The sequence below is a fragment of the Pseudonocardia endophytica genome (assembly GCF_004339565.1).
Taxonomy (GTDB): Bacteria; Actinomycetota; Actinomycetes; order Mycobacteriales; family Pseudonocardiaceae; genus Pseudonocardia; species Pseudonocardia endophytica.
On sequence record NZ_SMFZ01000001.1, the window covers coordinates 3,777,705 to 3,891,308 of the forward strand.

At 72.6% G+C, this 113,604-nt stretch carries 107 protein-coding genes and 1 pseudogene (2 of these 108 running past the window's edge); 57 read left to right on the forward strand and 51 right to left on the reverse strand.

The window, feature by feature from the left end; genetic code table 11:
- The 6 genes and pseudogenes from gyrB to dnaA form a co-directional block, all read right to left on the reverse strand.
- Positions 1–144, reverse strand: partial view of a DNA topoisomerase (ATP-hydrolyzing) subunit B gene (gyrB, locus tag EV378_RS17540; protein ID WP_243653521.1) — the 5' portion only. The gene continues 1,902 nt to the left of window position 1, outside the view; 144 of the gene's 2,046 nt are visible here — the first part of the coding sequence; it begins with the start codon at positions 142–144; its stop codon lies off the left edge, out of view.
- A 317-nt stretch (positions 145–461) separates the two neighbouring features.
- The gene (locus EV378_RS17545) at positions 462–941 is read right to left on the reverse strand and encodes a DciA family protein (protein WP_341540432.1); all 480 of its coding nucleotides are present in this window, start codon (positions 939–941) and stop codon (positions 462–464) included.
- 412 nt (positions 942–1,353) lie between these two features.
- Positions 1,354–2,514 (reverse strand): annotated as a pseudogene (recF, locus tag EV378_RS17550) (DNA replication/repair protein RecF); the annotation flags it as partial.
- 9 nt (positions 2,515–2,523) lie between these two features.
- The gene (gnd, locus tag EV378_RS17555; protein WP_132426744.1) at positions 2,524–3,468 is read right to left on the reverse strand and encodes a phosphogluconate dehydrogenase (NAD(+)-dependent, decarboxylating); all 945 of its coding nucleotides are present in this window, start codon (positions 3,466–3,468) and stop codon (positions 2,524–2,526) included.
- A 95-nt stretch (positions 3,469–3,563) separates the two neighbouring features.
- The gene (dnaN, locus tag EV378_RS17560; RefSeq protein ID WP_132426747.1) at positions 3,564–4,721 is read right to left on the reverse strand and encodes a DNA polymerase III subunit beta; all 1,158 of its coding nucleotides are present in this window, start codon (positions 4,719–4,721) and stop codon (positions 3,564–3,566) included.
- Between the two features lie 978 nt (positions 4,722–5,699).
- The gene (gene dnaA, locus EV378_RS17565) at positions 5,700–7,352 is read right to left on the reverse strand and encodes a chromosomal replication initiator protein DnaA (RefSeq protein WP_132426750.1); all 1,653 of its coding nucleotides are present in this window, start codon (positions 7,350–7,352) and stop codon (positions 5,700–5,702) included.
- A 491-nt stretch (positions 7,353–7,843) separates the two neighbouring features.
- Between dnaA and rpmH the strand changes: the two genes are divergently transcribed.
- The 8 genes from rpmH to EV378_RS17605 all read left to right on the forward strand — a co-directional run bounded on the left by rpmH (position 7,844) and on the right by EV378_RS17605 (position 13,138).
- Positions 7,844–7,987 (forward strand): 50S ribosomal protein L34, encoded by a 144-nt coding sequence (gene rpmH / locus EV378_RS17570; protein WP_132426753.1) that lies wholly within the window; start codon positions 7,844–7,846, stop codon positions 7,985–7,987.
- 29 nt (positions 7,988–8,016) lie between these two features.
- Complete coding sequence (gene rnpA, locus EV378_RS17575; RefSeq protein ID WP_132426755.1) at positions 8,017–8,379, forward strand: ribonuclease P protein component; 363 nt, start codon at positions 8,017–8,019, stop codon at positions 8,377–8,379.
- Positions 8,380–8,423: 44 nt separating this feature from the next.
- A complete protein-coding gene (gene yidD, locus EV378_RS17580; protein WP_132428066.1) occupies positions 8,424–8,669 on the forward strand; it encodes a membrane protein insertion efficiency factor YidD in 246 nt (81 codons plus the stop codon).
- Positions 8,663–9,844, forward strand: coding sequence for a membrane protein insertase YidC (gene yidC, locus EV378_RS17585; RefSeq protein ID WP_132426757.1), 1,182 nt, complete (start codon positions 8,663–8,665; stop codon positions 9,842–9,844). Before yidD ends, yidC begins: the two co-directional genes overlap by 7 nt.
- Positions 9,845–9,932: 88 nt before the next feature.
- Positions 9,933–10,454: a Jag family protein gene (locus EV378_RS17590; protein WP_207908698.1), complete on the forward strand. Its 522-nt coding sequence runs from the start codon at positions 9,933–9,935 to the stop codon at positions 10,452–10,454.
- A gap of 10 nt (positions 10,455–10,464) precedes the next feature.
- A complete protein-coding gene (gene rsmG / locus EV378_RS17595) occupies positions 10,465–11,178 on the forward strand; it encodes a 16S rRNA (guanine(527)-N(7))-methyltransferase RsmG (RefSeq protein WP_132426761.1) in 714 nt (237 codons plus the stop codon).
- A 65-nt stretch (positions 11,179–11,243) separates the two neighbouring features.
- Positions 11,244–12,149, forward strand: a complete 906-nt coding sequence (locus EV378_RS17600) for a ParA family protein (RefSeq protein ID WP_132426763.1) — start codon at positions 11,244–11,246, stop codon at positions 12,147–12,149.
- A gap of 5 nt (positions 12,150–12,154) precedes the next feature.
- Entirely contained in the window at positions 12,155–13,138 is a 984-nt protein-coding gene (locus EV378_RS17605; RefSeq protein ID WP_132426765.1) for a ParB/RepB/Spo0J family partition protein, read from the forward strand.
- Positions 13,139–13,797: 659 nt separating this feature from the next.
- Here EV378_RS17605 and EV378_RS17610 read toward each other — a convergent pair.
- Both EV378_RS17610 and EV378_RS17615 read right to left on the reverse strand, forming a co-directional pair.
- Positions 13,798–14,745 carry a D-alanine--D-alanine ligase family protein gene (locus EV378_RS17610; RefSeq protein WP_132426767.1) on the reverse strand — a complete coding sequence of 316 codons (948 nt, stop codon included), beginning with the start codon at positions 14,743–14,745 and terminating at the stop codon, positions 13,798–13,800.
- A gap of 62 nt (positions 14,746–14,807) precedes the next feature.
- Complete coding sequence (locus EV378_RS17615) at positions 14,808–16,166, reverse strand: aminotransferase-like domain-containing protein (RefSeq protein WP_132426769.1); 1,359 nt, start codon at positions 16,164–16,166, stop codon at positions 14,808–14,810.
- A gap of 238 nt (positions 16,167–16,404) precedes the next feature.
- Here EV378_RS17615 and EV378_RS17620 point away from each other — a divergent pair, with 238 nt between their 5' ends.
- Positions 16,405–17,097 carry a GNAT family N-acetyltransferase gene (locus EV378_RS17620; protein WP_132426771.1) on the forward strand — a complete coding sequence of 231 codons (693 nt, stop codon included), beginning with the start codon at positions 16,405–16,407 and terminating at the stop codon, positions 17,095–17,097.
- A gap of 52 nt (positions 17,098–17,149) precedes the next feature.
- On the opposite strand, the gene EV378_RS17625 is transcribed toward EV378_RS17620, so the two are convergent.
- From EV378_RS17625 to EV378_RS17660, 8 genes are all read right to left on the reverse strand, one after another.
- Positions 17,150–18,310 (reverse strand): N-acetylmuramoyl-L-alanine amidase, encoded by a 1,161-nt coding sequence (locus tag EV378_RS17625; RefSeq protein WP_132426773.1) that lies wholly within the window; start codon positions 18,308–18,310, stop codon positions 17,150–17,152.
- A 184-nt stretch (positions 18,311–18,494) separates the two neighbouring features.
- Complete coding sequence (gene trxA / locus EV378_RS17630; protein WP_132426775.1) at positions 18,495–18,818, reverse strand: thioredoxin; 324 nt, start codon at positions 18,816–18,818, stop codon at positions 18,495–18,497.
- 46 nt (positions 18,819–18,864) lie between these two features.
- Positions 18,865–19,866 (reverse strand): thioredoxin-disulfide reductase, encoded by a 1,002-nt coding sequence (gene trxB, locus EV378_RS17635; RefSeq protein WP_132426777.1) that lies wholly within the window; start codon positions 19,864–19,866, stop codon positions 18,865–18,867.
- A 137-nt stretch (positions 19,867–20,003) separates the two neighbouring features.
- Entirely contained in the window at positions 20,004–20,603 is a 600-nt protein-coding gene (locus EV378_RS17640; protein WP_132426779.1) for a hypothetical protein, read from the reverse strand.
- Positions 20,600–21,118 (reverse strand): sigma-70 family RNA polymerase sigma factor, encoded by a 519-nt coding sequence (locus tag EV378_RS17645; protein WP_132426781.1) that lies wholly within the window; start codon positions 21,116–21,118, stop codon positions 20,600–20,602. The genes EV378_RS17640 and EV378_RS17645 overlap by 4 nt, the downstream gene beginning before the upstream one ends.
- A 71-nt stretch (positions 21,119–21,189) precedes the next feature.
- Complete coding sequence (locus EV378_RS17650; protein WP_243653522.1) at positions 21,190–22,734, reverse strand: protein kinase family protein; 1,545 nt, start codon at positions 22,732–22,734, stop codon at positions 21,190–21,192.
- 438 nt (positions 22,735–23,172) lie between these two features.
- Positions 23,173–25,647 (reverse strand): DUF6049 family protein, encoded by a 2,475-nt coding sequence (locus EV378_RS17655; RefSeq protein ID WP_132426785.1) that lies wholly within the window; start codon positions 25,645–25,647, stop codon positions 23,173–23,175.
- Positions 25,644–26,150: an NUDIX hydrolase gene (locus tag EV378_RS17660; protein WP_132426787.1), complete on the reverse strand. Its 507-nt coding sequence runs from the start codon at positions 26,148–26,150 to the stop codon at positions 25,644–25,646. The genes EV378_RS17655 and EV378_RS17660 overlap by 4 nt, the downstream gene beginning before the upstream one ends.
- A gap of 181 nt (positions 26,151–26,331) precedes the next feature.
- On the opposite strand from EV378_RS17660, the gene EV378_RS17665 reads away from it, so the two are divergent.
- Positions 26,332–27,789, forward strand: coding sequence for a CCA tRNA nucleotidyltransferase (locus EV378_RS17665; protein WP_279389653.1), 1,458 nt, complete (start codon positions 26,332–26,334; stop codon positions 27,787–27,789).
- Here EV378_RS17665 and EV378_RS17670 read toward each other — a convergent pair.
- A complete protein-coding gene (locus tag EV378_RS17670) occupies positions 27,786–29,120 on the reverse strand; it encodes an MFS transporter (RefSeq protein WP_243653523.1) in 1,335 nt (444 codons plus the stop codon). The two genes, EV378_RS17665 and EV378_RS17670, sit on opposite strands and share 4 nt — an antisense overlap.
- A gap of 44 nt (positions 29,121–29,164) precedes the next feature.
- Between EV378_RS17670 and EV378_RS17675 the strand changes: the two genes are divergently transcribed.
- From EV378_RS17675 to EV378_RS17690, 4 genes are all read left to right on the forward strand, one after another.
- Positions 29,165–29,758 carry a YqgE/AlgH family protein gene (locus EV378_RS17675; protein WP_132426789.1) on the forward strand — a complete coding sequence of 198 codons (594 nt, stop codon included), beginning with the start codon at positions 29,165–29,167 and terminating at the stop codon, positions 29,756–29,758.
- A 223-nt stretch (positions 29,759–29,981) separates the two neighbouring features.
- Positions 29,982–30,794, forward strand: coding sequence for a MerR family transcriptional regulator (locus tag EV378_RS17680; protein ID WP_132426791.1), 813 nt, complete (start codon positions 29,982–29,984; stop codon positions 30,792–30,794).
- Complete coding sequence (locus EV378_RS17685; protein WP_132426793.1) at positions 30,791–30,997, forward strand: hypothetical protein; 207 nt, start codon at positions 30,791–30,793, stop codon at positions 30,995–30,997. Before EV378_RS17680 ends, EV378_RS17685 begins: the two co-directional genes overlap by 4 nt.
- Positions 30,998–31,200: 203 nt before the next feature.
- Positions 31,201–31,749 (forward strand): DUF427 domain-containing protein, encoded by a 549-nt coding sequence (locus EV378_RS17690; RefSeq protein ID WP_132426795.1) that lies wholly within the window; start codon positions 31,201–31,203, stop codon positions 31,747–31,749.
- Here EV378_RS17690 and EV378_RS17695 read toward each other — a convergent pair.
- Genes EV378_RS17695 through EV378_RS17705 form a run of 3 tightly spaced genes read right to left on the reverse strand, consistent with a single transcriptional unit; the run spans position 31,718 to position 33,336 of the window.
- On the reverse strand, positions 31,718–32,188 hold the full coding sequence (locus tag EV378_RS17695; protein WP_165922322.1) for an SdpI family protein: 471 nt from the start codon (positions 32,186–32,188) through the stop codon (positions 31,718–31,720). The genes EV378_RS17690 and EV378_RS17695 overlap by 32 nt on opposite strands.
- A 30-nt stretch (positions 32,189–32,218) precedes the next feature.
- A complete protein-coding gene (locus EV378_RS17700; RefSeq protein ID WP_132426799.1) occupies positions 32,219–32,692 on the reverse strand; it encodes a DinB family protein in 474 nt (157 codons plus the stop codon).
- Positions 32,689–33,336, reverse strand: a complete 648-nt coding sequence (locus tag EV378_RS17705; RefSeq protein WP_132426801.1) for a class I SAM-dependent methyltransferase — start codon at positions 33,334–33,336, stop codon at positions 32,689–32,691. The genes EV378_RS17700 and EV378_RS17705 overlap by 4 nt, the downstream gene beginning before the upstream one ends.
- A 309-nt stretch (positions 33,337–33,645) precedes the next feature.
- Between EV378_RS17705 and leuS the strand changes: the two genes are divergently transcribed.
- Both leuS and EV378_RS17715 read left to right on the forward strand, forming a co-directional pair.
- Positions 33,646–36,501, forward strand: coding sequence for a leucine--tRNA ligase (gene leuS / locus EV378_RS17710; protein ID WP_132426803.1), 2,856 nt, complete (start codon positions 33,646–33,648; stop codon positions 36,499–36,501).
- 46 nt (positions 36,502–36,547) lie between these two features.
- Entirely contained in the window at positions 36,548–37,315 is a 768-nt protein-coding gene (locus tag EV378_RS17715; RefSeq protein ID WP_132426805.1) for a hypothetical protein, read from the forward strand.
- Between the two features lie 15 nt (positions 37,316–37,330).
- Here the strand turns inward: EV378_RS17715 and EV378_RS17720 are convergent, their stop codons facing one another.
- Positions 37,331–37,762 (reverse strand): HEPN domain-containing protein, encoded by a 432-nt coding sequence (locus tag EV378_RS17720; protein WP_132426807.1) that lies wholly within the window; start codon positions 37,760–37,762, stop codon positions 37,331–37,333.
- 35 nt (positions 37,763–37,797) lie between these two features.
- A complete protein-coding gene (locus EV378_RS17725; RefSeq protein ID WP_132426809.1) occupies positions 37,798–38,553 on the reverse strand; it encodes a UPF0158 family protein in 756 nt (251 codons plus the stop codon).
- 149 nt (positions 38,554–38,702) lie between these two features.
- Here EV378_RS17725 and EV378_RS17730 point away from each other — a divergent pair, with 149 nt between their 5' ends.
- Positions 38,703–39,116, forward strand: coding sequence for a DUF805 domain-containing protein (locus tag EV378_RS17730; RefSeq protein ID WP_243653524.1), 414 nt, complete (start codon positions 38,703–38,705; stop codon positions 39,114–39,116).
- 45 nt (positions 39,117–39,161) lie between these two features.
- On the opposite strand, the gene EV378_RS17735 is transcribed toward EV378_RS17730, so the two are convergent.
- Genes EV378_RS17735 through EV378_RS17745 form a run of 3 tightly spaced genes read right to left on the reverse strand, consistent with a single transcriptional unit; the run spans position 39,162 to position 40,925 of the window.
- The gene (locus EV378_RS17735; protein ID WP_132426813.1) at positions 39,162–39,623 is read right to left on the reverse strand and encodes a DUF1707 SHOCT-like domain-containing protein; all 462 of its coding nucleotides are present in this window, start codon (positions 39,621–39,623) and stop codon (positions 39,162–39,164) included.
- 42 nt (positions 39,624–39,665) lie between these two features.
- Positions 39,666–40,373, reverse strand: coding sequence for an SDR family oxidoreductase (locus EV378_RS17740; protein ID WP_132426815.1), 708 nt, complete (start codon positions 40,371–40,373; stop codon positions 39,666–39,668).
- Positions 40,374–40,391: 18 nt separating this feature from the next.
- Positions 40,392–40,925 (reverse strand): NlpC/P60 family protein, encoded by a 534-nt coding sequence (locus tag EV378_RS17745; RefSeq protein WP_243653525.1) that lies wholly within the window; start codon positions 40,923–40,925, stop codon positions 40,392–40,394.
- A 282-nt stretch (positions 40,926–41,207) separates the two neighbouring features.
- Here EV378_RS17745 and EV378_RS17750 point away from each other — a divergent pair, with 282 nt between their 5' ends.
- A complete protein-coding gene (locus EV378_RS17750; RefSeq protein WP_132426817.1) occupies positions 41,208–41,696 on the forward strand; it encodes a nuclear transport factor 2 family protein in 489 nt (162 codons plus the stop codon).
- Complete coding sequence (locus EV378_RS36380; protein WP_165922323.1) at positions 41,672–42,496, forward strand: MerR family transcriptional regulator; 825 nt, start codon at positions 41,672–41,674, stop codon at positions 42,494–42,496. The genes EV378_RS17750 and EV378_RS36380 overlap by 25 nt, the downstream gene beginning before the upstream one ends.
- Here EV378_RS36380 and EV378_RS17760 read toward each other — a convergent pair.
- Both EV378_RS17760 and EV378_RS17765 read right to left on the reverse strand, forming a co-directional pair.
- Complete coding sequence (locus EV378_RS17760) at positions 42,451–43,530, reverse strand: inositol-3-phosphate synthase (protein ID WP_132426821.1); 1,080 nt, start codon at positions 43,528–43,530, stop codon at positions 42,451–42,453. The genes EV378_RS36380 and EV378_RS17760 overlap by 46 nt on opposite strands.
- A gap of 1 nt (position 43,531) precedes the next feature.
- On the reverse strand, positions 43,532–44,203 hold the full coding sequence (locus tag EV378_RS17765) for a PadR family transcriptional regulator (protein WP_132426823.1): 672 nt from the start codon (positions 44,201–44,203) through the stop codon (positions 43,532–43,534).
- A gap of 144 nt (positions 44,204–44,347) precedes the next feature.
- Between EV378_RS17765 and EV378_RS17770 the strand changes: the two genes are divergently transcribed.
- The 4 genes from EV378_RS17770 (at position 44,348) to EV378_RS17785 (ending at position 49,523) form a co-directional block, all read left to right on the forward strand.
- Positions 44,348–44,740: a DUF5318 family protein gene (locus EV378_RS17770; protein ID WP_132426825.1), complete on the forward strand. Its 393-nt coding sequence runs from the start codon at positions 44,348–44,350 to the stop codon at positions 44,738–44,740.
- 543 nt (positions 44,741–45,283) lie between these two features.
- Positions 45,284–47,380 carry a transglycosylase domain-containing protein gene (locus EV378_RS17775; protein ID WP_243653632.1) on the forward strand — a complete coding sequence of 699 codons (2,097 nt, stop codon included), beginning with the start codon at positions 45,284–45,286 and terminating at the stop codon, positions 47,378–47,380.
- 110 nt (positions 47,381–47,490) lie between these two features.
- Positions 47,491–48,906: a glycosyltransferase family 87 protein gene (locus EV378_RS17780; protein WP_243653526.1), complete on the forward strand. Its 1,416-nt coding sequence runs from the start codon at positions 47,491–47,493 to the stop codon at positions 48,904–48,906.
- Positions 48,903–49,523 carry an NUDIX hydrolase gene (locus tag EV378_RS17785; RefSeq protein ID WP_132426829.1) on the forward strand — a complete coding sequence of 207 codons (621 nt, stop codon included), beginning with the start codon at positions 48,903–48,905 and terminating at the stop codon, positions 49,521–49,523. Before EV378_RS17780 ends, EV378_RS17785 begins: the two co-directional genes overlap by 4 nt.
- 13 nt (positions 49,524–49,536) lie before the next feature.
- Here the strand turns inward: EV378_RS17785 and EV378_RS17790 are convergent, their stop codons facing one another.
- A complete protein-coding gene (locus tag EV378_RS17790) occupies positions 49,537–50,307 on the reverse strand; it encodes a deoxyribonuclease IV (protein ID WP_132426831.1) in 771 nt (256 codons plus the stop codon).
- A gap of 74 nt (positions 50,308–50,381) precedes the next feature.
- The gene (locus EV378_RS17795) at positions 50,382–50,768 is read right to left on the reverse strand and encodes a hypothetical protein (RefSeq protein WP_132426833.1); all 387 of its coding nucleotides are present in this window, start codon (positions 50,766–50,768) and stop codon (positions 50,382–50,384) included.
- Between the two features lie 231 nt (positions 50,769–50,999).
- Here EV378_RS17795 and rpsF point away from each other — a divergent pair, with 231 nt between their 5' ends.
- The 5 genes from rpsF to dnaB all read left to right on the forward strand — a co-directional run bounded on the left by rpsF (position 51,000) and on the right by dnaB (position 54,640).
- Positions 51,000–51,314, forward strand: a complete 315-nt coding sequence (gene rpsF, locus EV378_RS17800; protein WP_132426835.1) for a 30S ribosomal protein S6 — start codon at positions 51,000–51,002, stop codon at positions 51,312–51,314.
- A gap of 13 nt (positions 51,315–51,327) precedes the next feature.
- Positions 51,328–51,870, forward strand: coding sequence for a single-stranded DNA-binding protein (locus EV378_RS17805; protein ID WP_132426837.1), 543 nt, complete (start codon positions 51,328–51,330; stop codon positions 51,868–51,870).
- A gap of 65 nt (positions 51,871–51,935) precedes the next feature.
- Positions 51,936–52,172 carry a 30S ribosomal protein S18 gene (gene rpsR / locus EV378_RS17810; RefSeq protein ID WP_010226886.1) on the forward strand — a complete coding sequence of 79 codons (237 nt, stop codon included), beginning with the start codon at positions 51,936–51,938 and terminating at the stop codon, positions 52,170–52,172.
- 14 nt (positions 52,173–52,186) lie between these two features.
- Complete coding sequence (rplI, locus tag EV378_RS17815; RefSeq protein ID WP_132426839.1) at positions 52,187–52,636, forward strand: 50S ribosomal protein L9; 450 nt, start codon at positions 52,187–52,189, stop codon at positions 52,634–52,636.
- Between the two features lie 582 nt (positions 52,637–53,218).
- Positions 53,219–54,640 carry a replicative DNA helicase gene (dnaB, locus tag EV378_RS17820; RefSeq protein WP_132426841.1) on the forward strand — a complete coding sequence of 474 codons (1,422 nt, stop codon included), beginning with the start codon at positions 53,219–53,221 and terminating at the stop codon, positions 54,638–54,640.
- A gap of 30 nt (positions 54,641–54,670) precedes the next feature.
- Here the strand turns inward: dnaB and EV378_RS17825 are convergent, their stop codons facing one another.
- Entirely contained in the window at positions 54,671–55,006 is a 336-nt protein-coding gene (locus tag EV378_RS17825; protein ID WP_132426843.1) for a DUF3040 domain-containing protein, read from the reverse strand.
- A gap of 122 nt (positions 55,007–55,128) precedes the next feature.
- Positions 55,129–55,710, reverse strand: coding sequence for a dTDP-4-dehydrorhamnose 3,5-epimerase family protein (locus EV378_RS17830; protein WP_132426845.1), 582 nt, complete (start codon positions 55,708–55,710; stop codon positions 55,129–55,131).
- Positions 55,711–55,944: 234 nt separating this feature from the next.
- Between EV378_RS17830 and EV378_RS17835 the strand changes: the two genes are divergently transcribed.
- Entirely contained in the window at positions 55,945–57,075 is a 1,131-nt protein-coding gene (locus EV378_RS17835; protein WP_243653633.1) for a class I SAM-dependent methyltransferase, read from the forward strand.
- A gap of 3 nt (positions 57,076–57,078) precedes the next feature.
- Here the strand turns inward: EV378_RS17835 and EV378_RS17840 are convergent, their stop codons facing one another.
- Positions 57,079–58,674: an SDR family oxidoreductase gene (locus EV378_RS17840; RefSeq protein ID WP_132426849.1), complete on the reverse strand. Its 1,596-nt coding sequence runs from the start codon at positions 58,672–58,674 to the stop codon at positions 57,079–57,081.
- 509 nt (positions 58,675–59,183) lie between these two features.
- On the opposite strand from EV378_RS17840, the gene EV378_RS17845 reads away from it, so the two are divergent.
- Both EV378_RS17845 and EV378_RS17850 read left to right on the forward strand, forming a co-directional pair.
- Positions 59,184–59,573: a hypothetical protein gene (locus tag EV378_RS17845; protein WP_132426851.1), complete on the forward strand. Its 390-nt coding sequence runs from the start codon at positions 59,184–59,186 to the stop codon at positions 59,571–59,573.
- A gap of 369 nt (positions 59,574–59,942) precedes the next feature.
- Positions 59,943–61,175 carry a D-arabinono-1,4-lactone oxidase gene (locus EV378_RS17850; protein ID WP_165922325.1) on the forward strand — a complete coding sequence of 411 codons (1,233 nt, stop codon included), beginning with the start codon at positions 59,943–59,945 and terminating at the stop codon, positions 61,173–61,175.
- Positions 61,176–61,316: 141 nt separating this feature from the next.
- On the opposite strand, the gene EV378_RS17855 is transcribed toward EV378_RS17850, so the two are convergent.
- Positions 61,317–62,645 carry an amidohydrolase family protein gene (locus EV378_RS17855; protein ID WP_132426855.1) on the reverse strand — a complete coding sequence of 443 codons (1,329 nt, stop codon included), beginning with the start codon at positions 62,643–62,645 and terminating at the stop codon, positions 61,317–61,319.
- 8 nt (positions 62,646–62,653) lie between these two features.
- Positions 62,654–63,301, reverse strand: a complete 648-nt coding sequence (locus EV378_RS17860) for an NYN domain-containing protein (RefSeq protein WP_132426857.1) — start codon at positions 63,299–63,301, stop codon at positions 62,654–62,656.
- A gap of 100 nt (positions 63,302–63,401) precedes the next feature.
- Between EV378_RS17860 and paaI the strand changes: the two genes are divergently transcribed.
- Positions 63,402–63,815, forward strand: coding sequence for a hydroxyphenylacetyl-CoA thioesterase PaaI (gene paaI, locus EV378_RS17865; RefSeq protein ID WP_132428076.1), 414 nt, complete (start codon positions 63,402–63,404; stop codon positions 63,813–63,815).
- 9 nt (positions 63,816–63,824) lie between these two features.
- Here the strand turns inward: paaI and EV378_RS17870 are convergent, their stop codons facing one another.
- From EV378_RS17870 to EV378_RS17885, 4 genes are read right to left on the reverse strand one after another with little or no spacing between them, the layout of a single operon-like run.
- Positions 63,825–65,234 (reverse strand): nitric oxide synthase oxygenase, encoded by a 1,410-nt coding sequence (locus EV378_RS17870; RefSeq protein ID WP_279389635.1) that lies wholly within the window; start codon positions 65,232–65,234, stop codon positions 63,825–63,827.
- Positions 65,231–66,058, reverse strand: a complete 828-nt coding sequence (trmB, locus tag EV378_RS17875) for a tRNA (guanosine(46)-N7)-methyltransferase TrmB (RefSeq protein WP_132426859.1) — start codon at positions 66,056–66,058, stop codon at positions 65,231–65,233. The genes EV378_RS17870 and trmB overlap by 4 nt, the downstream gene beginning before the upstream one ends.
- Complete coding sequence (locus EV378_RS17880) at positions 66,051–67,100, reverse strand: glycosyltransferase family 2 protein (RefSeq protein ID WP_132426861.1); 1,050 nt, start codon at positions 67,098–67,100, stop codon at positions 66,051–66,053. Before EV378_RS17880 ends, trmB begins: the two co-directional genes overlap by 8 nt.
- Positions 67,101–67,146: 46 nt before the next feature.
- A complete protein-coding gene (locus tag EV378_RS17885) occupies positions 67,147–67,893 on the reverse strand; it encodes a glycosyltransferase family 2 protein (protein ID WP_243653527.1) in 747 nt (248 codons plus the stop codon).
- A 417-nt stretch (positions 67,894–68,310) separates the two neighbouring features.
- Between EV378_RS17885 and EV378_RS17890 the strand changes: the two genes are divergently transcribed.
- The 3 genes from EV378_RS17890 (at position 68,311) to EV378_RS17900 (ending at position 71,244) form a co-directional block, all read left to right on the forward strand.
- Positions 68,311–70,257, forward strand: coding sequence for a DUF2339 domain-containing protein (locus tag EV378_RS17890; protein WP_132426863.1), 1,947 nt, complete (start codon positions 68,311–68,313; stop codon positions 70,255–70,257).
- The gene (locus EV378_RS17895) at positions 70,254–70,964 is read left to right on the forward strand and encodes a hypothetical protein (RefSeq protein ID WP_132426865.1); all 711 of its coding nucleotides are present in this window, start codon (positions 70,254–70,256) and stop codon (positions 70,962–70,964) included. Before EV378_RS17890 ends, EV378_RS17895 begins: the two co-directional genes overlap by 4 nt.
- Before the next feature lie 64 nt (positions 70,965–71,028).
- Complete coding sequence (locus EV378_RS17900) at positions 71,029–71,244, forward strand: hypothetical protein (protein ID WP_132426867.1); 216 nt, start codon at positions 71,029–71,031, stop codon at positions 71,242–71,244.
- Between the two features lie 218 nt (positions 71,245–71,462).
- Here the strand turns inward: EV378_RS17900 and EV378_RS17905 are convergent, their stop codons facing one another.
- Together EV378_RS17905 and EV378_RS17910 are read right to left on the reverse strand one after the other, a co-directional pair.
- Positions 71,463–71,924: a hypothetical protein gene (locus EV378_RS17905; RefSeq protein ID WP_132426869.1), complete on the reverse strand. Its 462-nt coding sequence runs from the start codon at positions 71,922–71,924 to the stop codon at positions 71,463–71,465.
- Between the two features lie 81 nt (positions 71,925–72,005).
- A complete protein-coding gene (locus tag EV378_RS17910; protein ID WP_132426871.1) occupies positions 72,006–72,545 on the reverse strand; it encodes a TetR/AcrR family transcriptional regulator in 540 nt (179 codons plus the stop codon).
- A 128-nt stretch (positions 72,546–72,673) separates the two neighbouring features.
- Here EV378_RS17910 and EV378_RS17915 point away from each other — a divergent pair, with 128 nt between their 5' ends.
- The 7 genes from EV378_RS17915 (at position 72,674) to EV378_RS17945 (ending at position 82,560) form a co-directional block, all read left to right on the forward strand.
- Positions 72,674–74,221, forward strand: coding sequence for an MFS transporter (locus EV378_RS17915; RefSeq protein ID WP_132426873.1), 1,548 nt, complete (start codon positions 72,674–72,676; stop codon positions 74,219–74,221).
- Positions 74,218–74,964, forward strand: coding sequence for an alpha/beta fold hydrolase (locus EV378_RS17920; protein WP_132426875.1), 747 nt, complete (start codon positions 74,218–74,220; stop codon positions 74,962–74,964). The genes EV378_RS17915 and EV378_RS17920 overlap by 4 nt, the downstream gene beginning before the upstream one ends.
- A gap of 158 nt (positions 74,965–75,122) precedes the next feature.
- Positions 75,123–75,419 (forward strand): hypothetical protein, encoded by a 297-nt coding sequence (locus EV378_RS17925; protein ID WP_132426877.1) that lies wholly within the window; start codon positions 75,123–75,125, stop codon positions 75,417–75,419.
- 353 nt (positions 75,420–75,772) lie between these two features.
- A complete protein-coding gene (locus EV378_RS17930) occupies positions 75,773–77,599 on the forward strand; it encodes a phosphoenolpyruvate carboxykinase (GTP) (protein ID WP_132426879.1) in 1,827 nt (608 codons plus the stop codon).
- A 426-nt stretch (positions 77,600–78,025) separates the two neighbouring features.
- Complete coding sequence (locus EV378_RS17935; protein WP_132428082.1) at positions 78,026–80,155, forward strand: carbon starvation CstA family protein; 2,130 nt, start codon at positions 78,026–78,028, stop codon at positions 80,153–80,155.
- Positions 80,156–80,160: 5 nt separating this feature from the next.
- Entirely contained in the window at positions 80,161–80,343 is a 183-nt protein-coding gene (locus EV378_RS17940; RefSeq protein ID WP_243653528.1) for a YbdD/YjiX family protein, read from the forward strand.
- A 354-nt stretch (positions 80,344–80,697) separates the two neighbouring features.
- Positions 80,698–82,560 carry a hypothetical protein gene (locus EV378_RS17945; protein WP_132426881.1) on the forward strand — a complete coding sequence of 621 codons (1,863 nt, stop codon included), beginning with the start codon at positions 80,698–80,700 and terminating at the stop codon, positions 82,558–82,560.
- A gap of 5 nt (positions 82,561–82,565) precedes the next feature.
- Here EV378_RS17945 and EV378_RS17950 read toward each other — a convergent pair whose 3' ends face one another.
- Complete coding sequence (locus EV378_RS17950; protein ID WP_132426883.1) at positions 82,566–82,910, reverse strand: DUF3024 domain-containing protein; 345 nt, start codon at positions 82,908–82,910, stop codon at positions 82,566–82,568.
- A gap of 61 nt (positions 82,911–82,971) precedes the next feature.
- Between EV378_RS17950 and EV378_RS17955 the strand changes: the two genes are divergently transcribed.
- The gene (locus tag EV378_RS17955; protein WP_132426885.1) at positions 82,972–83,553 is read left to right on the forward strand and encodes a peroxidase-related enzyme; all 582 of its coding nucleotides are present in this window, start codon (positions 82,972–82,974) and stop codon (positions 83,551–83,553) included.
- A 91-nt stretch (positions 83,554–83,644) separates the two neighbouring features.
- Here EV378_RS17955 and EV378_RS17960 read toward each other — a convergent pair whose 3' ends face one another.
- Genes EV378_RS17960 through EV378_RS17970 form a run of 3 tightly spaced genes read right to left on the reverse strand, consistent with a single transcriptional unit; the run spans position 83,645 to position 86,174 of the window.
- Positions 83,645–84,406: an amino acid ABC transporter ATP-binding protein gene (locus tag EV378_RS17960; protein ID WP_279389636.1), complete on the reverse strand. Its 762-nt coding sequence runs from the start codon at positions 84,404–84,406 to the stop codon at positions 83,645–83,647.
- Positions 84,403–85,302: an amino acid ABC transporter permease gene (locus tag EV378_RS17965; RefSeq protein ID WP_132426887.1), complete on the reverse strand. Its 900-nt coding sequence runs from the start codon at positions 85,300–85,302 to the stop codon at positions 84,403–84,405. The genes EV378_RS17960 and EV378_RS17965 overlap by 4 nt, the downstream gene beginning before the upstream one ends.
- Entirely contained in the window at positions 85,302–86,174 is an 873-nt protein-coding gene (locus EV378_RS17970) for an ABC transporter substrate-binding protein (protein WP_243653529.1), read from the reverse strand. Before EV378_RS17970 ends, EV378_RS17965 begins: the two co-directional genes overlap by 1 nt.
- Before the next feature lie 285 nt (positions 86,175–86,459).
- Here EV378_RS17970 and EV378_RS36920 point away from each other — a divergent pair, with 285 nt between their 5' ends.
- From EV378_RS36920 to EV378_RS18015, 9 genes are all read left to right on the forward strand, one after another.
- Positions 86,460–86,822: an antitoxin gene (locus tag EV378_RS36920; RefSeq protein ID WP_207908699.1), complete on the forward strand. Its 363-nt coding sequence runs from the start codon at positions 86,460–86,462 to the stop codon at positions 86,820–86,822.
- Positions 86,823–87,043: 221 nt separating this feature from the next.
- On the forward strand, positions 87,044–88,234 hold the full coding sequence (locus tag EV378_RS17980) for a thiamine pyrophosphate-dependent dehydrogenase E1 component subunit alpha (RefSeq protein ID WP_132426891.1): 1,191 nt from the start codon (positions 87,044–87,046) through the stop codon (positions 88,232–88,234).
- Complete coding sequence (locus tag EV378_RS17985) at positions 88,231–89,208, forward strand: alpha-ketoacid dehydrogenase subunit beta (protein ID WP_132426893.1); 978 nt, start codon at positions 88,231–88,233, stop codon at positions 89,206–89,208. Before EV378_RS17980 ends, EV378_RS17985 begins: the two co-directional genes overlap by 4 nt.
- A 6-nt stretch (positions 89,209–89,214) precedes the next feature.
- On the forward strand, positions 89,215–90,696 hold the full coding sequence (locus EV378_RS17990; RefSeq protein ID WP_132426895.1) for a dihydrolipoamide acetyltransferase family protein: 1,482 nt from the start codon (positions 89,215–89,217) through the stop codon (positions 90,694–90,696).
- 40 nt (positions 90,697–90,736) lie between these two features.
- A complete protein-coding gene (locus EV378_RS17995) occupies positions 90,737–91,228 on the forward strand; it encodes an FxsA family protein (RefSeq protein WP_132426897.1) in 492 nt (163 codons plus the stop codon).
- Positions 91,229–91,698: 470 nt separating this feature from the next.
- On the forward strand, positions 91,699–92,889 hold the full coding sequence (locus tag EV378_RS18000) for an ATP-binding protein (RefSeq protein WP_132426899.1): 1,191 nt from the start codon (positions 91,699–91,701) through the stop codon (positions 92,887–92,889).
- 208 nt (positions 92,890–93,097) lie between these two features.
- The gene (locus EV378_RS18005; protein WP_132426901.1) at positions 93,098–93,418 is read left to right on the forward strand and encodes a GroES family chaperonin; all 321 of its coding nucleotides are present in this window, start codon (positions 93,098–93,100) and stop codon (positions 93,416–93,418) included.
- A 64-nt stretch (positions 93,419–93,482) separates the two neighbouring features.
- Positions 93,483–96,542 (forward strand): VanW family protein, encoded by a 3,060-nt coding sequence (locus tag EV378_RS35920; protein WP_207908700.1) that lies wholly within the window; start codon positions 93,483–93,485, stop codon positions 96,540–96,542.
- 83 nt (positions 96,543–96,625) lie between these two features.
- The gene (locus EV378_RS18015; RefSeq protein WP_132426903.1) at positions 96,626–97,051 is read left to right on the forward strand and encodes a CBS domain-containing protein; all 426 of its coding nucleotides are present in this window, start codon (positions 96,626–96,628) and stop codon (positions 97,049–97,051) included.
- A gap of 58 nt (positions 97,052–97,109) precedes the next feature.
- Here EV378_RS18015 and EV378_RS18020 read toward each other — a convergent pair whose 3' ends face one another.
- Positions 97,110–98,945 (reverse strand): acyl-CoA dehydrogenase, encoded by a 1,836-nt coding sequence (locus EV378_RS18020; protein WP_132426905.1) that lies wholly within the window; start codon positions 98,943–98,945, stop codon positions 97,110–97,112.
- A 167-nt stretch (positions 98,946–99,112) separates the two neighbouring features.
- Between EV378_RS18020 and EV378_RS18025 the strand changes: the two genes are divergently transcribed.
- A complete protein-coding gene (locus EV378_RS18025; protein ID WP_132426907.1) occupies positions 99,113–100,237 on the forward strand; it encodes a peptidoglycan recognition protein family protein in 1,125 nt (374 codons plus the stop codon).
- Between the two features lie 3 nt (positions 100,238–100,240).
- Here the strand turns inward: EV378_RS18025 and EV378_RS18030 are convergent, their stop codons facing one another.
- Positions 100,241–101,065: a glucose-1-phosphate cytidylyltransferase gene (locus EV378_RS18030; RefSeq protein ID WP_243653530.1), complete on the reverse strand. Its 825-nt coding sequence runs from the start codon at positions 101,063–101,065 to the stop codon at positions 100,241–100,243.
- A 76-nt stretch (positions 101,066–101,141) separates the two neighbouring features.
- Positions 101,142–101,864: an IspD/TarI family cytidylyltransferase gene (locus EV378_RS18035; protein WP_132426909.1), complete on the reverse strand. Its 723-nt coding sequence runs from the start codon at positions 101,862–101,864 to the stop codon at positions 101,142–101,144.
- Between the two features lie 285 nt (positions 101,865–102,149).
- Between EV378_RS18035 and EV378_RS18040 the strand changes: the two genes are divergently transcribed.
- The gene (locus tag EV378_RS18040; RefSeq protein WP_165922326.1) at positions 102,150–104,636 is read left to right on the forward strand and encodes a helix-turn-helix transcriptional regulator; all 2,487 of its coding nucleotides are present in this window, start codon (positions 102,150–102,152) and stop codon (positions 104,634–104,636) included.
- A gap of 105 nt (positions 104,637–104,741) precedes the next feature.
- On the opposite strand, the gene EV378_RS18045 is transcribed toward EV378_RS18040, so the two are convergent.
- The 4 genes from EV378_RS18045 to EV378_RS18060 all read right to left on the reverse strand — a co-directional run bounded on the left by EV378_RS18045 (position 104,742) and on the right by EV378_RS18060 (position 109,941).
- Positions 104,742–106,241, reverse strand: coding sequence for a dynamin family protein (locus tag EV378_RS18045; RefSeq protein WP_132426913.1), 1,500 nt, complete (start codon positions 106,239–106,241; stop codon positions 104,742–104,744).
- A complete protein-coding gene (locus EV378_RS18050) occupies positions 106,238–108,046 on the reverse strand; it encodes a dynamin family protein (RefSeq protein WP_132426915.1) in 1,809 nt (602 codons plus the stop codon). The genes EV378_RS18045 and EV378_RS18050 overlap by 4 nt, the downstream gene beginning before the upstream one ends.
- A 160-nt stretch (positions 108,047–108,206) precedes the next feature.
- Positions 108,207–109,001: an IniB N-terminal domain-containing protein gene (locus EV378_RS18055; RefSeq protein ID WP_243653531.1), complete on the reverse strand. Its 795-nt coding sequence runs from the start codon at positions 108,999–109,001 to the stop codon at positions 108,207–108,209.
- 124 nt (positions 109,002–109,125) lie between these two features.
- Positions 109,126–109,941 (reverse strand): hypothetical protein, encoded by an 816-nt coding sequence (locus tag EV378_RS18060; RefSeq protein WP_132426919.1) that lies wholly within the window; start codon positions 109,939–109,941, stop codon positions 109,126–109,128.
- Positions 109,942–110,193: 252 nt separating this feature from the next.
- Here EV378_RS18060 and EV378_RS18065 point away from each other — a divergent pair, with 252 nt between their 5' ends.
- The 3 genes from EV378_RS18065 to EV378_RS18075 form a co-directional block, all read left to right on the forward strand.
- The gene (locus EV378_RS18065) at positions 110,194–112,023 is read left to right on the forward strand and encodes an Hsp70 family protein (RefSeq protein ID WP_132426921.1); all 1,830 of its coding nucleotides are present in this window, start codon (positions 110,194–110,196) and stop codon (positions 112,021–112,023) included.
- A 475-nt stretch (positions 112,024–112,498) separates the two neighbouring features.
- A complete protein-coding gene (locus EV378_RS18070; protein WP_132426923.1) occupies positions 112,499–112,876 on the forward strand; it encodes a hypothetical protein in 378 nt (125 codons plus the stop codon).
- A gap of 72 nt (positions 112,877–112,948) precedes the next feature.
- Positions 112,949–113,604: the 5' portion of a hypothetical protein gene (locus EV378_RS18075; protein ID WP_132426925.1), read on the forward strand. 166 nt of this gene lie beyond the right edge of the window; only the first 656 of its 822 coding nucleotides appear in the window; the start codon lies at positions 112,949–112,951; its stop codon lies beyond the right edge, outside the window.

Here is a 113,604-nt window from a genome sequence, read left to right on the forward strand (position 1 = left end):
CACGACCTCCCAGATCAGGTGGTGCAGACCGCGCTCACCCGTGGAGCCGATGTACATGCCCGGCCGCTTGCGGACGGCCTCAAGACCCTTCAGAACGGTGATCGACGACGCGCCGTATGCGTTCGAGCTCTGCGCAGCAGCCACGAGTCTCCGGTTCTCCTCGCCATGCGAGCCGGTGGTGCGATCAGTGACGCACGCCCACCGGCAACGACCCGGGTGCAGGAACAGCCCCCGGGGACACGAGTTCATTCTACCCGTCGCCCCCGACAGGAACGCGGCAAGGACCCGCCCAGAAGCGTCACTGACGGGCGAACGTCGGCCGGACCGGGTCCGGCCGTTCGTGAAGGGGGTCCACGGACGCTCCGGCGGCGTCATCTCGCCCTGACGTGACTTCTACGCCTCGTCGCCGCAACTGTCCGGCTACCGACCCTCCCCGACCGTTCGCACTCCGGGGCGGACCGTCAGCCGTACGTGTCCCGCGGCCCGCGGCCGCGCACGTGCCGTGGACCGTGCCGCCAGCTCGGGCCGCTCGGGGCGACCACCCGGATCCGGCGTACCACGTCCGGACCGACCGCGGCGGACAGCCGGGTCAACAGCTGGCGCTGCAGCGTCCGCAGCTGGGTGGCCCACGCGGTGGACTCGGCCTGCAGGGTCAGCTCCCCGTCGCGCAGCGAGATCGGCGTGCAGTGGTCCGCCACGTCCGGGCCGACGAGCTGCGGCCAGCGGCCGAGCACGGTGGCGTCGGTGAGCCGCGACGACCAGCCGCGGTCCATCGACACGCGGGACACGACGCGGCCGAACGGCTGCGGGTCCCGGTCGTCGGGGCCCGCCGACGACCAGCGCCTGCGGCTGCCCCTCCCGGAGACGACCCGCAGCTTGGGCGAGCGCTCCTCGGCACGTTCCGCGGCTTTCGCGGCCGAGGCCTCGCGCGCCGCGCGCAACGCGTCCCGCGCCAGGTCCGGTCCGCGCAGACCGGTGCTCTCGCCGGGCGCTTCGCCCTGTCCGGAGGTGTCGTTCCCCTCCGTGTCACCGGAACGGCGGGCAGCCGTGTCCTCCCCGTTACCCGGAGGCCGCCCGCGTCCGTCCCCAGGGGTGGGGACCGACGCGGACGCGTCACCGTCTCCGTCGGGCCGGTGACCGGCGGCTCGGCCGCGCGTCCGGCGTCGATCACCGGACGGCTCGGGGTTGTCCACACTATCCACAGGCCTGTCCCCAGGTCGTCGTTGCTCCGTCGTGACCCGCCGCGGCGTGATCGGGAAGCTCGTGGTCGGGTTCCTCGTCGTCGGGTCCGTCGTCGGGTTGGTCGTCGGGTTGGTCGTCGGGTTCGTCGTCAGCCGGTGCGTCCGTGTACGCCCGCCGGACCTCGCCGTCGCCGACCTGGAACCGGACGCCGTCGAGCTCGGTCGGCACGTCCTCGGCCACGGCTGCGGTGACCAGCACCTGTTCCGCCTCGCCGACCAGACCGGCCAGCGCGCGCCTGCGCTTCGCGTCGAGCTCGGCGAACACGTCGTCGAGCACGAGCACCGGCTCGACGTCGTCGGCCCGCAGCAGCCGGTACGACGCGAGCCGCAGCGCGAGCGCGAACGCCCACGACTCCCCGTGGCTCGCATAGCCCTTGGCCGGTCCCTCGCCGAGTGCGAGCTCCAGCTCGTCGCGGTGCGGACCGACCAGGCACACGCCGCGCTCGATCTCCTGGCGACGGACCTCGGCGAGCCTGCGCAGCAGCAGCTCCTCCAGCTCCGCAGGCTCCGACGGCAGGTCCGCGACCCCGTCGGTGCCGATGCTGCTGCGGTAGTCCAGCCCGATCTCGTCGGAGGTCGGGGCGATCCCGGCGAACGCCTCTCTGGCGTGCGGGGCCAGCGCCACGACGAGCTCCCGCCTGCCGGCCAGCAGCGCCGCCCCGTGGCGGGCCAGGTGACCGTCCCAGACCTCGAGCGTGGCGACGTCGTCCGGCTCGTCCGACGTAGACGCAGCGGACGGACGGCTCCGTGGCCCGCCGCGCAGCCCGCGCGCGGACTTCAGCAGCGCCGAGCGCTGTTTGAGCACGCGGTCGTAGTCCGAGCGCACCCCCTCGTAGCGCGGGTACCGGGCGACGAGCAGGTCGTCGAGGAAACGCCTGCGCTCCCCCGGATCGCCCCGCACCAGCGCGAGGTCCTCCGGGGCGAACAGCACGCTGCGCAGGATGCCGAGCACCTCGCGCGGGCGGGACACCGGTGAGCGGTTCACTCGCGCCCGGTTCGATCCGGACGAGTTGATCTCCAGTTCGACCGCGAGCTGCCGTCCGTGGTGGATCACCTCACCGCGGACGACCGCCTTCGCGGCACCGCGCCGGACGAGCGGGGCATCCGACGCGACCCGGTGCGAGCCGAGCGAGGCCAGATAGCCGACACCCTCGACGAGGTTCGTCTTGCCCGCACCGTTCGACCCGACCAGCACGGTGACGCCGGGATCGAGCTCGAGCTCGGCCTCGGGCCACGACCGGAAGTCGGTGATCGAGAAGCGCCGCAGGTGCACGCCGTGCCGTCAGCCCTGCGTCGAACCGGTACCGGACGTGGGGCCGGCCTTGTCCCCCGGTGCTCCGGTCGGTCCGGACGACTTGACCGCGTGCCCACCGAACTGGTGGCGCAGCGCCGCGACCGCCTTCATCGCGGGCGACTCGTCCTGGCGCGAGGCGAACCGCGCGTAGAGCGCCGCCGAGATCACCGGCAGCGGCACCGCGTGCCGGATCGCCTCCTCGATCGTCCAACGGCCCTCTCCGGAGTCGTCGACGTAGCCCTCCAGCTCGGAGAGGTCCGGGTCGTCGCGCAGCGCGTTGACCAGCAGGTCCAGCAGCCAGGACCGCACGACCGTGCCGCGCGACCACGCCTGGATCACGCCCGGCACGTCGGTGACCAGCTCGCTGGCCCGCATCAGCTCGAAACCCTCGGCGTAGGCCTGCATCAGGCCGTACTCGATGCCGTTGTGCACCATCTTCGAGAAGTGGCCTGCGCCGACCGGGCCGGCGTGCGCGAAGCCCTCCTCGCGCGGACCCTCGGGACGCAGCGCGTCGAAGATCGGCATCGCCAGGGCGATGTGCTCGTCGGACCCGCCCGCCATCAGGCCGTAGCCGTTGTCCTTGCCCCAGATCCCGCCGGACACGCCGCAGTCGACGTAGCCGATCCCCTTCGCGGCGAGCAGCTCGGCGTTCGGCGCGTCGTCGGTGTAGCGCGAGTTGCCGCCGTCGATCACGAGGTCACCCGACGAGAGCGTCTCGGACAGGGTCCGGACGGTGTCCCGGGTCGGGTCGCCGGACGGGACCATCACCCAGACCACGCGGGGTGCGGAGAGCGCCGCGGCCAGCTCGTCGAGCGATCCGACGTCGGCGACCTCGGGCCGCGGGTCGTACCCGACGACCTCGTGCCCGGCTGCCCGCAGCCGGTCCCGCATGTTGCCGCCCATCCGGCCGAGACCGATCAGGCCGATCTGCACGAGAGGCTCCTTCCGTCGCAACGGTTCCGCGCGACAGTCTGGCCGCCTCCCGGACGGCGCGCGCGGCCGGGAGCAGGAGCGGGTCGCCAGAGGCGTCAGCCGGGCAGGCGCACCGGCATCAGCAGGTGCAGGTACCCGGACTTCTCCGGAGCGGGAGCCGCGCCGTCGTCCTCGGTGGACGGTGGCGGGACCGGCCGGACCAGCGCGGGCCGGTTCGGCGTGGTGAACGTCAACTGGGCGCGCTCGGTGTGCAGCGCCCCGAGCGAGTCCAGCAGGTAGCCGGGGTTGAACGCGATCGTCAGCGGGTTGCCGTCGAGCGCGCAGGGGAGCTCCTCCTCGGCGCTGCCGACGTCGTCCCCGCCGGCGGCCAGGCGCAGCCCGTCCTCGCCGAACTCCAGCCGGATCTGGGCGACCCGGTCCGCCACCAGCGACACGCGCTTGATCGCCTCGACGAGCGCGGCGACCTCCAGCTCGGCGGCCGTGGTCTGCTCGGTCGGGATGAGCTGGCGGAAGCGCGGGAACTCCGCGTCCAGCAGCCGGCTCGTGGACCGGCGGCCACCACCGGTGAGCCCGAGCATGCCGTCGCCGGAGGACAGCGCGATCTCGACCGTGCCGGCGCCGGAGAGCGTCTTCGCCACCTCGGCCAGCGTGCGCGCCGGTATCAGGACCGCGGTGGAGATCTCCGGGTCCTCCGGGACCCACTCCAGCTCGCGGACGGCCAGCCGGAACCGGTCGGTCGCCGCGAGCGTCAGCTGCGAGCCCTCGATCTCCAGCCGGATGCCGGTGAGCATCGGCAGCGTGTCGTCCCGGCCGGCCGCGACGGCGACCTGGGCGACGGCCCCGGCCAAGGCGTCGGCCGCGACCGAGCCCGCGCGCTGGGGCATGTCCGGCAGCTGCGGGTAGTCCTCGACCGGCATCGTCGGGAGGCTGAAGCGGCTGTTGCCGCAGTTGATCGTGGCGCGGGCCCCGTCGACCACCAGGTCGACCGGCTTCGACGGCAGGGCGCGCGTGATGTCGGCCAGCAGCCGGCCCGAGACGAGCATCCGGCCGGGCTCGCCGACGGTCGCATCGAGCTCCACACGGGCGGACGTCTCGTAGTCGAACCCGGAGACCGTCAGGCGCTCGCCGGACTCGCCGGAGTCGGACTGGATCAGCACACCGCCCAGCACCGGGACCGGCGGCCGCGCGGGAAGGCTGCGTGCCACCCAGGCTGCGGCGTCCGCCAGGACGTCGCGTTCGACGCGGAACTTCATCGCGGCCAGTTCCTTCCGGAGTAGGCGTGCCGGACCGGGACGCGCCGGCCCGGGTAACACCCGGGCCACGGACCTCGATCGGACGGACCAGAGACGACTCGGAGGTTCGGCGGTCGCGGACCCCGGCTCGTCGGAGGCCTCACGGTAGAGGCTCCGGCCGACAGTTTCCACGTCGCCCCGGAGCGTCGTTCGTCTGACGGTGCGTGCCCGATCGGGACGTGCCCGCGTCCCCCATCCACGTGCCTGAACTTCTTGAAGAAAGAGATAGAGAGAAAACCAGTAGTAGACATAGGTGGTGTGCACCGTGTGGATGCACGACGTCTGCGCTGCTCAGCAGGCCGCGTCGACTGGGGACATCGTCGTGGGACGGCCGGTGAGCAACCTCGCCGGGACGTGGACGGACGCCGGCAGGCCGGATCTGTCCCGGTTCCGTCCCGGGGACGTAAGCGAGTTGTCCACCGATCCGCCCCCGTTCGTCCACGGGCCCGGGCGCGACCATCCACAGAGTTGTCCCCAGATGTGGGTGGAAGCGTGTCGAGCTGTCCACCCTGGGTGATGACGACGGCGCGGTTCGCCGCGCGTCACCGGTGCATCCAGACCCACAATGGCCACATCCGTCACAAGAATCGACACCCTGAGTGATCGGGCGGCGCCGTCGTCGATCATGACGACGGCGGGCGGTGCGCCGAACGGCCTTTACCGCACGCCGAGCGAATCGTCCGGGAGCGACACGCGCTCGATGTCGATCTCTCCCCGATGGGGACTCCGATCGCTCCCCGGATCCGGTCGACGACCCACACGGCCGTCGTCGCGAGCGGCCGCACGCGGCACGGAGACGGTGATGCACCTGTGGGTGCCGCGGGTCGCCCCGGATCGCGCCCGGTGACCGCGTCGGAGGCCCCGCATCGTCGCCGTGACCTGTGGATGTTCCGGGGTGACCGGTGGACAACCGGCCCCGGTGCGGGGTGAAGTGATCGCTCAGTGGCGCGCGCGGAGCTTGATCCGCGCGGTGAGCTCCTGCACCTGCTCGAACGTCTTGCGCCGGAGCGAGATCTCGTTGCGGATCTTCTTGTCGGCGTGCATGACGGTGGTGTGGTCGCGGCCGCCGAACGTCTGGCCGATCCGCGGCAGCGACAGGTCGGTCAGCTCGCGGCACAGATACATGGCGATCTGGCGGGCCTGGGCGAGCGCCTTGGTCTTCCCTGGACCGGACAGGTCCTCCAGCGTCACGCCGAAGAACTCGGCCGTGACGGCCATGATCGTCGGGGCGGTGATCTCGGAGGCGGCCGAGTCCGGGATGAGATCGCGCAGCACGATCTCGGCGAGCTGGGTGTCCACCGACTGCCGGTTCAACGACGCGAACGCCGTGACCCGGATCAGCGCGCCCTCCAGCTCGCGGATGTTGCGCTCGATCCGCTCCGCGATGAACTCCAGGACCTCACCGGGGACGGCGAGCCGCTCCTGGGCCGCCTTCTTGCGCAGGATCGCGATCCGCGTCTCGAGCTCGGGCGGCTGGATGTCGGTGATCAGGCCCCACTCGAACCGCGTGCGCATCCGGTCCTCGAGCGTCTCCAGGCGCTTCGGCGGCCGGTCAGAGGACACGACGATCTGCTTGTTCGCGTTGTGCAGCGTGTTGAAGGTGTGGAAGAACTCCTCCTGGGTTCCTTCCTTGCCCTCCAGGAACTGGATGTCGTCGACGAGCAGGACGTCGACGTCGCGGTAGCGCCGCTGGAACGCGACCTTGCGGTCGTCGCGCAGCGAGTTGATGAAGTCGTTCGTGAACTCCTCGGTACTGACGTACCGGACCCGCATCCCGGGGAACAGTCGCTGGGCGTAGTGCCCGACGGCGTGCAGCAGGTGGGTCTTGCCCAGCCCGGACTCGCCCCAGATGAACAGCGGGTTGTACGCACGGGCCGGCGCCTCGGACACGGCGACCGCCGCGGCGTGGCTGAAGCGGTTCGACGCGCCGATGACGAACGTGTCGAACGTGTACCGCTCGTTGAGCCGGGTCTGTGACCGCGGCGCCACGGGGTCACCGGCCTGGGGAGCGGTGTAGGCGGGCCATGCCGTCGGCGCGCGGCTCGCGTCGTCGTCCGCGGGGCCCGCCGTGGCGGGGACGGGCTCCGGGGCCGGTTCGACGTGGCCGGGTCGCGGCTCGTCGTCCGCAGTGCCGTCGGTGGCGGGATCCGGAGACGCCGGTGCCGTCTGGTCGTCCGCGAGCGTGGTGCCGTCCCGCTCGCCCCGCGACGCGGTCCCGGAGACCGACGTCTGCCCGGCTGCCTGCGCGACCGGAGAGCGCGGCGTGCCGAAGCCCGGCGGATCCGGGACCTCGGTCCCGCCGGACGCGGCGGAGGCGTCCACGACGACGGCGAGGTTGACCGACACACCGAGATGCCGCCCCAGGGCGTCGCTGATCGGACGGCGCAGGATGCGCTCGATCGCGTCCTTGGCGAACTCGCTCGGCGCGGCCAGCAACGCGGTGCCGTCGAGCAGACCGAGAGGACGGGTCAGACGGAGGAACGCCCGCTGCTGCGGCGAGAGCGCGGCGGAACCGGACTCGGCGGATGCCCCGGAGAGGTCGGCGATGACCCGGTTCCACACCGCGCCCAGGTCGCCCGGCTGGTCGGTCATCCGCGGTCCCCCTCCCGGCTCGACCTCGTCCGCGACGTTTCGCCTCCTCGGTCCTGACGTGCCCGGAACCGGGGCAGCCGAACGCATCCCCAGAGTTGTCCACAGTTGTGCGTAGGAAGGTACGCATGCCCGTGTCCCCACCCCACGGCGGGGGCGGTGTGGGTCGTGCGGCGTCGGGGTGGCCGATGGACGTGCACCAGCGCTCTCGGAACGCTAGCAGTCCGTGTTACCTGCTGGTCCGGGCGGGGCACCGCTCTCCCGGTCGGACCAACGACCCGCTTCCGGGCCGTGCCGGGACCTGGTTTGACCCCCTCGAAACGGGCTGCGTACCCTGGCAGGAACTGCTGGACAGAGGTCGGCCCGAGGGCCGGCCGGCCGCGGACCGCCTGGTGCTCGACACCGCGTCCGTGGACTGCCGGCGACGACCGTGGAACCAGTTGAGCAACGGCGGTACCGGGCCCCTGCCCGTCCGCCTCTCGGGAGAGCCGACCGTGAGCAAGGGCAAGCGCACCTTCCAGCCGAACAACCGCCGCCGGTCCCGTACGCACGGGTTCCGTCTGCGCATGCGCACCCGTGCCGGTCGCGCCATCGTCGCCGCGCGTCGCCGCAAGGGGCGCGAGAAGCTCTCGGCCTGAGGGCCGGGACCGACGAACCGGCCCGCGCGGTGTTGCCGGCCTCGTCCCGGCTCACCCGCCGGGAGGAGTTCGCCTCGACCATCCGCCGGGGACGCCGAGCAGGCCGTTCCCGGCTGGTCGTGCATCTGCACACGGCCGGCACCGACCCGTCCGCCGCCCACGCGCCGCGGGCGGGTTTCGTCGTGAGCAAGGCCGTGGGCAACGCGGTCGTCCGGCACCGGGTGTCCCGGCGGCTCCGCCATCTCGTGGCCGACCGGCTCGGCGACCTCGCACCGGGGACCTCACTCGTCGTACGCGCCCTTCCGCCGTCCGCGGACGCGTCGTCGGTCGAGTTGGCCCGTGACCTGGACTCGGCGCTCGCCACGGCCCGCCGTCCCCGGACCCCGCGGTGAACTCCGAGATCCGGCCGTCCCCCGGCGCCCGCGTCGTGCTCGCGATGCTGGGCTTCTACCGGAAGTGGATCTCGCCGGGCCTGCCGCCGAGCTGTCGCTTCTACCCGTCCTGCAGTGCCTACGCCGTCGAGGCCGTGACGACACACGGCCTCCTGCGCGGGTGCTGGCTCGCCACGCTGCGCTTGCTGCGCTGTCACCCGTGGCACCCTGGTGGCGTGGACCCGGTCCCGCCGCGCCGTGACCGCACTACGGGCGAGGCCCGAGACCGCGAGGAGCAAGCGCCGTGCTGAACTTCATCTACTACCCGGTCAGCGCCATCCTGTGGTTCTGGCACAAGGTGTTCGGCTTCGTCCTCGGTGAGGCGAACGGCGTCACCTGGGCGCTCTCGGTCGTCTTCCTCGTCTTCACGCTGCGCGCGATCCTGTACAAGCCGTTCGTCGGCCAGGTCCGGTCGATGCGCAAGATGCAGGAGATGCAGCCGGAGATGCAGAAGCTCCGGAAGAAGTACGCGAACGACAAGCAGAAGCTCGCCACCGAGATGCAGAAGCTGCAGCAGCAGAACGGGGCCAACCCGCTCGGTGGCTGCCTGCCGATCCTCGTGCAGGTCCCGGTGTTCATCGGCCTGTTCCACGTGCTGCGCGAGTTCAAGCCGGGCAAGCTCGAGAACTACGTGTTCAACGCCGACGAGGTCCGGTCGTTCGTCGACTCCGACTTCCTCGGGTCGAAGCTCGGCGCGGCCGTGTTCCCGCTGTCGAACTTCGGCGGTCAGGGGATCCCGAGCGTCCAGGAACTCGGCGGCAACCTGGTCAACCAGTGGATCGTGATGGTCCCGCTGATGATCGCGGCCGGCATCTTCACGCACATCACGGCGCGACACTCGGTGGCACGCCAGCAGGCGCAGCAGGGTGCGATGGACAACACCCAGGCCGCGATCATGCAGAAGCTGATGCTCTACGTGTTCCCGATCGGTGTGGTCGTCGGTGCACCGTTCCTGCCGTTGGCGATCCTCTTCTACTGGGTGTCGAACAACCTGTGGACGCTGGGCCAGCAGTACATCGTCTACAAGCGGATCGACGCCGAGGAGACGGAGAAGCGGGAGAAGGCCACCGAGGCAGCCCGCTCGTCCGCGCCGCGGCCCGGCCAGAAGCCGGTGCGCCCCGAGGACCGCAAGAACGACGACACCACGAACGGCAACGGCGCGGACGCAACCGTCGAGGCCGTGGACGACACGCCCGTGAGCGACGACACCGGGAAGGCGTCGTCGAACGGGAACGGGTCGCGACCGTCCACGAACGGGAGCTCCAACGGGTCCGGCAACGGCCAGTCGTCCGGCAACGGGCAGGCGAAGAAGCCCGGCTCGAAGCCGGTGAGCCCCGCCGGCAAGCGACCGTCGGGGGGCGGCGGAGCGAACCGCCCCAAGTCCGGTTCCCGTCCGTCCGGCAGCCGGAAGAACAAGCGCCGCTGACCCCGCCGCGCCACGGCCCCGACGGTCTCCCCGACCGTCGTGCGGGCCGGCGCGCGCCCCCGCATACATCCGACAGAGGAGACAGACCGTGCCGAAGACCGCTCAGGACGGCGACGTGGACGCCCCCAAGGACAAGCCGTCGAACGAGGACGTGCTGGTCCAGGAGGGCGACATCGCCGGGGACTACCTGGAGAAGCTGCTCGACATCCTCGACTTCGACGGCGACATCGACCTCGACGTCGAGGGTGGCCGGGCGATCGTGAGCATCGACGGCGGTGACGACCTCACCAAGCTCGTCGGTGACAAGGGGTCCGTGCTGGAGAGCCTGCAGGAGCTGACGCGGCTGGCCGTGCAGCAGTCGTCGGGCAACCGTAGCCGGCTGATGCTCGACATCGCGGGCTGGCGCAAGCGCCGTCGCGACGAGCTCACCGAGCTGGGCCTGCGCACGGCCGAGGAGGTCAAGGAGTCCGGTGAGTCGGCGCGCCTGCGACCGATGACGCCGTTCGAGCGCAAGGTCGTGCACGACGCCGTCGCGACCGTCCGCGGTGTCGTCAGCGAGAGCGAGGGCGAGGAGCCGCAGCGCCAGGTGGTCGTCCACCGGAACCGCTGACCGGTCCGAGATGACGAGCAGCGAGACCACGGCGGAACCGCTCCCCGAGCCGCCCCCGGTCGCCGGGAGCGTGTTCGGTGATCGGCTCCCGCTCGCGGTCCGCTACGTCGAGCACCTCGCGACGTCCGGTGTCGAGCGCGGGCTGATCGGCCCGCGGGAGCACGGACGCCTGTGGGACCGGCACGTGCTGAACTGCGCCGTGCTCGGCGAGCTCGTCCCGGACGGGGCGAAGGTCGTGGACGTCGGCTCAGGGGCCGGGCTCCCCGGCATCCCGCTCGCCCTGGCGCGTCCGGATCTGCACATCGTGCTCATCGAGCCGCTGGCCCGCCGGGTGGACTGGCTCGACGAGGTCGTCGCGGATCTCGGCCTGACGGTCGCCGTCGAACGGGGGCGTGCCGAGGAGAAGGTCGTGGTGCGACGATGGGAGGGCGCGGACGTCGTGACCGCGCGTGCGGTGGGCCCGCTGGCGCGCCTGACGCGGCTGTGTCTCCCGCTGGTCCGTCCGGGCGGGTCGATGCTGGTGCTCAAGGGTGAGTCGGCCGCGGAGGAGATCGAGCGCGATCGGGCCGACGTGCGGGCGGTCGGAGGTTCGGACCCGCGTGTCCTGCGGTGCGGCGCGGATGTCGTCGACCCGCCGACTACCGTGGTGGCCATCGACCGCGAAGCGGCTCCGCGTCGTTCAGGAAGCCGTTCGGGTAGCCGGAGGAAGGGGCAGCGACCATGAGTTCGGGTACGACTGTTCCACGTGAAACAACGACGGCAGCTGCGGACTCGGAGAGTAGGTCTCGCGTGAGTCTCGGATGGACCCCGATCGCGGAGGAGGCCGAGCGCGCCGCTCGCGTCCTGCATCCGGACGGCCACGGGATGCCGCGGCCCTCGACCCGTCGCGTGCTGACCGTCGCGAACCAGAAGGGTGGCGTCGGGAAGACGACGAGCACCGTCAACCTGGCCGCCGCGCTGTCCATGCACGGCATCCGGGTGCTGGTCATCGACCTCGACCCGCAGGGCAACGCGAGCACGGCGCTGGGCGTCGAGCACCGGACCGGCACGCCGTCGGTGTACGAGGTGATGCTCGGCGAGATCTCGCTGGCCGACGCCGCGGTCGCCAGCTCGGCGTCGCCCGACCTGCTGTGCGTCCCGGCGACGATCGACCTGGCCGGCGCCGAGATCGAGCTGGTGAGCATGGTCGCCCGGGAGCGCAGGCTCGCCCAGGCGCTGACCGACGAGGCGCTGGCCGAGCTCGACGTGGACTATGTCCTCATCGACTGCCCTCCGTCGCTGGGCCTGCTCACGGTGAACGCGCTCGTCGCGGCCGCCGAGGTGCTGATCCCGATCCAGTGCGAGTACTACGCGCTGGAGGGGCTGGGCCAGCTGCTCAGCAACATCGACCTGGTGCGCTCGCACCTGAACACGTCGCTGCACGTGTCGACGATCCTGCTGACGATGTACGACGGCCGGACGAAGCTCGCCGACCAGGTGACCTCCGAGGTGCGGCAGCACTTCGGCCCGACGGTGCTGCGGACGGTCATCCCCCGCAGCGTCAAGGTGTCCGAGGCGCCCGGCTTCAGCCAGACCGTCCTGGCCTACGACCCGGGTTCGCGTGGCGCGATGAGCTACGTCGACGCCGCCCGCGAGATCGCCGAGTTCGGTGTCGAGCAGCCGCCCGCCCAGCAGCAGACCGCGAACGGGAGCTGACACCCATGCCGGAGCGCAAGGGTGGTCTGGGCCGCGGCCTGGCCGCGTTGATCCCGACCGGGCCGGTGGAGAACGGAGCCACCGCCCGGCCGGGCACCGGCGTCGCCTCGCCCGGACTGCCCGCGACCGCTCCCCTGCCGTCGCCCGGTCCGTCCACACTGGACTCGCCCCCGGACGTCGTGGACGGTGGTGCCGAATACCGGGAGATCCCGGTCTCGCGGATCGTCCCGAACCCGCAGCAGCCACGGACACAGTTCGACGAGGAGCAGCTCGGCGAGCTCGAGCATTCCATCCGCGAGTTCGGCCTGTTGCAGCCGATCGTGGTGCGCGCCAACGGTTCCGAGTACGAGCTGATCATGGGCGAGCGCCGCTGGCGGGCCGCTCAGCGCGCCGGGCTCGAGGTGCTCCCGGCGATCGTCCGGCACACCGGCGACGACGCGATGCTCCGCGACGCCCTGCTGGAGAACATCCACCGCGTGCAGCTGAACCCGCTCGAGGAGGCGGCCGCCTACGAACAGCTGCTCGCCGAGTTCGGGGTCACGCACAACGAGCTGGCCGACCGGATCGGGCGCAGCCGCCCGGTGGTGACGAACATGATCCGGCTGCTGCGGCTTCCCGTGGCGGTGCAGCGACGGGTGGCGGCCGGGGTGCTGAGCGCCGGTCACGCTCGGGCGTTGCTCGGTCTCGAGGACGCCGGGCAGCAGGAGGATCTCGCCGGCCGGATCGTCGCGGAGGGGATGTCGGTCCGTGCGACGGAGGAAGCCGTCGTGCTCGCCCGCCAGGACGGCCCGGCGAAGGAGAAGGCGACCCGGACCCGGTCCGAGGCGCCCGCGGAGCTGACCGAGGTCGCGGATCGCCTGTCCGACCAGTTCGAGACCCGCGTGCGTGTGGAGCTCGGGAAGCGGAAGGGTCGCATCGTCGTCGAGTTCGGCTCGGTCGAGGACCTGGAGCGCATCACCTCGATGATGGGCCTCGACGGGCGCTCCTGAGGTTCGACGGCGGCGGCGGGTTTCACGTGAAACCACGCCGCCGGCGGCGTGCGTCCGCGGGTGAGTCGACGGCGAGTCACCGCGGAGCCGGCCGATCTTGTTTCCACCGGTGCACCGCCGCCTCGGGGCGGTACGAATGCGGCGTTCGTGCGCGTCATCGGTAGCGATGTCGCATCCGTGCGATCGATGACGTGAGCGGCGCGCTTGTGCCACTTCCGCCGATCATGGTTGGCCGTTGCGGGCCTCACCCTCGGCAACTCTCACCGTGATCGGCAGGAATGGTCGTAACACGCCAGTGGTGGCGCGGTTGTGCCACTTGAGCCGATCATGGTTGACGGGTTCCGCCGCGATGTCGCCTACGGTCATCGCCAACTCGGTGCCGCGACGGCGACGGCGCCGCGGCCATGATCGGCGCCGTGGTCGGAGCTCGGGCAGAGCTGAGGTCGACGCTTCGGGCGGAGCCCTGGTCGGAACGGTGAGCGTGGCTTCGGAGGCGTTGTCGGAACGGCGGGCGTGGCGCGGCCGTGGTCGGGTGAAGGGTGCGGACAGGAGCGCTCCACGCGTGTCGATGCGCCGCCGTCGAAGACCGGGGTGTTTCACGTGAAACCGCGCGCACCGAGCTGGGCTCGCGCTGTTTCACGTGAAACGTGGGTGCGCGGTCAGCTCCGTGTGACGGCGCGTTCGACGAGGGACCGGTACACGACGCCCAGGTCCATCCCCGCTGCCCCGACGGACGTCGGTAGGAGCGACGTGTCCGTCAGCCCCGGGGACACGTTCACCTCGAGGATCTGCACGACGCCGTCGTCCTGCACGATCGCGTCGAGACGGGAGACGTCCCGCAGGCCGAGCAGCTCGTGCGCCTGCAGCGCGACCGAACGCAGCTCGTCCTGCACCGGTTCCGGAAGACGCGCGGGGCAGTGGAACGACGCCGCACCCGGTGTGTAGCGCGAGGTGTAGTCGTAGAACCCGGACGGCACCTCGACCTCGACCGGCGGGAGCGCGCGGGGCTCGTCGCCGTCGTGTACGACCGCGACCGACACCTCCGTCCCGACGACGAAGCGTTCGGCGAGGACGGTGTCGGCGTAGGCGAGGCAGCTGACCATCGCGGCCGGCAGGTCGGCGGCGTGCTGGACGACCTGCACGCCGAGCGCCGAGCCGCCCTGGTCCGGCTTCAGGACGAGCGGCAGCCCGAGTTCACGGACGATCGCGTCCAGCACGCCCTGCGCGCCGAGCTCGCGGAACGTCGAGTGCGGGAGCGCCACCCACTCCGGCGTGGACAGCCCGGCCCGGGCCAGTTCGGCCTTGGCGGTCGGCTTGTCCCAGGCACGGCGGCAGGCACGTGACGGCGTCCCGACGAACGGCACGCCATGCAGCTCCAGTACCGCCTGCACGGCGCCGTTCTCGCCCTCTCCCCCGTGCAGCGCCACCGCGACGGCGTCCGGCTGCTCCTTCTGTAGACGGTCCAGCAAGGATGCGTCGACGTCCCACTCCCGCACCTCGACGTCGACGGCACGCAACGCGCCGGCGAGACGTCGCCCGGATCGCAGCGACACCTCACGCTCGTGGGACAGGCCTCCGGCCAGGACGGCGACGGTTCGATCGGTCACCGCGCCATTCTCGCGGACGCCCACCGAGCCGTCTCGGTGGGCGCCCGCAGAAGGCGGACCGATCAGTTCGTGTCCGGCGAGGGGCTCTGCGGTCCCCGGCCGAGCTCCGAGCGCGCCGACGTGCCGAACGTCCGCACGACGTCCAGCTCGGCCTCCAGGACCGCCGCCAGCCGTCGCACGCCCTCGGTGATGCGTTCCGGCGTCGGGTAGCAGAACGAGAGCCGCAGCTGCCGGCTGCCGAACCCGTCGGCGTAGAACCCGGTGCCGGACGCGTACGCGACCCGCGCCGTGACGGCCCGCGGCAGCATCGCCTTCGTGTCGACGCCCTCCGGGACGGTCAGCCACACGAAGAAGCCGCCGTCCGGCACGTTCCAGCTGCAGCCCTCCGGCAGGTAGGTCTCCAGCGCGGCCAGCATCGCGTCGCGGCGCTCGCGGTAGTTCTCGGTGAACGTCTTCACCTGGCTGCGCCAGTCGTGGTGCGCCAGGTACCGGGAGACGAGCATCTGCGTGAAGCTCGGCGGGCACAGCGTCGCCGACTCCGCGGCCAGCACCAGCCGGTCCCGCACCAGCGGCGGCACCAGCGCCCACCCGACCCGCAGGCCGGACGCGAACGTCTTGGAGAACGAGCCGAGGTAGATCACGTCGGAGTCGTACGAGCGCAGCGACGGGTAGACCTCGCCGCTGAAGCCGAGCAGCCCGTACGGGTTGTCCTCCACGACCATCACGCCGTACTCGCGGCAGATGTCCAGGATCCGCGGACGGCGCTCGATCGACAGCGTCACGCCCGCCGGGTTGTGGAAGTTCGGGATCGTGTACAGGAACTTCGGCGTGATGCCCTGCGCGGCAAGGGAGCGCAACGCATCGGTCAGCAGCTCCGGTACGAGTCCGTGCTCGTCCATCGCGACGTGCACGACGCGCGCCTGGTACGCGGCGAAGCTGCCCAGGGCGCCCACATAGGACGGGCCCTCGGCGATCACGACATCGCCCGGGTCGACGAAGATCCGGGTGAGCAGGTCGAGGGCCATCTGCGAGCCGACGGTCACGACGACGTCGTTCGGGTCCCCCTCGACGCCCTCCTCCGCCATCACGTCGCAGATCTGCTCGCGGAGCTCCGGAACGCCCTGCGCGGACCCGTACTGGAGCGCCGTCAGCCCGTCCTGGGCGACGAGCTCGGCGACTTCACCGGACAACGACTGCAGCGGCAGCGCGGCCAGGTTCGGCATCCCGCCGGCCAGCGAGACCACCTCGGGCCGGCTCGCGACGGCGAACAGCGCGCGGATCTCGGAGGCGGTCATGCCGCCGGTGCGGGTGGCGAACCGTTCGGTGGGGTTGCCCGCCCTGCCCGTCGTGCGCGCCGCCGCCGCTGCCGCCGCCGTCACCGGGAGATCGGTGGGCTGCTGCGGACGGTCGGGCGACGTCATGACGCGCTCCTGGGGATCTCGGTGGTCGGACCCGCCGAGTGTAACCGGGTCAGGTGATCTCCCTGCCCTTCGTCGTCGGTCACACACCGGTGGCAGCACGCGGGGTGTCGCGGTGGGCTGAATCGAATTACGCTGCGGGCGGTCACCGGAGCCGTCGGACGGCGTCGGACGATGCCTCGTCCGGCCCATGGCCCGGACGAGGTCCAGAGCGGTCACGACGCCGGGAGGTGCTATCCACGTGTCCTGGCACGTCGCCACGCTCAATCTGGACAATCTGGGCGATCTGCCCAAACGGTGCCGTAACTGCGTCTACTGGGAGCTGTCCACCCGCTCCGCCGAGCAGGCCGACGGGTACGGCACGGCCGACCTGGAGAAGGAGGCCTGGCTCTCCGAGGTCCTGCTCGAGTGGGGCTCGTGCGGGCGCGTGGTGTACGTCTCGGGCGCACCGGCCGGCTACGTCATCTATGCGCCGCCCACGTCGGTGCCCCGCGCCGCGGAGATGCCGACCGGACCGGTCAGCGCCGACGCCGTGCTGCTGACCACGATGCAGGTGATGCCGGAGTTCTCCGGCGAGGGCGTCGGCCGGATGCTGGCCCAGACGGTCGTGAAGGACCTCACCCGCCGCGGCGTCCGCGCCGTCGAGGTGTTCGGTGACGCGAGCCCCGGCACCGACGCCGACTGCGTCGTCCCCGCCGAGTTCCTGCGCGCCGTCGGGTTCAAGACCGTCCGCCCGCACCACCGCTGGCCGCGGCTGCGGATGGAGCTCCGCTCCGGCCTGGAGTGGAAGGAGGACGTCGAAGCGGCGCTCGAACAATTGTTCAACACGGTGACGATCCCGCTGCAGGCGGCCGCACCCGTCGCACAGCGGACGCCCGCGAAGGTCGGTCGCGTGCTCAGCGACGATCTGAGGACGCCCTGTGAGCTCCGCTGACGGCCGATCATGACCGTCCCCGCCCGAGAGGGCGGGGACGTGCGACAACCGCCTAGCTGGCGCTGATCTGGTCCCTGCCGTACTCGCGGGCCAGCACGTCCGAGAACGTGAACGTGCCGGTCGGCTGGTCGTCCTGGCCGAGCAGGTACAGCCGCTTCACGGCCACCAGCACGCCCTCGGCGACGACGTCGCGGAACTCGGGGTCGAGCAGCTTGCGCCGGTCCCCGATGTGGGTCAGGTAGCCGATCTCCAGCCGCACCGCGGGCATCCGGGTGCGACGGACGAGCTCCCACGTGCAGGGCTGCGGGCGGCAGTCGAGCATCGCGGTGCGGGTGAGCAGCTCGCGCTGGATCAGTCCGGCGAGCGCCTCGCCGACCGTCGACGTCGCGCCCGAGCCGTTCCCGAAGTGGTAGGTCGCGAGGCCCTGCGCGTGCATGCTGCGGTTCGCGTCGGTGTGCAGCGAGACGACGAGGTCCGCGCCGATGTCGTTGGCGAACTGCGCGCGCTCCGCGTCCGGAGGGCAGCTGTCCTCGTTGCGGGACAGCACCGCCTCCATGCCGGTCGCCGACATCCGGCCGACCAGACGGCGGGCGAGGTCCCACATCAGGTTCGCCTCGTCGACGCCGGCGACCTCGACGCCGCGGTCCGCGCCGCCGTGGCCCGGGTCGATCACGATCCGCTTCCCACGCATCCGCGGTCCCGCGCGGCGCAGCAGCTCCTGCTCGCGGAGCAGGCCCGGCCGTCCGCCGGTCACCTTGCGCCCGAGCTGGCGCAGCGCGCGCAGCGTCTGCGGGCCGCACACGCCGTCCGGCGTCAGGCCGTAGTCGCGCTGGAAACGGACCAGCGCCGTCTCGGTCTGCTGGTCGAACACGCCGTTCGGGCGTCCGACGTTGTACCCGAGCTCCAGCAGCCGCTCCTGGAGCATCGCCACGTCGTCCCCGGACGTCGGGGTGGTGACGGTGTAGGCGAGCAGCCGGTCGCCGAGCGACCAGCCGGCCTCGCGCAGCGCCCGTGCGGTGTCCGGCCCGACGATCCCGTCGGTGATCAGGCCACGGCCCTGCTGGAAGACCCGCACCGCGTGGTCGACGTCGGCGTCGAAGTACCCGGGCGAACGAGCGCCCTGCGGCGTGTCGGCCAGGATGCCGAGCCGCCGCAGCGTCTCCCGCACATCTTCCACGGCGGGACCGGAGTCGCCGCGCCGGAGCAGCTGCATGCACCCCTCGCTCGATGTCGGTGACGCCCGTTTCGGGCGCTGTCCGTCGTGACCGCGCAGCCCGTCTCCGGGAGCGCCGCCCGCCCCATTGTGCCCTGCGGTACCTCGAACGAGGCACAGCGGGGCGAACACGCGCGTGTCCCGGCCGTGACCGGCCGGAACACGCAGCGTTATCTTTCGCGGGTCAGAGGTGGTCGGCCAGGTCGTCGAGCAGTGCGGCCTTCGGCTTCGCCCCGACGATCTGCTTCACCGGCTGGCCGCCGGAGAAGAGGATCATGGTCGGGACCGACATGACCTGGTAGTCACGCGCGACCTCGGGGTTCGCGTCGATGTCGAGCTTCGCGACGGTCAGCTTCTCCGCGTTCTCACCCGCGATCTCGTCGAGCACCGGCGCGACCATCTTGCACGGGCCGCACCAGGTGGCCCAGAAGTCCACCAGGACCGCCTTGTCGCTGTTCAGGACGTCGTCGCTGAACGAGCTGGTGGTCACGTCGATCGTGTTCGCCATCGGGGTTCTCCTTCTGTGTGCTGCTCACGTGCGGTTCTGGATCGAGTCAGTGCGCGGCTTCGGCAACCTTCTCAGACGGTGCGGCGCCGTAGCCGCCCCCGGCCATCTCGGCCTCGACCGGTGTGCCGGCGAGCCAGCGCTCCGCGTCAATCGCGGCGGCACAGCCGGACCCGGCGGCCGTGATCGCCTGCCGGTAGGTGTGGTCGACGAGGTCGCCGCACGCGAACACGCCCTCGACGTCGGTGTACGTGCTCGGCGCCTGCGTCCGGACGTACCCTTCGTCGTCGAGTGCGATCTGGCCCTTCACCAGCGCGCTGCGCGGGTCGTGCCCGATCGCGACGAACATGCCGGTCACGTCCAGCGAGTCGGTCTCGCCGGTCTGCGTGTCCCGCAGCTGCAGCTGTTTCACCGAGCCCTCGCCGGTCACCTCGGTGACCTCGGCGTTCGTGCGCCAGCGCATCTTCGGGTCGTTCTGCGCGCGCTCCAGCATGATCTTCGACGCCCGGAACTCGTCCCGGCGGTGGATGATCGTCACGGTCTCGGCGAAGCGGGTGAGGAACGTCGCCTCCTCCATCGCCGAGTCACCGCCGCCGATCACGGCGATGTTCTGGTCGCGGAAGAAGAACCCGTCACAGGTGGCGCACGAGCTCACCCCGCGGCCGAGCAGCTCCTGCTCGCCGGGCACGTGCAGGTAGCGTGGCTGGGCGCCCATGGCGAGGATCACGGCGCGGGCGCGGTAGGTCTCCTTGCCGACGACGACCTCCTTGACCGGGCCGTCCAGCCTCACGGAGTCGACGTCGCGGGCCTGCAGGTCGGCGCCGAAGCGCTTCGCCTGGCCGCGCATCTGCTCCATCAGGTCGGGACCCATGATCCCGTCGGTGAAGCCGGGGTAGTTCTCGACCTCCGTCGTGGTCATCAGGGCGCCGCCGAACTGGCTGCCCTCGAACACGAGCGGGGCGAGCTGGGCGCGCGCGGCATAGACCGCGGCCGTGTAGCCGGCCGGTCCCGAGCCGATGATGATCAGGTTGTGCACCGTGTCGGTGGTCACCGCTGTCGATCCCTCCTGGCGGCTCCGGCGCGAGGTGTGTGGCCTGCGCTGTTCGCCGGTCGTACGACGCTTCCGGCCGTCGGTTGCTTCAACGCGATCCTAGGCAGCCTCATTCCGCGGCCCCGGGCGGCGCGCGCTCAGCGTCCGGTGGTGGCCTCGGCGAGTACCCGTGCACAGGCGGGATCCACGACCACGAGCCGGTACCGGCCGGTCACGGCGGTCCCGAGGACGAGCAGCGTGCCCGGCGTGCCGTCGACGGTGTACGGCACGCCACCGAGCAGTGCCGCGTCCGGCTCCGGCACCCCCGCCGTCGTCAGGCACGCGCTGCGGCGGTCGGGATCGGCGAGGTCGCCCGCCCCGGCCCGGCCGAACGCGACGGCGCCGGTCGAGCGGAGGTCGTCCTCCCGTCCGACCGTGTGCGGCGGGTCCGTCCCGCCGGCCGCGACGCCCGCCACCACCGCCAGCGCGACGACGGCCGCCGCGGCCGGCAGGGCGGCGCGACGAGGGCGGCGGGGGCGCGACGGAGTGGCCCCGGCGTCGCCGACCGCTCCGCCGGGCAGCACCGGGACGCGGGTCGCCGCGTCCGGGCCGGCCGAGAGCTCCGCTCGCACCGATCCGCCGGCCGACCGCAGCTCTCGCACGGTCGCCCGCTCGACGCGGTCGGCGACGTCGGGTGGCATCGGCACGTCCGCCAGCGCGGCCAGTTCGGAGCGGAGCCGGTCCTCCGGGGTGGTCACGGTTCCTCCCGCAGGTGGCCGAGCAGTTCGAGCAGCCGGGACCGCCCGCGGGCGCAGCGGCTCTTGACCGTCCCCTCCGCCACGTCGAGGATCCGGGCCGCCTCGGCGACCGGCCACCCGTGCACATCCACCAGGACGACGGCCGCGCGCTGCTCCGGCGGCAGCAGGCCGAGGGCCTCGTCGACGACGAGCCGGGTCGCGACCCCGCCCACCGGGTCCGGTGAGGTGTCCTGCCCGACGTCCGGTTCCGGGTGGGCGCGCATCCGGTCGATGCACTTGTTCATCAGGATCCGGTACAGCCACGTCCCGGGGTCGGCCTCGCCGCGGAAGCCGCCGGAGCCGGAGCGCAGTGCCGCCACGAACGTCTCCTGCACGGCGTCCTCGGCGTCGGCGCGGTTGCCCAGCGTCCGCACCGCCACGGACCAGAGACGGTCGCGGTGGGTCCGGAACAGCTCGTCGAGCTCGGACGGGCCGGTGCCGCGACGTGCGGCTCCCGGCCCGGTCGAGGTGGTCACCCGGCAACGGTAGGCAGGCGCGTCGGCCGACCGGGGCCGATCGGCCCGAGCCCGTCACATCCGTGAACGGTTCAGGGCGAGGCGCGGTCGAACGTGACCTCGCCGATCTCCGAGACGTAGTTGCCCTCGCCGCCGCCGAGCTTCGTGATCCACAGGAGCAGGTGCTGGGTCGGCTGGCTCTGGGTCAGCGGCACGGTCGTGCGGCCCTGCTGCAGCGTGACCGTCGTGATCGGGACCGTCAGGCCGAAGTCGGCGTCCGGCGTCGGTGCGCTGCGCACCTCGACGACCGTTCCGGGACTGTTCGAGTCGATCACCAGGTCGGAGAGCTGCTCGGTGGACACGAACGAGGCCATGAGCCCGATGCCGGGCTTCAGGGCGGGCAGCTGCTGGCGGTACTCCTGGGTCTTCCACACCGTGTTCGGATCGCCGTCGGTCGCACGGGAGACCGTGCCGACGTTGTCGCCGTCGCCGTTCGGGTCGTACACGGACAGCGACGCGTTCGTCACCGGTGCGCTGGCACCCGGTTGCGCGGGCGCGGACGCGCCGGGCGGACCGGAACCCACGACCACCGGCGGCGCGCCGCGGCCCTCGCCGAACAACGATCCGAGCTGCACGCCGAGGTAGCCCAGCACGATCAGCACGCCGACGCCCAGCACGGCGAGACCGACCATCAGGTTGCGCCGGCGCACCGGGTCGCGACGCGCGTCCGGCACGCGGTCCTCGTCCTGCCACACGTCGTCCGGCTCGGACGCGGTGCCGTCGCGCAGCGGCGGGAACAGCGCCGCCTCGTCCTCCTCGGCGAGGATCTCGGTCAGCATCCGGTGGACGGCCGCGGCGGTGTGCACGCGGCCCGCCCCGTCGCCGTGCCCGAGCGCGCCGACGCACAGCGTGTCCAGTTCGAGCGGCACACCGGGGCGCAGCGACGACGGCGTGCGCAGCCGGCCCGACGGCGTGCGCTCCGCGGCCACCAGTTCGGCACGGGCGGCGTCGGCGACCGACAGCGGCCACCGGCGGGTCAGCAGCGTGTAGAGGATCGCCCCGAGACCGCGGACGTCGTCGCTCGCGGACACCGACGGGCGCGGCAGCAGGAACGCCAGCTGGGCCCGCCCGTCCGGCGTGATCCGGATCCGCTGCGGGTGGTCGCAGCCGAGCACGAGTCCCTGCTGGTGGGCTTCCGTCGCCGCGGCGGCGAGCGGCTCGACCATGCGAGCGGCGCGCAGCGCCCGGATCGGGCCACCGGACACGACCTCGGTCAGGCTCCGCCCCGGGACCCATTCGGCGACGGCGGCGCCGAGCACGTCCTCCGGCAGGCCCTCGCTGCCCGGTGCCAGCACGTCCAGCAGGCGCGCGCTGCCGCTGTGCTCGAAGCAGCCCGATCGCAGCGCGCGGACGACCATCTCGCCGGCGCGGGCGGCGCCCTCGGGGTCGTCGGAGCGGTCGTCGGCGGGGAGCCTGCGCAGGACGGTGATCGCGACCGGGCGGCGCAGGACGGTGTCCTCGGCCCGCCAGAACTCGGCGCCCGCGCCCTGGTCGGAGCCGACACGCTGACGCAGCACGTACCGGTCGGTCAGCGACGAGCCCGCCGCCGTCCCGACGACGTCACGCGCGACCGGCAACCGGTCGGTAGGACGGGCCTGTGCGGGGACGCGCGGGATCGGACTCGGGGTCCGCCGCGTCTGCTCGGAGGCCGACGGCGCGGGCCCGGTCTCTCGGGCCGGCACGTCGGTCGATGCGTCCGGGCGTCCCACGGCAGGGCCCTCCGTTTCGTCGTCCGGGAGCTCGTCGGTCGGGTCGGTACCGGTGCGGGCGGCACGCTGTTCCGTGTGCCCGCTCAACGGCCTCGACCTCCCATGACGTCCGGAGCCCTGCCAACCGCCCAAGACTACTTCACCGCCACCCGTCCGGACGACCCGGTGAGACCGACCTGGTACCCGCTCGGCGGGGTGGGATCGGCCACGTCGCGCTCGCAACAGCCGTTGCTGTAGGCGCGCCGGTGAGGCGTTTGAGCGCGCCGACCGGCGCGGACGTGGCGGCGAGCGGGTGGACGGGCTCCCTCACGGTCGTCTCCGGGGCTGGTCGGGCTCGCCGGTGTGGGGCGGCGGTACCGGTCGGCGCACGGGCCCGGTTCGTCCGTCCGGGCGCGGCGCCACCGGCGCCTCGGCCGGACGGGGTGCGGCCGGACGGGCTCCCGCTGGCGCGCGGGGTGTCCCGGACACCCGTGTCGGGACGGTCGCGGAGTTCGGGTCGGTGCCGTCGCCCCCGCGCGGCGGTCCGCGGTCCGGAGGGTCCGGTGGAGGTCCGGACGACGACGGCGGGTCGCCGTCGGGGCGGATCCTCCGCAGGATCCGTCGTACGACGAGCACCAGGAAGACCGCGCCCGCGACCGCGGTCAGCCACACCGTGACCTCGCCGTACACGGTCGAGCGCACCCGCAGCCGGGTGTCCGGCCCGAGCACGGCCCCGGACGGCGTGCGCAGCCCGGCGTCGACGCTGAACTGGCCGGCGCGGGTGACCTTCGCGCTCACCCGGACCTGGATCCGTCCGAGCGGCGGCACGGCCTGCTCCGGGATCGGCGCGATCCGCAGGCCGGACGACGTGGACAGCACGACCCGGACGTTCATCGTCACGGGGAGCCCGTTCGCGACCGTGATCAGCAGCGGAGCGTCGCTGGTACCGAGCGAGTACGGGCTCGGTGGCTCGAGCACGCGCACCGTCCCGCGCAGGCGGTCGACGCGGTCGGCGACGATCGCCGCGTTGGAGTCCGCCGCGGCCGGGTCGCCGCGCCACGCGCCGGACACCGCCCGCAGCATGCCGAGCCGCAGCGAGCCGAACACGTCCTCCGGGCTGGCGCCGACACCGGTGCGTGCCTCCGCCGCGCCCTGCAGCTCGCCGATCGCGCGGATCTGGTCGGCCACCACGGCCACGGCGGAGGCGGGCACCTCGGCGCTGCCGGCCTGGACCGGGTAGTAGAGCCGTCCGGTCCCGGTCGTGGCGTCGCCGACCGGCGCCGTCGACGTGATGGCGGACAGGCCGGTCGGCGCGAGCCTGCCGTCGGCGATCAGCGAGGCGATCCCGGACAGCAGGCCGGCCGCGGCCGCGCCGTCGGCCGTCCACCGGTGCGGGGGCGCCACCACCACCGGACCGTCGCCGGGGCCCCGCGCGGTCCGGTAGGCGAGCGTGCCGAGGAGGTCCTGCGCGGACAGCGGTCCGTCGCCGCCCGCCACGACGTCGCCGGTGGCCGGGCGGTCGGTCCCGAGATCGGGTGCGCCGCCTGCGGCCTGGGTCAGCAGCGGGTCGGTCAGTACGGCGCGGACCGGCCCCCGCGGGCCGTTCACGGCGACCACCCCGGATGTGCGTGCGGTGTTCGTGCCGCCGACGCCCTCCGACGAGAGCAGCAGCGACGTCGTACCCGGCAGTGCTCCGAGCGTCGGGTCGTCGAGCACCCCGGAGGACGGCCAGACCGTGCCGCCCAGCACCGGGACGCCGAGATCGCGGGAGAGCGTGTCCCTCCCCTGCTCCACGGCCGTCCGCGCGAGATCGGCCTGCCCGCCCCTGACCAGCGACACCAGGTCGGCGTCGGACGTCGGGAGCGCCATCACGCAGCTCCCGCGCGCCGTCGCGGACAGTGCGTCGAGCCACTGGCCGGCGGCGTCCGCGCCGCGGCCCGGCACGAGCGGGCCGCCCGGTGCGGCGACCTGGTACCCGCCGCGCATCGCGGCGGCCGTCGCGACCAGCTCCGGGTCGACGGCGAGGCAGACGGAGGTGCGGACCGGACTGCCGGTCGGCGCCTGCTGGGTGAGCGCGTCCACCAGCCCGCGGAGGCGCCCGCCCGGCGCGAACGAGGTGGCGAGCTCGTCGTCGGTGAGCACGGGTTCCTCGCCGGGCACCGGCGGGATCCGCTTCGGCGCCTCGGTGATCGGGTAGAGCACGCTGAACGGCGAGGCGGCCTGCGGAGCGGCGGGCGGTGGAGCGCCGGGAAGGCCGGAGACCGGCAGAAGCGTCCTGGCCGACGCCAACCGGGACCGCTCGCCGCCGGCGGCACCGTTCACGTTGACCAGCAGCGGGTAGGTGCCCGGCTCGGTGAGCCCGAGCGTCGTCGCGGGGTCACCGGTGAACGGGACGGAGTAGCGGAACGGCACCGTGGCGCCCGGTGCGAGCGTGCCGAGGTCGGTGAACGCCGGGGTGACCGCATCCACCGCGGCCTCGCCCTCGAGTGCCGACCGCATCTCGGACTCGCTGCCCAGCGGCGCGCCGCGCTGGGTGCGGACGCCGACGTTGTCGACCGGGGTGGTGCCGGTGTTCGTGATCGACCCGGTGACCACGAGCTCCGCGGGCCCGGCTGCGGTGACCACCCGGGGGCTCATCGTGGACAGGTTGAGGCGGATCGGGGACGGCTGCGCCTGCTGCGGAGCGCGGGACGGGGTGTCCGCCGTCGGGGCCGGCGGGGCGGTCGGCGCGGCGAGCGCCGCCGCGTCGGTGCCCAGCAGGGCGAGCAGGACGATCGCGACCAGGGCCGCGACCTTCCTCACGCCGTCTCCTCCAGCAGCGTCGTGGCGTGCCGGATGAGCCGTCGCTCGTCGGCGTAGGCGAGCCGGCCCTCCAGCTCGTCCAGCGGCACCCAGGCGACCTCGGCCACCTCCACGTCGTCGTCGCTGAGCTCGCCGCCGAGGGCGCGCATCAGGAAGTGGTGGACGGTCTTGTGCACGCGTCGGTCCTCGGCGACGAACCAGAAGTCGATGGTGCCCAGCGGTGCCAGCACGCGGCCGATGATGCCGGTCTCCTCCTCGACCTCGCGCACCGCCGCCTGCTCCGCCGTCTCACCTGCCTCGATGTGGCCCTTGGGGAGCGACCACAGGAGCCGTCCGCGCCGGTCGAGACGGCCGATCAGAGCGGCCGCACCGCGGTTGCGGTCCACGACCAGACCACCCGCCGACGTCTCGTCGACCGTGCGCAGGCGCCGCCGCCGATCCGCGGACCGTCGTGCCCGTCCCGCGCCACGACCGGCGGAGGAGCGGCCGCGGGAGGTGGACATGTGGCGATGGTAACGAGAGCGGGGCCTGTCGACCGGCCAACGACGCGGTGGGCGCCACGACCGGGGAGCGATCGTCACACCCCTGCGCGGGAACACGTTCGAGGTGCCCCGCAGGTGATGCCTACACTGGCCCGTCGTGTCGTCGTCCCTCACGATCTCCGCTCGCGCCACGTCCGCGGCCGTGTCCTCCTCATCGAAGGACCGCTCGGCGAGCGACGAGCTGCACCGTGCCCAGGAGAACGCCGTGGTCGAGATGCTCGACGTGCCCGCCGTCGCCGACGAGCTGGCCGCCCGGTTCGCCGCGCGCGGCCACCTGCTCTACCTGGTCGGCGGCAGCGTGCGGGATGCGCTGCTGAAGCGCCCGTCCGGTGACCTCGACTTCACGACCGATGCCCGCCCGGAGGCGATCCTCGACATCGTGTCGGGATGGGCGGACGCGACCTGGGACACCGGCATCGCGTTCGGCACCGTCGGCGCCCGCCGCGGGGACCACATGCTGGAGATCACCACGTTCCGCGCGGACACCTACGACGGTGCCTCCCGCAACCCCGAGGTCCGCTTCGGCGACGACGTGCTCGGCGACCTGGTCCGGCGCGACTTCACGGTGAACGCGATGGCCGTGGAGCTGGCGGGCGACGAGCGGCGCTTCGTCGACCCGCACGGCGGGCTGGCCGCCCTGGCTCATGGCGTGCTGGACACCCCGGACGCTCCGGAGCGTTCGTTCTCCGACGATCCCCTCCGGATGCTGCGCGCCGCGCGGTTCGTCTCCCAGCTGGGCTTCACGCCGTCCGACCGGGTGGTCGCGGCGATGACGGCGATGGCGGGCGAGCTGGACCGGATCACCGCGGAGCGCGTGCAGGCCGAGTTCTCCAAGCTTGTGCTCGGCGAGCAGCCGCGGCGTGCGCTCGAGCTGATGGTCGAGACCGGCCTGGCCGAGAAGGTCGTCCCGGAGGTGCCCGCGATGCGCCTCGAGGTCGACGAGCACATGCAGCACAAGGACGTCTACACGCACTCGCTGGTGGTGCTCGAGCAGGCGATCGACCTCGAGTACGACGGACCGGACCTGGTGCTGCGGCTCGCCGCGCTGCTGCACGACATCGGCAAGCCGGCCACCCGCCGCAAGGAGCCGGACGGGCGGGTGAGCTTCCACCACCACGAGGTGGTCGGCGCGAAGATGACCCGCAAGCGGTTGCGTGCGCTGAAGTACCCGAAGTCGGTCATCGAGGACGTCAGCCAGCTCGTCTACCTGCACCTGCGCTTCCACGGCTACGGCAAGGGCGAGTGGACGGACTCGGCCGTGCGCCGCTACGTCACGGACGCCGGGAAGCTGCTGGACCGCCTGCACAAGCTGGTGCGCTCGGACTGCACGACGCGCAACCGTCGTCGCGCCGCCGCACTGCAGCGCAGCTACGACGGTCTCGAGAACCGGATCGCCGATCTCCGCAAGCAGGAGGAGCTGGACGCGATCCGGCCGGACCTGGACGGCAACCAGATCATGGAGCTGCTCGGTGTCGGGCCCGGCCCGGTCGTCGGCACGGCGTACAAGCACCTGCTGGCGCTGCGGATGGAGCAGGGACCGCTGGGGCCGGAGCGCGCCGAGGCGGAGCTCCGTGCCTGGGCCGCCGAGAACGGCGTCTAGACGTACGTCCTATACGAACGTATGAATCGTCCGTACGCGATGTGCGCTCCCAGCCCGGCCAGGTAGAGGACGCCGGCCACGGCCAGCAGTGCGGGCGAGTCCCCGTCCGGGGGCGCGGCGAACGCCGCCGCGGTCACGGCGAGGACGTAACAGACGTTGAACACGGCGTCGAACAGCGAGAAGATCCGCCCGCGGACGGCGTCGTCGGCACCGGCCTGCACGCCGGCGTCGGCGCAGAGCTTCACGACCTGGCCGCACACGCCGAGCGCGAACGCCGTCACCAGGACCACCGGCAGGACGAGCGCGGACGCCACCGTCAGCTGGGCGACCGCCGCGCCGCCGAGCGCGACCCGGACGGTCGTCGTGATGCCGAGGCGCGCCACGAGCCACGGGGTCAGCAGCGCGGCCGCGCCGAGCCCTGCCGCCGTGAGTAGGACGACCGCGCCGACGCCGAGCATGCCGCCGACGCCCGCGGTGAACACGGCGCGGAACAGCATGAGCATCAGCAGCGTGTTGATGCCGAACGCCAGCCGGTGGGCGACCAGACCGAGGAACGGCGCCGCCACGGCCGGCGTGGCCGCCGTCGCACGCGCCCCGGCGAGCAGGCCGCCCGCGACGTCGCGCAGCACCCCGATCCGGTCCCCGTGGTCCCTGTGGTCCCCGTCCGGACCGAGCCCGCGACGCGCGAACCCGAGTGCGAGCCCGGCCGCGACCACCGAGCCGAGGCAGCCGACGAGCGTGACGAGCGCCGACCCGGCGTCACCGGACCCGAACACGGCCCGCAGTCCGACCGCGCACACGGCGCCGAGCGCCGCGACGGCGGCGCCCGCCGTCACCGACGCCGTGTTCGCCGCGACCAGCCCGGCCCGGTCCGCGATGGTGTGCGGCAGCGCCGCGGACAGCCCGGAGAGCACGAACCGGTTCACCCCGGTCACGGCCAGTGCCAGCGCGAACAGTCCCGGCCCGCCCCATCCCGCGGCCAGCGCCCCGGCCACACCGGTGACGAGTACGGCGCGCAGCAGGCTCGCGCCGGCGAGCACCCGCCGTCGGTCCCAGCGGTCGAGCAGCGCGCCCGCGAACGGTCCGAGCAGCGAGTACGGCAGCAGCATCACGGCGAGCCCGGACGCGACGAGCAGCGGGTCGGCCTCGCGTTCCGGGTTGAACAGCACGGCGCCGCCGAGCGCGGCCTGGAACAGCCCGTCCGCCCACTGGGCCGACAGGCGCACCGCCAGAAGACGTCCGAACCTGCTGTCACGCAGCAGATGGAGCAAGGAGATTCCTCCACGGCCGAACCCGGTCGCCTGCTCCGGGCCGGTCGTCGAAATCCGCACGGGTGGTGAGCGTACTTCGCTCGCGCGGGTGCAACGATGGGAACGTGCGCGATCACCGGGCCGGACCAGGGGCCCCTCCTCCGGTGTCGCCGGGCAGCCTGCTGGTGGCCGCGCCCGGCCTGACGGACCCGAACTTCGCACGGACCGTCGTCTACGTCATCGAGCACCGCCCCCAGGGCAGCCTCGGGGTCGTGCTGAACCGGCCGGGGCCGGCCGAGGTGCAGGACGTGCTGCCGGCGTGGGCGAAGCTCGCCACCGAGCCGCGGTCGCTGTTCGTCGGCGGGCCGGTGGAGAGCGGCACCGCGCTGTGCCTGGCCGCGCTGCGCACGGGGCAGACGAACTCCGGCCTGAACGGCGTCATGTCGGTCCGGGAGCCGGTCCAGCTCGTCGACCTGGATTCCGATCCGGGCCCGCTCGCCCCGCGGTTGCGCGGCCTGCGGGTGTTCGCCGGCTACTCCGGCTGGGACGCCGGACAGCTGGCGGGTGAGATCTCGCGCGGGGACTGGTTCGTGGTCCCTGCCCTGCCGGACGACGTGCTGGCCGGGACGCACGACCAGCTCTGGGAGCGCGTGCTGCGCCGCCAGGGTGTGCCGCTGGCGCTGCTGGCGACGTATCCGCTCAATCCGGCGCACAACTAGTGCCGCATCGCGAAACGTTCGGCACCGATCTCGGAGGCCCAGGCGCCCGCAGGCGGCGTTGCCGCCCTTGCGAAGACGCCCGGTATGAGCTGCGGGCGGCGCCTTGCCTGCGAACGCCTGGATCCGCCGATTCCGGCACCAACGTTGCGCGACACGGCACTAGCGCACGCATCCGCCGGATCGGTCTTGAACCTGACGCCGCGTCATGGCCGATGCTCGAAGCATGACCGAACAGAGCCGCCGGTGGCGGGTCGGAGCGCTCGCGGCGTCGAGCGGGCTCAGCCAACGGACGCTGCGGTACTGGGACTCGATCGGGTTGCTCTCGCCATCGGCACGGACCGACGGCGGGCACCGCGAGTACGACTCCGACGACCTGCTCCGCCTGTACCGGATACTGGGGCTGCGCAGCCTGGGCCTGACGCTCGACAGCATCGCCACGTGTCTCGACGGCGGTGCCGACACCCGGCGGATCGTCTCCGACCAGCTGGCCGACGTCGACCGCCGCCTCACCGACCTGAGCACCCTGCGCGACCGGCTGGTCCAGGTCGAACGGAGCCTGGACGAGCAGTCCGCCGTGACGGCGGACGTGCTGCTCGCCGCGGTGCGCGCCCAGCACGGCCCGGACGGCTCGGTGCTGGGCGAGCACCTCGACCCCGACCAGATCGACGCCGTCGGCGCCGCTGTCCGGGCAGCGGGTCCTGCCGCGCACTACATGCTCGAGATCGAGTGGCCGCAGCTGTACCGGCGGGCCGACGCGTTGCTGACCGCAGGTGCACGGCCGGACGACCCGGCCGTGCGGCGGCTGGTCGGACGCCTCGACGAGCTCGGGGCCCGGTTCTCGGGGGGTGACCCGGACGTCGGCCGTCGGATCGGCGACGCCTACCGCGAGGATCCGGCCGCGATCTCCGGCGTGTCCGATCCACCGGCGGACCGGTGGCGCGCGGTCGCGGACTTCATCGAGCTCGCACGCACGGCCGGCGCGGCACGGACGCGTGGGGCCGGATCGACACCGCAGGCCGAGGGAGGACGGCCGTGACCGGGCGGCGCCGGGTTGCCGTCTCGGCCGCGCTCGGCATGGGAGTTCTGGCCGCGGTCGCCGTTCTCGTCCTGGCCGCTGCCGGCTCCCTGGATGCCGGGACCGGTGTCGGGCTCCTGGTCGCCGTCGTCGGGTACGGGGCACTCGTGTGGTGGCGCCTGCGACGTCCGGCAGGCGTGCGCCCTCCCCCGGATCGGCGCTAGTGTCGTGTCGCGCAACGTTGGTGCCGGAATCGGCGGATCCAGGCGTTCGCAGGCAAGGCGCCGCCCGCAGCTCATACCGGGCGTCTTCGCAAGGGCGGCAACGCCGCCTGCGGGCGCCTGGGCCTCCGAGATCGGTGCCGAACGTTTCGCGATGCGGCGCTAGCGTCGAGGTGGACGATCACCGGGACGGGCAGGTCATACTCATGTTCGATCGACGTCCGAGCCCCGAGCGGCCGGGCCCGGGTCAGGAGTCGGTGTGGGACTACCCGCGTCCCCCGCGCGCGGAGCGGATGCACCGCCGCGCCGTGCTGCGGCACGCGGGCGCCGTCGTCGCCGAGTCCGACGACCTGGTGCGCGTCCTGGAGACCAGCCATCCCCCGACGTACTACGTCCCGCGGACCGCGTTCACCGACGGCATGCTGGTGCCGGTCGAGCCCGGGGGACGGTCGTCGGCGAAGCCGACGGGGTGGGGACGACACAGCACGTTCTGCGAGTGGAAGGGCGTCGCGAGCTACGTCGACGTGACCGTGCCCGGCGCGGAGCCGCTCCGTGCGGTCGGCTGGTGGTACCCGGAACCGGACCGGCGCTACCCGGAGCTGACCGACCGGGTCGCCGTCTACGTCGCGCCGTTCGACGAGATCACGCTGGACGGCGAGGTCGTCCGCCCGCAGCCGGGCGGGTTCTACGGCGGCTGGGTCACCGACGAGGTCGTCGGCCCGTTCAAGGGCGGCCCGGGCTCGATGGGCTGGTGACGGTCCCCTCGTCCACGGTCCGACCGGGACCGCAGCCGGCGACCAGGTCGCACCCGGCGCACGTCCCGCCGCACGTCGGAGCCGGTTCCGGCTGCACCGCTGCGGCAGCGCGATCGCCGACCACGCCGCCGACGCCGGCCAGCAGCACCGTCCCGATCACCGAGACGGCGACGAACACCCAGGCCAGGACCGATCCCGGGGTGGCGGCCAGCGCGACGCCGCCGACCAGCGCGATCACGCCGGCCGCGCCCGCCGGCGGCGCCGCGACCCGGTTCGCCGCGGCGAACGCCGCACCGCTGCGCAGGCTCGCCCGGGTCCGGACGCCGGCGAAGCGGTTGCGCGGAAGCCGTGAGGTCGCCCCCAGCGTGGCGACCACGACCAGCACGAGTCCGGCCAGCACGAGGACACCGGCCAGCACGAGACGCAGGGTTGTGGGCACATCACCAGGGTAGATACCTCCCCGGGCGGCTCAGCGTCCGGTGGCGCCGTCGATCTGCTCGCGCAGGATGTCCATGTGCCCGGCGTGCCGTCCGGTCTCCTCGATCATGTGCGCCAGCACCCACCGCATCGCCGGTGCGCCACCGCGACGGGGCCACCGTGGCGCGGGTGCGGCGAGGTCGGTGCACTCCGCGATCACGGCGTCCGCCTCGGCGACGGCGGCCCGGTAGGCGGCGATCGCGTCCTCGGCGGACACCGACGAGGGCGCCCGGAACGTTCCGGGCCAGCTCCGCGGCTGCTCGCCGAGGAAGTAGAACCGTTCGACGGCGGTCAGGTGCGTGACGAGCCCGAGCAGGTTCGTGCCGGACGGGACGCCCGCCGCCCGGACGTCCCGCTCCGGCACGCCGGCCGCCTTGGTCGCGACGGCATCGCGCAGGTGGTCGAGGAACCCGAGCAGGACGGACTTCTCGTCGTTCTCCGTGGCCGGCGGCGTGCGGTCGGTCATGAGCGGCGGATCAGCAGGACGCCGTCGGTCACGGTCGCCGTCGTCCCATCCGGGCCGGTGGCCTCGCGCCGAGGTCGGTCCGCCCGGACCGTCGTCCACTCCGCCGGGTCGAGCGCGAGCGCGTCGGCGATCTCCTGCGGCGTCGGGAACCGGTGGCCATCGTCGACCGACATCCACGGCGCGACGTCGTTGTGGTCGACGACGAGCAGGTGCCCGCCGGGACGCAGCGCACGGGCTGCCGTGCGGAGGACCGAGACCCGGTCGAGCTCGAACGGCGTGTGCAAGTAGAACGCCGAGACCAGGTCGAACTCGCCCGTCGGGAACGTCTCGGCCAGGTCGTGGCGCTCGGTGCGGACGCGGTCGCCGAACCCGCGCTCCGCGGCACGCTCGGCCAGCCGCGTCGTCGCCGCCGAGGAGATGTCGACGGCCGTGACGTGCCATCCGTGCCCGGCGAACCAGAGCGTGTCCCCGCCGGGGCCGCACGCCAGGTCCAGGACGGCGCCCGGCCCGAGGTCTGCGACCAGCTCCGGGAGCCGGGCGTTCGGGCGGTCGCCTCCGTGCCCGCCGCCGTCGCGGTAGCGCTCCTCCCAGAACTCGTTCGCGTCCGTGTGGCCGCCGGTGGGGTCGTGGGCGGTGTCGGTCATGCCCTGTCCTCTCGTGCTCGCAGTGTCGGCCGCGACTCTGCACGCGCCGGAACGGATGCGCATGGATCCTTGCCGGACCGGCAACCCGCCGGAACCCGATCGAGGTGGACCGGGTACGCGGGCTACCCTGGTCACATGTGCACGGCCCGCCGGACGTTCCGACTTCCCGGCGCCGCGTCGACCTGAGCCCCAGACCGGCTCGGTGACGCGGCGACGACCCCTCCTGCCCCGGTGGCGGAGGGGTCGCCTGTGTTCCGGCCCGGTCGACGTGCGGGCCGTCACGAGAGAACCACCGAGGTGAAGCGGAAGATGAGCACCGACACCAGCGCGACCGGCCGGACGGCTCCGGCCGACCAGCCGCCCTACCGCTACGACGCCGCGATGGCCGCCCGGATCGAGGGCGAGTGGCAGGACGTCTGGGAGCGCGAGGGCACGTTCCACGCGCCCAACCCGGGCGAGCCCGGCTCGGAGAAGCCGAAGTTCTACCTGATGGACATGTTCCCGTACCCGTCCGGATCGGGACTGCACGTCGGGCACCCGCTGGGCTTCATCGGCACCGACGTGCTGGGCCGTTACCTGCGCATGACCGGGCACAACGTGCTGCACCCGATGGGCTTCGACGCGTTCGGCCTGCCCGCCGAGCAGTACGCGGTGCAGACCGGAACCCACCCGCGCGCGACGACCGAGGCGAACATCGAGCGCTACCGCGCCCAGCTGCGCCAGCTGGGCCTGGCGCACGACAAGCGCCGCTCGGTCGCGACCACGGACATCCCGTTCTACCGGTGGACCCAGTGGATCTTCCGCGAGATCTTCGAGTCCTGGTACGACACCGACGCCGGTCGCGCCCGCCCGATCGCGGAGCTACGTGCCGGGTTCGAGTCCGGTGAGCGTCCGACTCCGGACGGACGTCCGTACACGGAGCTGGACGAGACCGAGCGCCGCGCACTGATCGACTCGTACCGGCTGGCCTACATCTCCGAGGCGCCGGTGAACTGGTGCCCCGGGCTGGGCACGGTGCTGGCGAACGAGGAGGTCACGGCGGACGGCCGCTCCGAGCGCGGCAACTATCCGGTGTTCCGCCGGAACCTGAAGCAGTGGATGATGCGGATCACCGCGTACGCCGACCGGCTGGCCGACGACCTGGACCGGGTCGACTGGCCGGACTCGGTCAAGGCGATGCAGCGCAACTGGATCGGTCGTTCCGAGGGCGCGCGGGTGCGGTTCGCCGTCGCGGGTACCGACCCGATCGAGGTGTTCACCACCCGTCCGGACACGCTGTTCGGCGCGACCTACATGGTGCTGGCGCCGGAGCACCCGCTGGTCGATTCGCTGACACCCGGTGTCTGGCCCGACGGCACCGACGAGCGGTGGACCGGCGGCGCCCGTACGCCGGCCGAGGCCGTCGACGCCTACCGCGCCGAGGCCGGCCGCAAGTCCGAACTGGACCGCCAGGAGAACCGCGACAAGACCGGCGTGTTCACCGGCGCGTTCGCCACGAACCCGGTGAACGGCCAGGACATCCCGGTGTTCGTCGCCGACTACGTGCTGATGGGCTACGGCACCGGCGCGATCATGGCGGTGCCCGGACAGGACCAGCGCGACTGGGACTTCGCTCTCGCGTTCGGCCTGCCGATCGTGCGGACCGTCCAGCCGTCCGAGGGCTTCGACGGCGAGGCGTACGTCGGCGACGGGCCGGCGATCAACTCGTCGAACCCGGAGATCAGCCTGGACGGCCTGGGTGTCGCGGACGCGAAGCGGGCGATCATCGACTGGCTGTCCGCACGGGGCGACGGCGAGGGCGTCGTCGTCTACAAGCTGCGGGACTGGCTGTTCTCCCGGCAGCGCTACTGGGGCGAGCCGTTCCCGATCGTCTGGGACGAGCACGGTCCGATCGCACTGCCCGAGGACCAGCTGCCCGTCGTGCTGCCGGACGTGGACGACTACGCGCCCCGTGCCTACGACCCGGCGGACGCGGACACCGAGCCGGAGCCGCCGCTGGGGCGGGCGACGGAGTGGGTGACCGTCGAGCTGGACCTGGGTGACGGCCCGAAGACCTACCGGCGCGAGACGAACACGATGCCGCAGTGGGCCGGCTCGTGCTGGTACTACCTGCGCTACCTGGACCCGGACAACGACGAGCGGTTCGTCTCGACGGAGGCCGAGCAGTACTGGCTGGGCCCCGACCAGACGAAGGCGCAGCCAGGCACCAGCGATCCCGGCGGTGTCGACCTGTACGTCGGCGGCGTCGAGCACGCCGTCCTGCACCTGCTGTACTCCCGGTTCTGGCACAAGGTGCTGTTCGACCTGGGCCACGTGACCAGCGAGGAGCCGTTCCGGAAGCTGTTCAACCAGGGCTACATCCAGGCCTGGGCCTACACCGATGCGCGCGGGCTGTACGTGCCCGCCGAGGAGGTCGTGGAGAGCGCCGACGGCGGTTTCACGTGGAACGGCCAGCCCGTGCACCAGGAGTACGGGAAGATGGGCAAGTCGCTGAAGAACGTCGTGACGCCGGACGAGATGTGTGACCGCTACGGCGCGGACACGTTCCGGCTGTACGAGATGTACACCGGACCGATGGAGGCGTCGCGGCCCTGGTCGACCCGGGACGTCGTCGGACCCCAGCGGTTCCTGCAACGGGTGTGGCGCAACCTGGTCGACGAATGGTCCGGCGAGCCGACGGTCACCGACGACGCCCCGGACGAGGACACGCTGCGCGCGCTGAACAAGGCGATCGCCGGCGTCCGGGCCGACTACCCGGCGCTGCACTACAACACGGCCGCCGCGAAGCTGATCGAGCTGAACAACCACCTGACCAAGCGCGGCGCCGCGGTGCCGCGGTCGGTGGCCGAGCCGCTGGTGCTGATGATGTCCCCGCTGACGCCGCACCTGTCCGAGGAGCTGTGGCGCAAGCTGGGCCACGACTCCTCGCTGGCCTACGAGCCGTTCCCGGTGGCCGACGAGCGGTACCTGACCGCGGACACCGTCGAGTACCCGATCCAGCTGAACGGCAAGGTCCGGTCCCGGGTGACGGTGCCCGCCGACGCCGGGCAGGACGACGTGAGGGCCGCGGCGCTGGCCGACGAGAAGATCGCCGCGGCGCTGGAGGGTGCGGAGCCGAAGAAGGTCATCGTCGTGCCAGGGCGATTGGTGAACGTCGTCCGGTAGGGAACGCCGGGCGCCTCCCGGCCGTTGACGGGTCAGGAGGTACGAGATGGCCGGGACCCTGCTGACCCTGCTCGTGATCGTGGCGATCGTCGCCGGCGCCGTGTGGCTGATGCGTCGGCACAACGCGGAGAAGGCGAACGAGCTCGAGGACGCGAAGGCCGACGCGCGCCGCTGGGTGGAGCGCCTCGGCGGCCAGGTGCTGGCCCTGACCGGCACCGACGAGCCGTCGAAACAGGCGATCGCGGACGCGGCGGAGCGCTACAACGCGGCCGGTTCCCAGATGGAGCAGGCGCGCACGGTCGCGCAGGCCCGCGGCGTGACCGAGACGGCGTACGAGGGCCTCTACTACGTGCGCGCCGCGCGGACCGCGATGGGACTCGACCCCGGCCCGGAGCTGCCACCGCTGCCCGGCCAGGCCCGCGCGGGCGAGGTCACCGAGGACCGTGAGGTCGAGGTCGAGGGCCGTTCGTACGGCGCATCGCCGGTGCCGTCGGACCGGAACAACCACTACTACCCCGGCGGTACGGTCGCCGGCCGCCCGGTCCCGCGCGGCTGGTACTCCGAGCCGTGGTGGAAGCCCGCGCTCGTGGCCGGTGCATGGGGCATCGGGTCGGCGCTGCTGTTCTCGTCGCTGTTCAGCGGCATGTCCGGCGTCGGTGACGCCGCCTACGCCGACGGGTTCTCCGACGGCATGGCGGCCGACGGCATGGGCGGCGACATGGGCGGCGACATGGGCGGCGACATGGGCGGCGGTGACTGGGGCGGCTTCGGCGGCGACAACGACTGGGGCGGCGGTTTCGGCGACCTGTTCTGACCCGCGCCGCCGGGCTCAGTGGACGTTGCGACGGCGGCGGGGTTTCGACGGCATCCGGGTCGCCCCGTTGCCGGCCTCCGGCGGGCTGGACAACGACGGCTCGGCGAGCCAGTCCACCACCGCGTCGACGACGTAGGCCGCATCCCGCAGCGCGGCCGTGGCCTCGGCGGGCGGGGTCTCGACGTAGGTCCGGTCGGCCAGCCAGAACCGGTTGAACAGCGAGCGCAGCCGGTGACCGGCCCGCGGGTCGAGGCTGCGCTCGCGGACGACGCGCCGGACGAACGCGGACACCACGTCGGAGTGCTGCGCGCGGGTCTCGCCGAGCACCAGGAGCGCGGTCTCCGCCGCGAAGAACGCCGCGTGGAACGAGCGGGACACGGACGCCTTCGCGAAGCCGTGGTCGGCCAGCAGTTCGGCCGCGGCCAGCTCGGAGCGGGCCCTGGCCATCCCCGGGCGGTGTCCTGCGAATCCGTGGGCAGGGGTCACCGCAGCCGCACCGCCTCGGCGCGGGCCCGGATGACGGCGGGGTCGAAGGGCCGGGACATCTCCGACTGACCGATCGGAAGCACCGTGATCGTGATGCCGGAGCGCTCGGTGTGCAGCCACAGCAGGTCGTCCAGCTGGCGCAGCTCCTCCCACGGCAGTACGGCGGCACCGCGGTCGTCGAGCACGACGAGCAGGTCCAGGTCCGACTCCACCGAGCCTTCCCCGCTGGCCCACGACCCGAACAGCAGTACCTGGCGCAGCCGGTCCCCGTAGAGGGCGGCGAGGTCGTCGGCCACGGAGGCGGGCACGTCCTCGTTCGTCGGGGCCGGGTCGGGGTAGCGGGCGGCCTCGCGCTCCGCGGCCTCTGCGGTGATCAGGCCGTTGTCCACCAGCCAGTCCAGCGCGCGACGGCGCGAGCGCGCGTCGCGGAAGCGGTACCACTGGTCGCGGACCTCGGGGAACTCGAACAGCGCGTTCTTGAACCGGCGGAACGCGCCGCGGCCGTCGATCGCGCGGTCCAGCAGCTCCGCGGCGCGCCGGTGCTGGACGGCGGCGGTGAAGTCGGACATGTCCCGGTAGCCGTCGCGGGTGGTCGTGGAGTCGATGGCGATCCAGCCGTCGGCCGGCTGGTCACCGTGCGAGAACGAGCCGACCTCGCCCCGCTTCGGGTCGATGAACCAGCGGATCCCCGGCGTCCGGTCGTCCAGGGCGTGGGCCAGGGCGCCGAGATCGACCTGCCCCGGATCCAGCATGGGGCGATGTTATGCCGCGGGCCCCTCGTCGCGGAAACGGTGATCGATCTGTTTGTGCCGTAACGGCACCCGCCGCAGCAGCGAGTGAGATCGCATCCGCATGGGGCGGATACCCCGACGAGACCTGTGAGGCCCCGATGCAGTGGTACATGAAGGTGCTCCGCCAGTACGCGGACTTCACCGGGCGCGCCCGCCGTACCGAGTTCTGGATGTTCGTGCTGTTCAACGCGATCGCCATCATCATCCTGACGATCCTGGACAACCTGCTCGGCCTGTCCAGCAGCTCGATGGGCGGCGGCTCGATCGTCGTGACGTCCGGCGTCCTGACCGGGATCTACCAGCTGGCCGTGCTCGTCCCGTCGCTCGCCGTCGGCGCGCGGCGGCTGCACGACACCGGCAAGTCCGGCTGGTGGCAGCTGCTCGCCCTGATCCCGATCGTCGGCGCGATCATCCTGATCGTGTTCTGGGCGACCGACGGTCACCCGGCGCCGAACCAGTACGGCGTCAACCCGAAGCAGGACGCGGCCATGCCGTACCAGCCGGGACAGCCCTACGTCGCCTGAGTGGCCGTGGTGCCCCGCGGCCCGGTGACGGGCCGCGGGGGCGCCTCACTCCTCGATCGCGTCCCTCTTCGTGCCCTTGTCCCGGCTCCCGTCGAACGTCGAGGTCAGCAACACGAGACCCCAGATGCCGATCGGGAACATCGGCCAGAAGAAGATGAGATCACCGGCCGCCAGGCAGATGATCGCCCATATCCCGGTGAGCAGCACCGACGTGCCGGCCCATGACCGCCACTGTTTGATGTGGTCGGCCCTGGCCTCCTTCTTCTCCACGGCCTCCCGTTCCTGGCGGGCGGCCGGGAGCTCCGTCCGGTGAACGCTCGGCAGGTCATGGGTGAGCGTGTCCAGATCCGCGCGGGTGACCGCGGAGTAGGCCCGCTGCAACCGGTCGTCGTACTCGACGAGCGACAGACGCCCCTCCTGCTGGGCCAGCTTCAGCCGCTCCACCGTGTCGGAGCGTTCCGCGTCCGACACCCGGATCGACGGATTCCGATCGACCTCGTCCCCCATGGGATCGAGGTTAGCGTTCCGTCCACGTCCGCGGGGCGGCGTTCAGCCCCGTGGACGCAGGACCACCTCGGTCATGTGGGCGTCCCGGCTCGCCGTGAGAGCGGCCAGCACGGCGGCGGCCACCGACTCCGGGCGCAGGAACCGCGACCCGTCGTAGACACCACCCTCGTGCTCGACCACGCCACGCTGCATCTCGGTGTCCACCCGGCCCGGGTGCACGGACGTCACCCGCACGCCGTGGCGGGTCTCCTCCTCGCGCAGCGCGTCGCCGAACGCGCGCAGCGCGAACTTGCTGGCCGCGTACGACGCCCACCCCGGCCGGGCCGTGAAGCCCGCGCCGGAGTTGAGGAGCACGACGTCGCTCTCCCCCGCCGCGCGCAGCGCCGGGAGGAGTAGCCGGGTCAGCTCTGCCACGGCGACGACGTTCACGTCGAACTGCTCCCGCCACACCGACGCCGGGGTCTCGGCCACGGTGCCGAGCATCCCGACGCCCGCGGAGTGCACGAGCACGTCCAGGCGGTCGATGCCGTCCACGGCGGTCGCGACGGCGTCCGGGTCGGTCAGCTCGACCGGCCACGGACGCACCTCGCCGGGCCCGGTCGCGACCTCATCGGCCACCGCCTTCAGCCGTTCGGTGTCCCGCCCGCCCAGGAGCAGGTCGTAGCGCGGCGCCAGCAGGCGTGCGACGGCGGCGCCGATGCCTTGCGAGGCACCGGTGACGAGGGCGAGCGGCCGGCGTTCGGAGATCACCGGGTGACCCTACGGCGGTCAGACCCGCCGGGCCGAGTTGAACGGCATCGCGTCCATCGAGGAGGTCTTGACCGGGCTTCCGCTGGTGCTGGCGTGCACGACCTGACCGTTGCCGACGTAGATCCCGACGTGGCTCACCGGGCGGTAGAACGTCACGATGTCGCCCGGCGCCAGTGCGCTCTTCGACACCGGCGTGCCGGCCGACGCCATCGCCCGACTGGTGCGCGGCAGCGAGATGCCCTCCTGCTCGAACGCCCACTTCACGAGTCCGGAGCAGTCGAACGCCGACGGCCCCGATGCGCCCCAGCGGTACGGCGCGCCGATCTTGCCGAGCGCGTTCTGCAGCGCCGACGACCGGGCCGCAGCGGCCGGGGCGGCCGGAGCCGTGGGGACGGTGTGCGCGGCCGGGACGACCGGAGCGGCGACGACCGGGGCGGCCGGAGCAGCGGGGGCGGACGCCACGGCGGGGAGCACGGAGAGGCCTGCGGTCGCGGCGAGCGCGGACGCCACGACGGCCGTCCGGATCGCGGTGGTGGTCAGGCGGTGGGACACGGGAGTTCCTCGGGGGTCGCGCCACCTCCGGCGTCGCGCGGTGGCGCGAGGGGAGTGCCGGTGGTGGCGGTCCCACGTCCGCGGTCTCCGGTCGAGACGCGGTCCGTCGGGACGGCCACGCACATTACGAACGGATCTCGTTCGAGTGAATGACGCAGATCTCAATTCACCGAGCGGAATTCGTGAGCGCGCTCACCGAGAACAATTCCGGAATATTTCCGGAATCGAACCGTGCCGGAACGGCTTGACCCTCGACCGACTCGAGGGCCGACGCTCCACGTCATGACCGCAGAGCCATCCGTCGCCCACCGTTTCGCCGACGCGTTCCACGCCCGCGATGCGGACCGGGTCGCCGATCTGTTTACCCCGGACGCGGAGTACCGGGACCTGTTCTACGGCCTGCATCGCGGACGGTCGGGAATCCGCGCGCTGTTCGCCCGCATGTTCGACGAGGGTCGCGACCACCGGTGGGAGATGGCGACCGTCGTGACCGACGGGACGACGACGGCGGCCGAGTGGCGGTTCACGTTCACCGTCACCGGGCCGGAGTCCCGCGGCGGTGGCCGGACGCTCGTCTTCGACGGGATGTCCGTGTTCGTCACCAGCGGGGCGCTCTGTCACCGCTACCGCGAGTACTTCGACCGCGGCGCCGCCCTGCTGGCCGTCGGTCTCGCACCGGACGCGGTCGCCCGCGTCGTCCGGAACCGTCCGGCGATCACGGTCCACCGAGCGGAGGATGCCGGGTCGTGGACGACGACGGCTGGTTCCTGATCGCCGAGTTCGCGCGCCGGTGCCGGCTGCCGGTCTCCGCGCTGCGCTATTACGACGGCGTCGGCCTTCTGCGTCCGGCGTACGTCGACCCGGCGACCGGCTACCGCCGCTACCGAGCCGAGCAGCTCGACGACGCGGTGACGATCGCGCGGCTGCGTGCGGTGGGGACCGGTCCGGACGTGATCGCCCGGGTGCTGGCGGGCGGCGAGGCACGGGAGCGCGCGCTCGCCGGAGAGCGCCGCAGGCTCGCCGGGGAGATCCGCAGGCTCACCGACGGGCTGGCCGAGCTCGACGACCTCGGCCGCGCACCGGTCGTCGGAGACCCGGAGCGGGTGCTGCTCGAACCGGAGGACGTCGTCGCGTGGCCGTTCACGGCTGCGGGCGACGAGCTCGCCGGGACGATCCGGCGCGGCGTCGCGACGCTGCGGACCCGGTTGCGACGACGGGGACGCACGGTCGTGCGGTGGGGGGCGGTGCTCCCGCTCGACGTCGGCGACACGGTGAGCGGCCATGTGATCGCCCGGCCCGACGGCGGTGCGCCCGCCGGCCCCGACAAGCTGCGGCTACCGGGCGGTGAGGCGATCACCGTCGTCCACTCGGGACCGCGTGCGTCGCTCGCCTCCGCCTACCGGGTGCTGCTCGATGCGGCAGGTCCGCGCGCGGCCGGACCGGTCGTCGAGTGGTACCCCGTCGCGGCGTCCGGACCGTCCACCCCGGACGTCACCGGGATCGCGGTCCGGACGCGCGCGGGGGATCACTCGTCGGACTCGCCGCGGATGAACGCCTCGACCTTGTCGTAGGCCACGGAGTCGCGGTACTGCTCCGGCGGCGACTTCATGAAGTAGCTCGACGCGGACAGGATCGGTCCACCGATGCCGCGGTCCTTGGCGATCTTCGCGGCCCGGACGGCGTCGATGATGATGCCCGCCGAGTTCGGGGAGTCCCAGACCTCGAGCTTGTACTCCAGGTTCAGCGGCACGTCGCCGAAGGCACGGCCCTCGAGTCGCACGTAGGCCCACTTCCGGTCGTCGAGCCACGCGACGTAGTCGGATGGTCCGATGTGGACGTTCGACTTGCCGAGATCACGGTCCACCTGGGACGTCACCGACTGCGTCTTGGACGTCTTCTTGGACTCGAGGCGCTCGAGCTCCTTCATGTTCAGGAAGTCCATGTTCCCGCCCACGTTGAGCTGCATCGTGCGGTCCAGCTGCACGCCGCGGTCCTCGAACAGGCGGGCCAGCACCCGGTGCGTGATCGTGGCCCCGACCTGCGACTTGATGTCGTCACCGACGATCGGGACGCCCGCCGCGCGGAAGCGCTCCGCCCACTCCGGGTCGGAGGCGATGAACACCGGCAGTGCGTTCACGAACGCGACGCCCGCGTCGAGTGCGCACTGCGCGTAGAAGCGGTCGGCGTCCTCGCTGCCCACCGGCAGGTAGGACACCAGCACGTCGGCCTGCGCGTCCTTGAGCGCCTGCACGACGTCGACCGGCTCGTCGTCCGACTCGGTGATCGTCTCGAGGTAGAACCGGCCCAGGCCGTCGAGCGTGTGTCCACGCTGCACCGGCACCCCGAGCGGCGGGACGTCCGCGATCTTGATGGTGTTGTTCTCGCTCGCCGAGATGGCGTCCGAGAGGTCCTGGCCGACCTTCTTGGCGTCCACGTCGAACGCGGCCACGAACGTGACGTCGCGGACGTGGTAGCCGCCGAAGTCCACGTGCATCAGGCCGGGCACCTGTGTGGCCGGGTCCGCGTCCGCGTAGTAGTGGACACCCTGGACCAGCGACGCCGCGCAGTTGCCCACGCCGACGACCGCGACACGAACCTGGCTCATGTCAGGTTCCTCCTAGTTCTTCGTCGTGTTCCGGTGCACGGAGGGAAGGCCCTCCGGTGTCGTCCCCGGCAACGCCGCCGGAGTGGTTCTGGACGGGGCTCTTGCCGCCCCGGGACCGTTCTGACTGTTCTGACTGCTCGGCCCGCTCGGTCTCGATCAGCTCGTTCAACCAGCGGACCTCGCGCTCGGTCGAGTCGAGGCCCAACCGGTGCAGCTCGCGCGTGTAGCGGTCGATCTGCTCGCCGGTGCGGCCCAGCACCGTTCGGAGCCCTTCCCGCCTCTCCTCGACGGTCCGCCTGCGGCCCTCCAGGATCCGGATCCTGGTCTCGGCCGGCGTCCGGGAGAAGAACGCCAGGTGCACGCCGAAGCTCCCGTCGTCCCACGCCTGGGGGCCGGCGTCGGCGAGGATCTCGGCGAAGCGCTCCTTCCCTTCCGCTGTGATCCGGTAGACCTTCTTCTCCCGGCGTCCCCGCCGCGGCCAGCCGGACGTCCCGGTCGGGCCCGGAACCGCCTCGACGATCAGGCCGGCCCGTGTCAGACGCCGGAGCGCCGGGTACAGCGAGCCGAACGACACGGCGCGGACGCCGCCGAGCCGTACCCCGAGCTGCTTGCGCAGCTCGTACCCGTGCAGCGAGTCCTCCTGGAGCAGTCCGAGGATCGCGAACTCGAGCACGGGGAAGGCCCCTCCTGGTTGGGTCGTGCGCCACTATATCGAGCCGATACATCGAGCGCAGAACCCGAGAGCGCGATCACACCGCGGGGTCCGATCGTCGGCGGCCGGGCCGTCCCGACTTCCCTCCGCGCGTACGCTGGTCGGGTGCTCAGCCCGCGACAGGTGGTGGACTACGCCCTGCAGCGCCGTGCGCTGCTGGTCGACGTCCACGCCGGCCGCACCCCGCTGGCCGGGGTCCAGGACGCGGACCCCTACCTGCTGCGGGCCGCCCGCTTCCACGGCGAGCCGGTCGACCGGACCTGCCCGCTGTGTCGCAAGGAGCGGCTGACCCACGTGTCGTGGGTGTTCGGGGAGGGTCTGCGCCAGATATCCGGATCGGCGCGCAACCCGGACGAGCTCGAGCAGCTCGCCGCGCTTCATCGTGAGTTCACGGTGCACGTCGTCGAGGTGTGCCGGACGTGCAGATGGAATCATCTGGTCCGGTCCTACGTGCTCGGCACCGGGCGGACGTCCCGGCGCAGGACCGTCGGCGAGTGACAGCACAGCAGACCCGGCCACGACGACAGCTCCCCGACGTCGTGGCCGAGGGACCAGCGAGCAGACCTTCGGAGCCGCCCGGTGAGTGACCAGCGCGACCCCCGACGCATGCCGCCGGGCCCTCAACAGGGGCCACCTCCCGGCCGCCCGCCGATGCCGCCGGCCCGCGGCCCCCGCCCGGGACCCCCGCCCGGCCCGCCGCCCCCCCGCCCGGGCCCGCCGCCGAACGGCAGGCCTCCCGCCCCCCGCCCGGCTCCCCCGCCGCAGGACGGTCGTCCGCCGTTCCGGCCGGACCGGCCCGGTCCCCCGCCGCTGTACACCCACGAGGACTCCGGCGTCGGCATCGTCGAACCGGCGGCGTCGTCGAACGGACGCACGACGGCCGTCGCCGCGCCGCCCCGGCGGACCGGGGGCGGCGGAGGCGGCCGTCCGCCCGGTGGTCCGGGACGCGGTGGCACGGGCGCCGGTTCCGGCGGAGGGCCGGAGCGCAAGGGCCTCCGGCGCTTCTGGCCGCAGTGGAGCAGGCGCCGGTGGATCCTCACCGTGCTGGGCGTGCTGATCCTCGGCCCGATCCTGGCCGTCGCCGTCGGCTGGCTCGTCTTCCCGGTCCCGAACGCGGACGACATCAAGGTCAGCCAGGTGTCCACGTTCACCTACGCGGACAACGCCCCGCTCGCCGTCGTGCGCCCGGACAACGTCAACCGCGTGAGCGTCCCGCTGAACCAGGTGCCGCTGCACGTGCAGCAGGCCGTGATGGCGGCCGAGGACCGGTCGTTCATGTCCAACCCCGGCTTCGACGTCAGCGGCATCGGCCGCGCCGTGTGGAACCAGCTCACCGGTGGTTCCGGCGGCGGTTCGACGATCACGCAGCAGTACATCAAGGTCACCACCGGCCAGGACCAGTTCTCCCTGTTCCGCAAGTACCGGGAGGTCATCCTCGCGGCGAAGATCTCCAAGGAGTACACGAAGGACCAGATCCTGGAGAACTACCTGAACGCGATCTACCTCGGCCGCGGTGCGTACGGCATCCAGGCGGCCAGCCAGGCGTACTTCGGCAAGAACGTGCAGGACCTGACGCCGTCGGAGTCCGCGATGATCGCCGGGTTGATCCAGTCGCCGTCCCGGTGGGACCCGGCGAAGAACCTGGACAAGTCCCAGCAGCGGTGGAACTTCGTGCTCGACGGCGAGGTGGCCCAGGGCTGGATGTCCCCGGCCGACCGCGCCCGCCAGGTCTACCCGACCGCGATCCCGCCGTCGAAGATCGAGGGCGGTATCCCCGGCGACGACAAGGGCCACGTCTACAACGCGGCGCGCGCCGAGCTGGAGCGCATCGGGATCAGCGAGCAGGAGATCGACACCCAGGGCCTGAACGTCACGACGACGATCGATCCCAAGGCACAGGAGGAAGCGGGCCAGGCCGTCCAGAAGATCATGGACGGCCAGCCGGGCAACCTCCGTTCCTCGCTGGTGTCGGTGGACCCGAAGACCGGCAAGGTGCTCGCCTACTACGGCGGCAAGGACGGTGTCGGCCTGGACTACGCGAGCGTGCTGAAGCAGCCCGGCTCGTCGTTCAAGCCGTTCGTGCTGGCCGCCGCCCTGCAGGCCCCGAACCCGATCGGCCTCGGGAAGACCTACGACGGGTCGTCGCCGCAGACGCTCGCCGGCGCGACCGTGACGAACTCCGAGGGCGAGAGCTGCGCCCAGTGCTCGGTCAAGCAGGCCATGACGAAGTCGATCAACACCGTCTTCTACCGGATGGGCCTCGACGTCGGACCGCAGAAGGTCGCCGACGCGGCACACCAGGCCGGCATCCCGGCGGACCTGCTGCCCGGGCCGACCGGTGGCATCTCGCTCGGTGACAAGGAGGTGCACCCGGAGGACATGGCGTCGGCCTACGCGACGTTCGCCGCCGACGGGACGTACCGCGCGCCGTACATGGTCCAGAAGGTCACCGCCGCCGACGGCCGGGTGATCTTCGACCGCGGTACCACCGACACCGGCAAGCAGGTCATGCCCGAGGAGGTCGCCCGCAACGTCACGGAGTCGATGACCGACGTGGCGAGCTCGTCGCGGATCCCGCTGTCCGGCGGGCGTCCGGTCGCGGCCAAGACCGGCACCGTGCAGAGCAGCGTCGAGGGCCAGAACAACGACGCGTGGACGGTCGGCTACACGCCGTCGGTGTCCACCGCCGTCTGGGTCGGCACCGACGACAACAGCCCGATCAAGAACTCGTCAGGGCGCCCGATCTTCGGCCGGATGCTGCCGGGGTCGATCTGGCAGTCGTTCATGAACGACGTGCTGGACGGGACCGACGTCGAGCAGTTCTCGAGCTTCGAGCCGATCGGTCAGGCGCCGACCCCCGACGAGACGCAGGCCCCGCAGCCGTCGGCCACCGCGTCGCCGTCGCCGTCCACCCAGAACAACGGGGACAACGGCCAGAACGACGGTCAGAACAACGGCGACAACGGCCAGAACAACGGGAACAACAACGGGGACGACGGCAACGGGAACAACGGCGACAACGGGAACGGCGACAACAACAACGGGGACAACGGCAACAACGGGAACCCCGGTGACGTCTTCAACGGGTTCGACCCCAGCAACCCCGGGGGGAACCGCGGCGACAACGGCGACAACTAGTGGTCGGACGCGGTGACACCGGACCGTCGTCCCGCTCGTCGTCGGCCCGGTCGGCAGGTACCCGTCAGATCCCCACGTGGGACGAGCCGCTCGCCGCGTCCGCGAGCCGGGTGATCGGAGGCCCGCTCGGCAGGCACGCGCTCGTCGGCCGGAGTCCCTACTGGACGCCGTTGCGGGTCGTGCTGCTGATGGCCGTCGTCGTGCTGGCCCTGGCGTGGCTGGGGAAGTCGCCATGCCTGCAGCAGTACCGCGCCGCCGACGGGTCGCTGGCGCTGGACTGGCAGAACGACCGCCAGTACGTCGCGATGTGCTACTCGGACACGGTCCCGCTCTACGGCGTCGAGGGTCTCGCCGACGGCGGTGTGCCCTACCGGGACGCGTGGTTCGACACCCGCCCGGACGGCACGCGGATCGAGCGGTACATGGAGTATCCGGTGCTCACCGGCTTCTACCAGTGGGCGAACGCGCGGTTCACCGACGGCTGGCAGTACCTGGCCGGCGTGCTGCCGCTGCCCAGCGCGCTGGACGTCGTCGTCTACTTCGACATCTCCGCCGTGGGGCTGGCGCTGGCCTGGCTGGTCGTCGTGTGGGGCGTGCTGCGCCTGCGTCCGGACCGGCCGTGGGACGCGGCGCTGGTGGCACTGTCCCCGCTCGTGCTGGTCCACGCGTTCACGAACTTCGACACGCTCGCCGTAGCGACCGCGACCGGGGCGTTCGTCGCCCTGCGGGGGCGACGACCCGTGCTCGCCGGCGTGCTGATCGGCATCGGCGGTGCCGTCAAGCTCTACCCGCTGCTGCTCCTGCTCCCGATCCTGCTCGTCGGCCTCCGGCGGCGGAACCGGGACGCGCTGCGCACGGCGGTGCTGGCGATCGGCTCCGGCGTGAGCGCCTGGGTGCTGATCAACCTGCCGGTCGCGCTGGCCTGGTTCCGCGGGTGGACCGAGTTCTTCGACCTCAACCGGACGCGACCGGCCGACCCGGACTCGATCTGGTACGTGATCATGTACTTCACCGGATGGCAGGGCTTCGACGGCAGGCTCGCCGAGGACCAGGTGCCGGTGGTGCTGGACACGGTCGTCGCGGTGCTGATGATCGCCGCGTTCGCCGGGATCGCGGTTCTCGCCCTCCGGGCTCCGCGCCCGCCGCAGGTGGCCGAGCTGGCGTTCCTCACGGTCGCCGCGTTCCTGCTGCTGAACAAGGTGTGGAGCCCGCAGTACTCGCTGTGGCTGGTCCCGCTCGCCGTCCTGGCGCTGCCCCGGTGGCGGCTGCTGCTGGCGTGGATGACGGTGGACGCGCTGGTGTGGGTGCCGCGGATGTTCCAGTACGTCGGGGTGGACGCGAAGGGCCTGCCGCCGGACCCGTTCCTGGTCACGGTGCTCGTCCGGGACGCGTTCGTGGTGACGCTGTGCGTGCTGGTGGTCCGGTCGATGCTGCGCGGGACGGACGACGCGGTCCCGCCCGACCCGGTCTGGCCCGCGACGGGCATGCCTGCCCGCCGTCCGCGCACGCCGGTGGAGCAGCGATGACCGACCTCCGCGCCGCGGTGGCGGCCGCCCTGACCGGCTTCGAGCGACGCACGGTCGACCTCGACGGGCGCCGGCACGCCGCGGTCACGATGACGCTGCTTCCGTCCGGATCGGACACCGGCTCGCTCGCCGACGACCTGACGTTCGTGCTGACCCGGCGGGCCCGTTCGTTGCGCAGCCACTCCGGGCAGTGGGCGCTGCCCGGCGGACGGGTCGACAGCGGTGAGCCGGTCACCGAGGCGGCTCGCCGGGAGGTGTTCGAGGAGGTCGGGCTCGACCTCGGTGCGGACCGCGTGCTCGGCCTGCTCGACGACTACCCGACCCGGTCCGGCTACCTGATCACGCCGGTCGTGCTGTGGGGCGGCGACGCGGGCGAGCCGGAGCCGAACCCGGACGAGGTCGCCGAGCTGCACCGGGTGCCGCTGGCCGAGATCGACCACGAGCCGCGGTTCCTGACGATCCCCGAGTCGGACGCACCGGTGATCCAGGTACCGCTGTTCGACCGGTTCGTGCACGCCCCGACCGGTGCGGTGCTCTACCAGTTCCGGGAGCTCGTGCTGCACGGGCGGCCGACCCGCGTCGCCCACCTCGAGCAGCCGGTGTTCGCCTGGAAGTGAGGTCCCGGGGAGATCAGGAGGCGTTCTCCCGCAGGTACCGGATGTCCTGCGCCTGCCCCTCCGCGGGTGTCTCGACGACGACGGGCGCCCCCGCCGCGGCCACGACGGCGGCCAGCACCTCCGGCTCGATCGTCCCGGAGTCGATGTTCGCGTGCCGGTCGCGTGCCGAGTCGAACTCGTCGCGCGAGTTGTTCAGGTGCACCAGGTCGATCCGGCCGGTGATCGCCTTCGCCCGGTCGACGACGTCGGTCAGCTCCTCGCCGCTGCAGAACGCGTGGCAGGTGTCCAGGCAGAAGCCGACGTCGAACTCGCCGATCGCGTCCCAGAGGCGACCCAGCATGTCGAACCGGCGGGCGACCGCGTTGTCCCCGCCCGCCGTGTTCTCCAGCAGGATCGGCACGTCGAACCCGCCCTCGCCCGACTGGCGTTCGACGAACTTGCGCCAGTTGTCGATCCCGACGGCCGGGTCCTCGTCGCGCGTCACGTGCCCGCCGTGCACGACCAGGCCGAACGCCCCGACCTCCTTCGCGCCGGCGGCGTGCTGCTGCACGATCTTGCGCGACGGGATGCGGATCTTGTTGTTCGCCGAGGCCACGTTGGCCAGGTACGGCGCGTGCACGACGACCCCCACGTCGGACGCGGCGAGCTCGGCCGCACGCGGGTGCGGCGGCGGCTTCTTCCAGCCCTGCGGGTCCGACAGGAAGATCTGCACCACGTCTGCCCCGACCTCCGCGGCCTCGGCCAACGGGTCCTCGGCGTCGCGCACGTGCGCCCCGATCTGCATGCCGACACGGTAGCGAGACCCACCGACAGTCCCGCCCCGCCGGGGCCCGGCGCCGCTGCGCCCGGTCGGTCGGCTCAGCCGGTCCGCACACCGGAGCCGGTGAGCACCGCCCGCCACTGCTTGCCGCTCGTGCGGCCCTTCCCGGCGTCGGCCAGCGACGATGCGGCCGAGAACAGGTCGTCACCGCCGCTGACCAGCCACCCGGACTGCGGATCCGGCGCCCCGTTGGGCTTCGTGAGCGAGATCCGCCGGGGCGTGCCGCCGATCGTCGCCTTGAAGCCGCCGGAGAAGTAGTACCAGGGGAACCTGACGTCGGTGACCCGCGCGAGCGGCTCGTCGAACACGACGCCGTCGTCGGAGACGAACGACAGCCGGCCGTCGTACAGCGACAGGAAGCCGGGCGTGTTCATGATCCCGGACAGGATCCAGGCCGGGCTCTGGTGGACGACGGGCTCTGGCACGGGACACTCCTGTCTCCGGGGTCGGACGGCCGCAGGGGGACTCGCCGACGGTCGGTCGCGCCGTTACACCCACCGCGCCGCAGGTCGGGGATGCGCCGCTGGTAATCTCGACCGGTCATCCCGACGCCAACGCCCCTGGTGGCGCGTTTCTGTCGGGGGGCACTGAGAACCTCCTGTCACGGCCAACGGGTCGTGGCCGTTCACACAGTCCATAGGAGGTGAGTGGTTCTCATGCGTCATTACGAAGTCATGGTCATCCTCGACGGGAGCCTGGACGAGCGCACCGTGCAGCCGTCCCTGGAGCAGTTCCTGACGGTCGTCCGCACGGACGGCGGCTCGGTCGAGAAGATCGAGGTCTGGGGCAAGCGCCGTCTCGCCTACGAGATCAACAAGCAGGCCGAGGCCATCTACGCGGTCGTCGAGATCACGGCGGAGCCCGCCACGGTCACCGAGCTGGACCGCCAGCTCGGCCTGAACGAGTCCGTGCTGCGCACCAAGGTCCTGCGCAAGGACGTCACCCGCACGCCGGCGCCCGTCGCAGGCTGAGGGAGGCTCGATCATGGCCGGCGAGACTGTGATCACCGTGGTCGGCAACCTGACGGCCGACCCGGAGCTGCGGTTCACCCCGTCCGGCGCCGCGGTCGCGAACTTCACCGTCGCCTCCACCCCGCGCACCTTCGACCGCCAGTCCGGCGAGTGGAAGGACGGCGAGGCGCTGTTCCTGCGGTGCAACATCTGGCGGCAGGCGGCGGAGAACGTCGCCGAGTCGCTCACCCGGGGCGCCCGGGTGGTGGTGCAGGGCCGCCTGCGTCAGCGCTCCTTCGAGACCCGTGAGGGCGAGAAGCGCACCGTCGTCGAGATGGAGGTCGACGAGGTCGGCCCGTCTCTCCGCTACGCCACGGCGAAGGTCAACAAGGTCAGCCGCGGCGGCGGGAGCGGTGGCTTCGGCGGCGGTGGCGGCGGTTACGACGGCGGCGGAGGTGGCGGTTACCAGGGCGGAAGCTCCGGTGGCGGCAACCAGGGCGGCGGTTACGACGACCCGTGGGGGTCGGCACCGCCCGCAGGCAGCGGCCCGTCCGGCGACGACGAGCCCCCCTTCTAGAGACCATTCGCACCGCGCGCCGAGCGTGCGGGCGGTGCCACGACCCACCCCAGGAGCACCACACCATGGCCAAGGCCATCGTGCGCAAGCCGAAGAAGAAGGTCTGCGCGTTCTGCAAGGACAAGGCTCAGCCGATCGACTACAAGGACACCGGTCTGCTGCGCAAGTTCATCTCCGACCGGGGCAAGATCCGGGCCCGTCGGGTCACCGGCAACTGCCGGCAGCACCAGCGGGACGTGGCCGTCGCGGTCAAGAACTCCCGCGAGGTCGCGCTGCTGCCGTACACGTCCACCGCGCGCTGAGGGAGGGGACCGGAATGAGGCTCATCCTGAACGCCGACGTCCCGAACCTCGGCGAGCCCGGCGACATCGTGGACGTCAAGGACGGCTACGGGCGCAACTACCTGCTGCCGCGCAAGCTGGCCGTCGTCGCCACCCGCGGCGCCGAGAAGCAGGTCGAGCAGATCCGCAGGGCGCAGCGCTCGCGGGCGATCCGGGACCTCGGGCACGCCCAGGAGGTCGCCGGCCAGCTCGCCGAGCTGAACGTCGTCGTCGAGGCGAAGGCGGCCAGCGACGCGGGCCGGCTGTTCGGCTCGGTCACGCCGACCGACGTCGTGGACGCCGTCCGCGCCGCGGGCGGCCCGACGCTCGACAAGCGGTCGGTCGACGTGCCGAAGCAGATCAAGACGATCGGCAAGCACGCGGTCACCGTGCGGCTGCACCCCGAGGTGACCTCCGAGCTGCAGCTGGCGGTCGTCGCCCGCTGAGCCGGCGGGCGGGCCCGCCGCTCACTGAACGTGACGAAGGCGGTGTCCGGAGCGATGAGCTCCGGGCACCGCCTTCTCGTCGTGTCCGGGCCCGGTCCACCCGCACGGCCCGTCCGGGGGTCACCACACCCACATCGGTGGTTCGACCGCGACACGCCGTCAGGTGACGCGGAGTTCGTCCGGCGGCCCTGTGGACGCGCTCGTCGGTGAACGGTTCCCGAGACGCACCGACACGCCGATCGCGTGTCGTCCGGCGACACGCCACACAGGTTTGTCCACACCCGTCCCCATGCCTCTGAGCTGCGACGACGAGTGGATCTCGGGATCGATCCCCAGGTTGTCCACACGTCGGTCCCGGGGCGGGCGGCGGTCGTACACAGGTCGTCCCCAGATCGCCCCACAGCGGCATTTCGTCCGGCGGCCCGACGGCGCCTAACCTCGCGTCGGCCGGCCCGCAGGGAGGGGTGCCCCGAACACCCCGCCGGTTCCGGACGCCCCGACGTCCGGCCGGAGAGTCCGCGGGCGTGTCGAACCGATGTTCGATACGATCGATCCGGCGCCGAGCAGGGGGTGACGTTGCGTATGGCTGTGACCGACGACCGACCGACGGGCCGGCCGCGTGCCGTGCGCGACGGTGAGCAGTCGCAGAACGACCAGAACGGCAGTGCCCCGAGCTCCGCGTTCGACCGCCAGCCGCCGCAGGACCTCACGGCCGAGCAGTCGGTGCTCGGGGGCATGTTGCTGAGCAAGGACGCGATCGCCGACGTCGTGGAGGTGCTGCGCCCGGAGGACTTCTACCGGCCGGCGCACCAGACGGTCTACGAGACGATCCTGGACCTCTACGGCCGCGGTGAGCCCGCGGACGCCGTGACCGTGTCCGCCGAACTGCAGCGCCGCGGTGAGCTCGTCCGGCTCGGCGGTGCGCCGTACCTGCACACGCTGATCGCCACCGTGCCGACGGCGGCGAACGCCGCGTACTACGCCGAGATCGTCGGGGAGAAGGCGATCCTGCGCCGGCTGGTCGAGGCCGGCACCCGGATCGTCCAGCTCGGATACCACGGGTCGGAGACCGGCGAGGTCGACAACGTGGTGGACCGGGCGCAGGCGGCCATCTACGAGGTCACCGAGCGCACCACGAGCGAGGACTACGTCGCGCTCGAGGAGCTGCTGCAGCCCACGATGGACGAGATCGACGCGATCGCCTCCCGGGGCGGCGTCGCGCTCGGCGTGCCGACCGGGTTCGCGGACCTGGATGCCGCGACGAACGGCCTGCACCCGGGCCAGATGATCGTCGTCGCGGCCCGGCCCGGTCTGGGAAAGTCGACGCTGGGGATGGACTTCGCGCGGTCGTGCTCGGTCAAGCACGGTATGACCAGCGCGTTCTTCTCGCTGGAGATGAGCAAGTCCGAGATCGTGATGCGTCTGCTCTCGGCGGAGGCACGGATCCGGCTGGCGGACATGCGGGCCGGGCGGATGAGCGACGACGACTGGACGCGGATGGCGCGCCGGATGAGCGAGATCTCCGAGGCGCCGATCTACATCGACGACTCGCCGAACCTGACGTTGATGGAGATCCGCGCGAAGGCCCGGCGGATGAAGCAGCGCAACGACCTGAAGCTGATCATCCTGGACTACCTGCAGCTGATGACGTCCGGCCGCAAGGTCGAGTCACGCCAGCAGGAGGTGTCCGAGTTCTCCCGGCAGATCAAGCTGCTGGCCAAGGAGCTCGAGGTGCCGGTCGTCGCGATCAGCCAGCTGAACCGTGGTCCCGAGCAGCGCACCGACAAGCGGCCGATGCTCTCGGACCTGCGTGAGTCGGGCTCGATCGAGCAGGACGCGGACATGGTGATCCTGCTGCACCGCCCGGACGCGTTCGAGCGGGACGACCCGCGGGCGGGCGAGGCGGACCTGATCCTGGCCAAGCACCGGAACGGGCCCACGAACACGATCACCGTCGCGCACCAGCTGCACTACAGCCGGTTCTCCGATCTGGCGCACAGCTGACGGACGCCCCGGAACGGAACGCCGGGACGCTCAGGCGAAGCCGGGACCGGGGCGCGGGGCGCTGGTGGCCGCCACGCCGAGCGTGAGCAGGGCCATCACGATGCCGCCGACGACGATCGTCATCGCGCCGGTCGCCGCGCCGGCGAGCAGGAGCAGCATCGCGACGGCGAGCATCACGCAGGGGACCGGGCCCGCGCCGTGCATCGAGCGGTGCGTCGAGCCGTGCGCGGTCCGCGGACGGGCCGGGTGCACCCGGCGGGGCCTGGCCCTCTCCAGCGACCGGAAGCCGGCGACGAGCCGGGGGTCGCTGTGGCGCAGGTGCTCCTCCATCGAGGCCAGGCACTGTCGTTCGCGGTCGTTCAGCACTTCAGTGAACCCCTCGTCACCGGTCGGATCGGGAGCCGGCGCCTGGGGCGTCGTCGGTCCGGGCGGGCTCCGGCAGATGCTACGTGACCGGATCGTGACCTAACCGACGGGTGGGGCGGACGTCACCATCCGACGGCACACACCCGCTCCGGGGCCGGTACGCCGAGCAGCCCGCAGAGATCCGACCAGCTTCCCGCTGCGCGGTCGCGGCCGCTCATCGTCCCCGCAGCCAGGGGCCAGCGTACGGCCAGGTCCGGGTCGTCGAAACGGACCGCGACGTCCTCGGTCGGCTCGTGCGGGGTGTCGATCCGATAGCAGGTGTCGACCGTCTCGCTCAAGGCCTGGAATCCGTGCAGACATCCCGCCGGGATGTAGAGGTGGCGCATGTCCGTGTCGTCGAGCAGGAAGCCGGCGACCCGGCCGAACGTCGGTGACGACGGGCGGGCGTCGACCACGACGTCGTGCATCGCGCCGTGCGCGCAGCGGACGAGCTTCGACTCGCCCCGGCCGATCCGCCCGTGCAGCCCGCGCACGACACCGCGGGTGGACCGGGACTGCGAGTCCTGCAGGAACCGGGAGGGGTCGACCCCGTGGCGACGGGCGACCGACGCGTCGAACGTCGCCGTCGCGTCGCCGTGCCGGTCGACGGCCGGAGCCGGGACGAACAGGAGCACGCCGTCGATGACCGTCCGGTGAACCTGCACGGCAGACCTCCGTCTACGTCGTCGAACCGCACCGCCGGGGCGCGGTCCGTGACCACGCCCGGGAGCACCACCTTCGTTGAGGGCAACGAAACGTCGGGCCCTCGGTCACGTGCTGCAACAGGAATGGTCCGAAAGGGGGATGGACCGACTGCGTCACACGACGAAACGGGAGTTGGTGGGCAATCCCTGTTGCGGCCCTACCGTGATCCGGACATATCGAGGATCGAGGTGACGATGGTCGACGCCGTGGGGATGCGCTGCCGGTCCTGCCGCGGCGACGCCGGTGACGTCGTGCTCGACCTCGGTCGGCAGCCCGCGTGGGACCGCATGCCGTGGCGGGACGAGCCGCTGCCGGATCCCGACTTCCTGTTGCGTATGTGGTGCTGCCGCAGCTGTGGACTGTCGCAGCTGTGCAGCGACGCGGACGCCTCCGACGAGCTGTTCGGCGTCGAGCCGCGCTCGGTCGCCGAGCAGAGCGACCGGTCGATCGCCCGTCTGGACGCCGAGGGTCTCGTCCTGCCGGGTGCGACGGTCGCCGAGTTCGGCAGCCCGCACGGTGAGTCGTGGCTCGGTCGGCTGTCCGACGCGGGCATGGTCACCGCGGCCGGACGGACCGCCGACCTCGTCGTCGACTTCTACGGCCTGCTCCACGACGCCGACCAGGACGCGGCCCTGCGCGCCCGGACGGCGTCCCTCGCGCCGGGCGGCACGCTCGCCGTCCAGATGCTGACGCTCGGGACGGTGCTGTCGCTGCGGCAGTGGTTCGACCTCCGGCACGGTCACTACGCGTACTGGTCGCTGCCGACGCTCGACGCGGCGTTGCGTCGGCACGGGCTCGGCGTGCACCGCGCGTGGCGCTACCCGCTGTCCGGCGGCACGATCCTGCTCACCGCGAACCGGGACCCGCGGCCCGACGCCGCCACGCTGCGGCTGATCGACGAGGAGCGCACCGTCGGCGTCGACGACGTCGGAGCGCTGTGTGCCCTGCAGGGTGCGGCCGAGAGCAACGCGGCGGCGTTGCGCGGCTGGCTCGTCTCCGAGCGCGAGGCGGGGCGCACGGTCGCCGCGTACGGGGCCGCGTCCCGGTCCGTCCCGGTGGTCAGCCACGCCGGTCTGGACAGTGGACTGCTGAGCGTGGTCGGCGACGCGTCGCCTGCGAAGCAGGGCAGGCGCATGCCGGGCACCGACATCCCGATCGTCACGCCCGGCGAGCTCGTGGACTCCCGTCCGGACCGGGTCCTGTTGTTCCTGCCGGAACTGGCCGACGAGGTCCGGGAGACGGTGCCGGGGATCGAGGCCGCGGGCGGGCGCTGGGTCCTTCTCGACCCGTCGCTGCGCGTACTCGAACCCGCCCTGATGCTCTGACGGTCAGGCGGCCCTGCGCCGCGAGGACCGGCGCCCGGTGGAACCGGGTTCGCCGTGGCGTGCCCGCTCCGCGGTACGGGTGATGTTGCGGACCATGCCGCCGAACACGATGCCGTGGAACGGCGCGACCGACCACCAGTACAGGTATCCGGGCAGGCCGTGCGGCACGAACACGGCGCGCTGGTGGTAGATCGAGCCGCCGTCGTCGGGACGCACGGCCATCTCCAGCCACGCCCGTCCTGGCACCTTCATCTCGGCCCGCAGGCGCAGGAGCCCCTCGCCGGCCGGGACGTCGTCGGCACCGTCGCGCGCGCCGTGCGGTTCCACCAGCCGCTCGACCCGCCACCAGTCCAGGGCGTCGCCGGTGTGCAGCTCGTCCGGGTCGCGCCGTCCACGGCTGAGCCCGACGCCGCCGACCGCCCGGTCCATCCACCCCCGCACCGACCACGCGAGCGGGAACGAGTACCAGCCGCGCTCGCCACCGATCCCGGTGATCACCGACCACAGCTCGTCCGTGCCCGCGGTGCTGGGCTGCTCGCGCTCGTCGACGTACACGCTGCCGCCGGACCACTGTGGATCGCTCGGCAGCGGGTCCGACGGGACGCCCTCGACGGTCGCGCCGGACCACCGGGTCTCCACGTCGCCGTCGGTGACCCTGGCCAGAGCGAGCCGGACGGCGCGCTCGTAGCCGATCCGCCCCTCCGGTGGGTCCGGGATCCAGGACAGGATGTCCTGCTCCCGGCAGACGACCTCGTGCACCAGCGACTCGATCAGCGGGGCGGCGATCGACTTCGGCACCGGGGTGACGACGTTGACCCAGTGCGCGGACAGCTTCGGGGTCAGCAGCGGGACCGGGAGCACGCGGCGCCGTCCCAGCCCGGACTCGGCGGCGAAGCGCTGCATCATCTCGAGGTAGGTCAGCACGTCCGGTCCGCCGATGTCGAACGTGCGGTTCACCTCGGGCGGGAGGTCGGCGGACGCGACGAGGTAGCGCAGCACGTCCCGGACGGCGATCGGCTGGATCCGGTTGTGCACCCAGCTCGGCGTGACCATCACCGGCAGCCGCTCGGTGAGGTGGCGCAGCATCTCGAAGCTGGCCGATCCGGAGCCGATGATCACGGCCGCCTGCAGGACGACGGTGGGGACGCCGCTGCGCAGCAACGTCTCCCCCACCTCCACACGGGACGCGAGGTGCGCCGAGAGCTCGGTGGGCGCGACGTCGGGATGCAGGCCGCCCAGGTAGACGATCCGCTTCACCCCCGCGTCCCGGGCCGCCTCGGCCATGATCAGCGCGGCCCGCCGGTCGGTGGCCGAGAAGTCCTTGTCGGACAGCGAGTGCACGAGGAAGTAGACGACGTCCACGTCCCGGCACGCCCGGCGCACGCTGTCCGGGTCGAGGAGGTCGCCCTGCACGATCTCCGCGTGGCGGGCCCACGGCACGTCGCGCAGCTTGCCGGGATCGCGCACCAGGCAACGCACCCGGACACCGTCCGGAGCGGACGGGACGGACTCGCCCGCCCGCCCCGGTTCGCGTCCGAGCAGCCGAGGGGCGAGCCGTCCGCCGATGTACCCGGTGGCGCCGGTGACGAGGAATCGCACGACGGCGATTCTCTCGCGGGTCCGCGCCGCCTGCGCGTCCACGGCGCTGGGGAACGGGTGGAGGCACGGGTGGAGCAGCCCGACGCGCGATCGTCACCCTGCGTTGAACGACACCCGTGTGATTGACCCTCGACGGCACGGCGACCCGCTCGGACGGGTGGCGCAACGGGCGATGGTGCCCACCGTCGTGCCGCCGACCGGCGGATCTCCGACGTGATCGTGTCGCGGCGCCCCGGCGCGTCGCGGCGAGCGGTCGACGACTGCTCCATTCAGGGTCACAGTGCGTACTGTGCGCGCACTTCGACAGCGCTCGTCGAGGGGTCGTGCCACCCGTCCGAGGGGACATGACGAGATCGCTGTAACGGCCGCGCCGACGTCGTTTCCACCCGAGCGTGTCGCCCGTTGTCCGAGTCAGAGTGGGCCGAACGGCGGCATGGCTGTGGGGCAGTCGGTGCAGGGTCGGACGGCACACCGGTCCGGGTGAGCGACGTTGTAGGAGGTTGGGCCGGGTGTACGAGCACGACGAGGAGCTGTCCGCCGCGATCGGACGGCGGCGCGCCGCCATCGAGGCGGGGGCGTGGCCGTTCCCCGGCCGCCACGAGTCGCACGACGAGATCGAGGACGAGACGCCGATCTTCCACGCGCTCACCGTGCACGGCTGGCGGTCGCGTCAGCGCGGCTCGGGGAACGCCGTCCGAGCGGTGCACCGGCCGACAGTGCGGCGTCGCACCCCACGCAGGGGGCGCGACGTCGTCGGGGACACGCTCGCCGGCTTCCACGCGGCGGCCGTGCCGGAGCAGAACAGGGCCCGACGGGACGCCGAGCGTGCCGCCGACCGCGCCGCGGTCGCCCACCTGCTCGGCGGAGCCGGACGTCACCGGCTCGGTACCCCCGCCTAGTGGGCTCCCGGTCGTGGGGACGACCGGGAGCAGGACGTTCCGCGGGACGCTTCGGCCCGCGGGACACGAGGTGACGACCGGCTGGGGAGCAGGGTCGTCAGCGCGTGTGCGAGGGCCGGTGCGTGGGGTCGGGTGGGACCGACCGCAGGCACCGGCCCTGCGTGCGTCCGGCACGGTCGTGCGGTACCGGATGCGGCCGAGCCGTGGGGAGCGCGACTCGGGTGTACGGCGCGACGAATGATCGCCACGGAGCGTAACCGTATCGTCGGTCGGCCGTCGCCACAAGCCGCGGGGGTGGCCGGATCCGTGCGCCGGTCGCCGGGTGGTCGTCCCCCGTCCGGACGCGTGTGCGTCCTAAGCTCGTCGGCGATGAGTACGAAGCCGACCGACGGCCCCCGCCGGACCGACCGTCCACTGGACGAGGCCGGGGTGGTCACGGCGGTGCGCCGGGCCGCCCAGCGGGGGGCGCGGATCCGGCCGACGGGTGCCGCGGGTCGCCCGCCGGGCCCGTTGGCCCGCACCGACGAGCAGGTCGTCGACGCGTCCGCACTCACCGGTGTCGCGGCCGTCGGCGAGGAGCGGGTCGTGGTCCGCGCCGGCGAGGCGATCGCCGATCTCTGCGTCGAGCTGGCCGCCGCCGGGCGTGCCCTCGCCGTCGTCCCGGACGCGGCGCGCGCGACCGTCGGCGGCGCCGTCGGGCTCGGGATGTACGGCGGGGCGCCCCTGCAGGGATCGCTCTCCGCCCAGGTCGAGTCCGCGCGCCTGGTCGACGGACGGGGTGTGGTGCGCCACGTCGACGGGGCGGAGCTGGACGCCGTCCGGTGCGGTCTCGGGGCGCTGGGCGTGCTCACCGCGCTCGAGCTGCGGACCGTGCCGCTGACCCGGCTGGCCGTGCACGAGCACGCCACCCGGCTGGAGGACGTGTTGTCCGACGACGTCCTCGCCCGGCACGCCTGGACCGAGATGGACGTGCTGCTCCCGGGCGGCCAGGCCGTCGTGCGCTGGGCCGATCCGGTCGACCCGGACCGCGAGCCCGCACCGGCCGCCGGGTTCACGACCCGGGCCGCAGGCCGGGCCGAGGAGTGGGGCCGCAAGGTGACCCGGCTGGCCTCCACCGCGTGGTCGTCGTGGCCGCCGCCGGACCGGTGGACGCCGGGGACGGAGGGGCCGCCGCACGAGGTGCTGCCGGACCCGCAGCCGTGGGACCCGGACACGGCGGAGTGGGCGATCCCGCGCGCCGCCCTGCGGGGGGCGCTGCGCGAGCTCGGTGCCGCGACGACGGCGCGTGGCTGGGAGCTGCGCCCGGTCCGCGTCCGTCTGGGTGCCGCGGAGACCGGCTGGATCCACCCGGCCCACGGCCGGGAGACGGCGTGGCTGCGGATCCGGACCCGGGGCGCGGCCCAGGAACCACTGCGCCGACTGGCCGGTGCGGTGCTGGAGGACGCGTCGGGACGTCCACACTGGACGGCACGGCACGAATGGCGCCCGGAGGACCTGGCCGTCGCGTATCCGAACTGGACGGACTTCCAGCGCGTCCGGGACACCTACGACCCGGACCGCCGCTTCACCGACGAGAACCTGGCCCGCCTCCTCGGCCCCTGACCGACCCCCCTGACCGACCCCCCTGACCGACCCCCCTCTCCCGACCCCCCTCTCCCGAACGAGCGGCACCTTCGAGCAGTGACATTGCCCGAAGGCGCCGTTCGTTCGGGATGGTGGGGGTGTGGAGCGTGGGGCGGCGGGTCAGGCCAGCGCGGAGCGCAGGCGCGCGGAGACGGCGCGGAGGTCGCCGAGCGCGGCGCGGCGGTCGGCGCGGGTCGGCTCCCCGGCCTCGACGACCTGCTCCCCGGCCACCCACACGTCGGTGATCAGACGCGAGCCGCCGGCCCAGACCAGATTGGACACGAGCTGGGCGTCGTCGTCCGGTGCCACGAAGGCGCTGTCGTCGGTGTCCACGTGCACCACGTCGGCCCAGCGGCCGGGTTCCAGCACGCCCAGGTCGTCCCGGCCGATCGAGGCGGCGGCCTCCGAGGTGGCCATCAGCAGGACGTCGGCGGCGGTGAGCGCCGCGGCGTCCTCGGCACCGACGCGGGCGAGCAGGCCGGCCAGGCGGGCCTGGTTCCACATGTCCATGTCGTCGCAGGACGCCGGACCGTCGGTGCCGAGCCCGACGCGCACACCGGACCGTCGCAGATCCATCAGGCGGGCCGTGCCTGCGGCCAGTTTCGAGTTCGAGCCCGGGCAGTGCGCGACCGCCACCTCGTGACGGCGGAACAGGGCGATGTCGTTGTCCGACAGGTGCACCGAGTGTGCCGCGAGCACCCGCCCGCCCAGCGCGCCGACGTCGTCCAGCAGAGCAGGGACCGACCCGTGCGCCTCCCGCTGTACGGCGTCCTCCGGCCGCGACTCGGCGACGTGCGTGTGCAGCAGGGCCCCGCGCTCCCGGGCGTGCTCGCCCACCGACGCCAGCGCCTCGGGCGGCAGCGTGTACGCGGAGTGCGGCCCGTACCCGAGCTCGACGCGCTCGTCGTCGCCGATCCGGAGGCCGTGCGCGTCGATCCGGGCGGACACGTCGTCGCGCATCTGCTCCCACGTGCCGAGGCGGTCCCAGCCGGGCGCGGCGATGATCCCCGGGGTGAGCACGGCTCGGGAGCCCGCCGCGCGCACGGCCTCGATCAGCGCGTCGGTGAAGAAGTACATCTCGACGCTCGTCGTGCAGCCGGTGCGCAGCAGGTCCAGGCAGCCGGCCAGCATGCCGGCGTAGGTGTCCTCGGCCGTCAGCAGCGCCTCGGCGGGCCACATCACGCCGGTCAGCCACGGCATCAGCGGGAGGTCGCCGCCCATCCCGCGCAGCAGCGACATGGGGGTGTGGCAGTGCGTGTTCACCAGTCCGGGCATCAGCAGGCCGGGCATCGGGCGCGCGATGGCGTCCGTCGCCGGTGCGTCGGCCGCGGTGCCGAACCACGCGATCCGGCCGGTCTCGTCGACGTCCAGGACGGCGTCGCGGACGACCGGGAACCCCTCGGAACACGGGAGCGCCACCGGTGCGGTGAGGCGCTGCAGCGTGGTCACGGGCGGCGTCAGCGCCGGTCCAGCAGCGACTTCAGCGACCGGAACGGCGGCAGCCACGCGCCCTCGTCGGGCAGCGTGTCCAGGGACACGCGCGGCAGCGGCTCGCGGAACACGCCGTCGATGTCCTCCAGATCGAGGAAGGAGATCACCTCGGAGGACAGCGCGAAGCCCGCGTACTCCCGGAACCCGATCACCGACACGTCGGTGCCGTGCCGGACGAGGTCCTCCAGCGGCTCGCGGAACGCCCTGCCGTCGCCGGACGCCACGACGACGTGCCGCAGCCGCCCCTCGTTCGCCCGCAGCTCGATGTGGCGCAGCATGTCCTCGTCGACGTCCGAGTCCTCGGACGTCTTCGGTTTGGCGAACACGGCGAACCCGACGTTGCGCAGCGCCTCCACCCAGGGCCGGACGGTCTCCACGCTGCCGGCCGCGACGTTCGTGAACACGCAGGCCTCGGCCTCGGCGTCCGGTCCGGCCAGGTCCAGGAGCCAGCGGCCCACGGCGTCGAAACGCGGGCGGTAGGCCGAGGTCGGGCGGGCGCCGAGCAGCGACCCGAGGCTCATGTCCATGTTGGGCGCGTCCCAGACCAGCAGGACGCGCAGCGGCGGACCCGGTTCGGCCGACGCAGGCGCGGACTGGGTGGCGACGCTCGTCATGACCCCGACCCTAGCTGCTGGCCGGTTGGGTCAGACTGATCAGGTGAGTACCGACGACCGACCCGATCCCCAGCGGGTCGCCGACACGACGGCCGGCGCGATGGTCGCGGCCGACCACGCCTCCCGCGACGCGGGCGTCCGCCTGGCCAGGGTCGCGCCCGGCAGCGCCACCGCGATGCTGACCGTGGCCGAGCAGCACGTCAACGGGCACGGCGTCTGCCACGGCGGCTACCTGTTCCTGCTGGCCGACACGGCGATGGCCTACGCGTGCAACAGCTACGGCGTGTCCGCGCTGGCCTCCGGGGCGGACATCGCGTTCCTGCGGCCGGCCGCGCTGGGCGACGAGCTCGTCGCCGACGCGGTCGAGCGGGCCCGTGCGGGACGCTCCGGCCTCTACGACGTGTCGGTCCGCGCGCTCGGGCGCGACGGTGCGGCGGACACCGTCGTCGCCGAGTTCCGCGGGCGCACCCGCCAGGTGCCGCACATGGCCGGACCGCCCCCGGTCGAGCCCTAGCTACTCGGCCTACTCGGCGGCGGGCGGTGGCAGGAACGCGGGACGCGTCGCCTCGTCCGGCTCGTCGTAGTACCGGTGGAACACCGGCGTCAGCCCGCCGGACATCGGCGGGACGATCCAGCTCCAGTCCGCGGGGCACTTCCGCCCGGCGGACTTCTCCCGGGCCACGTGGGTGAGGAACCGCTCGGACTCGGTGTGGTGGTCGGCCATCGTGACGCCCGCGGCGTCGTAGGAGTGCATGACGGCCCGCACGAGCTCGACGAGCGCACGGTCGCGCCACATCGTCCGCACGCTCGACGTGTCCAGCCCCATCCGCTCGGCGATCTGCGGGAGCAGGTTGTACCGGTCGGTGTCGGCGAGGTTCCGCGCGCCGATCTCGGTGTCCAGGTACCAGCCGTTGAACGGCGCGGCCGGGTACCGTACGCCGCCGATCTCCAGCGGCATGTTGCTGATCGCGGGCACCGCGTACCAACGCAGCCCGAGCCCGGCGAACCATTCGAGCTCGGGGTGCCGCAGCCGGACCTCCTGCACGGCGTCCGGCGGCACGTCGAACAGGCGTGAACGGCCGTCGCTACCTGTCACCAGGAGCGGCAGCACGTCGAAGCGTCCGCGCGGGTTCGGGCGCGGCCAGCCGAGCGAGACGACGCGGTCGGTGAACGCGACCTGCAGCGGGTCGCCGGTGATCGTCCCGTCCGGGTTGCGGTGGCCCGCGTAGCGGACGAGCTGGTCGTTCTCGATGCGCGGGCCGGGCCGTCCGGGGCCGTCCGGGGCGAACACCGTGATGGTGGAGCGGACCTTCCCTCCGCGGGTCGCCGCGCGCAGGTGCCCGACGCTCTCCTGCGCGACGTCCGCCGGGTCGTGCAGGTGCCGCAGATCGCGGACCTGCAACGACTGCCAGTACAGCCGGCCGATGCAGCGCGCCGAGTTCCGCCACGCGATCCGGGCACCGAACGTCAGCTCGTGCGTCGTGTGGCTGTACAGGCCGGTCCGATCGATCTCCGTGCGCACCTGCCGCATGCGGTCGGTGAACGGGATCGGCGGCGTCGTCTCCGCGTAGACCTGGCGCAGGAAGTCCTCCGCGGCCGCCGGCTCGACGACCCCGGTCCCCTCCGACGTGCCGGGGATCGCCGTCGTCGGCGGCTCCGTCGTCCGGGTCGCGACGGCCCGGGTGGCGGCCTCGACGGGCGTCGCCCTCGTCGTCCGGTCGGGGGACGCGGGCCGCTCGGTGCGCGGGAGCGGGGTCGCCGTGGTCGTCCGCTCCGGCGCGGGCGTGGCCGTCGTCACCTGCACCGCGGTCGTCATCACCGGTCGCCGCGGCGTGGGGCTCGGCCGCGGCCGGTTCACGACGGGGCAGCGGCTGGGCGTGCCGGACAGCGTCACCGTCACGGTCTCGGCGTCCGGGGGATCGACCGTCGTCACTGGCGTCCTTCGCGGTCACTCGGGGAGGTCGTCGGGGCCGGAGGCACCGGGGTGGGTTCGGGGGATCCGGTAACGCTCCGTATATCACCCGTACCAGGCGCGTGTACAGCGGTGTAGAGAAGATCCCTAACCGGTCGGTGGTCGGTCACCGCCCTGCGCTCGAACTTCGTCAGCGGACGCCAGACGGGTCGCTCCGCATAGCCGTCCGTGTCCGTCGCGCCGAACGGTCGCAATGCCGGGTCGGCCGTACAGACGGCGAGCATCTGCTGTGCGTAGTCAGGCCAGTCGGTGGCGAGGTGCAACCGTCCACCGTCCCGGATGCGCGACACCGCGATCCGTACGAAGTCGGGCTGAACCAGCCGCCGTTTGCGATGCCGCCGCTTGGGCCACGGGTCCGGGAAGAAGATCCGGATCTCGTCCAGCGACTGCGGCGCGATCGCCTCGGACAGCAGCGTCACGGCGTCCCCGCGCAGCAGTCGCTGGTTCGTCAGCCCCGCGTCGGTGATCCGCATCAGCAGCTGCGCCAGGCCCGGCTCGTAGACCTCGACGGCGAGGTGGTCGTCGTCCGGCTCGGCCGCGGCGAGCGCGGCGGTCGTCTCACCCATCCCGGACCCGATCTCCAGGCGGAGCGGGGCGGTGCGCCCGAACCAGGCGCGCGGGTCCCACGGCGGCTCCCCCGGCCCGGGCAGCACGTCGGACACCTCGGCGCCGTACTCGGGCCACCACCTCTCCCAGGCGTGCTGCTGGCCCTCGGTCAGCCGGGTGCGGTGGTGGACGAAGCTCGGGATCCGGGTGGGGCCGGGGTGTGCGGCCGGCTCAGGCACCGGTCCGCGGCGCGGTGGTGCCGTGCGCGCCGTCCGCGACGGGCATCCGGACCTCGCTCGTGGCCCCGGGCAACCGCCCGCGCAGGTAGCCGGCCGCCGTGACGCCGAAGCACGCGACGATCGCGGCGGCGGACACGGGGTTGCGCTCGCGCACCTCGCGCACCACACCCGCCGGAAGGATCTTCATCGTGTAGCTGCTCTCCGCGGACAGCGAGTCGCCGGTCCCGACGGCGCGCGACACGGCGGCCTTGGACAGGCCCTCCGCCCAGCCGCGGCGCAGCAGGTACCGCCAGTGCACGCGGTCGTCGCTGACCCGGTGGTCGACGGCGGCCGCCGGCTCGAAGATGATCTTCGGCTGGCCACCCTCCCGGGTGTAGGCCTGCCGGGCGCGGATGCAGAGCTCGGTCTCCTCGCAGCCCAGCGGGTTCTTCCCGATCCGGCCCATGTCCTCGGCGAAGCCACCGACCTTCTTGAACACCTCGGCGCGCAGGGACATGTTGCAGCCCATCAGGTTGCGCATCTCGGCCTGCTCGGTGGGCTGACCGGTGTAGGTGCAGCCGACGACCCAGTCCAGCTCGCCGGTGGCGTCCGGGTCGGCGGGGGCGGAGCCGGGCAGCGTGCGCGGACGGCCGTCCGGCCACTTCGGGTGCGCGATGCCGCCGACCCCGATCACCGACGGGTCGGCGTACGGCGCGAGCAGGGCGCGCAGCCATCCGGGGCGAGCGGCCGCGTCGTCGTCGAGGAACACGACCACCTCACCGGTCGCCTCGGCGACGGCCGTGTTCCGCGCGCCGGACAGGCCCCGGGTGTGCCGGTTCGGCAGCACCCGCACGCCGTCCGGGCCGAACTCCTTGTCCGCCCGTGCCAGCAGCGCGTCGTTGTGGTCGACGACGACGATCGTCTCGACCGGCCGGACGTCCTGGGCGGCGACCGAGCGCACGGCGCCGACGATGTCGAACCACCGCTTCTCGGTGTACACGCACACCACGACGCTGGCGGTGACGGTCGGCTCGCCGGCTCCTGCGGGGACGGCAGAACTCACGGACGCTTCACTCCTCGCTGGTCGTTGCGACCGCGCGGGGTCGCGGTCAGCGCGCGTACCCGGACGCCTTCCGGCGGCCCTCGGCGCGACGGTGCTCGGCCATCAGCGTACGCAGCACGCGCGTGCCGTCCGCGAACGTCCGCAGGTTCGTCTCGCCGAACATCCGCTCACGCTCGACGGACGGCACCTCGGTGATCTTCAGCTTGGCCGCGGCGACCCGGCAGTTCAGCACGGTCTCGATCTCGAACCCGTCGCCCCACAGCATCTGGCCGTCCTCCGGCTGCGGCTGGGCCGGGTCCGGGAGCTCGAGCTGCGGCAGCAGGTCGGCCCAGAACGCGTTGTAGCCGTAGCAGAGGTCTGTGTAGCTCGTGCCGAAAAGGCGGTTCGCGACACCGTTCAGTCCGGCGTTGCCGGACTTGCGCAGCAGCGTGATGTCGTCGCTGCCGCCGCCCTTGCGGAACCGGCTGCCCTTGGCGAAGTCGGCTCCGGCGACCAGCGCCGAGACGAAAGCCGGGATCTCGCCGGGGTCGGCGGAGCCGTCGGCGTCGAACATCACCAGGATGTCGCCGGTCGCGGCCGTGAAGCCGCAGGCCATCGCGTTGCCCTTGCCCTTGCGGGTCTGGGTGATCACACGCGCCCATGGCAGCGTGCGACGCGCGGCGGCGACCGTGTTGTCGGTCGAGTTGCCGTCGACGACGATCACCTCGTGCACCGCGGGGCGCACGGCGGCGATCGCCGGCAGGACGATCTCGAGGTTCCGGGCCTCGTTGCGGGTCGGGACGATCACCGACACGGCCGGGTTCGACGACCGGCGCGGAGCCGGGCGCGGCCGCGGACGGCGGAAACCTTCCGGTCCCTCCGGTTGCGGCACTGCGGCACGGGGTGACGTTCCCGGGAGGGGCGTCTGGCTCGCACCGGAGCCGGTCTCGTGTCCGGGGCGCACAGGTGCGTCGGTACCGGGCGTGACGGCCGGGCGGGCGGGCGTTACGGCGCTCACACTTCCTCCATACGGGTCCGCTCTACCCGTCCAACGACGGTCTCACGGTCTGGGTGCGGTCTACTTCGTCTCGGCTGATTCGGCGAACCCTCATGTGTAGGGACGTGCGGGGCGCCGGAGGGTTGCGCCGGTCGAGGAAACTTCCTCACCGAGCGTCGCGCCCGTAGTCCTACGCATCCCGTTCCGCCCCTGTACGCAGCACAATTCCGTTTCATGAGCACAGCGGGCACAACCGGTCTCGACGATCGCCTCCGGCGTCTGGAGTCCCGGCTCGGCGCCGTCGAGGCCGAGCTGGCGCGGTGGAGGGCGGCCGTGCCGCCGCCGTACCCGGCGTATCCGCCGCCCGGTGCGTGGGCTCCCGCCCCCGGCCGTCCGCCCGGTACAGCGCCGGGCGCGCCGACGGTGCCCGGCGGGCGACCGGTACCGCCACCCGCCCCGCGCAGGCCGACCGACTGGTCCCGGCTCCCGGTGTGGGCCGGTGCCGCGGTCACGTTCGTCGGCGTCGTGCTGCTGCTCGTGCTGGCCGCCTCCGCGGACTGGTTCGGCCCGACGGCACGGGTGCTGGCCGGCGCCGGGCTCGGCGTCGTCCTGATCGGACTCGCCGCGTGGCTCGTCCGCCGCGGCGGGCGCAGCGGCGCCGGGCCCTCTGCGCTGGCCGGCACCGGGACGACGGCGCTGTTCGGCAGCGTGGTCGCCGCGACGACCCTCTACGAGCTCGTGCCCGCCCCGGTCGGTCTCGTGCTGTGCTTGGTCGTGGCCGCCGCCGGGATCGCGCTCGCGGACCGGTGGGACAGCACGGGGTTCGCGCTGGCCGTGCTCGTCGGGGTGGAGATGGCGCTGCTGGTCGTCTCCGGTCACCTGGACCTGCTCAGCTTCGCGATGACCGTCGTCGTGCAGATCGGGGTGGCGCCGACGGCGCTGCGCCGCGCGCCCGCCCTCGCCCCGGTCGCCGCGGCCGGGACGGCGTTGCACGCCATGCTGGCCGGCCCGCTCGTCACGTCCGAGGTGGACGGCGTCGCCATGCCGGGTCTCCTGCTCGCCGTCGCGGGGTTCGCGCTGGTGCTCGGTGTCGGGGTCGCGGTGCTCGGCGCGCTCCGCGGTGTCCGGGGGTCGGCAGCCGGCGGGGTGGGGAGAACACGAACCCCGTCGGTGATCGGCATCGTGTTCGCCCCGGTGCCGCTGCTCGCGACGCTGCCGGGGGTGGGCACGGTGACCGCCGTCGTGACCACGTTCGCCGCGGCGGCCGTGACGGCGGGGGCCGCGCACCCGCGCACCGGACGGGCCGTGCGCATCGCGGCGGTGACGGTCGCGTCGCTGCTGGTCGCGGCCGCGACGATCCGCTGGCTGAACGGCGTGACGCTGTCCGGCGTCCTGCTGGCCGAGGCGCTGGTCCTGCTCGTCACCGCCGCGTTCCTGCGCTCGCGGCCGGTGCAGCTCGCCGGCGCGGTGCTCGCGACGGTCGGTGGTGTTGCCGCGCTCGGGACCGCACTCGACCCGTCGTCGCTCGCCGAGCCGTCGCGGGTCCCGTCCGTCGACCTGCCGCCCGGATCGCTCGTCGTCGCCGCGCTGCTGGCCGCCGTGGCGATGGCCGGACTGGCCGCGGCGCTGCGCACCGACACGCCGCCGGCCGCGCAATGGGCGGCGTGGGCCTGGCTACCGGTCGCGACGGGTCTCTACGGGGTGAGCTGGCTGGTGGTCGCCGCCGCCCAGCTGGTGGTGCCCGGCGAGAACGGCTTCCTGTCCGGTCACGTGCTCGTGACGCTCGGCATCACCGGGCTCGGGGTGGTGCTGCTCGTGCGCGGGCTCCAGCGCCCTGCGGCCGGGCGGACCGGGTTCGCCCTGATCGTCGCCGCGCTGGTCAAGCTCGTGGTGTTCGACCTGGTCACGCTGGACGGGCTGGCCCGCGTCGCGGCGTTCATCGGCGCCGGGCTGGTGCTGCTGGCCGTCGGGACCTGGTACGCGCGCCGGGCCGCTCCTGCCGCTCCTGGTGGTCCGTCTGCTCCCGGAAGCCCGGCCGCCCCCGGCGGTGTGGCGACTCCGGGTGGACCGGCCGCGCCGACCGGACCCGGTGCCGGTCGACCGGCCACGCCGACCCGGCCCGGTGCCGACTCCTCGGGGCCGGCCGATCCGGGCGCGAACCCGACGGGCGACGCGCCGTGACCCGCCGTGCCGACGCCGTCCTCGCCCGGCGCACCGAGCTCGAGGCGCGACGACGGCGGCTCGCGGCCGGTCCCCGCTCGGACGTCGGGACCGTGCTGGCACTGGCGCGACTGGCCTGTGCCGACCGGCTGGCGGGCGACCTCGCCGTCATCCGGGCGGATGCGCTCGCCCGGATCGAACGCGCCCGGCCGGCCGAGCTCCCGGCCCTGCACCGCAGGCTGGAGTCCGAGCTCGCCGCGGTGGGCGGGCGTCTGGACCGGACCTTCGACGAGCAGACCGGCCCGCCGCTGCGCCGGCTCGCGGCCGGGCTGTGCCCCGGTGCCGTGATCCTGCCGCTCGACGCGTCCACGACCGGTCCGGACGTCCTGCGGGCGGCGGCCGTCGACGCCCCCGCCCGCCGGTCGTTCCTCGCCGATCCCCGTCTGATCGGTGCGCTGGCCGGGATCCCGGTTCTGGCCGCGCACGGCATCGGGCTCGCTGCGGCGCTGGTCGCGGCCGGACTGGTGCTGCTGGCTGGTTGCGTGGCCCGGATCAGGACGGTCGACCGCGAGCGGGCCCGGCTCGTCGAGCACGTGACCCGGTCCGTCGCGTCGGCGACGGCGGCAGGCGAACGGGAGATCGCGCGGCGCTTGATCCGGACCGAGGCCGCGGTCGTCGCGGCGCTGGACCGGGCCGCGCGGGCCCGCGCGGAACCGGTGGCGGTCTGACGTGCGCCTCGCGGACTGGGACGGCGCGCCCGTGGCCCCGGACGGGTGGCCGGGGATCGTTCCGGTGTCCAACCTCGATCTCGATGCCGACCGCGACGGCGTGCCGGACACCGTCGTCGCGGTGCGTGATAGCGGCGGCGCGTGGGTGTTCACCGACACCGACGCGGACGGGTTCGCCGACCAGGTGATCGACCTCGCTGACGACCCGGCAGAGCCCGACGAGCCGGACGACGGCGTGCTGGACGCGCTCCTGCGGCTGGTGACCGGCCGGACGGTCTAGGGCCCCGGGACGCGAGTCGTGGATCTGCCCGGTCGGCGTGGTCGTCCGGGTGCCGACCGCGACCGGTTCGACCCACCAGCCGGGTTGTTCGCGCAGGTGGTTGTGCAGTTCGCACATGGCCGCACCGTTGTCGAAGTCGGTCGCGACCCGCCGTCCAGCGCGTGCGGCCCGGCAGCGGTCATGGAACTTGTCCGGGGCCACCTCGGCGGCGATCCGTCTCAGTCCGGCGCCTGGTCCCCCGTGGACCCGTTGGAGTCCTGTGGCGACTCGACGCGCCGCACGCGTCCGGGCGCACGGCCCTGGCGCTGCTCGGCCAGCTTCTCGCCGATCTGCGCGGACACGGCAGCCTGGCGGCGGCGCTCCCGGATCCGCAGCAGCACGAGCATCGAGACGCCGTAGGCGATCGCGACGATCAGCAGCACGACACCGATCTTGAACACGACGGTCTGCACGACACCGGTGTCCGACGGGATGTCGATGATCGAGATCATCGCCAGCACGGCGAGCGTCAGCAGGTGGAACAGCACGGACAGCAGCCGGTTCAGCGAGCGCGCCGTGTCCTTGTTCTGGAAGACCTCCTCCAGGAACGGCTCCCCGCTGCGGAACAGGATCTGCCCGACCCCCACCGTGATCAACACGCCGATGATCACGAGCGCGATGTAGCCGCCGGTTCCGATCACCGCGGTCCCTCCCTCTCGTCGGCGCCCGTCGAGCCTAGCGGGTTGATCACGCTCTGCGCCCGGTGGAACACCCGGACCGGGTCACCCGTCGGTGACCAACTCTCGCAGGCGTTCCCGCAGCTCGTCGATCGTCACGTCGCCGGTCACCGGCGCCCCCGTCAGCGTGCGCAGGTACAACCCGTCGCCGACGAGCTGGACGAGCCAGGCGAGCACCGGGTCGTCGATCTCGTCGCGCAGCGCGGCCAGCCCCTGGGCGTCGACCTCGGCCAGCGTGTCCCGGACGGCACCGCCGGTCGTGCTGCCGTCGGCGATCCGCAGTGCGGCCACGTAGGTCCGGGTCAGCCCGGCGGGGGACTCGGCTCCGGGCACCGAGGTGCGCAGGTAGTACGTGACCGGCCCGTCCGGGTCGGAGCGCATCAGCTCCGCGTCCCTCGCGCTGCGCTCGCGCAGCCGGTCCAGCAGCCCGGTGGCCAGTGCCTCCTTCGACGCGAAGTGGTAGAGCAGCCCACCCTTCGACACCTCGGCGGCGGCCGCGACGGCGTCCAGCGTCGCGCTCGCCGGGCCGTGGTCGAGAAGGAGCGACTCGTAGGCGTCCAGGACGCGGTCGCGGGCGCCTGCCATCCGCGCAGTCTAGATCTGGCCGGGTCAGAGCCGTCACACCGCGGAAGAACTGTACCGTCCGGACGGTTAATCTGTGTACCGTCCGGACGGTACAGTGACGTCGCCCTTCAACCCCGAGAGAACGCCCCATGCACTCCCCGTTCCGCGCCTGGCTCGCGCTGGCCGTGCTGACGCTTCCCGCTCTGCTCGTCTCGATCGACAACACCGTGCTCGGTGTCGCCCTCCCGGCGATCAGCACCGCGCTGCGCCCGGACGCGACGACCCTGTTGTGGGTCGTCGACGTCTACCCGCTGGTGCTCGCCGGGTTGCTGGTGACGATGGGGACGCTCGGCGACCGGATCGGGCGCAGGCGGATGCTGATGATCGGTGTCGGCGGGTTCGGGCTGGTCTCGCTCGTGGCGGCCTACGCGACGGACGCGGTCCAGCTGGTCGCGGCCCGCGCCGCGCTCGGAGTGTTCGGCGCGATGCTCATGCCGTCGACGCTCGCGTTGCTGCGCACCGTGTTCACCGATCGGGCGCAGCGCCGGATCGCGCTGGCCGTGTGGGCGACCGGGTTCGCCGCGGGTGCCGCGCTGGGCCCGATCGTCGCCGGAGTGCTGCTCGAGCACTTCTGGTGGGGTTCGGTGTTCGCGGTGAACGTGCCGGTCACTGCGCTGCTGCTGGTGGCAGGCCTGGTCCTGCTGCCGGAGAGCCGGATGCCCGACCCCGAGCGGACGGACCTCGTCTCCGCCGTGCTGACGCTGCTGACGATGGCGCCGCTGGTGCTGGCCGTGAAGCTCGTCGGCTCGGGCGGGGTCACGGTCGCCGCGATCGGCTCCGCACTCGTCGGCGTCGCGGCCGGGTACGCGTTCGTCGAGCGCAGCCGCCGTCTGGTGCGGGCCGGGCGGCGCCCGCTGATCGACCTCGGACTGTTCTCCTCCCCCGTCCTGCGGCACTCCGCGCTGGCCAACGCGACGACGATGTTCGGGCTGACCGGACTGCTGTTCTTCGCCGCGCAGTACCTGCAGCTGGTGCTCGGCGCGTCGCCGATGCGGGCCGGGCTCCTGCTGCTGCCCGGCTTCGTGGCGACCGTCCTGGCCGGGCTCGCGTCCGCGCGGCTCGCCCGCCGCGTTCCGCTGCACGTTCTCGTGCCCGCCGGCCTCGCGCTGGTGCTGGCCGGGTACGTGCTCTGCCTCTGGCTGTCCGTGCACACGGCGGTGCTGATCCCGGTCGTGGCCGCCGTGCTGATCGGCACCGGGATCGGGCTGTCCGAGACGGCGACGAACGACGCGATCCTGGCCGCGGTGCCGCCGGAGCGTGCCGGCGCCGCGTCGGCCGTGTCCGAGACTGCCTACGAGATCGGCGCCGTGCTCGGCACGGCGCTGCTCGGCGGGCTGCTCAGCGCCGTGTACCGCGGGTCGGTCGTGCTGCCCGACGGGACGCCGGCCGCCGCCGGGGAGACGCTCGGCGCCGCCGTCGACTCCGCGCGGGTGCTGCCGCCGGAGCCCGCCTCCGCGCTCCTGGGGTCGGCCCGGGAGGCGTTCGCGGACGGGGTGGACGTCGCCGCGGGGGCGGGCGCCGTCGTCGTGGCGACGGTGCTGGTCGTGACGGCCGTCGGTCTTCGACGGGTGTGGCGCCCGCGCGTACCGAACCAGGACCGGAACCGTCCTCGATCGACCGTAGCGTCGCGGACATGACGACATTCGTGCTGGTTCCGGGGTTCTGGCTGGGAGCGTGGGCGTGGGACGCCGTGGTGGCCGGCCTGCGCGAGAGTGGTCACGATGCGCTCGCGCTCACACCGCTGGGCGTCGGCGAGCGCGAGGCCCACACCGGGGTGTCCACCGAGGACCAGGTCGACGACGTCGTGGCGCGGCTGCGCGAGCAGGACGAGCCGGTCGTGCTCGTCGGGCACAGCGGTGCCGGCCCGGTGGTGGTGGCGGCCGCGGAGCGCGCCAGGGACGAGGTCTCGGCGCTCGTGCTCGTGGACACCGGACCGCTGCCCGGCGACGTGTCGCACCTCGACTTCGTCGGGCCGGAGCGGGCCGCGCACGTCCGACGGGTGCTGGCGGACAACGCCGGCCGCTACCCGATGCCGTCCCGCGAGGAGCTCGGGCCGATCACGGCCGGGATCGACGAGACGACGTTCGCCGCGGTGCACGCGCGCAGCGCCCCGGTCCCGGAGGGCGTCCCGTGCACGACCGCCCGCCGGGCCGAGCGCGGCGACCCGACGCTGCCGAAGATCGTGGTGGCCTGCATCTTCACGGCCGCCGACGTCCGGGAGGGCGCCGCCGCGGGAGCGCCCGGCTTCGCGGAGATGACCGGCCCGGAGTGGTCGATCGTCGAGCTGCCGACCGGGCACTGGCCGATGTTCTCCGAACCCCGGGCGCTGACCGACGTGCTGGTGAAGGCCGGGCGCGCCGGACCGACCGCTGGTCGCTGACGGTGATCGACTGCTCACGGACGGGGCGCCGCCCGTCGTCCCACGGACGTGCGTCCGGCGACGGGGCGGCGCGGCGTGACCGGAATCGCCCCTGGTCGGATGCTCGGTGCGGTTCACTGGGTACCCCGCGAGTCCGCCACGCCGTGGAGGTTGTCCCAGTGCCGTACGAGGTGGTCAGCGCCTACACGCTGGTCGTCGGTGAGTACCCGGACGACCCGGTGGTCAGCGTGCACAGCACGGCCGACGAGGCGTGGAAGGCGCTCGACCGCGAGATCCGCTCACGCTGCCGGATGCGCCTGCGGCCGCGCCGGGTCGCGGGCCCGGACGGAACGTCGCGGCTGGCCGACGCCTGGCGGGCGTCGGACCCGGACAGCCGGTACTGGCAGCTGACCGCCCACCGGCTGCCGCTTCTCATCCCGGAGCTCGGCCGTCGTCGTTCCGCGGCCGCTTCCTGACTTCCGCTTTCACGAAATGTAAGGCCGGTCCCGGGAATGCATTTCGAACGTTCTGTCGCTCCTGTCCGACCGGGGTCGTGACGCCCGTCTCCCCGTCCGGCGGTTGTGCGTGTCGCGACCGTGTTGCGCTCGCGTTTCGTCAGGTGTGACGTCGCTGACCGCGGCGTTCTGAACGGCGTCCTGAATCGATTTACATGATCGGTGCTGTGAGTCAATTGACAGACTGGCCGGTGGGAACGCACAGATTCCGCCGGTAGCCTCGGCTCCCATCTTCCCCGTCACGACCCGCATCACGGTGCGGGTCGATCGACATTCCCGGAGGCGGGCCGGGGCCGGCGAGGAGACAGGACAACATGACTGCAGCGACCGTTCCGGGAACCGACCACGCACCGACCACCAACCAGGGCGTCGTGACCTGGGTGCAGGAGATCGCCGAGCTGGCCGGCCCGGACCGCGTCGTGTGGTGCGACGGGTCGGAGGGCGAGTGGACCCGTCTCACCGACTACCTCGTCGAGGCCGGGACGATCAAGCGGCTGAACCCGGAGAAGAAGCCGAACTCGTTCTACGCCGCGTCCGACGCCGGTGACGTCGCCCGGGTCGAGGAGCGGACGTTCATCTGTTCCGAGACCGAGCGCGGCGCCGGTCCGACGAACAACTGGGTCGCCCCCGCCGAGATGAAGGCGACCATGACCGACCTGTACCGCGGCAGCATGCGCGGGCGGACCATGTACGTCGTCCCGTTCTGCATGGGCCCGACCGACGCCGACGACCCGATGCTCGGCGTCGAGATCACCGACTCGGAGTACGTCGTGATCTCGATGAAGATCATGACCCGGATGGGCTCCGACGTGGTGCCGCTGCTCGACGCGGCAGGCGACCGCTGGGTCAAGGCGCTGCACTCGATCGGCGCCCCGCTGGAGCCGGGCCAGGCCGACGTGCCGTGGCCGCACAACGAGAACAAGTACATCAGCCACTTCCCGGAGACCCGGGAGATCTGGAGCTACGGCTCCGGATACGGCGGCAACGCCCTGCTCGGCAAGAAGTGCTATGCGCTGCGGATCGCGTCGGCCATCGCGCACGACGAGGGCTGGCTCGCCGAACACATGCTGATCCTCAAGCTGATCAGCCCTGAGGAGAAGGCGTACTACGTCGCCGCGGCGTTCCCGTCGGCCTGCGGCAAGACCAACCTCGCGATGCTGCAGCCGACCATCCCCGGCTGGCGTGCCGAGACCGTCGGCGACGACATCGCATGGATGCGGTTCGGCAAGGACGGGCGGCTGTACGCGGTGAACCCGGAGTTCGGCTTCTTCGGCGTGGCGCCGGGCACGAACTGGAAGACGAACCCGAACGCGATGCGCACGATCGAGCAGGGCAACTCGCTGTTCACGAACGTCGCGCTGACCGACGACGGCGACGTCTGGTGGGAGGGTCTCGAGGGGGATCCGCAGCACCTCACGGACTGGAAGGGCCGGGACTGGACGCCGGAGTCCGGCGAGCCCGCCGCGCACCCGAACTCGCGCTACACCACGCCGATCTCGCAGTGCCCGGTCGTCGCGCCGGAGTGGGACGACCCGAACGGCGTGCCGATCTCGGCGATCCTGTTCGGCGGCCGTCGCAAGACGACGGTCCCGCTGGTCACCGAGGCCCGTGACTGGAAGCACGGCACGTTCATGGGCGCGACGATGTCCTCGGAGAAGACCGCGGCCGCCGCGGGCACGGTCGGCGAGGTCCGTCGCGATCCGATGGCCATGCTGCCGTTCATCGGCTACAATGTCGGCGACTACTTCGCGCACTGGGTCGACGTGGGCAAGTCGGCCGACGCCGAGAAGCTGCCGAAGATCTTCTACGTGAACTGGTTCCGCCGCGGCGACGACGGCCGGATGCTGTGGCCCGGGTTCGGCGAGAACAGCCGCGTCCTGAAGTGGTGCATCGAGCGCATGGAGGGCAAGGCGGCCGCGGCCGAGACGCCGATCGGCTTCGTCCCGACGTCGGACCAGATGGACCTCGACGGCCTGGACGCGGACGCCGACGACGTCGCCGCGGCGCTGACCGTGGACGTCGACGAGTGGCGCCAGGAGATCCCGCTGATCGAGGAGTGGTTCGCCAAGATCGGTGAGGACAACCTGCCGTCGTCGATCCGCGACGAGTTCGAGGCACTGAAGCAGCGGCTCGGCGCCTGACCACCGCATCGGCCCGCCACGCGACCCGCGTGGCGGGCCGACGCACGTCCGGCGCCGGCGCCGCCGGCCGGTGCCCGCGCACACCCGTGCCCGCGCAACCCCTGCGTGCTGACCCGTGCGTGCTGATCCGGCATCCGCTCGCCCGTGCGGTGTACGCACGCGTCCGGGCGCGTGCCTTCTCCGGATCACCGCGCGTTCTGCGGATCACCGTGCGGGTGGCGGGCCGGCGTGCGGGTGATCGCCGTGTCCCTTCCGCAACTCGGCAGGACGGTGACAACCGTCGCGACGGAGACCTAACCTCCCCACGGATCCGGCGCCATCGGCGGTGCCGGGCGACGCGATGGGGGTTGCGGCGTGGTCACCACCGAGAAGCCGGCGGAACCCGAGGGGCCGGCTCCGAGAAGCCGGCTGAGGGATCCGAAGCAGATCGCACTCTGGACGGCGGTCGCCGTCGTCGGCGCGGTCGCCTGGGCGATCGTCGCGCTGTCCCGCGGGGAGGAGATCTCCGCCGCGTGGCTCGTGTTCGCGGCGCTGGCGTCGTACGCGATCGCCTACCGCTTCTACTCGCGCTACATCGCCTACAAGGCGTTGCGGGTCGACGACTCCCGGGCCACCCCGGCCGAGCGCATCGACGACGGGCAGGACTACCAGCCGACCGACCGCCGGGTCCTGTTCGGGCACCACTTCGCCGCGATCGCCGGGGCTGGCCCGCTCGTCGGCCCGGTGCTCGCGGCACAGCTCGGCTACCTGCCCGGCACGCTGTGGATCATTATCGGCGTCATCTTCGCCGGTGCCGTGCAGGACATGGTCACGCTGTTCTTCTCCACCCGTCGCGGTGGCCGCAGCCTCGGGCAGATGGCCCGCGAGGAGATCGGCCCGGTCGGCGGCGTGGCGGCGATGATCGCCGTGCTGGCGATCATGGTCATCCTGCTGGCCGTGCTGGCACTGGTCGTGGTGCAGGCGCTCTCGGACTCGCCGTGGGGCACGTTCTCGCTGGCCATGACGATCCCGATCGCGCTGTTCATGGGCTTCTACCTGCGCTACCTGCGGCCGGGAAAGATCCTCGAGGTCTCCCTGATCGGGATCGTGCTCCTGCTACTGGCGATCGTCGGTGGTGGCTGGGTGCAGGACTCCGGGCTGTCCGACGCGTTCACGCTGTCCGGCAACCAGCTCACGATCGCCCTGGTGGTCTACGGCTTCCTCGCGTCGGTGCTGCCGGTGTGGATGCTGCTCGCGCCGCGCGACTACCTGTCGACGTTCATGAAGGTCGGCGTCGTCGTGCTGCTGGCCGTGTCGATCCTGCTGGCCTGGCCGTCGATGCAGCTGCCCGCGTTCACCGAGTTCGCGTTCAACGGCGCCGGGCCGGTCCAGGCCGGCTCGCTGTTCCCGTTCGTGTTCATCACGATCGCCTGCGGCGCACTGTCCGGGTTCCACTCGCTGGTCTCCTCCGGTACCACGCCGAAGCTGATCCAGAAGGAGTCGCAGGTCCGGGTCATCGGCTACGGCGCGATGCTGACCGAGTCGTTCGTGGCGATCATGGCGCTCGTCGCGGCCTGCATCATCGATCCCGGTCTGTACTTCGCGATGAACGTGCCGGCCACCGCGCTCGGCCCGACGGTCGAGTCGGCGTCGGCCTACGTCACGAACCTCGGGTTCCAGATCAGCCCGGCCGAGCTCGCGGCCGCGGCGCAGGCCGTCGAGGAACAGACGCTGATCGGCCGCACCGGTGGCGCCCCGACGCTCGCGGTCGGGCTGTCCACCATCCTCTCCGAGGTCTTCGGCGGGGATGCGTTGCGCGCGTTCTGGTACCACTTCGCGATCATGTTCGAGGCGCTGTTCATCCTGACCACTGTGGACGCCGGTACCCGGGTCGGGCGGTTCATGCTGCAGGACACCGTCGGGCTGGTGTGGCCGAAGTACCGGGACACGTCCTGGAAGCCGGCCGCGTGGAGCGCCAGCGCGATCATCGTCGCGGCGTGGGGCTACCTGCTGTTCGCCGGCGTGAACGACCCGCTCGGCGGCATCAACCAGCTGTTCCCGCTGTTCGGCATCGCGAACCAGCTGCTGGCCGCCGTCGCACTGGCCGTGTGCACCACGCTGCTGATCAAGACCGGCCGGGCGAAGTACGCGTGGATCACGCTCGTGCCGCTCGCGTGGGACGCGATCGTCACGCTCACCGCGAGCTTCCAGAAGATCTTCTCCGGCAACCCGAAGCTCGGGTTCTGGGCGCAGGCCCAGCAGTACCGCGCGGCGCTGGACGCGGGGAAGACCAGCCTCGGATCCGCGAAGACGCCGCAGGCGATGGAGCAGGTGGTGTTCAACTCGACGGTGAACACGGTCCTGACCGCGCTGTTCGCGATCCTGATCGTGATCGTGCTGGCGGACTCGGTGCGGGTGTGGCTCGCGGCGTTGCGCGGCAGGCCGCTCTCCGGCGGGAGCGAGGACCCGTTCGTCGAGTCGAAGCTGTGGGCGCCCGCCGGGCTGATCCCGACCCGGGAGGAACGGGCGCGGGAGAAGGAGCTCGCCGGCGCGGGCACCGGAGAGGGCGGATCGTGATCGTCGTGGTGGAGAGGCTCCGCACCGCGTGGCAGCTCGTCCGCGAGATGGCCGGTGAGCGGGACTACGAGAACTACCTCGCCCATCAGGCAGCCCACCATCCCGGGGAACCGGTCCTCGGCGAGCGGGCGTTCTGGCGGGAGCGGTCCGACCGGCAGGAGCGGAACGCCGCACACCGGTGCTGCTGACGGCCCCGACGTGTTTCACCCGGGTGGCCCATACTGCTTGCAGGCGGTGACGACTGTTTGCCGCATAGCGGCCGCCCGGGTGGCGTCCTGCTCCGATCTCCGCAGATCGGGGTACACGGGTGGGCGATGCCGGTACCGTTGCTGCGGGACACGCCTTGCGGCTCAGTGAGTCCGGGAGGGTCGTTCGGTCTCGTCCGGTTGCTCCGATCGGACGTTGTACTCGTCGTGTCGCGTGGCGGACAGTGACTCGGCGACGGGTTCTGCACCGCCCGGACCCCGACGCCGGACGGCCGACCCGACCCACACCGGTGGGCTCCGTCCCGGCATGACGGTGCAGCGGAGGTGTTGGCGGCAGTGCTCGATGTCCGGTTGTCCGACGGGCTCGACGAGGAGTCCCTCGTCGCATTCGTGGACCGGCTCTCGGCGGCGGGCGACGGCGGGAAGGCCGTCGACGCCGCTCGTGCGCGGATCACCCGCGACGTGCGCGCGGGAGAGCCCTCCGCGGGAGTGCGGCGCCTCGCGCTGTCCCTGCACACGCCGATCCCGCCCCGTCCCCGCTCGTCGTCGGACGAGCCGGAGACCGTGCTGTCCCTGGTCCCCGACGAGGCGCTGATCGTGCTGTCCGGCGCACGCGACGAGGAGCTCGTCGAGACGGTCGCCGGGCTGGTCCGCCGCGGTCTGCGCACGATCGTGACGGCGACCGGTGCCGACCTGCCGGACGTCGTCCGCCGCCAGCTGCCGCCCGCGGTCGCCGCCCGGACCGTCGAACGGTTGCGGCCGATCCCCGGTACGGACCTCCGCCGCCTGCGCCGCCTGCTCTCCACGTCGACGCCTGCCCGCCGGGCGCGCGGACGCCAGGACCTGCCGCCCGCCGAGAAGCTGCCGGACACCGAGGAGATCGCCGGCTGCTGCGAGCGCGCCGCACGCGTCGTCGAGGGCAGCGACGGCGCCGAGGGCTCCCGGCTGGCCGAGCTGCTGCGGGACCTCGACGCCGAGCGCCGCGAGGCCGTCACCCAGGTCGGTCGCTACGTCGGACGCACCGTCGGGGCACTCAACGAGTCGACGCACGCGGCGTGGCTGCGTCCGCTGGCGGCGCGGCTGGTGCACAACAACCACCGCGCCGAGTTCGACGGCCTCCAGGTGCTGGCCGCACGGCAGCGCGAGGCCGCCGGGCAGCTGGCCCCCGGCGTGACCGAGGAGGGGACGCCGCCCGCGGACGCGGCGACCGCCCTGAAGGACTACCGGTCGTTCCTGGAGACCGGGGGCCGGAGCCGGACGTACTTCCGCTCTCTCGCCCAGCGTGAGGCCCAGCCCGCGCTGCGGGCGTTCCGCGTCAACGGTGCGGTGCCGCGGACGGTCGAGGACATCACCGCCGTACTCGGGTACCTCGACGTCCGGGACCGGCAGGCCGAGATCGAGCTGGCCTGTGGTGAGCTCGGCGTCCCGGTCCCGGTGCAGCCGTCGCACCTGGACGAGCTGATCGACGCGCTGGGTGTGGCGGCCGCCGCGGCGCGATCGGTCGGGGCTCTGCGGCACGACGTGCTGTTCCTCCAGAACGACTCCCCGGTCGCGGTGCCGGACCTCCCGACCGCGGAACGGGTGGCCGCCGCGATCGTCGACTACGACGAGCACGGGGACCCGGCCGAGGCCGGTGACGAGCTGGAGCGGCTCGCCGCCGAGCTGGAGGCGATCCCGTCCGCCCCCGAGCGGACCCCGCCGGAGCTCACCGCGGCCGTCGAGGCGTTGCGGGCGCACGACGCGGACGCCTACGCCGCCGCGCTCGACGCCCTCGGCTCGGCCCGCCGGGAGAGCGAGGACCAGCAGGCCTGCGAGGAGCTGCTCGGACGGCTGGCCACCAGCACGCCGGAGCTGGCCAGGGCGTGGTCCGACGGCAGCGACGACGGGTACGGCCTGCTCTGCTTCGCCTCGGTGGACTCGCTGCTGTCCGACCTGCCCTCGCCGGACAGCGCGGACGTCGTCGTCGTGCTGGGAGCGGGTGCGCTGCAGGCGGACGCGCTGCTGCTGACGGCCGTCGCGCCACGGCTGGTCGGCGTGGTCGGGGACGAGCCGCGCGCGGCGTCGTCGGGGACGACGTTCCTCGAGGTGCTGAACCAGGCGTCGGCCCGGTTCCTGCGCGGCGGCCTGGCCGGGCGCGACGACGTGCCGGCCGGACCGCAGCCGGCGATCCCGGTGCAGAACGGCGCAGCGGAGTCCTGACCCCTCTAGCGGGGAGGGCCGATCGCGCGGATCGCGCCCTCGATGCGCTCGAGCAGGACGAACGGGTCGTCAGCTGACGGCTCCTGCGGCTGCCAGCGCTCGTCGGGCGCCTCTCCGGGGAGGTACAGCGTCCAGCGACCCGGCTTCGGGGTGTCCGCGCGCAGCTGGGCCAGCGCCGTCGACGACCAGGCGGCACCCAGCTCCGGGAACGTCGGCGGACGACGGTCCAGGATGGTCACGTTGCTGCCGGCGGTCGTGTAGCCGATGCGGCGGCGGTCCTGCTCCTCGGGAGGGAGGAGCCCGGCACACCAGCTCGCCAGCTGCTCGCGCACGTCCTCCGGAACGGCCATGGGGCACATGGTCCCCGATCGCCCGGGGTCCGAAAAGGGCGGACTCGACTACGGTCGGGGCATGGGCGAGCAGCACGAGGTGAGCAGGTTCGGACACGTCGAGGCCGAGGACCTGCCGCCGGACCTGGCCGAGCGGATCGGGAAGATCGCGGAGAAGTCCGGGTTCGTGCCGAACGTGTTCCGTGCGCTCGGTCGCAGGCCACGCGAACTGCGGGCGTTCCTGGACTACCACGACGCGCTGATGGACTCCGACGACGGACTGTCCAAGGCGGAGCGCGAGCTCGTCGTCGTCGCGACGTCCGGGGCGAACCACTGCACGTACTGCGTCGTCGCGCACGGGGCGATCCTGCGGGTGCGCACGAAGGACCCGGAGATCGCGGACAAGGTGGCGACGAACCCGTGGGGTGTCGCGCTGTCCCAACGCGAGCGGGCCATCGTGGACCTGGCGCTCCTGATCGCGACCGACTCCGCCCAGCTCACCGACGCCGAGCTGGACGACGCCCGCATGGCAGGCCTGTCCGAGGACGAGATCTGGGACGTCGGCTGCATCACCGCGATGTTCGCGATGTCCAACCGCATCGCGCACCTCACGGCCCTGCGCCCGAACCCGGAGTTCTACCTGATGGGCCGCCTCCCGCGCTGAGCCCGCGGCCCGATCCCGCTCGACATGAACACCACGGTCGTCCCGGATGTCCGTGAGGACCGTGACGTTCATGTCGGCCGGACGCGGGCCGTCAGAGCACCTTGGACAGGAAGGCCTTCGTGCGTTCCTCCCTCGGGGCGGACAGCACGTCCCGTGGGAGGCCGGACTCGACGATGCGGCCCTCGTCCATGAACACCAGCGTGTCCCCGACCTCGCGGGCGAAGCCCATCTCGTGCGTCACGACGATCATGGTCATGCCGTCGCGGGCGAGGCCGCGCATCACGTCCAGCACCTCGCCGACGAGCTCGGGGTCGAGAGCCGAGGTGGGCTCGTCGAACAGCATCAGGCGGGGTTGCATGGCCAGCGCCCGCGCGATCGCCACGCGCTGCTGCTGACCGCCGGACAGGCGGTTCGGGTACTGGTTCGCCCGGTCGGCGAGCCCGACCCGCTCCAGGAGCTCGAGTGCGTTCGTCCGGGCGTCCGACTTGGACTCGCGCCGGACGACGACGGGCGCCTCCATCACGTTCTGCAGGGCCGTCCTGTGCGGGAACAGGTTGAACCGCTGGAACACCATGCCGATGTCGCGACGCTGCCGGCCGAGCTCGGCGTCGCGCAGGCGGTGCAGCCTCCCGGCGTCCTCCCGGTAGCCGATCAGGTCGCCGTCCACGTACAGCCGGCCGGTGTCGATCGCCTCCAGGTGGTTCACGCACCGCAGCAGCGTCGACTTGCCGGACCCGGACGGCCCGACCACGCAGCACACCTGCCCGGGCTCGACCACCAGGTCGATCCCGCGGAGCACCTCGAACGTGCCGAAGAACTTCCCGACGTCACGGGCCTCGACCATCGGCGTCATCGCGCGCCCTCCCCGCTGCGCTGGGTCAGGAACGCCGCCATCCGGCCGGGCGACGAGTCGGTCGCCACACCGCGCCCGTAGTAGCGCTCCACATAGAACTGTCCGATCGAGAGGATCGACGTGAGCGCCAGGTACCAGAGCGCGGCCACGATCAGCAGCGGGATCGTCTGGAAGTTCGTCGAGTAGATCCGCTGCGCCGAGGTCAGCAGCTCGAAGTAGCCGATCACGACGACGAGCGACGTCGTCTTCAGCATGGAGATCGTCTCGTTGCCGGTCGGCGGGACGATCACCCGCATCGCCTGCGGGAGCACGATGCGGCGCAACGTCTGCGACCGGCTCATGCCGAGCGCGCCGGCCGCCTCGGTCTGCCCGTGGTCGACGGACTGGATGCCGCCGCGCACGATCTCGGACATGTAGGCGGCCTCGTTCAGCCCGAGGCCGAGCAGGCACGCGGCGAACTGGTTGATCAGCTGGTTGGTGTCGAACACGACCAGCGACGGTCCGAAGGGGACACCGAGGGACAGGAACGGGTAGAGCGCGGCCAGGAAGTTCCAGAACAGCAGCTGTGCGATCAGCGGTGTCCCGCGGAACACCCAGATGTAGATCCACGCCACCGACGACAGCACCGGGTTCGGCGACAGACGCATGATCGCCAGCCCGATGCCGCCGAGGATGCCGATCACCATCGACAGCACGGTCAGGATCAGCGTGTTCTTCAGCCCGTTGAGGATCGGGCCGGAGAACACGTACTCGCCGACGACGTCCCAGCGGAAGTTGTCGTTCGTCAGCACCGTGTGGACCAGCATCGCGGCCAGCACGGCGAGGACGACGATCGCGACCCAGCGCCCCGGATGCCTTACCGGGACAGCATCGCGGGGTTCGACTCGATCACCCATCAGCCGGTCTTGTTGATCTCGGACGTCGGGATGGCGCCGGCGCCGACGTTCCACTTGTCGAGGATCTTCTTGTACGTCCCGTCCGCGATCAGCGACTGCACCGCGCCCTGCAGGGCGGGCCCGTAGTCGCCCTGCCCCTTCTTGATCGCGACGCCGTACGGCGCCGTGTCGTACGGCTGCCCGACGACCTCGACGGCACCGCTGGTCGTCGTGACGGCGTACGAGGCGACCGGCGAGTCGGCCAGCATCGCGACGATCCGGTTGGACGTCAGCGCCAGCGTCACGTCCGTCTGGTTCTGCAGCTCGGTCACGTTGATCGCGGGCTGCCCGGCCTGCTGGCACTTCTTCGTGCGGGCCGCGATGTCGTCCACCTGGACGGTGCCGGCCTGCACCCCGACGGCCTTGCCGCACAGGTTGTCCGCGCTGATCCCGTCCGGGTTGCCCTTCTTCGTGGCCAGGCTGGTGCCCGCCGAGAAGTAGCTGACCATGTCGACCGTCTTGACCCGCTCGTCGTTGATCGTCAGCGACGAGATGGCGGCCTCGTACTTGCCGCCCTGCACGGCCGGGATGATCCCGGAGAACGCGGTGTTCTCGAACGTCGCGGTCAGCCCGAGCTTCTGTGCGATCGCGTTGCCGAGGTCGACCTCCATGCCGATCACGGTCTTGCCGTCCGGCCCGGTGAACTCGTTGGGCGGGTAGGACGCGTCGGTGCCGACCACGAGCTTGCCGTCCGCCGTGATCGCTTGCGGCAACCTGGCCGCGAGCGCGTCGTCCTTCGCCGCGGGGGCGATCGTCTGGTCGGCGGGCGAGGCCGGGGCGCCGCCGCTCCCGTCGCCGCCGGAACCGCAGCCCGCCAGTGCGAGTGCGGCCACGGCCGCGACGGTCAGGGAACGGATCGTGCGGGTTCGTGTGGTGGACAACGGGAGCCCCCTCGGACATGCGGTCGGACCTGGGGATCGTGCCACCGTCGACCCGTCCGGTCCCAGAGCGACCGACCGTTCGTTACCTGACGGTCGCATCGCCCGCGTTCGGGTGGTGTTCGCCGGGGAACCCCCTGACGGGCCCCGGACGTTGTCCTAGGGTCGGGGACCGGTCGCGCGACCGCGGTCCCCACGGACCGCACCGGCGAGAGCCGGTGAGACACACGGAGGACGACGATGCCGCTGTTCCGCAAGCTGACCGTGCTGGTCGGCGCCGCCGAGGCCGCGCGGCGCTACGCCAGGAGCCACCCCGACCAGGCGGGCAGGTACCTGGACCAGGCCGCCCAGTTCGTCGACAAGCAGACCAAGGGTAGGTACACGAACCAGATCTCCGGGGCGACGCGCAAGGCCAAGGACGTCGCCGGGATCCCGAACCCGGGCCAGGGCTACGGCACGCCGGGTGCACCGCCGCCCACGCCCGCCGCGACCGGCGAGTCGGCCGCCGCCACCCCGCCGGTCTCCGGCAACGGATCCGGCACCTACGGGGCCACCGAGGGCTTCCCCCCGCCGACCCAGCCGGGTCAGGCCCCGCGCACCTGACGCGCACGACACCGCGGGCCGGACGGGCGCACGTCGCGCCGGTCCGGCCCGTTCGTGTGCCCGGCCGGACCGAGTGTGTGCGACGGGCCACCGGCGCGTGCCAGGATCGGGTTCGACGGCACCCGCCGTCCCGGGCCCCGACCACCCGAGCGGGGACCCGCCGTACGGTCCGGCGCACGCCACCCGCGTCGCGAGGGCCGACGTCGAAGAGGGAGTACGCCGTGGAGGAACCCCAGGCGTGGGTACCGACCGATCCCCGGGCCCGTGCGAGCCACGACCAGGTGGTCGCCGGGCTCAAGGGCACCGACGAGGGCGGCGCGGAGCTGGTCCAGCTGCTCAGCCCGGAGGGCGAGCGCGGCGGTGATCCGCGTTTCGACGCGTACGCGGCCGACGTCGGCGTCGAGGAGCTGAAGGGCCTCTACCGCGACATGGTGCTGGTCCGCAGGGCCGACCGGGAGGGCAACGCGCTGCAGCGCCAGGGCCAGCTCGGGATCTGGGTCCCGCTGCTCGGCCAGGAGGCCGCCCAGATCGGCAGCGGCCGGGCGATGCGCCCGCAGGACATGGCGTTCCCGAGCTACCGGGAGCACGGCGTGGCCTGGTGCCGCGGCGTCGACCCCACCGAGCTGCTCGGCATCTTCCGCGGCACCGACCACGGCGGCTGGGACTCGGTCGAGCGCCGGTTCCACCCGTACACGATCGTCATCGGCAACCAGTGCCTGAACGCGGCAGGCTACGCGATGGGCCAGCGCTTCGAGTCCAAGGTGGGCGATCCGGAGTCCGGCGAGGCGACGATCTGCTACTTCGGCGACGGCGCCACCAGCCAGGGCGACGTCCACGAGGGGTTCGTCTGGGCCGCCGCCTACGACGCGCCGCTGGTCTTCTTCTGCCAGAACAACCAGTGGGCGATCTCGGTCCCGCTGGAGCGTCAGACCCGCGTGCCGCTCTACCAGCGCGCCCGCGGCTACGGCTTCCCCGGCGTCCGGGTCGACGGCAACGACGTGCTGGCCTGCCTCGCCGTGACGCGCTGGGCGCTCGAGGAGTGCCGCACCGGCAACGGCCCGGTGCTGATCGAGGCGTTCACCTACCGGATGGACTCGCACACCACGTCCGACGACGCGTCCCGCTACCGCCTCGCCGACGAGGTGGAGCTCTGGAAGCTCAAGGACCCGATCGAGCGGGTCCGCGTGCACCTGGTCCGCTCCCTCGGCGTCGAACCCGGGTTCTTCTCTCGTGTCGACGCCGAGGCCGACGAGCTGGCCGTGCGCCTGCGGGAGTTCTGCCGGTCGATGCCGACCCCCGGACCGGAGCGGATGTTCTCCGAGGTCTACGCCCAGGCATCGCCCCAGGTGGACGCCCAGCGCGACGAGTACCTCGCCTACCACGCGTCCTTCTCCGACGGAGAGCAGCGATGACCAAGCTGACGATGGCCAAGGCGCTCAACGACGGGCTGCGGGCCGCCATGGAGCGCGACCCGAAGGTGCTCGTGATGGGCGAGGACGTCGGGCGGCTCGGCGGCGTCTTCCGGATCACCGACGGGCTGCAGAAGGACTTCGGCGAACAGCGCGTGCTGGACACGCCGCTGTCCGAGTCCGGGATCATCGGCGCCGCCGTCGGGCTCGCCGTGCGCGGCTTCCGCCCGGTCTGCGAGATCCAGTTCGACGGCTTCGTGTTCCCCGGGTACGACCAGATCGTCTCCCAGCTGGCCAAGCTGCACTTCCGCAGCCAGGGGCGGGTGCCGATGCCGGTCGTCGTGCGCATCCCGTTCGGCGGCGGGATCGGCGCCGTGGAGCATCACTCGGAGTCGCCGGAGGCGCTGTTCGCGCACGTCGCGGGCCTGAAGGTGGTCGCGTGCTCGAATCCGGCCGACGCGCACTGGATGATCCAGCAGGCGATCGCGTCCGACGACCCGGTGATCTTCTTCGAACCGAAGCGGCGGTACTGGGAGAAGGGCGAGGTCGACACCGATCTCTCGGCCGCTCCGCCGCTGCACTCCGCCCGGGTCGTGCGGCCGGGGTCGTCGATCACGGTCGCGACCTACGGCCCGCTCGTGAAGACCTGCCTGGAGGTCGCCACGGCCGCCGTCGACGACGGCCACGACATCGAGGTGATCGACCTGCGCACGCTGTCCCCTCTGGACCTGGGACCGGTGGCCGACTCGGTGCGGCGCACCGGACGCCTCGTCGTCGTCGCGGAGTCACCGCGCGAGTCGTCGGTGAGCTCCGAGGTGGCTGCGCGGGTGTCCGAGGAGTGCTTCTTCTCGCTCGAGGCGCCTGTGCTCCGGGTGACCGGGTTCGACACCCCGTACCCGCCGTCGCGGCTGGAGGACGAGTACCTCCCGGACCTGGACCGTGTCCTCGACGCCGTCGACCGTGCGATGGACTGGTGAGCGGCGATGCGTGAGCTGTTCGAGCTGCCGGACGTCGGCGAGGGGCTGACCGAGGCCGAGATCTCCGAGTGGAAGGTCGCGCCCGGCGACACGGTGACCGTCAACCAGGTCCTCGTCGAGATCGAGACGGCCAAGGCGGCCGTCGAACTGCCGTCGCCGTACGCCGGCACGGTCGGCGAGCTGCTCGTCGAGGCCGGCACGACCGTGCAGGTCGGCGCGCCGATCATCGCGATCGAGACCGCCGGTGACCCGGCGCCGTCGACGGCCGCCGCGGGAAGTGCAGCGGTCTCGTCGGACAACGGGGCGAAGATCGGCGAGGCCGGTGCGGACGGGCGCATCGCGACGCTCGTCGGCTACGGCCCGCGCCAGGGCACCGCGACCCGCCGTCCCCGTCGCGGCAGCGGTCCGTCGGCCCCGGGTGAGATGACGCCGGTGGTTCCCCGGGAGCCCGCGGAGCGCGATGACCGTCATCTCACGGGGGAACCGTCGGGGCGCGACCCGGTGCCCGCCGCATCCGGCAGGGGCGCGGTGCCGCTCGCCCCGCCGCCGGTGCGCAAGTTCGCCAGGGACGCCGGTGTGGACCTGCGGACGGTCACCGGTTCCGGTCCGGGTGGGCGGATCACCCGCGCCGACGTGGAGGCCGCGGCGTCGGCGCCGCCCGCTCCCCCGGCGGCTGCCCCACCCGCGGGCGGGCGCGCCGCCCCGGCCGTGGCCGGCGCTGCAGCTGTCGCGGGAGCCGGTGCCGTCGGAGCGGCCGCGGCGCCGCGTCCGGCCACCCGGGCTCCGTCCGGCGGCGACCGGCGGGAGCCGATCCGCGGGGTGCGGAAGGCGACCGCGGAGGCGATGGTCTCCAGCGCGTTCACCGCGCCGCACGTCACCGAGTTCCTGGCCGTCGACGTGACCGAGACGATGGAGCTGCGCGACCGTCTGCGCGCCTCCCGCGGTTTCGACGGCGTGAAGCTCACCCCGCTCGCGTTCGTCGCCAAGGCGGTGTGCCTGGCCGCCGCCCGCACGCCCGAGGTGAACGCGCGCTGGGACGCGGACGCCGGCGAGATCGTCTACTTCGAGCGGGTCCAGCTCGGGATCGCGGCCGCGACGCCGCGGGGCCTGATGGTGCCCAAGATCCGGGACGCGGACCTGCTCGGCCTGCGGGACGTGGCCGTCGCGCTCGACGCGCTGACCACGACGGCACGCGACGGGAAGACCCCGCCCGCGGACCTCGTCGGCGGCACGATCACGATCACGAACGTCGGGGTGTTCGGTGTGGACACCGGCACGCCGATCCTGAACCCGGGCGAGGCGGCGATCCTGGCCGTCGGGTCGATCAAGCAGGCGCCGTGGGTGGTCGACGGAGAGCTGGCCGTGCGGACGGTGTGCCAGCTGGCGCTGTCGTTCGACCACCGGCTCGTCGACGGCGAGCAGGGGTCGCGTTTCCTGGCCGACGTCGGTGCGCTGCTGGCCGATCCGGGAATCGCGTTCACCTGGTAGTGCCCGGGAGCAGATCCGCGTCCCCGTGCGTTGTACGGGTATGCGGATCGTGCTCCTGTACCTCGTCGTCGAGGTCCTGGCCGTCGTCGGCCTGGCCTCCTGGATCGGAGTGGGCTGGACACTGCTGGTCCTCATGGCCGGCGCGGTGCTCGGCCTGCTCCTCGCACGTCGCGAGGGGGTGCGGGCCGCTCGGGCGCTGACCGTGGCCGTGCAGAACGGGCGGCTGGCGCACTCCGAGGCCACCGACGGGCTGCTCGTCGCGCTCGGCGGCGTGCTGCTGTTCGTCCCCGGCCTGGTCACCGACGTGCTCGGCCTCGCGCTGCTGCTCCCGCCGGTGCGCGGGCTCGTGCGTCGCAGGCTGGTGGACGCCGCCGAGCGGCGTGCGCCGGACCTGCGCACGGCCCGGATCCGTCAGGGCGTGACGATCGTCGAGGGCGACACGGTCGTCCGGGACGACGCGCCCCGCCGCCCGGACCACGGCGGCATGCCGGTGCTGGAAGGCGAGGTCGTCGACCCCGACGGCCGTCGCTGACGGCCTCGCCTACGCCGTCCGTGGCATCCGGAACAGCGCCCGCAGGCCGTCGAGGCGGCTGCGGCGGCGTGGGAGCGTCCGCATCCGCAGGGTCGAGTGGTGACAGGATCGGGACGCACGGTGACGTCCCCGGTGTCGGGTCATGACGTCCTCCTCGCTGGTCGGCCCCTTGCGGTCACTGCTCTGAAAGTGTGTCTCGCCCCAAGTGAGGAAAGAAGTGGGTGCAACGTTTGCCATCAGATCGTGATGACAAGCGTGTGTTTATAGTCTGATCGAGTTACGGCCGTGGACGATACGCTGGCCTTGAGTTCGCACGGAACCGTGGATTCGGTGGCCGGGTCGTCGCTCAGCGTGACCAATGAGGTCCCGACCACGCCACTGGGCCGGTCGGGTGGATCTCGGAGGACACGCCGAGCGGAATATCGCGACGTCTACGGATTCGCCGAGAACCGTCGATACCGTCCGCGACCATGGACCCGGTACGGAACCCGTTCGCTCCCGGCGCCGGGCAACGGCCGCCCGAGCTCGCCGGCCGTGACCGCGAGGTCGACGCGTTCGAGATCGTGCTGGAGCGGGTCGCCCGCGGCCGTCCGGAACGGAGCCTCGTGCTCACCGGCCTGCGCGGTGTCGGCAAGACCGTCCTGCTCGGGGAGCTGCGCTCGATGGCGATGCACGCCGGATGGGGCGCCGGGAAGGTGGAGGCCCGTCCGGAGGCCGACCTGCGACGGCCGCTGTCCGCCGCACTGCACCGCGCGATCCGCGACCTCGCGCTGCGCCACCGCGCTCCCGAGCGGGTCGACGAGGTGCTCGGCGTGCTCAAGGCGTTCGCGCTGCGCTCGTCGCCGGACGGCGCCAAGCTGCGGGACCGCTGGCAGCCCGGCATCGACGTCCCGGTGAAGAACGGACGGGCCGACTCCGGGGACATCGAGATCGACCTCGTCGAGCTGTTCACCGAGGTCGCCGAGCTCGCGCAGGACGTCGGGTCCGGGATCGCGCTGCTGATCGACGAGATGCAGGACCTGCGGCCCGACGACGTGTCGGCGCTGTGCGCCGCCTGTCACGAGCTGTCCCAGTCGCGGGCCCCGCTCGTCGTGGTCGGGGCCGGACTGCCGCACCTGCCCGCCGTGCTGTCCGCGTCGAAGTCCTACTCGGAGAGGCTGTTCACCTACTCCCGGATCGACCGGCTGGACCGCAAGGACGCGGACTTCGCGCTGCTGGCCCCCGCCGAGCGGGAGGACGCGACGTTCGACCAGGACGCGCTCGACGACCTGTACCAGCGTTCCGGCGGCTACCCCTACTTCGTGCAGGCGTACGGCAAGGCGGCATGGGACGCCGCGCCCACCACCCCGATCGGCGTGAAGGACGTCGCGATGGCGGCGCCGGAGGCCGAGACGGAGCTGGCGGTCGGGTTCTTCGGCTCCCGCTTCGAGCGGGCCACCCCGGCCGAGCGGGAGTACCTGCGGGCGATGGCGGAGCTGACCGACGGCCGCGACGATCCGGTCGTGACCGCGGGGATCGCCGAGCACCTCGAGCGGAAGGCGTCGTCGTTGTCGCCTGCGAGGGACAGCCTGATGAAGAAGGGACTCGTGTTCTCCGCCCAACGTGGACAGATCGCGTTCACCGTGCCCCACTTCGGCCGCTACCTGCTCGCGCAGACGTGAGCGCGGGTCCCCCGATCGGGTGGCTCGTCCGTCGCCCGTAACGCCCGGCGGCCCGGACGCGACATCCGTGGTGAGCCCCGCGGCGAGTCCGGACCCCCGACCTGGATTCACCGCGGGGCTGTCCTACGTCCGGGGTACATCAGGGGCGTACGTCCGGATGGTCCGGGCACTGCCGGGGCCGTGACGGCCCTCTCGTAGCATCTCCGAAGTGCCGGACCCCAAGCTCGAGATCCAGATGCTGCACGACCGCGTCATGATCAAGATCGTCGAGGGTGCCGGTGAGCGACGCAGCTCGGCCGGAATCGTGATCCCCGCAACCGCGCAGGTCGCCAAACGTCTTGTCTGGGGGGAGGTCGCCGGTGTCGGTCAGCACGTGCGGACGGTCAAGACCGGCGACCGCGTCCTCCTGGCGCCGGACGACCAGTACGAGGTCGAGGTGCAGGGAACGGCGTACCTGGTGATGCGCGAGCGGGATCTGCACGCGGTCGCCACGGAACGCACCGAGCACGGAACGGGCCTCTACCTGTAGGACGCTTCCCCGGGCCATGGGCGCGGCGGCGATGTGTACGGCTGTGCGAAAGGAACGCGACGTCATGCCCGAGCGGCAGAACGCGCCCGGAGAGACCGACGAGCACCCCACCTCGACCGCGCACGATCCGGCGGGCGGGAACGGGTCGGCGGCACGCCCGGACGCGCCGTCCCCGCGACCCGTGATGCCGTCGCCGAAACCGCGGCCGGATCGCGCCCCCGCGCCGTCCGGCTCGTCGGGCGCGTCCGAGACGGTGGCCGTCGGGGCGGTCACGCCCCGCTCCGACGGCGACGAGCAGGCGTCCGACCCGACCGTGCGGTCGGAGCAGGGCACGACGGCGGAGCCGCCGACCGTGACCACGACGCCGGCCGCCGGTGACCGGAACGGCACCGACGACGCCGTCTCCCCGCCGTCGGCCGCGTCCGGGAGCGCGCAGCCGGGAACGGACACCTCTGCCGGATCGACGGCAGGCTCCGGCGGCGCCGACGGCTCCCCCGACCGCACGGCCGCGCCGCAGACCTCGCCCGCGTCCCCGCAGGCCCCGGCGTCCCACGAGCCGGCTGCGCAGGCCCCGGCAGCACCGACCCCGGCCCCGCACGGTCCGGCTGCGCACGGCGCGACGGGGCAGGCCCCCGGCTCCCCTGGTCCGTCGGCACAGGACCGGACGGCGCAGAGCCCGGCGTCCCAGGCTCCGGCGGCACACGAGCCGTCCGCTCCGACGACGCCCGGGCCGGCTGGTGCGTCGGAGCAGACCCGGGCGGTGCAGAGCCCCTCCCCGCAGGCCCGCCCGCAGGATCCGCCTGCCCCGGGGCGCCCCGCGACACCGTCGCCCGCCGACCCGGCACAGCCGTCCGGTCCGGCACAGCCGTCGGGCTCCGCCCGGCCGTCGCCGAGGCCCGGTCCGGCCGGTGCCGCAGCCGCAGGTGGTGCGGCAGCCGCAGGTGCCGCCGCCGCTGCTGGTGGCGCGACCGACGCGCGGCCGTCCCCGTCGCCCTCGGCCCGTCCGGACGCCGGCGAACGTCCCACCGCCCCGCAGGCGGGCGCGACGTCGTCGGCCCCGGCCCCGGCGACGCCGTCGGAGCAGCCCGCTCCGCAGCAGGCCGGTTCGTCCGCCGACACGGTGCGGGTCCAGCCGGTCGCGCCGTCGCCGGACCGCCCGCAGACGCCGGGACGCCCACCTGCCGGGCCCACCGAAGCGGGCCGGTCGGCTCCTCCCGGTGAGGAGCGGACCGTCGCGACCCCACTGCCGGGCCGCCCCGGTCCGCGCGACGCCGCCCCGACGGCTCCGATCGGCTCCGCCGCCGCGCCGACGTCGTCGGAGCCGAACACCGAGGTCCTCCCGACGGTGCACGGTGCCGACGTCGCGGCCGCGGAGTTCCCCGACCCGAACGCCGGATCGGCGGGTGGTCCCGGTGGGGACGGCCCCGGCACCGACGACGCGGGATCCGGTGGCGGTCGTCCGCGCCGGAGGGGACTGCTGGTCGTCGGCGCGATCGTCGCCGTGCTGGTCCTGGCCTATCTCGGCGACCTGCTGTTCAGCTCCGGAAGCGTGCCGCGCGGCGTGACCGTCGCCGGCCAGCAGATCGGCGGGATGTCCCGGGCGGCCGCGATCGAGAAGCTGCAGGGCGCGATCGAGCCGCGCTCGTCGCAGCCGATCCAGGTCACGGCGGGCGAGGTGCGCAGCGACGTCGACCCGAAGGTCGCCGGGCTCGCGGTGGACTACCAGGGCACGCTCGACCGGGCGGGCGCCCAGCCGCTGAACCCGATCACGCGGGTCACCTCGTTCTTCGGCACCCGTGACGTGCCCGTCGTGAACTCCTCCGACGCCCGTGCGGTGCGGACGGCGATGGAGCAGCTCGCGCCCGTCGTGGACAAGGACCCGAAGGACGGCAACGTCCGGTTCGAGGGCACGAACCCGCTCCCGGTCGCCCCGGAGCCGGGCCAGCGCCTCGACGTCGACGCCGCCGTCGGCACGCTGGAGCAGAAGTGGGCCACCGGCGCACCGGTCGCGCTCCCGCTGATCACCGAGCAGCCGTCGACGACGCCGGAGGACGTGCAGAAGGCGATCGACGAGGTCGCGCGCCCGGCCGTGTCGGCGCCCGTCACGGTCACCGGTGAGGGTGCCAACGGCACCATGAAGCCGGAGGACATCGCACAGGCGCTGACGTTCAAGGCGGACCCGGCCGGCCCGTCGAAGCTGGTGCCGCAGATCAACGTCGAGTCGCTGACCGACGTCGTGAAGCCGCAGCTCGCGTCGACCGAGAAGCCGGCCGTGGACGCCTCGCTCGACCTGGCCGTCACGCCGGCGCGCGTCGTCCCGTCCGTGGACGGCCGCGGCGTCGACTACAAGGCCACGTTCGGGAACCTCGTGCCGATCCTGACCGGCACCGGTCCCCGGACGGTCGCCGCGGTGTACGCCCCGAAGCCCGCCGAACTGACCACGCAGGCGATCCAGTCCCTCGGCTCCGCGACCGAGATCAGCTCGTTCACCACCGGCGGGTTCGCGGCGGACTCCGGCGTCAACATCCGCCGGGCCGCGGAGGGCATCAACGGGAAGATCGTGGCGCCGGGCGAGACGTTCAGCCTGAACGGCGCGACCGACCCCCGGGACGCCTCCACCGGCTACGTCGAGGCCGGGATCATCGAGGACGGGCACCCGGCCAAGGGCATCGGCGGCGGTGTCTCGCAGCTCGCGACGACGCTGTACAACGCGTCGTACTTCGCCGGCATGACCGACATCGAGCACAAGGAGCACAGCTACTACATCAGCCGCTACCCGGTCGCCCGGGAGGCGACGGTGTTCGAGAACCTGATCGACGTCAAGTTCCGCAACGACGGCCCGACGCCGGTGCTGATCCGCACCGAGTGGACGCCGAGCAACGTGACGGTCAAGTTCCTCGGGCAGAAGCAGTGGGACGTGACGTCGCAGACCGGCCCGCGGACGAACCCGACGCCACCCCAGGTCGTGAACCTCCCGCCCGGTCAGCCGTGCAGCCCCAGCAAGGGTTCGCCCGGCTTCACCGCGACCGACACCCGGACCATGCGCAACGTGCAGACCGGCGAGACGACCAGCAAGACGCGGACGGTCCGCTACAACCCGCAGCCGATCGTGCAATGCGGCTGAGGGTCGCCACGTTCAGGGGCTGACGAGACGCACGTCACATCCGTAGTCTCGATCCACGTGCCACAACGAGGATCGGGGCTCGGATGCGGATCGCGGACGTGTTGCGGAGCAAGGGGACCGACGTCGTCACGGTGACGACGGCCGACACCGTCGGGGAGGTGCTCCGGTTGTTCGCGCAGAACAACCTGGGTGCCCTGCCGGTGGTGGACGGCATGCACCTGGTGGGGATCGTGTCCGAACGGGACATCGTCCGCCGCCTGTACGACCGGGGCGCGGACCTGCTGTCCGCCGCGGTCGCCGAGGTGATGACGGCGGACGTCGTCACCTGCTCGCCGGACGACCAGGCGGCGGACCTGGCCCGGGTGATGACCGACCGACGGGTGCGCCACCTGCCGGTCGTGATCGACGGCGCGCTCGCCGGGATCGTGTCGATCGGTGACCTGGTGAAGGTCCGGATCGACATGCTCGAGAAGGAGCGCGAGCAGCTGGAGTCCTACATCCAGCAGTAGCCGCCGCACGACTCGCCCCCGGGGTGGTGTCCACCCCGGGGCCGAATACGCGGGAGACCTAGAACGCGGCCTCGTCGAGCTCCATCAGCGCGTTGTCCGCGTTCTCGATGATCGCCTTCTCCGAGGTCAGGCGCGGCAGAACGGACTTCGCGAAGAACGACGCGACGCCGACCTTGCCCTCGTAGAACCGGCGGTCCTTCTCGGACACCCCGTCGGTGCCGAGCGCGTCCAGCGCGACGGCGGCCTGGCGCAGCAGCAGCCACCCGACGAGCAGGTCACCGACGGCCATCAGCAGCCGGACCGTGTGCTGGCCGACCTTGTAGAGGTTCGTCTGGTCCTCGGCCGAGGCGTACAGGAAGCCGGTCAGCGCGCCGAGCATGCCCTGCACGTCGGTCAGGGCCGTCGTGAGCAGCGCGCGCTCCTCCTTGAGCCGGCCGTTGCCCGCGTCGGAGTCGGCGAACGCGGCGACCTCGCCCGCGACGTGCGCGAGCGCCTGCCCGTTGTCCCGGACGATCTTGCGGAACAGGAAGTCCTGGGACTGGATCGCGGTGGTGCCCTCGTACAGGGAGTCGATCTTCGCGTCCCTGATGTACTGCTCGATCGCGTAGTCCTGCAGGTACCCGGACCCGCCGAGCGTCTGCAGCGACTGCACCAGCTGCTCGGTGGCCCGCTCGGAGCCGACGCCCTTGACGATCGGCAGCAGCAGGTCGTTGACCTTGCTCGCGAGCGAGGCGTCCTCACCGGTGAACTCGGCCAGGCGGATCTTGTCCTGGTAGGTCGCGGTGTAGGTGTAGACGGCCCGCAGCCCCTCGGCGTAGGCCTTCTGCAGCATCAGGCTGCGGCGCACGTCCGGGTGGTGCGTGATCGTCACGCGCGGCGCCGTCTTGTCCGTCATCTTCGTCAGGTCGGCGCCCTGGACGCGCTCCTTGGCGTAGTCCAGCGCGGCGAGGTAGCCGGCCGACGCGGTGCCGATCGCCTTGGTGCCGACCATCATCCGCGCGTACTCGATGACCTGGAACATCTGGGCGATGCCGTCGTGCACCTCGCCCAGCAGCCAGCCCTGTGCCGGGGTGCCGTGTGCACCGAACGTCAGCTCGCACGTCGTGGACGCCTTGAGGCCCATCTTGTGCTCGACGTTCGTGACGAAGGCGCCGTTGCGCTCGCCCGGCTCGCCGGTCTCGCCGTCGAAGTGGAACTTCGGCACGAGGAACAGCGACAGGCCCTTGGTACCCGGCTTGCCGCCCTCCGGACGGGCCAGCACCAGATGCATGATGTTCTCGGTGAAGTCCTGCTCCGCCGAGGTGATGAACCGCTTCACGCCCTCGATGTGCCAGGACCCGTCGTCCTGCTGGATCGCCTTCGTGCGGCCCGCGCCGACGTCGGAGCCCGCGTCCGGCTCGGTCAGCACCATCGTCGCGCCCCAGCCGCGGTCGATCATCAGCTGGGCCCAGCGCTTCTGCTCGTCGGTGCCGTTCGCGTGGATCACACCGGCGAAGTTCGGGCCCGCCATGTACATGAACACGGCCGGGTTGGCGCCGAGCATCATCTCCGCGGCGGCCCACTGCACCGACGGCGGGATGCCGTATCCGCCGAGCTCGACCGGCAGGCCGAGGCGGTACCACTCGCCGTCCCAGAGGACCTTGTACGCGTCCTTGAGCGACTGCGGGGTGGTGACCGAGAACGTCGCCGGGTCGTACACCGGCGGGTTGCGGTCGACGTCGGCGTAGGACTCGGCCAGCGGGCCGGTGCACACCGCGGACAGCTCGGACAGCACGCCCCTCGCGGTGTCGGCGTCGACACCCTCGAACGGGCCGTTGCCCAGTGTGTCCTGGATGCGGAAGACCTCGAACAGGTTGAACTCGAGATCGCGCAGGTTGCTCTTGTAGTGGCCCATGCCCTCACCGCCTCATCCGCTCGGACGTCGCCGGCCCGTCCACGGGTTACCGGCCGGTAGCTCCACCCAGCATATTACTCGCCGGTAACCGGAGACAAGGTCATCGGACCGATCGGCATCGGCGTGGTGTCACGCCAACGGGGTCGGTGTGACGCAATATCTCCATCGTGGCGGGTGGGAGTGGTGAGGTAGGCGGGCCGCGGATCAGCAGGCGCGGGCTGCTGGTGGTGGGTGCCGGACTGACCGCCGGACTGGTCGTCGCGCCCGGCACGGCCCACGCGGCGCCCGCGCCGGGCCCACCGGCGCCGTTCATCGAGAACTGCCCGTCGTGGGGTGCCCGCCGCCCGAGCTCGCCGGTGAAGATCTGGGATCGGCGGCCGATCCGGATCCTGGTGCACCACACGGCGGGTCCGAACCAGCGGGACGTGAGCCGTGACGCCGGCCGCCGGACGGCACGCAGCATCCAGGCCTACCACATGGACCACAACGGCTGGCTGGACTCCGGCCAGCACTTCACGATCAGCCGCGGCGGGTTCGTGCTGGAGGGGCGCTTCCTGTCCCTCGGCGAGCTGAACGCCGGGCGGCGCCAGGTCGAGGGCGCGCACTGCACCGGGCAGAACGTCGTCGCGATCGGGATCGAGAACGAGGGCACCTACATCGGAGAGGGCCCTCCGCCGAAGCTCTGGGACTCGCTGCGCGCGCTGTGCGCCTACATCTGCTTCCGGTACGCGATCCCGCCGACCGAGCTCTACGGCCACCGCGACTACAAGAACACGATCTGCCCCGGCGACCGCCTGTACTCGATGCTGCCGCGGCTGCGGTCCGAGGTCGGCGCCGTGCTCGGACGGCGGGTGTCGCGCACCGAGGCGACCAGGGCGAGCTGGCCGCTGCTGCGGACCGGGGACAGCGGCCCGGAGGTCACGGCCGCCCAGTACCTGCTCCGGGATGCGGGGGCGACCAGGGGCTCGGTCACCGGACGCTTCGACGAGGCCACGGCCGACGCCGTCCGCGAGTTCCAGTCCGCGACGAAGGCGGAGGACGTCAACGGGATCCTCGGCGGTGAGTCCTGGCCGCTGCTGGCCCGGACGGTGAGCCGGGAGGGCGGCCTCCTGCTCCGCGGCACCGGGCGCTACCAGGGCGACGCGGGCCGTGCGGTGGACACGCTGGTCGCGCGCAGGCCGCTGGAGTCCACACCGGACACCGTCGACGCGGCGGCCTGGCAGCGGCTGCTCGGGACCGGGGGTGCACCCGTAGCCGAGGTCAGCGACCCGCCGGGTGTCGCGAACCGCTGAGGATCACCAGCGGGTGCCCTGGTCCGGCCAGATCTTCCACGGGGCGTCGTCGGCGGCCCAGAGGTCGTTGAGCTGCTGGTAGTCCTTGTACGTGTCCATGGCGGCCCAGAAGCCCTCGTGCCGGTTCACCGTCAGCTGGCCGTCACGGGCCAGCCGCCCGAGCGGCTCGTGCTCCAGGAACAGGTCCTCGCGGTCGTCGAGGTAGTCGTCGAGGAACGACCGCTCGAACAGGAAGTAGCCGCCGGACACGAACCCCTGGACCTGGGTCGGCTTCTCGTTGAACTCGGAGACCCGGTCGTCGTCGACCTGCATCTCACCGAACTTCGACGTCGGGTGCACGCCGGTGACGGTGCCGATCCGGCCGCCTTCCTCGTGCGTCTTGACCAGCTGGTCGATCGCGACGTCGGAGACGCCGTCGCCGTAGGTCATCATCACCTGCGGGGTGTCGATGTAGTGGCGGATGCGCCGGAGCCGGGCGCCGGTACCCGCGTCGAGGCCGGTCTCGGCGAACGTGATCTCCCAGTTCTCGTCGGCGGCGTCGTTGTGGAACTGGGGGCTGTGCTGCCCCTCGGCCAGCGACAGCGTGAAGTCCGACAGGTGGGCCCGGTAGTCCAGGAAGAACTGCTTGATCTCCCAGCCCTTGTAGCCAAGGCACAGGATGAAGCGCCGGAATCCGTAGTGGCTGTAGAGCTTCATGATGTGCCAGATCACGGGCCGTCCGCCGATCTCCACCATGGCCTTGGGCAGGCGTTCGCTCACCTCGCGGATACGCGTTCCCTGCCCGCCGCAGAGGATCACGACGGGGGTGTTCTGGTCGATGCTGCTCACGGGTCCTCCGGTGTGCGGGGAGCGAGGCGCGTCCGGCCGCTGCACGGGCGGCCGGATCCGGCGGTGGTGCGAACTGTCATGTCGGCGTCGGGACGCCGGCCGTCCTGCGGGCGCCGTGCGTCTCGTCGGGCAACGGTACGGGGTCCGCAAGAGCCATTGCGTGGGCGAGGTGCTCCATCACGGTGAGATCCGCCTCCGTCGCGACGTGCAGGTTCGCCGGGTGGCCCTCCACGGCCACCACCCGGTAGCCGTGTTCGACGAGCAGTCCCGAGTTCTCGACGGGCCGTGGCCGGTCCGCGTGCACGGCGCGGAGCGCGTCGGCGCGGAACGCGTGCGGCGCCTGGGTGACCACGGCGTCCGCCTTCGGCAGCGTCTCGACCACCCGCCCGTCGACGACCCGCTGGATCACCTCGAGCAGCGGCAGCACCGGGACGGCGCCGTCGGCTCCGGCGCGGACGGCCGCGACGACGTCGGTGTAGACGCGGTCCGGGGCGAGCGGGTGGGCCGGGTCGGTCGCCACGATCACGCCCGCGTCGTCGGGCACCACGGCGAGCGCGGCACGCATCGACTCGGACTGGTGGTCCCCGCCGACGGCCAGCGCATCCACCGCGGGGCCGTCCCACTCGACACCGTCGGGCAGCACGAGGGCGACCCGGTCGCACGTCCGGCGCGCGGTCGCGACCGTCCGATCGACGAGCCGGACTCCGCCGAGCGGCTCGAACTGCTTGAGCCGTCCGAACCGGGCGCCGCGACCGCCTGCGAGCACGACCGCCCACACGGGGCCGTCCGAAGTGCCCATGGTGTCGGTCCCCCTGTGTCGCGGTCCGTGACGAAGGTCGGGGCGTTCGACGTCCTTCTCCGACCCGTTACGCTCGGCCACTCTATCGAGGGGGTTCCGAGACCCGTGACGGTGCCGACGGCTCACGACGTTCCGGAGTCCGACGTGCTCACCGGCGCACCCGCTGCAGGACACATGGTTGGCGACGTACGACGCAAACCAGACATACCGCGGCTGGTCGGGATCGTCGGCCCCGCCGGGAGCGGTAAATCCGTAACTGTGCGTGAGATCACGTCAGCCTGGCGAGTGAACGGGGTTGACGTCCATCTGGGTGATCCCCCGGACGACCTTCCGGCCGACACGGCGCTCGTCGTGGACGATGCGCACCTCCTCGACGACGCCGCCGTCGAGCGTGTGCGACGCCGCGCGGCCGAGCCGGGCGCCCGCGTCGTCGTGGCGCGGAGGCCGTGGCCGCGCAGCGCCGCCGTCGCGCGGCTCGGGACGCTGCTGGCGTCCGAACAGGCCCCCGTCGTGCTCGGTGCGCTGGACCAGGCGGGTGTGGCCGCCAGGGCCGCGCGGGCGCTCGGCCGTCGCCCGGCACCGTGGTTCGCCCGCCGGGTGCACGAGCGGACGCTCGGGTCGCCGTGGCTCACCGACCGGCTGATCCGCGCACTGCTGTCCACACCGGACCGCGCCCGGTTCGTCGACGACGGCGCGAACGAGGATCCCGGTCCGTCCCGCGGGCTGTCCGACGCGCTCACCGAGGAGATCGCCGACGTCGTCGACGCGGAGGACCGGCGGGTGGCCGAGCTGGTGCTGGCCGTCGCGCTCGGTGCGCCCGCGGACGCGGAGGTGCTGGGTCCCCTGCTCGGCCTCGTGGACGCCGCGGGAAGCGGTGTCGACGAGCTGGACGAGCTGGTCGCCCGCGCCTGGGCGGCCGGGCTGTGCGGGCAGGACGGCACGCCGCTCCCGCTCGTCGCGGACGTTGTCCGGCGGCGCACGGCCCCGGCCCGGCGCACCGAGGTCCGGCGCCTCCTCGCCGAGATCGAGCTGGACCGCGGCGGGAGCGTGCTGAGCGTCGCCCGGTCGATGGTGGGCGGCGGCGCGACCGGCGACCGCGCCGCGGCGGTGTTCACGGCGGCCGCCGACGAGGGCGCGCGCGAGGAGCAGGACGACACAGCGGTGCTCTACGCCGAGGCCGTCCGGGCCGGTGCGCCCCCGCTGTCGCTGGCCGCCCGCCGTGCGGAGGCCCACCTGCGCGCCGGGGACCTGGACGGCGCGCTCGAGCACTCCGACTCCGTGCTCGGCGCCCTGGACGCCGTCGAACCGACGGACGCGCTGCGCGCCGGTGGCGTCGCCGCGGCCGTGCTGGCCCGGCGCGGCCTGCTCGCGCGCAGCGCCGAGCTGTACCGGTGGATGGCGGCCGTGTCCGAGGGCTCCGCCCCGACGGCCGCCGTGCCCGTCCTGATCGGGACCGGTGCCCTTGGCGAGGCCCGTGCGGCGCTCGGGCCCCCTGCCGTCGTGCCGGGCGCGCCACCCCGTGGCCTGCTCGGGTCGCCGACACTGCTGGCCGGCGCCGAGGAGCTGATCGCGCGCGGCGTGCTGGACTCGGTCGAGGGGTCCCCGACGGCGTCGCTGTCCGGGCTCGCGCGGGCGTCCGCGCTGCTGGAGTCCGCGCACCGGGCCGCGCTGCTCCCGGACACGCCAGCCGCGCTGGCGGCGCTCGTCGCCGTGCACACCGGGGAGTTCGACGTCGCCGGCTCCGTCCTGGAGCGGGCGCTCGCGGTCGGTCTGGGCGGGCACCGCGCGCAGACCCGGCACCGCCTGCTGCTCGGCTGGATCGCGCTGCTGCGCGGGGCGACCCGGGCGGCGGGTGCGCAGCTGGCCGCCGTGGACGGGACCGGCGAGGAGCTCGAGGCGCGCGACGAGTTCCTGGCCGCGTCGCTGCAGGTGGCACTCGCCCGCCGGGGCGGCGACCTCGGCGCGCTGATGCGGTCCTGGACCAGGGCCCGGGAGGCGATCGTCCGGCACCCGGTGGACCTGTTCGTGCTGCAGCCGCTCGGCGAGCTGGTCACCGCCGCGACCCGGCTGCGGGAGCAGAGCTGGGTCCGCCCGCACCTCGACGAGGCGGACGCGCTGCTGGACGCACTGGGACGTCCCGCGCTGTGGTCGGCGCCGCTGCACTGGGCCCAGCTGCAGGCGGCCGTGCTGGTCGCCGACGCCGACGCCGCCGCCCGGCACACCGAGGCGCTGGCGGGCGCCGCGGGCGGGAGCCGGTTCGCCGCGGCGATGGCGACGGCGGCGCCGCACTGGGTCGCGTTGCTGGCCGGCCGGGTCGACGCGGAGGCGGTCGAGGCGGCCGCCCGCGGCCTGCACGCCGTCGGGCTGTCCTGGGACGGCGGCAAGCTGGCCGGGCAGGCCGCCATCCGCACCGAGGACCGCAGGGCGATGACCGCCCTGCTCGGCTGCGCCCGGGCGTTGCAGGCCGAGGTGGGGCGGACCGAGGAGGATCCGCCTCCCGCCGCGCCGGCGACCGCCGGCTCGTCCCCAGCGGGGTCGTCCACATCGGACCGACCGGCCGCGCCCACTCCACCGACCACGTCGGTGCTCAGCGACCGCGAGCGGGAGGTCGCCGAGCTCGTCGTGCAGGGCCGCACGTACAAGGAGATCGGCGAGACACTGTTCATCTCCGCGAAGACCGTCGAGCACCACGTGGCCCGGATGCGTCAGCGCCTGGGCGTCACCGGACGCGGGGAGCTGCACGCCCAGCTGCGCCGGATCCTGTCCGGCTGATCCGCGCCGCCGCCGACCCCCTTCCCGAACGAACGGCACCTTCGAGCAATGTCGTTGCCCGAACGGCCCGTTCGTTCGGAGGTGGAGGTGAGGGGTGGGGGCCGGTCAGCGGTGGGCGGCGAGGATCCCCTCGCACGTGCGGACGACGACGCGAGCCGCGTCCGCGGCGGCGCGGCCGGTCAACGGGCTCTCCGCACGACGCTTCCAGCGGTGCAGCGCATCGCGCGCGGCGTCCCGCAGGTCGGCCGCGTCGGAGCCGCGATCGAGGCCCAGCCGGGCGGCGGCCGAGCCGCCGTCGCCACCCAGGAGGCGTTCCGCGTCGTCGGCCGCCTCGGCCGGGAACGTGATCGCGCCGCCGCGGAGGTTGGTGAGCGTCCGCAGCTCCACGAACTCGTGCGCGCCCGCCAGGATCCGTTCCACCTCGGCCCGCAGCGACGCGGTTGCCCGGCGCGGTTCCCGGCTCAGTACGAGGTCGACCGCGAGCAGCGCGGAGCGTGACTTGAGCAGGTCGCGGCGCTCGGCGAACTGGTTGGTCAGCACGGTCCGCAGCTCGTCCAGCCCGGAACGGCGGATCAGCTCCGTGGACAGTGTGGACGGATCGGTGACGCCCTGGCGGATCAGCGTCGTCGCCAGCCGCACGCCGAACAGCCCGAACCGCTCCAGCAGCGCGACCCGGGTGTCGGAGTCCGGACGATCCAGCTCGGCCCGGCCGAAGCGGTCCGCGGACAGCAGCATCGCCTCGACGTCCGAGCGGCTCAGCGCGGCCAGCTCGGTGAGCGCCTGGTACTCGTCCTGGCGCATCGTGCGGGCCGTCTCGGCCAGCAGCCCGGCCACCGCGACGACGGTCTGGCAGAGGCCGCGCAGCTTCTCGTCGCCGCGGTAGCGGCGCGCGATCCGCCGCGCCGAGCTGAGCGCGTCGAGCCTGCCGACACCGATCTCGTCGGCGCGGGAGAGCACGGCGATCGTGTTCACCGGCGTCGCGCGCGCCACGTCGCGGTCGTGGAACGACTCCAGGAACCGGACGTCGCCGGCGTGCAGGTGCCGCATCAGGTAGACGACGGCGTCGGCGGGCGACGGCGCGTCGTCCGGCACGAGGAACGCCCCCGCGCGGGCGGACGTGTCCACCGAGAGCGATCCGATGCCCGGTGTGTCGATCAGGTTCGTCGACCGCAGGCTCCGCGACGGCCAGTCGACGAGCAGCCGGTCCACCTGCTCCACCGGCACGCCCTGCAGGTCGAACGAGAGCGCGCCGCGGTGGCGGGAGATGGTCAGCGGCCGGGGCGGGCCCTGCCGGGGGAACATCTGCACGCGCGGCGACGGCGCGTCCTGGTACCAGGTGACGATCCGGGTGCACTCGCCGGCGTCGGTCGGCGCGATCTGCTCCCCGACCAGCGCGTTGAGCAGCGTCGACTTGCCCGCCTTGACCTTGCCGGCGATCGCCACCCGCAACGGCTCGGCGAACCGCTCCTCGTGGCGGCGCAGCCAACCGGCGGCCTGCGGGGAGTCGGCGTAGGCGTCGATCGTGCGGCGAAGCAGGTCGCGCACCGACGCCGTGAGGTCCGGTGCGGGGTCGTGACGGGGCAGGGTCCGGCTCGGACCGGTCATGTCGCCGCCACCTCGACGGTCAGCTTCCGCCCGCGCTCGGCCAGCGCCTCCACCCGCTCCAGCTCGGCCTTCAGGTCCGCGATGCGCTGCTGCCGGTCGGCGTCGCCCTTCACGGCGGTCTGGGCCGCTGCGACGGACTCGGCCAGCGACTTCGACAGCTCGTCGGCCAGCGTCGTGAAGTGGTCGCGCAGCTCCCGCTGGATCTGGCGCATGTTGTCCCGGGAGTCCTTGCCGATCTGGAACGTGGCCTCGTCGATGTGCTTGCGCACCGCGCCCTTCGCCTCGGCCTGGCGGCGCTGGACGAGCCGCTTTCGCTCGTCGCGCACGGTCTTGGCGCCGAACAGCAGACCGGCGCCGATCGAGAGCGGGTTGAGCAGCGCGAACCCGGCGACCGTGCTGGCCAGACCGATCATCAGCAGGCCGCCGTACCCGCCGCGCATGCCGACGAACAGCTTCTGCCCGACGCCGAAGTTCTCCCCGACCGGCAGCTCGACCGGGTCGACCTTCCCGGCCACCACGCCACCGGAGAGGCGCAGGTCCGGCAGCTGCACGTCGACGTCCTCTGCGAAGTGCTCGGCGACCTGCTCGGCCAGCCAGCGCGCCCGTTCGGTGGTCCAGACGAAGTTCTGCGCGACGGCCTGCGACACCTGCTTGTGGAACCACTCGGTGAACTGGTCCCAGATGTCGGCCGGGTCGGCGTCGTCGAGCAGCTGCTCGCCCTCGCGGGAGACGGTGCGCAGGCGGTCCCGCAGGTCGTACTCGATGTCCGCGACGAGGTCGTTGATCCCGTCGTTGAGCGTCGTCTGCCAGCGGGCCGAGCGCTGCTTGAGCGAGTCCACGCGCGCCTTCGCCCGCTCCAGCTCGTCGGTCAGTGCCTGGGCGCGGGCCGGGTCCTCCTGGCTGAGCAGCTCGGCGCGCATCGTCGCCGACAGCGACCCGCAGACCGTCAGCACGTCCTGGGCCACGGACGTCCGGTCCAGGTCGTCGGCACGGGCGACGACCTTGCGCAGCAGGAACCCGACGAGCTCCTGGAAGCCGGACTCGGCGACGAGCTCCATGTCCTGGGTGCGCGCCGCGTGCAGGCGCAGCGCCGAGGACACCGGGTAGATCGCGGTGTCGATCCGGGCCCTGGCCAGGTGGCCGTCGTCGAGCTCGACGATCCGGCGCCAGTGCGGGTAGAGGTCGGTCTTCGTGACGACGCACCCGACGTTCGGGCACAGCTTCATCGCCGCCTGGAGGAACTCGAGCTCCGGCGCCGTGTACTCCTGGGACGCGTCCGAGACGAGCACGACGGCGTCGGCCGTCGGCAGTGCGGACATCGTCGCGGCACCGTGCGCGGACCCGAGCCCGCCGACGCCGGGGGTGTCGACGAGCACGAGCCCGGTCGACAGCAGCTTGCGCGGGAGCGTCACCTCGGCGCGGGTGAGCCGCGCCTTGTTGCCCGGGTTGCCGGCCTCGGACACGTAGTCGGCGAGCCTCTCGACCGGCACCGACGTCGTCTCGGTGCGCTGGTGCTCCGGCCCGGTCTCGCGCACGAGCGTCACGGTCGTCTCCGGACCGTGCTTCACGAGCGTCGGGACGGCCGTGGCGATGTCGTCGTCCACCGGGCAGACCGTGGCGTTGACCAGCGCGTTCACCAGCTGGCTCTTGCCCTGCTTGAACTCCCCGACGATCAGCACCCGGACGTTCGGGTCGGCCAGGCGGGCCCGGGTGGCCTGCAGCCGCTGGGCGAGGTCGGGCCGTTGGTAGGCGGTGGTCGCCTTGAGTGCGAGGTCGACGAGATCGACCGCCTCCGGTACCGCCACGACTCGACGCCTCCCCCTTCTCCCCGTTCGCGACACAGACTGCCGGATGCCGGGCGCACGCTCGTTGTTACACCAGAAAGACCGGCCCCCTTCACCCCGGGTGGGTGAAGGGGGCCGGTAGGACGACCGCGTTACGGCGTCCGGGTGAGCACCCGCGCGATCAGAGCACCGGCAGGTGCAGATCCACGTTGTTGTGCGACAGCAGGTCGGTGTGGCTGTGGTTGTCGACGTCGGTGTGCACCGACGAGTCGGTGTCCGTGTTGTGCGAGTTGATCGTCTTGTCGATGTCGGTGGTCTCGGTGTGCGTCTTGTTGAACGAGTCGTTCGTCGACGAGTCCGCGGAGGAGTCGCCGTTCACCGAGAACGCGCTGCCGTCCTTGACGTTCACGTCGCGCACCGCGGAGCCCTCGCCGAACGCGGTCGTGTTGTCGTTGCCGTTCACGACGTGGTTGCCGTCGCCGACGACGTTGCCGTGGCCGGTGGTGATCGTCGAGTCCTTGATGTCGCCGCCCGCGGCCACCGCGCCGTCACCGGTGGCGTTCACCGAGTGGTTGTCGATGGTCTGGTTGAAGTCGCCACCGTGGGTGTCGATGTTCTGGTTCACGGACTGGTCGATGATCGTGTCGCGGTCGTCGATGTTGTTCGTGATGTAGTTGTTGGTGACGTACTTGTCCAGGTACTTCACGCCGGCGTCGTGGTCGGCGTGCGACGCGGGCGGGGGCGGCGGCGGGACGCTGGCGCCGGCCACGTGGTTGCCGCCGGTGTTGTAGTCGCGGTCGAAGCTGACGTGGTCGTTGTCCGAGGCCAGCACGATCGCGTCGTGCACCTGCTCCGGCGTGACGTTCTGCAGACCGCAGGCGCTCAGGGCGCCCTTCGGGTCGTCCTTGAACTCCTGCAGCTTCTCCGGGTCGCGGAGCAGGTCGAGGATGAACTGGAGCAGGGACTTGTCGGCCATGATGGTCGTCCTTCTTCCGGATGGTCACCGGGCGCGTCGGGGCCCGGGGAGATGTGTGGGGATCGGGAGCCGGGGCGGGTCGGGGGTCCGCCCCGGCGCCCGGGGTCTCGCGGTGGAGCGGGGATCAGCCGAAGTGCAGGCCGACGTCGTTGTGCGAACCGATGTCGGTGTGGCTGTGGTCGTCGACGGTCGTGTGGACCGAGCTGTCGTCGTGCTGGTTGTAGGAGTCGCGGGTCTCGCTGTACGAGTGCGACTCGGTCCAGGTCTTGTTGAACGAGTCGTTCGTGGACGAGTCGGCGGAGGAGTCGCCGTTCACCGAGAACGCGCTGCCCTTGTCGACCGTCACGCCCTTGACGGCGCTGCCGCTGCCGAACGCGGTGGTGTTGCCGTCGCCGTGGACGACCTGGTTGTCGTTGCCGACGACGTTGTCGTCGCCGGTGGTGATCGTCGAGCCCGTGATGTTTCCGCCGGCCGCGACGGAGCCGTCGCCGGTCGCGTTGACCGAGTTGTTGTCGATCGACTGCTCGAAGCTGCCGCCGCCGGTGTCGACGTTCTGGTTCACCGAGTGGTCGATGATCGTGTCGCGGTCGTCGACGTTGTTCGTGACGTGGTTGTCCGTCACGTGTTCGCGCCACTGCTCCGGGCCGGTGGTGTGCACGCCGACCTTGCCCCAGTCGATGCCGCCGTCGTGGCCGCCCCAGGTGGAGCCGAGCCAGTTCGAGCCGGTGTCGTAGTGGCGGTCGAAGCTGACCGTGTCGTTGTCCTGGAACAGGACGATCGCGTCGTGCACGTCCTCCGGGCTCAGGTGGCCCAGGCCGTACTCCTGCAGCGCCGCGTGCGGGTTCTGCTCGAAGTAGTCGCGCAGCTGGATGGCCTTGTCCTGGCCCTCGAGGCCGAGGAGCTCCCGGATGAAGTCAATCAGGGTCAGTTGCTCGCTCATCGGTGATCGTCTCCGGATCGGTGCGTCCCGTCCGTGGATCACGGCCGGTGTTGATGGGAAAGCTAGGAGCCGGGGGTCCGGGGGCCATCGGGGATCGCGCCGGGTTCCTACGGGGCCCCTAGGGGGATCGGCCCGGGTCCGGGTCACATGTCGGGAACCGGGCTAACGACTCCGCCCGCGGGATCGATGGGCCCTACGAGAGCCGCAGCGCCCAGCTCCCCGGGCGCGCGCCCGTACGAGGGGAACCACGTCATGTCGTACCTGCTCGGGATCGACCTGGGCACGACCTACACCGCCGCCGCCGTGCTGCGCACCCGAGGCGGTGAGGCCGTCGGCGAGCCCGAGATGGTCGGGCTCGGTGCCCACGGCTCCGAGATGCCGTCCGTCGTGCTCGACGGCGAGGACGGGTCGTTGCTCGTCGGTGACGCCGCCGAGCGCCGCGCGATGGTCGAGCCGGACCGGGTCGCCCGGGAGTTCAAGCGCCGGATCGGCGACCCCACCCCGGTCTCGCTCGGCACCGGCGCCCTGCCGGCCGAGGAGCTCGCCGCGACGGTCGTGCGGCACGTCGTCGACACCGCCGCCGCGCGCGAGGGCGGTATGCCGGAGCGGATCGCGCTAACCCACCCGGCGTCCTGGGGAGGGCACAAGCTGGAGCTGCTGCGCTCGGCGCTCGACCCGGCGCTGGAGGGTCTGGGCGCACCGCAGGTGGAGTTCCTGGCGGAGCCGCAGGCCGCGGCCGTCTGCTACGCCGCGGCCGAACGCGTCGAACCCGGCTCCACCATCGCCGTCTACGACCTCGGCGGCGGCACCTTCGACTCCGCCGTCGTCCGCAAGGACGCCCCCGGATCCGGCACCGGCGGCTTCACCCTGCTCGGACGCCCCGAAGGACTCGAGTTCCTCGGCGGCGTCGACTTCGACGAGGTCGTGTTCGAACACGTCCGCGCCGGAGCAGGCGACGCCTTCGCCGGCCTCGACGAGTCCGACCCCGCCGTCTGGGCCGCCGTCGCCCGCCTGCGCCGCGAATGCCGCGAAGCCAAGGAAGGCCTCTCCTCCGACACCGAGGTCTCCGTCCCCGTCTGGCTCGGCGGCGCCCAGACCGTCGTCCGCCTGCACCGCAGCGAGTTCGAAGAACTCATCGGCCCCCGCATCGAGGACTCCGTCGAGGCACTGCGCCGCGCCGTCGACTCCGCAGGCCTCGACCCCTCCGAACTGTCCTCGGTCCTGCTCGTCGGCGGCTCCTCACGGATCCCGCTGGTCGCCCAGACCGTCTCCGAACGCCTCGACCGCCCGGTCGCCGTCGACGCCGACCCGAAGAACGCCATCGCCAAGGGCGCCGCACTCGCCATGCTCCCGCGGCACGCGGCGTCGTGGCCGGCGGTCGAGGTGCCGGTCCAGCGGGCCGTGCCGGAGGAGTCCGACGTCGAGCGCACCGGCCCGATCGAGACCGTCGCGCTGTCCTTCCAGGACGCCCCGACCGAGCGGTTCGCCGCTGTCGCGCTGCTCGAGCCGGCGACGCGCATCGCCGCCGCTCCCGTCCGTCCGGGCTTCACGGGCACGTCGTCGTACGTCACGCAGGACACCGGCCCGCAGCGCGGCACCGACAACCGCGCCCGCTGGCTGGTCGGCGCGGGTGGACTGGCCGGAGCGCTCGCGATCGTCGCGGCCGTGCTGCTCTGGCCGACTGCCGCCGTGACGCTGGACGGCGCCAGCGCGCGCTCGATCGTGCCGGACACGGGCGCCGCTCCGACGACGAGTGCTCCCCCGGCTCCTGCCGCTCCGGCGGCCCCGTCGACCGAGCCCCACCAGGGGGCGACGACGAACCGCGCCACGGACCCGACGAAGCGCCCTGCCGCTCCGGCTCCGGCCGTGATCCCGCCGGTTGCGCCCGCGCCGGCCGCTCCGAAGGCCCCGACGGCTCCGGCGGCACCCGCGCCGGTCGTCAAGGACCCGGTGAAGGTCCCGCCGAAGGACGACACGTCCAAGGAGCCGACGACGCCGGTCGACCCCTGCAAGCCCACCGACGGGTCGACGCCTCCGGCGTCGTGCACGGCGACCCCGCCTGCACCGGCGGCCGGGTCCTGATCGGTCCCCACCGCCCGGATCCCGACAATCCGGACGGCATGATGTGACGCGTCGGGGTCGGTGCGGATCGGGAGCCCCCGCACCGCCCCGACCCTTCCTCCCAGGGCCTACCGCCCGGGGCCGGCCGCGCCTCTTGATCGGCTGGAGTGGTCGGATCGCGCCACTGGTGGCGTGTCCTGACCGGTCCCGCTGATCATGGCTGGGCGTTCGTGCGGCCCACCTTCGCGCACCACTCCGGTGATCGGCAGGAGTGTCTGGATCGCGCCGTTGGTGGCGCGTTCTGACCGTTTCCGCCGATCGTGAGCGGGCGGGATCGCGGGGACGCCGGGGCGGGTGTCGTCAAGGTGGGTTCCGTGTGACCCACAACGGGTGACAACGGCGTATTTCCGCACCTGAGACGTGGTACACCGGAAGCACACGTTCGAGCAGACGAGGGGGAACCGCGGTGGCGCGGTGGGCAGGAACGGTCATCGGTATGGCGGCACTGGCGCTGGGGTTCGCGTACCTCGCGTTCGGGTGGCCGGTACTGATCGTCGGCGGGCCGTTGTTCGTCGGTGTGGTGGCGACGTTGGTCGTGCTTCTCGTGACCGAACGGCCGCGGCGCGCGCTGCGGGACCGTCGCGACGGCCGGACCGTGCAGACCCCGTGGCGCACGGCGGCCGAGCGCGGCGAGACGTCGACAACGGGTCTGATGAGCGGCTTCTTCGAGCTCAGCCCGCAGGACCGGGTCCCGCCGATCGGCGACTACCGGATCCCCGCACAGGCGGGCGCGCCGGAGGACGCCGACACCCCGTCGGCGCCGTGGAGCCGCATCGCCCGGATCGCGCGGACGGGTCGCCCGGCGGGCGTCTGATCCCATCCGTGACAATCACGGGGTGCGCAGGCCGGGGTCGGACCGCTCCCGACGTGGGGGGACCGTCCCGTGGTGATCGGCATGCTGTTCGCGGTCGTCGCGATGGTGTTCAACTGCCTCGCTGCGATCCTGCAGTCCGACGCGGCCGGTCAGGTCACCCGGACGTCGGCGGTGCTCGCCCGTCCGCGGTTCGTGGCGGGCCTCGGCGTCGACGTGCTGGCCTACACCTGCGTGGTCATCGCGCTGCAGCACCTTCCGGTGTTCGCCGTGCAGGCGACGGTCGCCGGCGCGATCGCGCTGACCGCGTTGTACGCCCGGTTCGTGAAGCTGGAGATGCTCCGGCCGGTCCACCGGGTCGCGATCGGCGCGAGCATGGTCGGCCTCGTGCTCGTCGCGCTCAGCGCTGGCAGTGACAAGGGCGCCCGCTACGGCAGCCCGACCACGACGATCGTCGTGATGGCGCTCGCGGCGTTGACGCTCGTGATCCTCACCGCCGCGACGCGACGGGTGTGGAAGCCGTGGCCGTCCGGGATCATGGCCGGGCTCGGTCTCGGCGGCGGGTCCGTCTGCGTCCGCGCCATGCAGCTCGAGCCGGGCAACATCATCGTCGCGCTGCTGACCGAGCCGCTCGTGTACATCCTGATCGCGCTGTGGGCGACCGGCCTCTACAACTACGCGCGGGCGCTGCGGCTCGGCGACGTCGCCACGGTCACGGCGCTGTACATGGT

Bases quoted from the DNA above. Each gene is read 5' to 3' on its own strand.
- EV378_RS17960 (WP_279389636.1), bottom strand. From the start codon at position 84,406: ATGACGCCGATGGTCGAGGCCCGTGACGTCGGGAAGTTCTTCGGCACG.
- EV378_RS17805 (WP_132426837.1), top strand. From the start codon at position 51,328: ATGGCCGGCGAGACTGTGATCACCGTGGTCGGCAACCTGACGGCCGAC.
- EV378_RS18000 (WP_132426899.1), top strand. From the start codon at position 91,699: ATGGACCCGGTACGGAACCCGTTCGCTCCCGGCGCCGGGCAACGGCCG.
- rsmG (WP_132426761.1), top strand. From the start codon at position 10,465: ATGACGAGCAGCGAGACCACGGCGGAACCGCTCCCCGAGCCGCCCCCG.
- EV378_RS18045 (WP_132426913.1), bottom strand. From the start codon at position 106,241: ATGACCGGTCCGAGCCGGACCCTGCCCCGTCACGACCCCGCACCGGAC.
- EV378_RS17950 (WP_132426883.1), bottom strand. From the start codon at position 82,910: ATGGCCGTTCCGGAGGACGTGCGCGAGCAGCTGGCGAGCTGGTGTGCC.
- rpsF (WP_132426835.1), top strand. From the start codon at position 51,000: ATGCGTCATTACGAAGTCATGGTCATCCTCGACGGGAGCCTGGACGAG.
- EV378_RS17700 (WP_132426799.1), bottom strand. From the start codon at position 32,692: ATGACCGACCGCACGCCGCCGGCCACGGAGAACGACGAGAAGTCCGTC.
- EV378_RS18065 (WP_132426921.1), top strand. From the start codon at position 110,194: ATGTCGTACCTGCTCGGGATCGACCTGGGCACGACCTACACCGCCGCC.
- EV378_RS17860 (WP_132426857.1), bottom strand. From the start codon at position 63,301: ATGACGAGCGTCGCCACCCAGTCCGCGCCTGCGTCGGCCGAACCGGGT.
- EV378_RS17735 (WP_132426813.1), bottom strand. From the start codon at position 39,623: ATGGGGGACGAGGTCGATCGGAATCCGTCGATCCGGGTGTCGGACGCG.
- EV378_RS18015 (WP_132426903.1), top strand. From the start codon at position 96,626: ATGCGGATCGCGGACGTGTTGCGGAGCAAGGGGACCGACGTCGTCACG.
- EV378_RS36920 (WP_207908699.1), top strand. From the start codon at position 86,460: ATGCCGCTGTTCCGCAAGCTGACCGTGCTGGTCGGCGCCGCCGAGGCC.
- EV378_RS17720 (WP_132426807.1), bottom strand. From the start codon at position 37,762: ATGGCCAGGGCCCGCTCCGAGCTGGCCGCGGCCGAACTGCTGGCCGAC.
- EV378_RS17785 (WP_132426829.1), top strand. From the start codon at position 48,903: ATGACCGACCTCCGCGCCGCGGTGGCGGCCGCCCTGACCGGCTTCGAG.
- EV378_RS17705 (WP_132426801.1), bottom strand. From the start codon at position 33,336: ATGACCGACACCGCCCACGACCCCACCGGCGGCCACACGGACGCGAAC.
- dnaB (WP_132426841.1), top strand. From the start codon at position 53,219: ATGGCTGTGACCGACGACCGACCGACGGGCCGGCCGCGTGCCGTGCGC.
- EV378_RS17910 (WP_132426871.1), bottom strand. From the start codon at position 72,545: ATGGCAGGCGCCCGCGACCGCGTCCTGGACGCCTACGAGTCGCTCCTT.
- rpsR (WP_010226886.1), top strand. From the start codon at position 51,936: ATGGCCAAGGCCATCGTGCGCAAGCCGAAGAAGAAGGTCTGCGCGTTC.
- EV378_RS17920 (WP_132426875.1), top strand. From the start codon at position 74,218: ATGACGACATTCGTGCTGGTTCCGGGGTTCTGGCTGGGAGCGTGGGCG.
- yidD (WP_132428066.1), top strand. From the start codon at position 8,424: ATGCTGGGCTTCTACCGGAAGTGGATCTCGCCGGGCCTGCCGCCGAGC.
- EV378_RS17990 (WP_132426895.1), top strand. From the start codon at position 89,215: ATGCGTGAGCTGTTCGAGCTGCCGGACGTCGGCGAGGGGCTGACCGAG.
- paaI (WP_132428076.1), top strand. From the start codon at position 63,402: ATGGTCGCGGCCGACCACGCCTCCCGCGACGCGGGCGTCCGCCTGGCC.
- EV378_RS17915 (WP_132426873.1), top strand. From the start codon at position 72,674: ATGCACTCCCCGTTCCGCGCCTGGCTCGCGCTGGCCGTGCTGACGCTT.
- EV378_RS17835 (WP_243653633.1), top strand. From the start codon at position 55,945: ATGGTCGACGCCGTGGGGATGCGCTGCCGGTCCTGCCGCGGCGACGCC.
- EV378_RS17680 (WP_132426791.1), top strand. From the start codon at position 29,982: ATGACCGAACAGAGCCGCCGGTGGCGGGTCGGAGCGCTCGCGGCGTCG.
- dnaN (WP_132426747.1), bottom strand. From the start codon at position 4,721: ATGAAGTTCCGCGTCGAACGCGACGTCCTGGCGGACGCCGCAGCCTGG.
- EV378_RS18055 (WP_243653531.1), bottom strand. From the start codon at position 109,001: ATGGCCGACAAGTCCCTGCTCCAGTTCATCCTCGACCTGCTCCGCGAC.
- dnaA (WP_132426750.1), bottom strand. From the start codon at position 7,352: ATGACCGACCAGCCGGGCGACCTGGGCGCGGTGTGGAACCGGGTCATC.
- EV378_RS17850 (WP_165922325.1), top strand. From the start codon at position 59,943: ATGAGTACGAAGCCGACCGACGGCCCCCGCCGGACCGACCGTCCACTG.
- EV378_RS17955 (WP_132426885.1), top strand. From the start codon at position 82,972: ATGGGCGAGCAGCACGAGGTGAGCAGGTTCGGACACGTCGAGGCCGAG.
- EV378_RS17730 (WP_243653524.1), top strand. From the start codon at position 38,703: ATGAAGGTGCTCCGCCAGTACGCGGACTTCACCGGGCGCGCCCGCCGT.
- EV378_RS17615 (WP_132426769.1), bottom strand. From the start codon at position 16,166: ATGACGTCGCCCGACCGTCCGCAGCAGCCCACCGATCTCCCGGTGACG.
- EV378_RS35920 (WP_207908700.1), top strand. From the start codon at position 93,483: ATGCCCGAGCGGCAGAACGCGCCCGGAGAGACCGACGAGCACCCCACC.
- leuS (WP_132426803.1), top strand. From the start codon at position 33,646: ATGAGCACCGACACCAGCGCGACCGGCCGGACGGCTCCGGCCGACCAG.
- EV378_RS17690 (WP_132426795.1), top strand. From the start codon at position 31,201: ATGTTCGATCGACGTCCGAGCCCCGAGCGGCCGGGCCCGGGTCAGGAG.
- EV378_RS17965 (WP_132426887.1), bottom strand. From the start codon at position 85,302: ATGGGTGATCGAGTCGAACCCCGCGATGCTGTCCCGGTAAGGCATCCG.
- EV378_RS17750 (WP_132426817.1), top strand. From the start codon at position 41,208: ATGACCGCAGAGCCATCCGTCGCCCACCGTTTCGCCGACGCGTTCCAC.
- EV378_RS17715 (WP_132426805.1), top strand. From the start codon at position 36,548: ATGGCCGGGACCCTGCTGACCCTGCTCGTGATCGTGGCGATCGTCGCC.
- EV378_RS17725 (WP_132426809.1), bottom strand. From the start codon at position 38,553: ATGCTGGATCCGGGGCAGGTCGATCTCGGCGCCCTGGCCCACGCCCTG.
- EV378_RS18020 (WP_132426905.1), bottom strand. From the start codon at position 98,945: ATGGGCCACTACAAGAGCAACCTGCGCGATCTCGAGTTCAACCTGTTC.
- EV378_RS18035 (WP_132426909.1), bottom strand. From the start codon at position 101,864: ATGGGCACTTCGGACGGCCCCGTGTGGGCGGTCGTGCTCGCAGGCGGT.
- rplI (WP_132426839.1), top strand. From the start codon at position 52,187: ATGAGGCTCATCCTGAACGCCGACGTCCCGAACCTCGGCGAGCCCGGC.
- EV378_RS17760 (WP_132426821.1), bottom strand. From the start codon at position 43,530: ATGAGCCAGGTTCGTGTCGCGGTCGTCGGCGTGGGCAACTGCGCGGCG.
- EV378_RS18070 (WP_132426923.1), top strand. From the start codon at position 112,499: ATGGCGGCACTGGCGCTGGGGTTCGCGTACCTCGCGTTCGGGTGGCCG.
- EV378_RS17930 (WP_132426879.1), top strand. From the start codon at position 75,773: ATGACTGCAGCGACCGTTCCGGGAACCGACCACGCACCGACCACCAAC.
- EV378_RS17790 (WP_132426831.1), bottom strand. From the start codon at position 50,307: ATGCAGATCGGGGCGCACGTGCGCGACGCCGAGGACCCGTTGGCCGAG.
- EV378_RS17890 (WP_132426863.1), top strand. From the start codon at position 68,311: ATGAGCACAGCGGGCACAACCGGTCTCGACGATCGCCTCCGGCGTCTG.
- EV378_RS17995 (WP_132426897.1), top strand. From the start codon at position 90,737: ATGCGGATCGTGCTCCTGTACCTCGTCGTCGAGGTCCTGGCCGTCGTC.
- EV378_RS18060 (WP_132426919.1), bottom strand. From the start codon at position 109,941: ATGAGCGAGCAACTGACCCTGATTGACTTCATCCGGGAGCTCCTCGGC.
- EV378_RS17625 (WP_132426773.1), bottom strand. From the start codon at position 18,310: ATGCAGCTGCTCCGGCGCGGCGACTCCGGTCCCGCCGTGGAAGATGTG.
- trxA (WP_132426775.1), bottom strand. From the start codon at position 18,818: ATGGCGAACACGATCGACGTGACCACCAGCTCGTTCAGCGACGACGTC.
- EV378_RS17660 (WP_132426787.1), bottom strand. From the start codon at position 26,150: ATGTCCACCTCCCGCGGCCGCTCCTCCGCCGGTCGTGGCGCGGGACGG.
- EV378_RS17985 (WP_132426893.1), top strand. From the start codon at position 88,231: ATGACCAAGCTGACGATGGCCAAGGCGCTCAACGACGGGCTGCGGGCC.
- EV378_RS17605 (WP_132426765.1), top strand. From the start codon at position 12,155: ATGCCGGAGCGCAAGGGTGGTCTGGGCCGCGGCCTGGCCGCGTTGATC.